The sequence below is a fragment of the Bradyrhizobium sp. A11 genome, assembly GCF_042077125.1.
Taxonomy (GTDB): domain Bacteria; phylum Pseudomonadota; class Alphaproteobacteria; order Rhizobiales; family Xanthobacteraceae; genus Bradyrhizobium; species Bradyrhizobium japonicum_B.
Genome location: NZ_CP149509.1, coordinates 1,594,836 through 1,706,267, shown reverse-complemented (window position 1 = coordinate 1,706,267; position 111,432 = coordinate 1,594,836). Strand labels below are relative to the sequence as shown.

The following is a 111,432-nucleotide window of genomic DNA, read 5'->3' as shown; positions in this document are numbered from 1 at the left end:
GAGCACCATCGGCGCATTCGGAAACAGCTCCGTCCGATGTCTCTGCACGAAATTTGCGGCGGGCCCCCCGACGCTCATGATGATGTCAGGCGGACGGCCCTGGTAGATCGAACGGAGATATCCGACGAAGGGTCCTTCAGGGCCAGGCTCTATAAACCGCGCAGTGAGCAGCGTATGCTCCTGAATGTCGAGCGGCCAAGGCGAGCGCTGCTGGAGATTTGTCTTGATGCTTCGCGCGTAGTCGCTCCAGGGCAGGAAGTCCCGGCCGAAGGAGTGCAGCAACAACACGCGCTTGGGCTCGCGACGATTACCCTCCCCGGCAGCATCTACCGGCCGCAGTCCAAGGCTCGACGACAGCGCCAACGCAAGGCACAACAGCACGACCTCGGCGGCTCGTCGCTTGCTCGACGCAATCGATTTGCGCCCGCTCATGTTTCACTCCGGAGGCGGCACATCGTGCCGATGGCGCCATCACAGCACATCTGGCCGCAACCGCACCAGTGCCTGTTGCACCCAGACGAGCCGCATATCGGCACGGGCAGCGTTGCCGCCCGAGTTTCTTAGTCCATTCCGGAACTAGTGCCCACCACTGAAGATCAGGGCCTTGAATGGCAGCAGCAGCGCCTGGATCCGTAGTAGCAGCGCATGGACGAATCCGATTGCGTCGATCGCATGAAGGACGATCCGCCTCCCGGTCGAAGTCTTGGGGTCGACGATCTCCTGGTGATTGCTGGTATACGCGTTCACGATGCAGGTGCTGCCGGCCGTCACGCCATCGAGTCCCCCCTTATAAAGCGGCTCGAGAAACACCAGGATTGTCCCCGGCTTGGCAAGGTTCTGCGCCTCGATAAGCTGCTCGCCGGCCCGAGCCTGTCCGGCCGCGATATAGTCCTGTACCGCGGTTACGACCAAAGGAATTACGGCCCATGGTCTGGAGATACAGGTTGCCTCTGCAACCATACCCTCCTTCATGACGCCTGCTTCGATCTGGCCGAAGCCAGCCTGCAGCCGCTCTCTGCCGGCGCCCTCAGGAATCAAGATTCCCGCGGGCCGCATCAATTGATTGACGACGTCGCCGGTGCGGACGAGAAATTGCTCGACGCGTCCGTCGACACCGGCACGAACGAAGGTCTTGTCGAGGTCAACCTGCGCCTCGGCCAGCGAGGCCTCCGCGCTCGCCTTTTGCGCCGGCAGCAGGGTCGACACCTGCAGGGTTGCCGATTCCTTCGTCGCGGTTGCGGCGTCGATACCGGCCTGACGCTGGTCGACGACGACCTGAAGCTTCTCGATGTCGCGCTGCGGGACGATCCCGGGATTGCGACGCTGCAATTCCGTCTTGACGTCGAGTTCGTCCTTTGCCTGCTGGTAGCTGGCCCTGGCCTCCTGGAGCTGCGCCTCGGCCTTGACGATGTCGGCCCTTGCGGAGGCCATGGAAGCATCGATCTCGGCGACCTTGCGCCTGGCCGTTTCGAGCGCAGCCGTCTGCTTCGAATTGTCCAACCTGAAGAGGACGTCGCCCTTCTTCACGACCTGGCTGTAGCCGACGTTAACTTCTGCGACACGACCCGATCCCTCGGGCAGGATCGGGACGGTTCGGAACAGCAATGCCGCGTTTGACGTCGCCGGATGAAAGAAGAAGACGCTGGTGATCAGCGCCACGGTCAGCATCAGGCAGCCGGTGATGCCCCAGCGCAGCTCGTACCAAACGGAGAAGAGCGTGATCTCCTTACCGAACCGCTTGCCTTGGACGAAGCGCCGATAGAGGTAGTCAGGAAGAATGGTCAGGAGCGAGCAGATGATGAGCTCAAGCATGACTGCGCACCTTCTGCTCAGTATCCACGATCTGATCCTCCCGGCTGACCGTTGCCGGAGCGGCCGCCGTGTCGGGCTGAGGCGCCTCGCTCACACCAACTTGTGACGTGCTATCTGCGATCCTCTCCACCGAGCCGGCGATGCTACGTAGCGGCGTTCCGAAATCCGGCAGCTCGATCAGCGCAAGCACCAGTGCCGCGATCCAGTACAGATGCTCGTGTGTGAACAGCGCGAGAAGTCCCAGCACGGCGACGATCTCGAACTGCAGCTTCTGGGTCTTGTGCGCCATGCGCTCGGGCAGGCTGTGCAAATGCCAGTACAACAGCCCTACCCCGAAAACGGCCGCGATCAGGATGATGCCCGTCACGATCATCAGCACGTCGGTTTGCCCTGGCAAGATGATGTAGAAGGGCAGATTGTGTGGTGCCATCGGATGAAGCTGTTCGCTCAACTTGCTCTCCAGATCAGGGACACGCTGCTGCGGTCCTTATAGCAGATTGGGGATCGCGGCTCCGCTTTGCTTGATATGAATCAACAGAATTGAGTCCGTCCGACCTAGCCTTGCTCAAGCAGTGAAAACTGAGCAGCAGGAGACATCGGCAATGTCCGCCAATCTCGACGCCCTGATCCCCAATGCCATGCAAATCCGCAAGGAAGCCGCCCTGAAGGAGGCCGAAAAGGCGGAGGAATATGCCCGGCTCGCCGCTGCGGCGGAGGACGAGAAGCGCGCTTTGATCGAGCGGCTGAGCAAACCGTCGGGCAAAACCGAGGAAGAGAAGATCCAGCTTGCCGCCACCATCATCCAGCGTGCAGTGCGAAACGGGCTGACCGAGGTGCAGGTGTATCGCTTTCCCAACACGCTGTGCACCGACAAGGGTCGCGCCATCAACCAGCAGGAAGCGGGCTGGGAGAAGACGCTGACCGGTATCCCGAAGGAAATCTTCCAGCTCTGGACCGACTATCTGAAGCCGCGCGGCTATCGCATCAGTTACCAGATCATCGACTTCCCCGGCGGCATGCCCGGCGACATCGGCGTCACGATTTCCTGGGGCGATTGATCATTCCTTTTGCCGGACTTGATTGGGCATAGCGAAAGGCAGGGCATGGCGAAGGACGAAGACGGCGCGCGGATGAAGCGCAAGACTTACGAAAAGGAGCTGGAGAAGCTTCAGGTCCAGCTCTGCCATCTCCAGGACTGGGTGAAGGAGAAGAAGCTCCGCGTCGTGGTGTTCTTCGAAGGCCGCGATGCCGCGGGCAAGGGCGGCACGATCAAGGCGATCACCGAAAAGGTCAGCCCCCGCGTATTCCGCGTGGTCGCCCTGCCCGCGCCCTCCGACCGTGAGAAGTCGCAGCTCTACATCCAGCGTTACATGCAGCATTTCCCTGCAGGCGGCGAAGTCGTGATCTTCGACCGGAGCTGGTACAATCGCGCCGGCGTGGAATATGTCATGGGCTTCTGCTCACCTGAGGACCACAAGCGGTTCCTCACCCTGTGTCCCCAGATGGAGAAGCATCTCGTCGAGAGCGGGATCATCCTGATCAAGATCTGGCTCGAGGTCGGGATGGACGAGCAGGAGCGACGGTTCCGCGCCAGGATCGACGATCCGTTGCGACAGTGGAAACTGAGCCCGATGGACACCGAGTCCTATCGGCGCTGGTACGAATATTCGAGGGCTCGCGATCTGATGTTCGAGGCAACGAGCTCCAAGCATGCGCCATGGACGATCGTCAGGTCCGATGACAAGCGGCGGGCGCGGCTGAATTGTATCGCGCATCTGCTGGACTCGATCCCGCACAAGCGGATCAAGAAGGACAAGGTCAAGCTGCCGCCGCGCTCCGACAAGGGACGCTACAATGACCAGGCGAGCCTGCGGGGGATGAAGTTCGTGCAGGAGCGCTACTAAACGAGATCGAAATAGGCCGCGCAGTACGCGACCTATTTTCTTGCGTTCACGCCTATTTCAACCGGATCGTGACCCCGCCGACGGCCGCCGACACTTCGGCGCCCACCTTCGGCCCGCTGAGCTGAAGGATCACGCCATTGGCGTTCTGCAGTTGAACCGCACCAGCACCAGCCGCAACGGCGCCCCCGGCCCCGCCCACCGCGTATGCCCCCTCGATCGACGCCGGGCCGCGCAAGTTCAAGGCACGCCCGACGAACTTGGTGGTCGAGGCACCCACGGTCAAACCGACGCTCATGCCGGATACGGTGAACGGATAGTTCTTGCCGCGCAGGCGCAGCACACCCTCGCCGCCTCCGACGCCGACGATGAAGCCGCCCTTGGTGAAGACCACGGTGACGCTGCCGGTTTCGGCGCGCGAGGGCACGCTGAAGCCGGCGACGCCGAGAACCAGAGCAGCAACAGCTACGAGTTTCTTCATTTACTTTCCCCTGAGTTTGGCTCGCTATTGAGCCAGAAGCATTGCGAAGTAGCCGAACACGGTGAGCAGAATTCCCGAGACGGCATAGCCGACCGGGAAGCCGATCCAGGGCACGGAGCTCTGGATCTCAACCGCAGCCTCCCGGCAAGGACCGGAGTGCGAACGGGCACCGGCCACGCCGCCCATCAACACGGCCGGATTGATCTTGAACACGTGGAACCCGATCGCCCAAACGATGAAGGGCGGGATCGTGCAGGCGATGAAGCCGACGATGAAGATCTTCAGCGCAACCGCACCGGTGAGCTGAGCAAGGAGACCGGCACCGGCATTGACACCGACGATGGCGACGAACACCACGAGACCGAGATCCTCCAGCACGTTGCGCGCCGCGTTCGGCGTATTGCCGAAGAAACGGAGCCGCGACACGATGGAGGAGACGATCACGCCCGACAGCAACAGACCGCCCGCGTTGCCGAGGCCGACCTTGGCGCCGAACGCCGGGAATTCCACCATGCCGATCAGGAAGCCGATGATCATGCCGACCGAAAGGGTCAGCAGATCGGTCGACGTGTTGGTCCGCGCAATGCGGCCCCACATCTCGCCGAGCTCGTTGACAGCGGACTTCAAGCCGACCACCGAGACGATGTCCATCCGCTCCAGCTTGGTCTTCAGACCAGCCGGGATCTGCACGCCGCCGCGCTCGACCTTGGTCACTTGCAACTGGCCGGCGATCGCGGTGTCACGGAAGGACTCGAACGTGCGCCCCACCATGTCCTTGTTGGTGACGAGGATGTCCGCCTGGTCCATGGGAATGCCGAGCGTCTTGGCGTCGGCGACCTCGGGACCGATCAGGCCCATCTTGTCTGTGAGATGCTCGGTCGAGCCGCCAAGCGCGACGATGTCGCCCTTTTGCAGCACGAGATCGGCATCGGCACCTTGCGGTTCGCCGTTCCGCCCCACGTTGACGATCCGGTACTCCGGATTCATGGCGCGGAATTTGGCGATGCTCATGCCCGCGGTCGCAGGGTTCTCCAGCCGATAGGCGCGTAGCCCGAACTGACGATAGCCGGTGAGGCCGCCGCCTTCGAGATCCTTAACCCCGAACTCCTGCTCATATTGCTTGGCAGCGGCCTTGGCATCGACACCCCACCAGCGCGGCAGGTATTTGCAGATCAGGATGATGCCGACAGTGCCCCAGATATAGGTGATGCCGTACGAGAGCGCGATCATGCCGGAGGCGTCCTCGGGCTTCATGCCCGCAGGGAGCTTGACGACACCTGATGTGACGGCCTGCTCGGCCGAGCCGATGGCGGCCGACATGGTCTGCGATCCCGCCAGCATGCCACCTGCCGCCCCTGGGGGGAGCGCGAACAGCTTTGCACCGATCACCACCAGCGCAAGGCCGAGCACGCTCGATACGACGGCGAGAATGCAGAACTTGAGGCCGTCGCCCTTCAGGCTGTTGATGAAGGAGGGACCGACGCGCAAGCCCACACCGTACATGAAGAGGTAGTAGAACAGGCTCTTGGCGAAGTTATTCAGCTCGAGCTTCACGCCGTAGGTGGAGGCCCATACCGACAGGCCCGCCCCCACCACGATGGCGCCGGCGACCATGCCGAGACCATAACCCTTGATGCTGGCCCGACCGATATAGACGGCGAGGCCGACGACGAAGAACAGCAGCAGATATGGATACTGCTGAAGGAATGTGAAAAAGCCTTGCATGTTCGGTCCCCTCTAAGATGCCGCCTTGAGCTTTGGCACCGCGGCCGGCTTGGGCCTGCCGATCTTCGCCAAGGCTTCAGTACGCACGAGCTTGAGACCTTCCTTGGCGTCGTAGCCGTGGATCTCCTTCACGTCGAGCTTGCGCATGAAGTCGATGGTCTCCTGGGTGATGACCTGGCCCGGCACCATGATCGGGAAGCCCGGCGGATACGGGATGACGAAATTTGCCGAGACAAGCTCCGGCCCGGCCTTCAGACGACGGTCGATCTCCGGATCGTTGAGGCGAATGTGCTCGCAACCCGCCGCGTCGTAAGCTGCGTAGAAGCCGGTGCGGATGTCGCCTTCGTTGGTCTTGGCACCGGCATCGCCGCGGAAGCTCGGGTGGAAATGCGAGAAGTTCGGCAGGTCCGGCACGTCCGTCATCAGGCTCTTGACGCGCGCCTCGAAAGTCTTCCGCGCGTTAGCGCCCCCCTGTGCGAGGCCCCGATCGATCTCGCCAGCAATCTCGGCCAGCACTCGGATTAAGTGCGCAACATCGCTGCGGGTGTTGTTGATGTTGGACTGGACCAGGACCGAGTTGCGCGAGGTCTTGTTGACCTGGATGTTGTACTCGCTCGCCAAAATGCCCTTGAACTGCGTGCCGTCGTAGCCGGCCGTTCCGCACACCAGCGTCATGCGGGTCGGGTCGAGGCAGAACTCGTCCTCGTCGAAGCTCCTCAGCGTATTCGCCCAGTTCACGCCGGCCGCAAGATAATCGGTAAAGCCGCTCTGGCGGTACTGCGCCGGCACCATGGCATCTGCGCCAAGCACACGGAAATACTTCGAAATCAGCGGATTGTTGTTGACCGCATGGCGGATCGCGAACGCGATCTCGATCGCGTTGGCCACGAGGCCGTAACCCTCCAGCTCCATCTGCCGCCGCGAGATATCGAGGCTGGCGATGAGCTGCTGGTTCGGACTGGTGGAGGCGTGCGTGAACACGGCCTCTTTGAACTGCTGCTCGACCGTATGGAACTCGACGTCCTTCACCGAGAGCATGGAGCCTTGCCGGATCGCCGACATCGACTTGTGAGTCGAGTTGGTCTGGTAGACGCGAAGGCGGATCTGCCGCGGATCAGGGATGAGCCTGGTTTTGAGCAGCATCGCGTCCGACGGGTTCTTGCCGAGTTCGGCCTGCTGCTTCTCATAGGCCGCCACGGACTTCGGATCGTGCATCCACGTCTCGATCTCATTGGCGGCGCCCATGGCGGTACGCCGACGCAGGAACGGCGAGAAGCGCGCGAAGCCGAACCAGGCCTCGTCCCACAGGAAGATCAGGTCCGGCTTGATGGCGAGACATTCCTCCATCACGCGGCGCGTGTTGTAGATGTGGCCGTCGAAGGTGCAGTTGGTGAGATCGACCATCTTGACGCGGTCGAGCCGGCCGTCGGCCTTGGCATTGAGCAGCGCCTGCTTGATCGTCTTCAGCGGCACGGCGCCGTACATCGAATATTCCGTCATCGGGAACGCCTCGACATAGAGCGGCTGCGCACCCGCCAGCACCATCCCGTAATGGTGCGACTTGTGGGTTGCGATCGACGATCGCGATATCGCCGGGCGCAAGCAGCGCCTGCACCGCCATCTTGTTCGATGTCGAAGTGCCGTTGGTGACGAAGAAGACGCGATCGGCACCAAGTGCCCTTGCCGCCTTCTCCTGCGCCTTCTTGATGTTGCCGGTCGGCTCCAGCATGCTGTCAAGGCCGCCTGTGGTGGCGCTGCTCTCGGCCAGGAACAGGTTGGGTCCGTAGAACTCGCCCATGTCGCGGATCCAGTCCGACTTGAAGATCGACTTGCCGCGGGCGATCGGCAGTGCGTGGAACGTCCCGATCGGACGCTGCGCATATTTCTTGAGGTTGTCGAAAAACGGTGTGTCGTACCGGTCCTGGATGCCTTCGAGGATCGACAGATGCAGCTCCAGCAGCTCTTCCACCGAATAGAAGATGCGGCGGACGACACTGGCTTCGGGATTACCTGCCAATTCCTCGACGTCTCGATTCGAGATCATGTAGAGATCAAGCTCCGGCCGGATCCGCTTGATGATCTGGGCGAGCCGGAGCGCGGATGCGTCGGCTTCATCCTTGAGACCGGCGGTCGCCATGATCGAGCGAAGCACCGGCGCTTCGTGCCGCGACCGCAGGCCAAAACCCTCGTTGATGATGACCGCGGCGATATCAGGGTTGAGCATGGTCGCACAGAACGCGTCTTCGAGGCTGCCGACAATGACGGGCTCATAGATGAAGCCGTCGATCGGACGCCGCAGCTTGCGCCATTCGGTGGCGAGTGCCGGCCACTGGCTGGACGACACGCCGGTCACGATGAGGGTTTCGAAGTAGGGCCGGCGCGCCGTGGGCCCGCCAAACGACGGCGGCACCAGTTCGGGCACATCGCCATTGCCCTCGTCCTTCGCGCTCCAGTCGCCGGCATGCTGACGGAACGACCGGGTCGCCAGCGCCTGGGCGATCTTCGTCGCAAGCGCGAACGATGTGGCCCCGTCGCCGGCTGCTGCGGCTTCCCGCAACGCCGCCATCAGGTGCAGACCGGGATAGCCATGAAATTCCTCGGTGACCGAGAGCTCGGCCAGCGCCGCATCGTAGGCCGCGCGATTGCCGGCCCGCGCCCAGGTCTTCGCTGCTTCCACGAGATCGCGCCAATCATCGGCCCGGGCTCCGGGCCCGGAAAAAAATCGATCGATACGCTTCTCTGCGGAGTTGGCATCCTTGGACATGTCTCTCTCCCGATCCCAGTGGCAATTGTGATGCGGGATCGTGGCCTTGCGGACCTGCGCTCCATTGATCCAAGTCAACGGTCTGAATGATCATGGACGACGTCAGCGGCGCGCGTGCATCTCGCAACGCAACAACGCTTAACCGCCCCTCGCGTCGCTGCCGCCCAACACGCTATCGAGCGTCCGCAGCCATTGTGCGCTGTCGGTCTTCTCGGCCAGCCCTTCCGCCCGCAGGAGGTCGCGCAGCTGCGCGTGCGCGCCAACGATGCAAAGCGCGACGTGACGGGAGGCGAGTTCGTCATAGAGATCGTGCAGCATGCGCGCGCCGGCGAGATCGATATAGGGCGATGCCGAGAGATCGCAGACGACCAGCCTGATATCGACCGATCTGGCCAGCGCCTTCAGCACGGTCGCGAGGATCGTCTCGGCATTGATGTAGAGCAGCGAAGCCTCGGGACGAAAAGCGATCACGCCGACGAGGGGCTCCACGCCCTCATGCCTGGCGCTGTCGGAATAGCGGCCGGTTCCCGGCAGCCGGCCGAGGAAGGCGATATTCGGTTGCGATGCCCGCGCCAGCAGCAGGAAGATCGACGCGATCGCAGCAAGCAGCACGCCTTGAAGGATTCCGAGCAGCAGCACCGCAATCAGCGCGATGGCGGCCGCGTAGAAATCGATCCGGCTGACTTTCCACATCCGCCACAGCGCCGGAATGTCCACCAGTCTGTACACCGCGGCAAAGACGATCGCGGCCAGCACCGCCTTGGGAAGATTGGTCAGCAGCCCTGTGAAGAACAACAGGCACAGCGCCAAGGTGACCGAGCAGATCACCAGTGCAAGTGGCGTACGCGCGCCGGCATTGTCGTTCACCGCCGATTGCGACAACCCGCCGGCGACCGGGTAGCCGTGGCCGAATGCCGCGGCAAGGTTGGCGGCGCCCAAGCCGAGAAATTCCTGCCGAACGTCGAGCGCATATCCGTGCTTGGCAGCGAAGCTGCGTGCGGCGGACACGCCTTCGATATAGGCCAGCAAGAGACAACCCGCCGCAATGGGAAACAGCTCCTCGGGTTCAACCAGCCCAAAGGTGGGAACGGCAAGGGTCGGTAATCCCTCGGGGATCTTGCCTGTGACCGGCACCCCCATGGCAGGTAACCCAAGCAGCGTGGCCGCTACGATCGCGAGGGCCACGATGGTGATGCCGACCGGGCGGCCCGGGAGGCGGCGCTCGCCGAGCAGCAACAGCAGGAGCGCAACGGCACCGACCGTCAACACCAGCAGATTCGTATCGCCAAGCTGGCGCGCGATGTGGATGGCCCGATCGAAGAAATTGCGACCGCCGCCGGGAATGCCAAACAGGCTCGGCAATTGGCTCATGATGATGGTGAGCCCGGCGCCCGCCTTGAAGCCGACCAGGATGCTGTCGCTGACCAGGCGGACGAGGCTGGACAATTTGAACAGCCAGGCGATCAGGCACAGCAGCGCCACCGCGCAGGCAACAAGGCTTGCAATCTGAGCATAGCGAACCGGATCACCTGCGGCGAGCAACCCGACCGTGCCCGCGATCATCAGCGAGATGGCCGAGGTCGGGCCGATGGCGAGCTGGCGGGAGGAGCCGAGCAGCGCATAACCGATGCCGCCGAGAATATAGCCGTAGACACCGATCTGCGGCGGCAGGCCTGCAAGCGCAGCATAGGCGAGCGATACAGGAATTGCGTACGCGGCCAGCGTGACGCCGGCCACCGCGTCGGAGGGCAGCCACGTCATCCGATACCCGGAAAGCCAGCCAAACGGCGGGATCAAACGCATCCACCCCAGCCGCGATCCAGACGGCGGCTTCATGAGCTTGCCTCGGAGGGCGCGGCTTCGCAGCGCACCAGCACGATCAGCAAAGCAACCACAGGAAGCAGGATCTCGGCCAAGGTGCTGATGGCACTCGCTCTCGCCCCCGCATCACGGCGCAGCCAGGCGGCGATCACGATGCCGACCGCGATGGCCAGGATCGGCGCGACGGCGATCGTTTCGTCGCGGCGCAGCAATGAAGTCGCGGCAATGCCCTGTGAGCTCATATCCGATACATCGTTTGCCGCCGATCTGGGCGCTGGTCCATTGAGGCCGCGCGGGCGCAGAGAAGGCTTGACTTGAATCAAAGCTCCTAGGGGCTTTGAGGATTCAATCCATCGGGACCAATGCGCTGGGGAATGGCGACCATGGACACCATCGGGTGGATCATCTCCACCGCTCCCGAAATCTTTCTGCTGCTTGCAGTTGCTCTTGGGACCTTGCTGGGCCGGGTCAGGATCCGCGGCTTCTCGATCGGCACCACTGCATGCACGCTCATCGTCGCCGTGCTGATCGGCCAGCTCGGCACCTTCGCGTTTCCGTCGGTGCTGCGGATCATCTTGTTCAGCCTGTTCGTGTTCACGATAGGCTACAAATCGGGACCCGAATTCTTCGCTTCCTTGAGCATCCGCACTCTGGCCCAGGTCGCCATGGCGCTCGTGCTTGGCGGGACGGGCCTGATCATCGTGCTGGCGTTTGCCTTTACGGTAGGGCTCGATCCAGGGACCGCTTCGGGCCTCGCTGCAGGTGCGCTGACGCAATCCTCCGTCATCGGCACGGCCTCAGGCGCCCTGGCGCAGCTTGGCTTGCCGAAGGCTTTGCTCGAGCAGCAGGAAGCAAATATCGCCGCCGGTTACGCGGTGACCTACGTTCTCGGATACATCCTGACGCTGATCTACGTGCCATTCGTTGCGCCTAAGCTGATGGGCGTCAGTCTCAAGGACGAAGCCAAGAAGCTCGAAATCGAACTTGCCGGCGGCGAGCCGCCCAAGACCGAGAACCTGCACTATCGCAAATTCCAGGCGCGCGCCTATCGCGTCTCGGCGGCCGCCGGCCGAACCGTGAAGGCGATCGAGGACGAGATCGGCAGCCGCACCGTCATCGAGCGCATCGTGCGCCGGGGAGCCGACATCGAGCCGCATCTCGACACCGTGCTCGAGGCGGGCGACGACATCGTGCTCGCGGGACGGACAGCGGTGATCGTCGCCGCGCGGCCTGTGATCGGCACCGAGATCGATGCCGATGAAATCCTGAAGGCCATGCCGGGCAATGTCGTCGACGTGCTGGTCGACAACCGCAAGCTCCACGGCCGCTCGGTCCAGGACGTCGCCGATCGCGTCGGCAGCAATGCGCGCGGTGTGTTCCTGCGAGCCCTGACCCGGATGGGACGCGAGGTGCCGCTCAGCCCCGACACGCGGATCTATGTCGGCGACGTCATGACCCTCGTCGGCACCAGCCGCAACATCGAACGCGCAGCTGCGCACGTCGGGCAAATCCTACGCGCCGGCGATCGTACCGACATCGCCTTTCTCGCGACCGGTATTGCCGCCGGCTTGCTGGCCGGCCTGATCAGCTTCAAGGTCGGAGGCATTGCGCTGACGCTCGGCGGCGGCGGCGGGGCCTTGATTGCGGGCCTTGTCTGCGGCTGGCTGCGGTCGCGCCGGCCGACCATGGGCGCGATGCCGCCCGCTGCGCAGCAGACGCTGAGCGATATCGGCCTCGGCGGCTTCATTGCCGCCATCGGCCTTGGCAACGGCCATGCGGCTTGGATCGCAATCCAGGCGCACGGTTTGCTGCTGGTCGGCATGGGCCTCGTCGTCACGCTGGTGCCGCTGATCGTCGCGACGCTGTTCGCTTATCACGTGCTGCGCATGAACCCGGTCATCACTTGCGGTGCGCTGGCGGGCGCCATGACGGTCGATGCCGCCGTGACGGGCGCCTGCGAGGTCGCCGAAAGCCAGACCCCGGTGCTCGGCGTCGCCGTGCCTTATGCCGTCGGGAACTTCGTCCTGACGGTGCTTGGACCGATCATCGTAGCGGCGACGTTTGCCGGATGAGGAGGCCGGAATGCTCTCGCATCCCTTGATCCAACAGCTGTTACGGGCGGCGCTGCTCCTTCTGACCTTGGCCGGGATCGCCCATGCCGATGACCAAGCCCCGCGACGCATTCAGGAAGAAATTTGGGCCCTGCCGTTGCCGCTCCCGACGTTTGCCTATCTGGTGCGTCCGGTCGGCGATGGCCCCTTTCCGCTAGTGATCATGAACCATGGCGTGGCGCTCAACCCGACCGAGCGCAGCTTGTTTCCCCTGGTCGAATTTCCCGACGCGGCCAAATGGTTCGCCAGGCGGGGCTATCTCGTCGTGGCGCCGGTTGGTAGCGGATTTGGCGCCTCCGCAATCGACATCCCCGAGCGCGGAATCTACGGCCCCTTCTTCTCAAAGGTCGGCAAATGCAGCAATCCCAATTTCCGCGATCCAGGCCTTGCGGTCGCCCAAGCCAACCTCTGGATCATCGACTATATGGTCGCGGAGAAGCGGGCTCTGCCCGACGGTGCGATCGTGGTCGGACAATCTGCCGGCGGATGGGTATCAATTGCACTCTCCAGCCTCAACCCGCCGCAGGTCAAGGCCATCATCACCTTCGCCGCGGGCCGTGGCGGCCGGGTCGACGGCAAGCCGAACAACAATTGCGCACCGGACAAGCTCGTCCAGACGACAGGAGAATTCGGCCGCACCTCGCGGGTGCCGATGTTGTGGATCTACATCGAAAACGACACATTCTTCGGCCCGGCATTGTCGAAGCGGATGCACCAGGCCTTTACCAACGCCGGAGGCAAGGCCGAATATCACCTGATGCCGCCATTCGGCAACGAGGGGCATTATTTCATCGGCTCGCCGGATGCGGTCCCGATCTGGTCGCCTCTCGTGTCCAGTTTTCTCGACAAGCTCAGATAATCGCCACGAGAACCCCGGAGTGCGAAACATGGCGCGTCCTCACCACAAAACGGCACGACCGGGATATCTGGCCGAGGCCATTCTTGCGGTCCTTCTGTCGGCGACCTGCGCCGCAGCGCCCACCCTTGCGGAGATCGCGCCCCGCGGACAGCGCACGGCAAACGACATCAGATACGGCGACTGGAAGAAACTCTGCTTCAAGGCCGCCGGCGCCCCGCTGCTTTGCAGAACCTCGATCTCAGGTACCTTCGAGACCGGACAAATGGCGGTTCGGATCGATCTGATCGAACGCGAGAAGGGCAATGCGCGCCTTCAGATCTTCGTGCCCGTCGGCATGTACCTGCGGATACCAGCCAAGCTTAAGGTGGACACCGGCGCATATCATCCGTTTCCCTACAATTGGTGCCTCAGCAACGGCTGCATCGCAGCCGACGTGGCGAGCCCGAAACTGGTCAAGGAGATGGACGCAGGAAAGATCCTAACGCTGGAGGTCGTCGATTCCAACCTGCTGTCGTTGTCGACCTCCCTGCCGCTCGCTCAGTTCAGCACCGCTCACAATGGACCGCAGGCCCAGACGTTGGAGCAAGACATCGAGGAGTGACGAGCCACGCCCGCTCTCAAGCGTCGTGCTCGGCAAGACCCTTGCGGTCGAGCAGCACGATCTGGCGTTGCGTCGCCCCCTCGAACTTCAGCATCTTCTGGTCGCGCAGTGTGGAGCACGCGCGCGAGACCGTTTCGAGGGTCAATCCGAGATAGTCAGCGATGTCGCGACGGCTCATCGGCAGGACCAGCACGCTGGGTTGGCCGAGCCGCTCGTCGAGCTCGAGCAGAAACGCGGCCACCCGCTCCAGCGCCGTCTTCCGGCCGAGCAGGAGCATGTGGTTTTCCGCGTGCTGAAGATTCCGCGTCACCAGCGCAAGAAAGCTCGAAGCGCCGGATTGTCGGTTTTGCATTGTCTCCAGCAGGCTGCGCCTTCTCGTGATGCGGACCCGAGTCTCGACGACCGCCTCCGCAGTGAAACGATGCGTCGCGCCATTCTCGAGACCGAACATGTCGCCCGACAGGTGGAACGAATTGATCTGGCGGCGACCGTCGGCGAGCAGCTTGTAGGTCCGCACTGCTCCCGAGATGATCTGGTAGACGTACTCCGTCTCCTCGCCTTCGCCGAAGACTTCCGTCCCCCTGCGATACTTGAATTCACTGCAGAACACGCGCTCGCCGGCGAGTGCTGCGAGATGCCCGTCAACCGGACGGATGCTGGAGGTGTTGGTCCTGAGCAGCATCTGAAACACTCCGACCGAATTAACAATGCATGAATGCTAGGCTGGGCACAGCCGGGCGGACTTGATCTGCAGCAACTTTAGGGGCCACCTACGATTTGCCCGGAAGGGGCCCGCCACGCGCTTGCCAATTCAGCATCGAAGCACCTCCGAAGCGCCGGATTGCCAAAAACCGATAGGAAGCTCCAAGGGAGTGGACTTGCGTCGGATCAACAACGCACGCCGAAACTCACTTAGCTTGCAGCAACTTCTGGGGATGCGACCTTGCCGGGTGCTCAATGCTGGCAAGCGATCGGCCTGATCACGTCGGAGCGCCACCTTTGTGTCGCAATCCGCGAATGCTTGAAAAGAAACGAAATGCCAGCGCGATTACCTTCATTCCTGATCTTGATCGTCCTTCTGCTCCTCGGCCTCGTCGGCCAAAGCGCTCACGCAGCCGTCACGGTGCGGGTTCAGCTCTCCACCCAGACGATGCAGGTCAGCGTCGACGGAGCCGAGTATGCGACTTGGCCGGTCTCAACGGCGCGGCGAGGCTACCGCACTCCCACCGGCACATACCGACCCTATTCTCTCCAGCGCATGCATTACTCGAAGCTTTACGACTTCACGCCGATGCCCCATTCGATCTTCTTTCACGGCGGATATGCAATTCATGGGACATTTGAAGTCCGCAATCTCGGACGTCCCGTGTCCCACGGCTGCATCCGGCTGGCGCCCGACCAGGCCCAAACGCTGTTCGAATTGATCCAGGCTCACGGAGCCCAGAATACGACGATCGAGATCTCGCCCTGACGCCAAGCACCTTTGCTAACAATCTTAGCCCGTTCTCTGGACCGGCTTAGCTTCCGCAAAGCAACGACCCGGCACGTCGATGGGAGGCTTGCAATCCGCTTTGCCCGATTTGAACAGGTCTCGCGGTTGCAGACGCACCGGCACTTTGTCCAGAGCTCTCCGCTTCAGTTGCACCGTTGGCAACCTGTCGCTCTTTCCCGAGCGATTTGCGGTCTGTTCGAGCGAGGCCTGAGGTCCCGCCGAGAGGTCAGGCAACGGAATGGCCTGGTGAACGGCCATCGCCGTCGTCATGCCCGCGATGTAGATGAGTGAATGCAACGTGAGTGTCTTGAAAAGCATGATGCTGCTCATTCCACTGGTGTCCGTTCTGGACATCGCCGCACGAATTGGCGAAGGCTAGATCGAGGTCGGGAGAGCAAATTTGATCTGGCGCAAATCTAAAGCGAGCTAGGTAATTTCCCTGAGTGCCCCTTGTCGGATGGCTCAAACACGCCGTCTGCTGAAAGCCGGGCTGTCCTTAAACGCTCACATTCGCCGTGCTCGCGCGAAAATCTGCGAAGGAAGTTCTCCGAACATCTCCCGGAAGTCCCTCGCGAAATGACCTAGATTGGAGAAGCCGCACTTGAACGCGACTTGAGAGACGGACGTTCTGGGGTTTCCTTCGAGCAGCATCTGCCGGGCCCGCCGGAGCCGCACGGACTTCGCAAATTGCATCGGCGAATACCCGCGGTACTTCCTGAAAGCTGCGTAGAGGCTGCGAACGCTGGTGTTCGTTTGAGTTGCTAACTCCTCGGCGACAATGGCACGGGCCCAATTTGCCTCGATGTACTCTTCGGCCGACCGAACCACGAGCGGTGCCGGCTCCGTGGCGGGGCTGTCCAGAACGTCAGTGTAGTTGTGTCTCTGAGCCGAGAGGAACGTCATGATAAGCGCTTGCTCGAGTTCGAGCAGTGTCGGCCTGGGTAGCTGCGCCGCAGTTGAATTTAGCTGGTCAGCCAGAAGCAAAGTCAACTGGCGTAACAGCTGGGCAATAGGCTGCTTCGGCGGGGCAGTCGCGTCGAATAGCAGCGTCCCACGCGGTGGTGCGCCAAGAAGTGCTGTTAACGCTTTCTCCAGCGCGGTGGTCTTTATGCGAAGGACGAGTTGCTCGAATCCGGGCTCGAATATGATAGTTGTCGGTTGCCCCGGCGGCGTGATGCCGCACTTCTCCTCGTCGACCGGCAGCGTCGTCCCGGCGCCTAACACGAGGCCGGCTTTTCCCCTGAGGCCGACTTGCAGCCTTGCGAAATCGCCCTCGGGAAATTCGACGACCGTCTTGGCAGCGTATCCGCAAAAGCCGAGCCCGATATTGGGCAATACCAGATAGTTCGCAACCCCTTCGAAATCGGCTGAATTCGCGACAGCAAATCCGGTTGCACCGTAAACCGTATGCAGCGCGTTTCTCATCTCCTCCGGATCACGGGTGCGGACAACAGGAGATCGGCTAAGCGGATAGTCGATTTCGTCCATTTGAAAAATCTCGAAGCCAAATCACCTATAATTCTTGTTTCAAGCAGGGCTTAAGTACTGATCTGGATCAAGCTTTGCCCTCCTGCCGAAATTGAGCAATGTTTGCAGAACTTGGCTAAGGGGAGCGGTTGCGGCCGGCGCATTTGGTGAGTAAGGCTGACGTTGAGCCACCAAACCGACCAGCTTTTATTACCTGTCTATATTAGGTCCTTCGTGCGTAGCAGCCGCTCATGGCCGCCGCCCCATGGCCCCCCAAAGCTGCAGCGAGCGAAGAACTGACCGTCAAACCACAGTTTGGCGGTCCATTTCTTTCTCGGCCTCGGTCGCAAATTGCTCAATAGAACCCCAGCTGCACAATTTGAGCACACTTTGCAGGATTCGATCCAAGATGGCTGTTCGCCTATAGCGCAAGGTCGCTTAGCGTCTTGGAGAGCCACAACGAAGCGGCGGACGTCTGCGATGGATACTAGCTTCCAGGCTACTCAAAACGTCCATCAGCTCAGAGAACTCTTGAGCAGGGAAGTCCGCCCGGAAAGACGAGGCGATCTAATCGCCTTACTTGCGGCAGAGCTGGCTAAGCTTCCCGAACCATCCCAACGGATCGAGCTCATCAGGACCGCGAGATATTTGATAACCTGATCCCGCAGTTTGAGTTTCGTCATGCACAACGTGGTGCAGTTTCCACATAGCTCTGAGCATTTCTCCTCAAGCTCGCCGTTGATCGGTTAAGCAGAGCCCGGCGCGAACCGAGGCTCTGTCGTCCCGCGTCTCGACCATCGAATTCAGCGTCGCCCAACCCGGTTCACCGGGCCGCCGCGATTCATTGGTGTTCCGGGCCGTACCGCTTCGCGGGCGGCTGCACGCGCGACCGGTCGCGGCCTGAGCACGACACCCGGTCTGGCGACGCAACTCGGCGGATAGTCGACGTACTGGCAATACACCACCGCGGCTGCCGGACCACTGCTGACCGAGACAGCCAGAATGGCCAATGACCCACTCAACGCCATTGCGCCGAGGGTGGCCGGTCTGAAGAACTTGGACGGCACCTTCATGAGCACCTCCTGTTTCGAAACTACAAACGGCACGAAGTGAGGCATATTCATTATGCGGTGATCAGACTTGTCGATGATGGCTGGTTCGACACCGGCGCTGTCACGAAGATCGATGCAGCCGCGATCAGTCCAAGACGCTTGGCAATTCCCGTCATGCTCGCTTCTCCCAATTTGTTGGTGATCGAGCCTAAGCTGAATTCATCCCGGCGCTGGATCGTTGACAAAGATCAACAGAACGTCAATTGGCAGGTGCGCCCCTTAGTCTTTAGGAGCGTTCGCATCGATCAACCCAAATCGCTCCGCGATCGCCACGAGTTCCGCGAACGAATGGACCCGCATTTTCTCCATGACCTGGTGGCGATGCGCCTTGATCGTTCGCTCCGTCGTGCCGAGTTCGTGAGCGATCTGCTTGTTGATCTTGCCGCGCACGACGAGGTCGAACACTTGCCGCTCGCGCGGTGTCAGCGATGATAGGTGAGTCCGAAACGAGCTGAGCTTACTTTGCTGGCTCTGTGCGGCATTGTGCCGCGCCAGGGCACGCTCTATGGCGTCGATCAACTGTTCTGATGACACCGGCTTCGTCAGGAAATCCTCGGCACCGGCCTTGATGGTGCGCACGGTCGTTGCTGTGTCAGCGTAACCGGTGACAAAGATGATCGGCAACGCCAAACCAAGCTCGTTCAACCGGTTTTGCAGGTCAGGACCGCTCAGGCCCGGCATCTTCACGTCGAGTATGACGCAAGCGGGTTCCTCTCCGCTTGGGAGGTGATCGAGCAACTCCTTCGCCGATGAATGGACGGCCACGGCGTAGCCTGCCAGTCGCAGCCGACGCTCTATTGCCGTGCGAAACGATGCGTCGTCGTCTACCACATGAACAAGGCCGGGCAATTTCACCTCTTAGCCGCCGTATCTTTTGCAGGGCGCCGTTTTGCGCGGCACGCCAGCTCAAGGCTTAAAACAGAAGGCAAATTCTTGGCAAGAACACTTCAAATCGAAACGTCGCTTCACGTCGTGCGGATCACTTGTCGACCGTCTCATGCCGCGAACGCCCTTGGACCTTGTCCCAAGGTACACTGTCCCTGGAGACAATGGACGGGAATATCCTCTTTAGTCGTAAATCAACCCCGGCGGGAGTGGGATAGCGCGGCGCATTCCTAGCAATGGAATTCTGATCTGAGACTATTCAGCAATCCGTTGAGGAGTTGGCCATGTTTGTGCGCATCACAACCGATCCCACGCGCCGCCCCAATTCTCTTCACGACCTGGGAATGACCAGCGGCTCGAATCCGACCGTCAGTTTGAGCGAATTCACTTACAGGAAAGGTACCGAGATCTACGGCGAGAAAGAGGCCGCCGATTACGTGTATCAGGTCAAGATGGGTGCGGTGCGAAGTTACAAGCTTCTATCGGACGGACGGCGACAGATCGGCGCGTTTCACCTCGCTGGCGATATCTTCGGACTGGAAAACGGCAGTTTGCACCGCTTCACCGCTGAGGCGATCGTGGACACCACCGTCCGGCTGATCCGCAGGCAAACGCTGGAGCTGGTGGCCGACAGCGATCCGGTCGTTGCCAACAACCTGCTCAACATGACGACGAGCAACCTGCAGCACGCCGAAGATCACATGCTGCTGCTGGGCCGCAAGACGTCGCTGGAACGTGTCGCCGCTTCATCCTGGAGATGGATCAGCGACTGACCAGAACCGACGTGATAGCGCTGCCGATGTCGCGGCGCGATATCGCTGACTATCTTGGTCTGACGCTGGAGACGGTGTCTCGCGCCCTGTCGCGACTTCACGAGTTCGGCATTATCGATTTTGTCGGCAACACACAGCGCCAGATTGTGCTGTCCGACCGCCAGAAGCTTGCCACTATCGATCTGCAGAGCTGAAGCCGCCGGCGCCGATCGCGGCGAGATGCTCCAGCGTCTTGCGCAAGACTTCGAACAACACGGCGGTCGACCAGCCGAACAGAAGAATGCCGTTCATGGCGGTCATCGGCCCGGTCAAACGCCATGCTTGAACGGGCGTGATATCGCCGTAGCCCAGGGTGGTGTAGTTGACGAACGCAAAATAGAGCCGATCGGATTCCGGCGGCGCAGCGCCAAGGATCAGGTAGGCGAGTGCCCAAACCAGGATTTCTAGCGTGTGCGCGAGCATGAGCACCGCTGCCGTCGCCACCATGACGGCCATCAGGTGCAGCCTCGGTCGGTGGGTATGCCTCAACCCGGCGGCCCGAGCGATGCTGATTGCACCGACCGTCACAATCGCATGGATCATGATATTGATCGCGCTGACGAGACCGCCAGCCAGGAATTGGACTGTCATCCGAGCCGAACGAGCTCAACTGCGCTTGCGCGAGGTCGGGTCGAGGCGCTGCCTTTGTGCTCTCATGCGCTTGATCTCTTTGTGGAGCGCTTCGGTCTTCTCGTCGCGCTGCTCCGTCCCGGTCTTCTGCAGTTCGTCGCGGCGCAGCTTTTCGAGCGCCTTCTCAACCGAGAGCTTGGTCGTGCCAGCCATGATACTGTCCTCGTCCTGATGTGCCGATAGCGATGCTGCTATCTCGCTAGTCCTCCGAACCAGGCACCGAAATAGCCGGCATACAGCGCCGGATTTTCGAGGTTCATCGAATGCCCGACACCGGGCACGATCACCAACCGGCAGTCCGGCATCGCCGCCGCCATCGCTCGCAGATCCGAAGGCGGGATCCACCCGTCCCGCTCTCCCCACAGCACCAGGTGCGGATGCCGGATTTCGGCCATTCGACGCTCCAGTTCCTTGCTTTCCCACTCCCGATTGAGATTGACGGGCGTGCCGATCCAAATACCCTCGGAGACGCTGAAGGTCTGCTCGAGGATACGCTCGAACAAGCGTTGGATATCTCCAAGCCCCTCCCGAAACCGCGGTACCGAATGCGGCGCAAGGCTCTCAGGCACGAACAGTGAGGATGCCGCAGTCGCCATCACCGCCCGCGTCACCTCCTTGCTCGCCATCATCGCGCGAAAGACGTCGATCTGAGCGGCGCTGAAGGCCATGCCCAGCGGCGTAATCGGATCGAGCGCGAACACCCGCCCGAACCGTTGCGGCTGCATCAGCAACATCCGCGCGCCGATGATGCCTCCAGTGGAGTGGGTGGCGAGGTGGCAGAACCGGATGCCGAGCGCATCGAGGGCGGCGAGCATATCCTGCGCATGCTGCTGCATGGCGTAATTGGAATAATCCTCGAGCGGCTTTGGCCGGTCGCTATCGCCGCAACCGCGCCAGTCGATGCCGATCACGCGCAGCCCCGAGGGAAACAGCGGTGCGGCGAGCTCGATCCAGTCCTTGCTGGCGAGATTGCCGTGGAGGAAGACGACGGTGACGTCGCCTCCCCCCCACTCCCGCCAGCCCAACTGGACCTCGCCCGCCTGCACTCTTGACATGGTCCCGGCCCTACTTGTTCAGGCCGGCAGTGGGCGCTGCGCCCGGAGGCGTCGGCGCTACCGGCAACGCAGAGATCACGGCACCCTTTATCATCCGGTCCGTGCCGAGCGGTGACGAGGTATCGACTGCTCCCCTCGTCACGAAGTCCACGACGTCGGCCGGGAATTCCACCGGATTATCGGTATGGATGAAGTGCCCGGTCTCCGGATAGACCTTCAGAAGCGGCCGGTTGCCGGCATTCGTCATGCGCGACATGAACGGCGTGATCGCATCGCGACCGAGGTCCGTCAGCCCGTTGAAGGCGGGTGTCGGGATGAACGGCTCCTTGTCGCCGAACGAGAGGAAGATCGGTGCCTTGATTTGGGTCAGCCGCTCGTAGAGGTTCTTCGGATTGTCCTGCTGCAGCTCGGCGCCGATGGTGTAGATGTCATAGATGAAGACGTTGCACCACTGTTCGAGCTCTTTCGGATTGCCTTTGATCAAGCCGACGCGCTGCTCGGTGTGAAGGCGGGCATATTCGCTGTCGCTGAAGAAGTAGCCGCTCTTGGAGGCCGAGACCACGTTTGTCTCGGGATCGCGCTTCTTGAAGTAGAAGAAGTCGCGGACATTCTGCTCCGAACGTTTCATCTCGGCGTCGAGAATCCCGGTCGGGCCCCAGGTTGCCTTCCACTTGTCGAAGTCGTGGTCAAAGGCTTGATCGAACAGCCTCGCCTTCTTGTCCTTGGCGATGGTGATGTCGCGTGGATACTCCTCAAGCCCAGAGGGGGCCTCAAGCGCGAGACCCTGCACGGCGTCCGGCCAGGTCAGGGCGTAACCCATCACAAACTGGCCGCCCAGCGAATGGCCGAGATAGTATGCCTTCTTGACCCCGAGTTGGTTGACCACGAGGTCGTAGATGACCTCCCGCATGTCCTGCATGGTGCGCGCCGGGCTCTTGTCGAGATTGCCTGGTCCGGACATGCCGTAGTGCGGCAGATCGGGCGCGATCACACGCACACCGCTGCGCAGGGCATATTGCATGACGTTGCCGTAGTGTCCGGCGAAGGCGCCCTTGCCATGGATGATGACCAGCACCTTCGGATCCTTGTCGGTGCCGGCATATTCGTCCATGTAGCCGATCTGCCAGGAGTTGCCGCTCTTGTCCTTCGCGTTGGCGTACTTGACCGGATAGGGGTAGGTCACGAAATCCTTCCAGAAGGACTTGTTCGGATCGATGTTCTCGGCCACGCCGGGCACGCGATAGTTCTTGTCGTCGAACGTCTGCGCGCGATCCAGCGCAGCCACGTCATCCATGAAGGAGACGAACTTCGGATCGTTCTTGCGCTGGTTGATGATCGGGAACACACCGTAGTGCGCAACCGGGCTTTCCTGGGCGATGAGGTCTGCGCCGGGGACCCGGTCAACTGCCTTCTCGGCCAGCTTGAAGTTCAGCCAAAGGTCGTTGGTGATGTGCATCACCAGCGTCCGCGCGCGAACGCGGCCGAGATAGGGATTGACGTTGTGGGTCTCGCCGACCCGATTGCGCCAGACGAGATCGACGGCGTCGTAGAGCTTGGCACGGTTGATGACGCTCAGCCCCGCCTTCTCGTTCGGCGGATCCCAGTAGAAGATTTCGGGCTGCACTGCACTCCAGTTCTGGCTCGTGCGGAAGGCGAAGTCGTAGCCGGTCATGCCGAGGATCGACCAGCCGAACGCCAGGCCCGGAACAGGGTGCTTCTCCTTGGGCAGCTTGTAATAGTCACCCCTGGTCTGCTGCCACACCGGATCCGACTGGATCGCCGCCGTCATCATCTGGAAGGTCCAGTTGCCGACGGGATCATCGCCGTCCGACTGCGTGGTGCCGCCGATCGGCATCAGCGCCCCGATGAACTCCGGATGCATCACGCCCCAGACGTAGGTCTGAGTGCCGCCCATGGAAACGCCGGTGATCAGCGCAGCGCGAGCGATCTTCAGGCCATCGCGCAGCATGCGGTAGTTGGCTTGCACCATGTCGTAATAGCTATATTGCGGAAACTTGATCCCAAGACCGTCGGACGGCTTGCTTGCGCCCCAGGTGCCGAGCGGATCCACCATGACGACATAATAGCGATCGGTATCGATCGGCCGGCCCGGACCGATGATGGGCACACCACCCGACAAGGCAGCGCCCTTGACCCACTGCTCGTACATGTCGGTCGAGTCGCCGGAATAGTAGGAATTGACGATCACCGCATTGGTGATCTCGCCGGCCGCGTTGCGGCGGGCATTGCCGATCGCGATGTAGGCGGCCCGCAGCTTGCCCGCGCCCAGCGATTCAAGCGTGACGCCGCCTTCTCCGCCATTCTCCCATTTCGAGGGATCGGAAAGGTCGTACTTGCCGCCGAGGCGGAAGTTCGCAATTTCGTAGCTCTTCTTCAGTTCGTCGTGCTGCATCTGCGACGAGCGGCGCGTGAACGGCTGCGCAAGCGCGAGCGAGGTGCCGATCAGCAGCAACACTGCACTCACGAGAAGGCGACGCATGGCCTCGCTCCCTTTCATGGCGATTTCCTCCGGCGATTGCTTGATCGGACGCTAAGAGGCGCCGCGCGGCATCCTTTGACTTAACTCAATGGATTGCGGAAGTTCTGAACGAGGATGCTTCGGCATCAAGTTGCCCGCGGGATCGCCGCAATGCCTTTCCTCAGCCACGGCTCGTATCGGATCCGCTACGAGCTTGACGGCCCTGCCGGCGCGCCGGCCTATGTGCTGGTCAACGGCCTGACGCAGTATGCCGAGCTGTGGACCGCCTATCGCGATGCGCTCATCGCTCGCGGTTTCCGCGTCGCAACGTTCGATCTGCTCGGCCAGGGCGAGTCCGACAAGCCAACGCTCTTCATCAGTCAGGACGATCAGGTTACGGCTTTGCACCTCCTGATCCAGGAGCTCGGCAGCGGGCCCGTGTTCCTGAGCGGGATCAGCTTCGGCGGTCTGATCGCGCTGCGCTACGCCATCGCACATGGCGACCGATTGTCCGGGCTGGTCCCGATGAGCTGCTTTGCCGAGCTGCCCCCGCAACTCTTCCTGCTCGGCAATGCGCTGCGCACCGGCCTGATCCTTGGCGGCACCAGCTACCTGCAGGATCTGCTGCTGCCGATGAATGTCTCCGACCATTGGCTGGCGCCGGTGCTGGCCAAGCTCGACAGCGTGAAGCGGCAGGGCTGGCTCGTGAACGATGTTTACGCCTTGCAGAACCTGATGGAATCCTTCCTCGACTTCCAGCCGCTGACGGCGCAACTGCCGTCGATCGGCATGCCCACAATGATCCTGAACGGCGAGTTCGACTTCCTCACGCCACGCGCGCTGCACGAGACGCTGCGCGTTCAAATTCCCGACAGCAGCCTGGTCATCATCCCCCGGGCCTATCATGCCTTCACGCTGGAGAAGCCGGCGCTGACGGCCGATTTGCTTGCGCGATTCGCGGATGACGTGATGGCCGGACGCTGGCAGGGCAACAAGTCGGTCTGGATCGCCCCGGACGAGGCCGGCGGCGAACTCATGCCGTTTCCCGCGGGCTACGATCATCTGCGCGCGATCCCGGTCAAGGGAGCGGCCGCATGAGCGCCTTCTTTGGTCCGCTTGATTCCGATGGCCGCGTGCCTGCCCGGCAGCAGACCCGCGTCGCGAGCTTCCTGATTTCAGCCCATGGTGCGCTGGGGCGTCGCTTCGCTCTCGCCTTGCCGCCGAGGCTGGAATCAGCCTGGCAAACCGAACTGAACGCGCAGTTCTACAACGAGTCGGAGATCGTTTCTCTGCTGCTTCGTGCAACGAAATGGACACCGGACCTCGCCCTCTTCTATCTGGCTGCCGCCTGGGAGACCGCCTGGTTTCCCGCACCGGCGGCGGGCATTCCAGATCCAACCCTGGCGCTTGCCGTGGATCTTGCGACCCTCGCCCACGCCGTTCACGCCGGCATCAGGCCGGCGGCGCTGCTTCCGGTGGAGGCGAATCCGAACGATCCCTTCGCGATGGCACTCCGGCGCGTCGAGTTCGAGAGCGGCCGGCTGCTGCAGGCGCAAATTATGTTCCTGAAAGGCGAAAGCCTCGTGCCGTTTCGCGACGCCGTAAGCGACGCGCTCGAGCGGCGCCACGCCGAGGTGCGCAAGCTATGGCACGAGATGCTGGAGAGTATCGGCATGACTTCGCGCAACCAGAATGACGCGAAGGCTTGACCCAAATCAAGGGATTGCGCGCACCGCCCGCCAACATTCGGCGGACGAACCGATCGGAGTTTCACCATGAGGGCCGTATCCGTCGAAGAAGCCGTCGCGATGATCCCGGCCGGCGCGAGCGTCATGGTCGGCGGCTTCATGGGCGTCGGGACGCCGGAACGTTTGCTCGACGAACTGGTCCGACAGAAGAAGAACGATCTCACGATCATCTGCAACGACGCGGCCACGCCGGGCAAAGGAGTCGGCAAGCTGTTTGACGCAACGCTGGTGTCGCGATTGACCGCCACCCACATCGGTCTCAATCCGAAGGCGCAGCAGCAAATGCTGACGAACCAGGTCGCGGTCGATCTGATTCCACAAGGTACTTTCGCCGAGCGTATCCGCGCCGGCGGCAGCGGCTTGGGCGGTGTGCTCACGCCGACCGGTGTCGGCACGCTCGTCGCGGAAGGCAAGCGCCAGATCGAGGTGGACGGCAGGCCTTATCTGCTCGAAACCGCGCTGCGCGCGCAGTTCGCGCTGGTGCACGCCTTCCTCGCCGACTACCTCGGCAATCTCTCCTATGCGTTGACCTCCCGGAATTTCAATCCGGTGATGGCCATGGCGGCCGATACCGTGATCGTGACCGCGGAGCACATCGTGCCCGTTGGCGTCATCGCGCCCGACCACGTCGTGACACCGGCACCGCTGGTCGACTATCTCATCACCAACGCGAACGGGTGAGGTCATGGACGCACAGGAGATCATCGCTCGCCGTGTTGCGCAGGAGCTTAAGCCGGGCAACCTCGTCAATCTCGGCATCGGCATTCCAACGCTCGTCGCCAATTATGTCTCGCCCGATCTGAAGGTGTTCTTCCAGTCCGAGAACGGGCTGATCGGCACCGGGCCCATTCCCGAGCAGGGGCTGGAGCACCCGCTGCTCACAGATGCCGGTGGAAAGCCGATCAGCGCGCTGCCGGGCGCGAGCACGTTCGACAGCGCAATGTCCTTTGCATTGATCCGCGGCGGCCATGTCGATGTCACCGTGCTCGGCGGCCTGCAGGTCGACGCAGGCGGTCACCTCGCCAATTGGATGATCCCCGGCAAGATGGTCCCCGGCATGGGCGGTGCCATGGATCTGGTGAGCGGCGCCAAACGGGTCATCGTCGCCATGCAGCATGCGGCGAAAGGCAAGTCGAAGATCGTCAAGCAGTGCAACCTGCCGCTGACGTCGGGCCGGCCGGTGAGCCTCGTGGTCACCGATCTCGCAGTGATCGGCTTTCCCGATGGCAAAGCCACTCTGCTCGAGACTGCTCCCGGTATTAGCGTCGGCGAGGTCATGGCCGTCACGGAGGCTGAGCTGGCTATCGGTGACCGCGTTCCCGAAATGAAGATATGAGCGGGTGAGACAGTATGCGCGTATTCAGCGATTTCAAAGAGATCAAGGCAGCCGTCGGCAACGAGATCGGGGTGAGCGATTGGATTGAGATCACCCAGGAACGGATCAACCAGTTTGCAGAAGCGACCTGCGACGAGCAGTGGATTCACGTCGACCAGGAGCGCGCCAGGAAAGAGATGCCGGGTGGCAAAACGATCGCCCACGGGCTGCTGTCGCTAGCGCTCGCACCCCTCTTCATCCGATCGGTGATCGGCCTGAAGGGCTTGCGCAATACACTCAACTATGGCGCGGACCGGATCCGCTACCTGGCACCCGTGCCGGCAGGATCCAGACTGCGAGGACGCGTGACCGTTGCCGAAGCCGAGGATGTGCCTCCCGACGGCTTGCGCGTGAACTACCATCTCGTGATCGAGATCGAAGGCGGCACGAAGCCGGCCTGTGTCGCCGAGCTGATCGCGCTGCACTATCGGTAAGCGCTCGCGCGATCGGTTGGAGTATCATCTAGTCGATGATGTGATAACCGCCATCGATGTACAGCACACCGCCCGTCATCAGCTTGGCGCCGTCGAGCGCCAGGAACGCGGTGGCGTTGCCGACGTCGTCGATGCTTACCAAACTGCGAGCCGGCGCCTTCGATTGCGCCTTGTCCATCAGCTCGTCGAATTCAGGAATGCCTGAGGCCGCGCGGGTGGCCAGCGGTCCCGGCGAGATCGCATGCACGCGGATGCCCTTCGGGCCCAGCTCGGCTGCCGCGTAACGAACCGCCGATTCCAGCGCCGCCTTCGCCACACCCATGATGTTGTAGTTCTCGACCACCATCTGGCTGCCATAATAGGTCATGGTGAACATCGTGCCGCCGTTCTTCATCAGGGGCTCGGCCAGATGAGCCATCCGCAGGAAGGACCAGCAGGAGACCTCCATGGTCTTGAGGAAGCCCTCGCGTCCGACGTCGACGACGCGGCCATGCAGCGCTTCCTTGGGCGAGAAGGCGATCGAGTGCAGCAGGAAGTCGAGCTGCCCCCACTCTTTCGCGATTCGTTCGAAGACCTGCTCCGTCTGGCCTTCGGCCATGACGTCGAGCGGCACGAAGATCGGCGCTTCCAACGCCTGTGCGAGCGGCTCGACGTGCTTCTTCGCGCGGTCATTGAGATAGGTCACGGCGAGCTCGGCTCCGAGCGCCCGAAAAGCCCTGGCGCAGCCCCAGGCGATGGATTGATCGTTGGCGATACCGACGACGAGCCCCTTCTTGCCCTTCAAGGCGACCTTGGTATCCGGATAAACGGGAATCATGACACCCTCTCTTGTCTGGGGTTGCTCGATGGTGTGCTGATCAGAAGCGACAGCGTGTGCTGCGCAATCATCAGCTCTTCGTCGGTCGGGACGACGAAAACCGGAATGAGGCTGCCGGGCTGCGAGATCAATTGCGCATGACGCGCGTTCTGGACCGGATCAAGCGCCACGCCGAGCCAACCGAACTGCTCGACGACGCGGGCGCGAATGGTTGCGGAGTTCTCGCCGATCCCGGCGGTGAAGACGAAGGCGTCGAGACCTTGCAGAGCGGCCGCCAGCATGCCGGCGTTGAGGCCGATCCGATAGGCGAAATAGTCGATCGCAAGCTTTGCTTTGGGATCCTCGCTCTTTTCCAGCTCGCGCATGTCGTTGCTGACCCCGGAAAGGCCTTTCAACCCGCATTCGCGATAGAGGAAGTCCTGCACGCCCGCAGCCGACATGCCTTTCTCGGCCATGAGGTAGAGCACGACGCCCGGATCGAGCTGGCCCGGCCGCGTTCCCATCGGCAGACCATCCAGTGCGGTGAAGCCCATGGTGCTCTCGACGCTCCGCCCATTCTTCATGGCGCACATCGAGGCGCCGCTGCCGAGGTGAGCCACGATCACCCGGCGCTTCGCGATCTCTGGCGCGACGTTCGGCAGGTTCCGGGCGATGTACTCATAGGACAGGCCATGAAAGCCGTAGCGCCGCACGCCCTCGGCATGAAGCTGATGCGGGATCGCGTAATAGTCCGCCAGAGCCCCATGTGTGCGATGGAATGCGGTGTCGAAGCAGGCGACCTGCGGCAATGCCGGAAAGTTCGTCAGGATCGAGCGGATTGGGGCGAGGTTATGCGGCTGGTGCAGCGGTGCAAGGTTGGCGAAGCGCTCGAGCCGGGCCACCACGCCGTGATCGATCAGGACCGGCTTGTCGTAGTCCGGGCCCCCATGCACCACCCGATGCCCGACCGCGATCGGGTGAATGCGAAGCTCCTCGCGGAGCCAGGCGCCGGCGATGCCCATCGCGGTTGAAACGTCCGGCACCGCTTCGATCGGGTAGGCACGGTCGGCCAGGGGATCACCCGCCGCGCCGCTTGCCTTCAGCCGCGGCCGGCTGCCGATGCCATCCATCTGTCCCTTGATCTGCCGCCGCAACCGGCCCTCACCCTCGACCGAGAAGATCTGGAACTTGACGCTGGAAGAGCCGGCGTTGACGACGAGGATCGTGTCCATGGCGATCACGCGGCGATTGTGGGCGCATGCTGGCGGCGCGCGTTGGCGTAAAGCGATGCCACCGCACAAGAGGCCATTCGCGCTCGCGGCGTATCGGCCCGCGAGGTCAAGACCACCGGCACGCGAGCGCCGAGCACGATGCCGGCCCCATCGGCCCTGGCGAAGTAGGCGAGATTCTTTGCCAGCATGTTCCCGGCCTCGAGATCGGGGACGACGAGAATCTGCGCCCGGCCTGCGACCTCGGACTTGATGCCCTTGATGCGTGCCGCCTCCGGGTCGATCGCATTGTCGAACGCCAGCGGCCCATCGAGCACGCCACCGGTGATCTGGCCGCGATCAGCCATCTTGCACAGCGCAGCCGCCTCGATGGTCGATGGAATCTTGGAGGTGACGGTCTCGACCGCCGACAGGATGGCCACGCGCGGTGCCTTGCCGAAGCCAGCCTGCGTGTAGAGGTCGATCGCATTCTGGATGATGTCGCGCTTGGCGTCGAGGTCGGGAAAGATGTTGATGGCAGCGTCCGTGACGAACAAGGTCTCCGCATAGGCCGGCACGTCCATGACGAACACATGGCTGATGCGGCGATCAGTGCGCAGACCTCCGGCCTTTGCCGTGACGGCCCGCATCAGCTCGTCCGTGTGCAGGCTGCCCTTCATCAGCATCTCGCCCTTTGCAGCGTGGACCAGCTCGACCCCTTTGCTGGCGGCGTCCTCGCTATGCGCGGCATCGACGACCTCGAAGCCCGAGATGTCGAGATCGAACTTTCTGGCGGTATCCCTGACCTTACCTTCAGGGCCGACCAGGATGGGCCGGATGATGCCGGCTTGTGCGCTGTCGACGGCCCCACGCAGCGAAGTCTCGTCGCAGGGATGCACCACGATGGTTGGGACCGCAGGAACGGCCCTGGCTGCCGCGATCAGCCGATCGTACTTGCTGGACGATTGCGATTGCCCGGTTTCCGCTGCCATGACTTTGCTCCCGATCCTCTGAACGGCCGCTACGACGCTCTCGCCTGGTCGAAAGGGGCAACGTTGTTCGTGCCCCCTTCTTCCGTGTTGAGGCCAAGAAGCGCCGCAATTCGCTGGAAGCGCCTTGCGGGCTCACCGACAAGCTCGCCGCTGGCGGAGAGCACGTCCAACATGGACTCGAACAGACTCCGGCGCTGATTGACATCATCAGGCAGCATTCTTGAGATGGCTGCGAGGGCTCCCTCCTGATCCAGGAGCAGCATGAAGAACTGCTCACGAACCAGCATCTTGAACTCGGCGAGCGACAGACGCGGCCCGCCGTAGTCGCGCCGGACCCGGCGGAGCGCCTCGATGCTGCGCTCGTCGACCATTCCCCGGGCCGAGCCGATGTAGAGCAGGCTCCGGATGGCTGCTTCACGAGGCCCACCCTCGCCGATTCTGGACCTCAGTTCGGCAATCCGCGCCTCGAGCATCGCCCGGTGCTCGGCTGACATTTCCCGCCGGCGCGACGGCTCTGACTTTGGATCGATCCCCAGCGCTGCCTGAACGGCCGGTGAGCCGTACAGATTGAGAAAGACCGTCTCGCTCAGAGCCTCGGTTGCGTCGCGCCAGCTATCGAGCGCATGGACGATCTGTTTGGACATCTGCTCCTGGAACGCCAGGAACGGATTGTCCTTCGACGCCGGCTTGCGCTTGTCTCCGATCTCCTCTGCGGCCGACTTGACAGCGGCCATCAGCGGGTTCTGGCTGCTGAAGGCCTCGTACTGCAGCCGCAAAGGATGCAGGTTGCGCATCGTTTCCGCCGCTTGCGGGCTCACGACGTTCTTGATCCAGGGCTGGACGAACTTCCGGTAAGCGGCGAGATTGACCTCGGAGACACGCTTGGCGGCGGCGAAACGCCGTTCGTCCTCGGGCGAATTGCCGCCCATCGCCCGGATGTCGTCGAGCGTCCGCGCCTCGCAGCGCATGACCCACTTGCCGACGACAAGATCCGAGCTCGTCGTCTCCTCGTCCTTGGCCTCGAAAGTCGCCTCATAGAGCCCCGGCGGCAGCACATCGATCAGATCGATGTTCTCGGAGAATTCCGCATGCTCTTTCTTGGCGACGCCGCCGGAGACGAAAATACCGAGATGGCCGACGCTCTGGTGAACCGTATAAACGATGGTCTGCCCGTAAGCCCTGATCTCGTCGACATCCGCGTAGCAATCCAGAATCCAGTCCAGCGCTTGCTGCGGGGGCGTGACGTTATCGCCCTCGGAGCAGAACACCAGAATGGGCGATCGAATGTTTCGCAGGTCCACCTTCTTGCCGTCGGACATCTCGATCCTGCCCGCGGCCAGGTTGTTGCCGATGAACAATTCATCGACGATGAACTGGATTTCCTCGGCGTTGAGATTGACGTGGCCGCCCCACCAGCGCTCGAACTCGAGATAACGGTCGGCTTCGGTGTCGACCTTGGAATAGACGTTGTACTGCTTGGTCCACAGGGTGTTGGACGGATTCTGGTTCTCGAAGTTCTGCACCAGCCAGGCGCCGTCGAACTTGCCGGCGCCGAGATCGCTGGCAAGCGCGGTCAGCCAGCTTCCCCCCAGCAGTCCGCCCGAGTAACGCATCGGATACTTGCCGTGCACGCCCGCCCAATAGGCCAGCGGCGCGCCGGCGATGATCAATGGCCCGAACAGCTCTGGCCGCAACGACGCCAGGATCATGACAGCCCAGCCGGCCTGGCAATTGCCGATCACGCAGGGTTTGCCATCGGCCTTGGGATGCAGGCTGATCACCTTTTCGATGAACAGCGCCTCAGCGCGAGCGATGCGCTCGATGGTCTGTCCCGGCATCGGCTCCGGCAGGAAGCCGACGAAATAGCAGGGATGACCCGCTTTCATCGCGACGCCGATCTCGCTGTCGGCCTTGAAGCCACCGATGCCCGGGCCGTGCCCGGCGCGTGGATCGACCACGATGAACGGCCGCCGCTCGGAATCAATCTCGACGCCCTTGGGCGGAATGATGCGGACCAATGCGTAGTTGACCGGCTCATCGAGCTTGCGGCCATCGATGATCAGTTCGGCGGCATATTGCAGGACATGCGGAGCGGTCTGCGCGACGTGCTCGCGATACTGGTCGCCTCGTCGGCGCATGATGTCCAGGAACAGCACGCTGCGCTGCCCTGCGTCGACCAGATATTCGACCGCCGAGGCGACAAGCCCGGACAGGGGGCCGCCCGGTAGATTTGGAGTTTCCATCGACATGTTCCGACCTCTCTCGTCCGCGCATCCATTGAGAGCGCGAGGGCGCCGGGATACGTTGACTTAGGTCAACGGTCGGCCCGATTGAGACAGCGTCAGCGGACCTGCCGTGGTGACGTCGGGCTCGAAGCCGACGGTAAGGACCATCAGCTCCTCTCCCGTGGGAAGCTGGCGCAGCGTCCTCACGGGCGCACCTCGCCCCCATCTTTTGTGAGCCAGATGTTGATGCTCACCAGCAACACCCAGAATGGAAAGACGACGAGGCTCCAGTCGATGTAGTAGCTTCCGATGAGAAGGATGGCGGCGACGCCATATCCGCCATAGGCGAGCCAGCGCGGCGTGAGTCCCGTGTAGAGGGCGATGGTCGACGTCGTCATCATGAACACGGAGGCCGTCTTGACCAGGTATATGTTGACCATTCCGTACGCCAGGCCGCGGCCGAAATGGAACGTCGCGGAGTTGATCAGCACGTTCGGCGCAGCGTGGAAAGCCAGAATGACGGCGCCGATCACCGCGGCGGCGGCGAACAACATAGCCAGCATCAGGACAGCGCTACCGAAGAAGATCGTCGCAAAGAACTGGTCCTCGCGCGTGCCGAGCCGATCGCGCAGAAAGCCGACGAACCACAGGAACGCCACGCCCGCGAAGGGCACGAGGTTCAATGCCAAGGCGACGTTGCTGGTCCCGCCGTGCAGCCACGCACCCGGCTCGAGCGGATCGGCCGGCACGGACCGCCGCATCAACCAGAACACCGCGAGAAGCAGCAGCGAAAACAGAATCCCCGCCGCGGCCGCCACGCGCGGGGCTCGCAATCTCGCCCGCGTCAATCCGGTTGCTTGCGTGATCACGAGACCGCCCGCCCCTTTTCGTTCGAGGCTGCCGGACTCGCCACGCCGTGGTGATGTGACAAGCCGAGACCCTGCCGGTCCTCGATGCGGGCCGCGGCGCGGTCCTGCGCATCAAAGCTCGACCGTTCGATCCCGGAATCGAGGTGACCGAGATAGTCGCGGACGAGTTTTGCGTGCTCCCCGCGGGCGCAGTCGCCGAGCTCGGCAAGAGCGGCGCGCAGGCGGCGCATGACCTGAATGGAGGTCGATCCGAACTGGCGGATTTCGTCGAAGGCCAGCGCGAGATAGTCCTCCCAGGTCGGCATCCGGTAGACCACCCTGAGAACGCCGTCATCGTCGTACGCCCGGCACGCCTCCAGATCACATTTGGCCAGCCGCCGCAGCATATCCTCGATCTGGTCGATGGCCTGCACGGCCGTCGTCGGGTCGTTGATGGCGGGGGACAGCGCCTTGATCGCGACATCGACGAGAAGTCGCATCGCATACTTCGGGTCCTGCTCGAAAGTGCGCTGCTCGTCGAGATGAACGCATGCACTCAGCTGCTTCTCTCTAACGAGGGCATCCGCTCCGTGCGCATGCAGGATCACGCTGCCTTCGAGCAAGGTATCCCCGACGCCGCACTCCATCATGATCAAGCCGTCCATGCGGCGGGCATGGCCAACCAGCCCGGCGATGTCGATCGACGTCACCGACTGCGGATTGCCGATATGCTTGACCGTCAGCTCCGGCGGACCTTGAAAATGTTGCGCTCGCACGGCTTTGCCGGACGTGCGCCACGGGACTGCCTGATACGTGCTGACGATGACCCGCCGGCCCGTATCGCCGAGCGCCTGCAGGACCCGGATGATCTGGAGATTGTTCAAGCGCTGAACAAGCTGCGCCAGCATCAACACGCTCGCCACCAGCATGGCTGCGACGATCGCGGCCGAGAGAAATGGCACGCCTTCAGCCCCCTGGCGATCGACCCAGGCCAGCGTGGAGAGGCTGTACATAAAGGTCGCGACGAACATACCGAGCGAGTGGAACAGCAGCCGGTCGCGCGCAAACCAGACCACGAGACGGGGCGAATAGACCACGGCATTGAATTGAACGAGCACGAAAGCGATCGAAAACACGATGCCGGTCAGCGCCATCATGCCCGAGGCAACCGCCGACAGGTAAGCCTGGGCGGAGGACGTCGACAGATTGAGACTGACCGCCAAGAACGTGGATTCCAGGCGCGGCACCAGAAAGCCGGCCGCGACGCTCCCGATCGCGTAGAGCGTGGGTATCAGCCAAAGCTGCATGCCACTTCCTTTCACTGCCCGAATGCCGTCCGGTCCGCTCGGCACGTGACAGCATCCTCGCGCTCGCGCGCGGTTCGTTGATCTTGATCAAGGGTGCGTACCGCCCGCTGGGATCAACGCTGACCTCTTGGGCGGGCGCCACGATATCGACGTGGTCGAGCGCATAGAAGCGCACCAGAAGGTCACCCTTGATCGGCGCAGGAGGACTTCGTCTTTTGCGGACTCATGGCTCTGATGTTTTTCAGCAGCCGCTCCGGCCACGACGATGCCGCAGATCCCTTTCGAGTGCGCGACGACCGATGACCGCGGGCGCGGGGTTCGTCACTTCCCCAACACCGACGACAGCACCGAGCCGTCATTCAGGATCGAAAAGATCTCCCGGGCGGACAGATGCGCAGCCGCCTGCTCGAAGCCATCACTCGCATCGATCTTGGCACGGCCGACCGCCAAATTCGGGTCGATCGTGTCGGGGCGCGCTACGCGGGGAGGCGGCAGCTGCGCGAGGTGGAAGGCCAGGAGCGCAGCGTCTTCGCGCAGCTCCGTCAAGGCCGGTTTGATCCCACCAGCCGCCGAGGCGCTCAATTCGTTCGCGCGACGCAGGACCGGAGGCGGTTCTCGATCTTCCGGCGTGGCGAACAATTTGCCGGACGCGGGATTGGCCGTCAGCGCGCCGATGGGAACGGCGAACAGCAACCCGACGATGACCGGCGACATCCAGAGCAGAAGGGGCAACGAAACGGCGTACGCGCTTGCGGCCATCACGACGCCGCACAGGGTTGGAACGCCGTATTTCCGATAGAGCTCCCGGCGCTCCACCGTACCGTCGTCGCGCCTTTGCGTCTGCCAGCCCGCATCGCGGCCGGCCAGGATCTCCACCACCGCGATCGACTGGAAGATCATCATCACGGGCGCCATCAGCGCCGACACGACAATCTCGGCCAAGACTCCGGCCGAGGTACGCAATGCGCCGCCGAACTGCCTGCGCGCCGATGGCCGCGTCCAGACGAGCACAAGGCTGAACAGCTTCGGCAACAGCAACAGGCCCATGGTGGCGACGAACACCCAGATCGCGAGCACGGGATCCTGGGCCGGCCAGGTCGGAAACAACGAGAAGCCCTTTGGGAAATACTCCGGACGCACGAAGCGGGCCTGGAGGGAGATCACCATTCCCAGCAGCAGGAACAGCAGCCATAGCGGCGCCGTCAGATAGGCCCCGATGCCCACCATGAAATGCAGGCGTGACACCCAGTGAAGACCTCGCGCCGGCACAACGGCGAGATGCTGCAGATTGCCCTGGCACCAGCGTCGGTCGCGCGCCGCGAAGTCGAGCAGCGAGGGCGGCACTTCTTCATAGCTTCCACCGAGCCTCGGCAGCATATGGATGCCCCACCCGGCCCTCCGCATCAGCGCGGCTTCGACGAAATCGTGGCTGAGGATGTGCCCGCCGAACGGCTTCCGCCCCCGCAGCTGCGGCAGCGCAGCCGCCTCGGCGAACGCCTTCACGCGGATGATGGCGTTATGGCCCCAGTAATTGCCTTCGGAGCCATGCCACCAAGCGACGCCGGCGGCGATCAGCGGACCGTACAGGCGGCCGGCGAATTGCTGGACGCGGCTGAACAGGCTTCGCGCGTTGACGATCATGGGCAGCGTCTGGACCAACCCCGCGGTCGGGTTGGTCTCCATGGCATGGACCAATCGCACGATGGTCTCGCCGCTCATGAGACTGTCGGCGTCGAGCACGATCATGAAGTCGTAGACGGCGCCGAACCGGGTGATCCACTCCGAGATGTTGCCGGCCTTGCGCGCCGTGTTGTCGGCCCGGTGACGATAGTACAGCCGCGGCGTTCCGATGGCCTGTCGCAATGCGAGCAGCGCCTTTTCCTCGGCGACCCAGATGTCCGGATCGGTGCTGTCGCTCAGAACGAACCAGTCGAACAGCTCTCCATGCGAGGTCGCTTCCACGGATTCGATGATGGCCCGGAGCCGGGCCGTCAATCGGTGCGGGTCTTCGTTGTAGGTGGGAAGCAGCATCGCCGTGCGGCTTGCGATCGCGGGCAGCTCCACACCAGGCGCGAAGGCATCCCCATCGGGACGATGGGCCAGCAGCACGAAGAAGCCTGCCACCGCGGAGGCGAAGGAAAAGGCGACCCAGGCGAGCAGGACGAGGAATAGCGCCAGCACCATGGCTTCGAGGACGGTGACACCGCCGACCTGCAGCACGCGATACATCTCGTACCCGCCCGCCCCGGTCAGCGCGGCCGTCGAGAGCAGGATCAAGCCGCGCCGCCAAGCCATGGTGGTCGCGGCCGGTGCAGGAACACGGTCCGGTGCCCGATTCTTCCTGAGATCGCCCGGAGCCATGGCAAGCGGGGACTCGCGCGGCAGCAGGCGTTGGCTCGCGATATCGCCGGCGATCGATCGCGGTGCCGGGTTCAGGGCGCCCATCGATAGACCCAGACTTCCGACAACGGCTTGTCGCCTTCGGCGAGCAACGCCCGCAGCTCGATCGGCTCGCCCTTGACCTGGCACTGGAAGCTCAGCCGCCAGCCACCGGTGTAGGGGTTGAGCTGCGTGACGATGTTCTTCACGTCCGACCTCTCCGCCGTGACCACGCCTTTGACCCTCTCAGGATCGATGCCTTTCAGGTTGTCCCCGACCAGATCGAGGACGAACAGGCGGGCGTCTTCGCCCCTCGCGCCGATGCCTGTGCGCGTGAAGCGGGCGAGTGAATGCGGCTTTGGGCTGTCCGGTCCCCAATGCAGCCGATAGGTGTAGTTGTGCTCGCCCTTGGCCTGCAGCGGGTTCTTGGGCCGCCAGAACGCGGCGATGTTGTCGTGGACCTCCTCCTTGGTCGGGATCTCGAACAGCACGACCCCGCCCTCGCCCCAGTCGCCGATCGGCTCCATCCAGAGACTTGGGCGCCGTTCGAAGCTGGATTCGATGTCCTGATAGGCAGCGAAGTTTCTCTCCCGCTGCATCAGGCCGAAGCCGCGCGGATTGAGATCCTGAAAGGTGCTGATCTGGAGGTCACGGGGATTGCTGAGCGGCCGCCACAGGCTTTCGCCCTTGCCGTTGAAGATCGCGAGCCCGTCGGAATCGTGAACGGAGGGACGGAAATCGTCGATATCGTTGCGGTCGTTCGGGCCGTAGAAGAACATGCTCGTCATCGGCGCAAGGCCGGCCCGCTGCATCTCCACACGCGGGTAGACCGACATCTCGACGTCGAACACCGTCGTGTCCCCGGGCCGCACCGTGAATCGATAGCTCGCCGCGCAGCTCTTGCTGTCGAGCAGAGCATGGATCACCAGCGAGGTCGCGCCGGGCGCCGGCCGCTCGAGCCAGAAAGCCTTGAACAGCGGAAATTCCTCGCCCTTGGCTTCGCCGGTATCGATCGAAAGCCCGCGGGCGGAAAGCCCGTAAGTCTGCCCCTTGGCGACGGCGCGGAAGTAGCTCGCGCCCAGGAAGACGCAGACCTCGTCGTAGTAGTCAGGGCGATTGATCGGCGCGTGGATGCGGAAGCCGGCGAAGCCGAGATCGGCCTCCTCGAACGCCGGCACCTTCTCGCCGAAGGAAAAGTCTTCCTTGCGGTATTTGATCTCGCTGGCCTTTCCGTCCGCGACCTCGAAGATGTTCACGCGGTTCTTGTAGAAGAAGCCGCGATGGAAGAACTGCGCTTCGAATGGAAGATTCTTGCCGCGCCAGAGCGCGCGCTCCGGCAGGAAGCGGATCGAGCGGTACTGATCATAGTCAAGATCCTTCAAGCCGCCCGGCAGCTTCTCGTCCGGCGCCTCATAGGGCTTGTCCGCCAGCATGCGGGCCAGATTCCTGACCGCCGACGGCTCGAACGCGCCATCGGATGGACGAGCAGCGGCGAAGCCGGCCCGCGAAGCGAGCAGCACCGCCGGCAGCAACGCCGACCCTCGAACAAGCTGGCGTCGGTTCACGTGTTCTCCTACTCGCTACTGCTGCCGCGGCCAAGCAACGGGCACAGCGCCCGCGAGTTCCACCCGTGCGGTCCGAATGGAGCCGCGGTCAACAGGCGTAAGGCCAGCTGGTTCAAAACGACGGATTTGGGGTTCGACGAGGTTCATTCTGCCGTGCCGACCTCCAGTTCGGAGGACGGACATCTCAACTGCTCGATGCTGGCAAAGATCAAAGGGACGATCGTCAACGCCTTCATGAACACGACGGCGGCGCTGCCGCGATCGGAGGCTCAGAAAAACATGCGGGCGATCCAGGATATTGGCAAGCACGCGGGGGGCTCGGCGCCGCCGGTAATACACGGCATCACGATGAAAGATGTGGACGGCCATTGCAAAACACACCCTGTGCAGCAGTGATGTGTCGCAGAGCTGTGCATCAGCTCCCCAGCCAGGCCGGTTTCGTCAGCTTTTTCAGGGGCAGCAGGGCATCTGGCTGGGGCGGGAGGGATCGAACCTCCGAATGGCGGAATCAAAATCCGCTGCCTTACCGCTTGGCTACGCCCCATCAGGCGACCGAGGCACGACGGGAGAGCCAGCCCCCCCCCCGCAGATTCCGCTCGGTCGCAGCCGGTCTATAGGGAGAGGCGCGGCATTTCAACCGCCTGGAGGGTCAAAATACCACACCGGTCCACCGATCCGCCACGCCTCACTCCGTTGAGAAGAACCCGGAGGATCCGGCGGACACCCGGCCGGCCTTGCGGGCATTGAGACCGCCCCCGTTTCGTGAGAATACGGCGCCAATATTTGTCCACGGGAGTGAGCCATGACCTACCGCGCGCCGATCAATGACATGCTGCTGTCGCTCAACCATGGCGCCGGCCTCAAGGCCGCGGTAGAGGCCGGTCATTACGGCGATTTCGACGCGGACATCGCCGCGGCGGTGCTGGAGGAGGCCGGCAAGTTCGCAACCGACGTGCTGGCGCCGCTCAACAAGGTGGGCGATGAGCACGGCATCAAGCTCGACGACGGCAAGGTCACGACCGCGCCGGGCTGGCCGGACGCCTACAAGCGCTGGACCGAAGGCGGTTGGAACGCGGTGTCCGGCCCCGAAGATTTCGGCGGCCAGGGCCTGCCGATCGCGATCAATGCCGCCTGCACCGAGATCTGGAGCGCGGCCAACGTCGCCTTCGGCCTCTGCCCGCTGCTGACGGCCTCGGCGATCGAGGCGCTGGACGCGCACGGCAGCGACGAGCTGAAGAAGATCTATCTGGAGAAGCTCGTTTCCGGCGAATGGACCGGCACGATGCAGCTCACCGAGCCGCAGGCCGGCTCCGACGTCGGCGCGCTGCGGACCCGCGCCGAGAAGCAGGCCGACGGCACCTATCGGATCAAGGGGACGAAGATCTTCATCACCTATGGCGAGCACGATATGACCGACAACATCGTGCATTTCGTGCTGGCCCGCCTGCCCGACGCGCCCGCCAGCACCAAGGGCATCTCGCTGTTCCTGGTGCCCAAGTTCATGGTCAATGAGGACGGCTCGCTCGGCGCACGCAACGACATCTTTGCCAGCGGCGTCGAGCACAAGCTCGGCATGCATGCCTCCCCCACCTGCACCATGACCATGGGCGATCACGGCGGCGCCATCGGCTTCCTGATCGGCGAAGAGAACCAGGGCATGCGCTGCATGTTCACGATGATGAACCAGGCCCGCCTCGGCGTCGGCCTCGAGGGCGTCGGCGTTGCCGACCGCGCCTATCAGCAGGCGCTGTCGTATGCCCAGGAGCGCAAGCAGGGTCGCGCGGTCGGCAGCAAGACCGACGGCTCGGATGCGATCTTTGTTCATCCCGACGTCAAGCGCATGCTGATGCGGATGCGGGCGCAGACGGCCGCCGCGCGCACCATCTGCTATGCGACCGCGGTCGCGATCGACGTCTCGACACGCGCCAAGGACCCGAAGGTGCGCACTGAAGCCGCAGCGCGTGCGGCGCTGCTGACGCCGATGGCCAAGGCCTATTCCACCGACATCGGCAACGAGGTCGCCTATCTCGGCGTGCAGATCCATGGCGGCATGGGCTTCATCGAGGAGACCGGCGCGGCGCAGCACTATCGCGACGCCCGCATCACCGCGATCTACGAGGGCACCAACGGCATCCAGGCGATCGACCTCGTCACACGCAAGTTGGCTGCCAATGGCGGTGCCTCGGTGTGGGCGCTGCTCGACGAGCTCGCGGCAACCGTCAAGAGGGTCGAGGCCTCCAACGATCCCGCTTTCGGCACCACAGGAGCCAAATTGCGCGAGGCGCTGGAGGCGCTGACGCGCACCAGCAAGTGGCTGCTGGAGCGCGTCACGTCGGCACCGAACGATGCGCTCGCCGGCGCGACGCCCTACTTGCAGCAGTTCGGCGCCACGCTCGGCGGCTGCCTGCTCGCGTCCGAGGCGCTCGCCGCCAAGGCCGACGGCAACACCGACGCCGCGCGCTACGTCTCCCTCGCGCGCTTCTTCGCCGAGAACATCACCGTGCAGGCCGGCGCGCTCGAGCGCACGGTGACGGAGAGCGCGGAATCGGTCGCGGCGGCGGATGCGGTGCTGCTGGGATAGGTTGCTTGATGTGTCCCGGACGCACTGCAATGCGTCGCTGTGCAGGGTCGGGACATATGGCAGGGAAGAGATCGCGGCGACATGGGCCCGGCTCTGCAGCGCACCGCTGAAGTAGCGCTGCGCTGCGTACGGGGCACGAGGGGCAACTCGGCTCAAAGTTGCGACGCCGCGGCCTCCGCCTCGCTTCTCAACGGAGTCGCGAGCCCTCGGGAATGACGGCGAGAAACGTTCGTGAAATCTTCGCGCTGAACGCTTAATCTGGCTCCATGCGATACAAATCCATCTTCGCCGCACTCGCCCTCACCTGGGCCCTCCCCGCCTCGGCCCAGACCGCCGCACCGATCGAGCTGCGCATCCTCGCGATCAACGATTTCCACGGCAATTTGCGGCCGCCGCCGGGCGGCATCCGCATCGGAGATCCCGAGGACAAGAGCAAGAAGGTGATGGTGGCGGCCGGCGGCGCTGAATATTTGGCGACGCTGGTCAAGCAGCTGCGCGAAGGGCACAAGAACACGATCTTCGTCGCCGCCGGCGACCTGATCGGCGCGAGCCCTTTCCTGTCGGCGATGTTTCACGACGAGCCCTCGATCGAATCGCTCTCGATGATGGGGCTGGCGATCACCTCCGTCGGCAATCACGAATTCGACGAGGGCACGACCGAGCTGCTCAGGATGCAGAACGGCGGCTGCCATCCGGTCGACGGCTGCCAGGGGCCGCATCCCTTCACGGGCGCCAAGTTCCGCTATCTGGCGGCATCCACCATCGAGACCGCGACGGGCAACAGCGTGCTGCCGCCCTATGAGATCAGGGAATTCGACGGCATCCCCGTCGCCTTCATCGGGCTGACCTTGAAGGAGACCGCGGGCATCGTCTCGCCATCGGGCATCAAGGGGCTCGAATTCCGCGACGAGGCCGAGACGGTGAACGCGCTGGTGCCGCAGCTGAAGGCGCGCGGCGTCGAGGCCATCGTGGTGCTGATCCACCAGGGCGGCGAGCCCTCAGGTGACTACAACGAATGCCCCGCCATCACCGGGCCGATCGTCGACATCGTGAAGAAGTTCGACCGCGCCGTCGACGTCGTCGTCAGCGGTCATACGCACCGCGCCTATGTCTGCGATATCGACGGGCGGCTCGTCACCAGCGGCGACAAATACGGCACGCTGGTCACTGCGATCGACCTGAAGCTCGATGCCGCGACGCGCGACATCGTCGGCGCGAAAGCCGAGAACGTCATCGTCGCCAATGCTTCGCTGGCCAGGGATCCCGAGCAGACCGCATTGATCGACGCCTACGACAAGCTCTCCGCGCCGATCGCCAACCGGCCCGCCGGCTCGGTGACCCAGACATTGTCGCGCGTGCCGAACGAGGCCGGCGAAAGCGCCCTCGGCGACATCATCGCCGACGCGCAATTGCTCGCAACCCGCGATGCGAAGGATGGCAGCGCTGTCATCGCGCTCACCAATCCCGGCGGCATCCGCACCGACATCGTGCCGAAGGAGAACGGCGCGATTTCCTTCGGCGATGTCTTCGCCAGCCAGCCGTTCCGCAATCGCCTCGTCACGATCACGCTGACCGGCAGCCAGCTCAAGGCGATGCTCGAGCAGCAATGGCTCGACCCAAAGCGGCCGCGGATCCTCCAGGTGTCGAACGGATTCAGCTATGCCTGGGATGCGTCGAAGCCATTCGGGGAGCGCGTGATCCCCGAGAGGATGACGCTCAACGGCCGGCCGATCGAGCCCGGCAGCGGCTACCGGGTCACGCTCAATGATTACCTTGCCGTCGGGGGCGACGGTTTTACCGTCGCCCAACAGGGCACCTCGCCGCAATATGGCGGTTACGACGCCGACGCGCTGTTTGCGTTCTTCCGGGCGCACGGGCCGATCGGTCCGCTGCCGCCGACCCGCATCCTGCGGGTGAATTGATCCGGGTCAAACGGCCCGGCCGGACGCCCCTTTGCCATTGCCGCCCAAGCGCCTAGATTGGGTTTTGCATTGCGTTTTGGCGCCGGATGCGCCAAGCGACGACGAAAGCCCGTTTCTTGTGAGGCCGACCTGATGAGCACGCTTCTCCTTTCCCACAAGGCCTGCCTCGACCATGTCACCCCGCCGGGACACCCTGAGAGGCCGGATCGCCTGCGTGCGGTGGAGGAAGCGCTGTCGCATGAACGCTTCCAGTTCCTGGCGCGCGACCAGGCGCCGGAAGGCGATCTCGATCTCGTCACGCTCTGCCACAACGAGCACTACGTCACCGAGCTGCGTCACATCGCGCCGGCCAGCGGGCAGGTCTATATCGACGGCGACACGTCGATGTCGCCGGGCACGTGGGAAGCGGTGATGCGCGGCGTCGGCGGTGCGGTTGCGGCGACCGAAGCGGTGATGGCGGGCGAGCATCGCAACGCCTTCGTCGCGGTGCGTCCGCCCGGGCATCACGCCGAGATCAGCAAGCCGATGGGCTTCTGCTTCTTCGACAACGTTGCGATCGCCGCGCGCCATGCGCAGCGCAAGTACGGCATCAAGCGCGCCGCCATCGTCGATTTCGACGTGCATCACGGCAACGGCACGCAGGACATCTTCTGGTCGGACCCGACGGTAATGTACTGCTCGACGCACCAGATGCCGCTGTTTCCCGGCACCGGCGCCAAGGGCGAACGCGGCGACCACGACACCATCGTCAACGCGCCGCTCGCCTCCGAGGACGGCGGGCCGGAATTCCGCTCCGCGTTCGAGAACTTGATCCTGCCGCAGCTCGAAAAATTCAGCCCCGAGCTGCTCGTCATCTCCGCCGGCTTCGACGCGCACTACCGCGATCCGCTGGCCTCGCTGAACCTGCGCGCGGAGGATTATGCCTGGGTGACGCGCAAGCTGATGGATCTCGCCGACAAGACCGCCGGTGGGCGTGTTGTCTCGGTGCTGGAGGGCGGCTATGACCTGCAAGGATTGAAAGAATCTGTTACGGCGCATGTCGGCGCCCTGATGGGCGCCTGACAGCACTCGCCACATTAAGCCCGCAAAACCCGCCTTCACTGCGGGCCAAGCGAATCGGGCAATCGGAAACGGATATGGCCGAAAACACCCAAGTCGACGTCTCCAGGCTCACCTTCGAGCGCGCGATCGAGGAACTCGAGACGATCGTGAAGCGGCTCGAGGATGGCAAGGTGCCGCTCGAGGAATCCGTGACGATCTACGAGCGTGGCGAAGCGCTGAAGCGCCGCTGCGAGGAGCTGCTGCGCCAGGCCGAGGCGCGGGTCGACAAGATCACCACCGATGCTACCGGCCAAGCCTCCGGCACGGCGCCGCTCGACGTTCAATAGGCCGGTGCCCCTGTCCATTTCCGACCGCACTTGGTGAAATGTCTTCGCTGGGCTGCCATGTCCGCATGATCACACGTAGCGTGCCCGCGACGGGTTCCATGACGATGGGCCGGGATGGTCCGGCTCCGAACGGTTCCCTGCGCGAGACGGCTCACCACAGCGCGAAAAGCCTGACAAGGGACCGGGCAAACCTGGAACCCGGCCTCCCCAGCCACGGTTAACCACTCTGGCCCGCCGGTTGCACCTGCATACCCCTAATCGGTCCGGCGGGTTGGCTTTGGCCCCAGCTTTGGTGTAAAGCTGCGCGGAGTGTGGCTTTTTGCAAGCCTTGCGTGGGCATCGATTACCGACGACAAGAGCTTCAAACTGCTAATGAAATTGGCTTGGGACGGACGAAGCCGATCTAAGTGACAGGGATCACAGAGACTGAACCGGAGCGCACTTAAGCTTACCTAAGCTTGAAGACGGGGCTTTGCCCCATGCAGGTGGCTCCGACGGTTAGGACTCGCGCTGCGCCGATATTGTGCAAACCCATCGCGCACCGGAACGACCTTCCGGCGCTGACAAATTGGAAATCGCCGTGAACGCATACAGTAAAACGCCGCTTCTCGACACCATCCGGACGCCGGAAGACCTGCGCAAGCTCAAGGTCGAGCAGGTTCGCCAGGTCGCCGACGAGCTGCGGCAGGAGACCATCGATGCCGTCTCGGTGACCGGCGGTCACTTCGGCGCGGGCCTCGGCGTGGTCGAGCTCACCACCGCGATCCATTACGTCTTCGACACGCCGCGCGACCGGCTGATCTGGGACGTCGGCCACCAGGCCTATCCGCACAAGATCCTCACCGGCCGGCGCGACCGCATCCGCACCCTGCGCACCGGCGGCGGCCTGTCCGGCTTCACCAAGCGCAGCGAGAGCGATTACGATCCGTTCGGCGCCGCGCATTCCTCGACCTCGATCTCCGCCGGCCTCGGCATGGCGGTGGCGCGCGACCTCTCCGGCGGCAAGAACAACGTCATAGCCGTGATCGGTGACGGCGCGATGTCGGCCGGCATGGCCTACGAGGCCATGAACAATGCGGGTGCGATGAACTCGCGCCTGATCGTCATTCTCAACGACAACGACATGTCGATTGCGCCGCCGGTTGGCGCCATGAGCGCCTATCTGTCGCGCCTCTACTCCGGCAAGACCTATCGCACGCTGCGCGATGCGGCCAAGCAGATCAACAAGCGCCTGCCCAAGATCATCGCCAACCGCGCCAACCGCGTCGAGGAATATTCCCGCGGCTTCATGATGGACGGCGGCACCCTGTTCGAGGAGCTCGGCTTCTACTATGTCGGCCCGATCGACGGCCACAATTTAGACCACCTGCTGCCCGTGCTGAAGAACGTCCGCGACATGGAGACCGGCCCGATCCTGGTCCACGTCGTGACGCAGAAGGGCAAGGGCTACGGCCCCGCGGAAGCGTCCGCCGACAAGTACCACGCCGTCGTCAAGTTCGACGTCGCCACCGGCACCCAGGCGAAAGCCAAGCCGAACGCGCCGGCCTATCAGAACGTGTTCGGCCAGAGCCTGGTCAAGGAAGCCCAGAAGGACGACAAGATCGTCGCCATCACCGCGGCGATGCCGTCGGGCACCGGCGTCGACATCTTCAACAAGGCCTTCCCCGACCGCACCTTCGACGTCGGTATCGCCGAGCAGCACGCGGTGACGTTTGCCGCGGGTCTCGCCACCGAAGGCTACAAGCCGTTCTGCGCGATCTACTCGACCTTCCTGCAGCGCGGCTACGACCAGATCGTGCACGACGTCGCGATCCAGAGCCTGCCCGTCCGCTTCGCCATCGACCGCGCCGGTCTCGTCGGCGCCGATGGCGCGACGCATGCCGGCTCGTTCGACAACGCCTATCTCGGCTGCCTGCCCAACATGGTGATCATGGCGGCGGCCGATGAGGCCGAGCTCGTCCACATGGTGGCGACCCAGGTCGCGATCAACGACCGTCCGAGCTCGCTGCGCTATCCGCGCGGCGAAGGCCGCGGCATCGAGATGCCCGAGGTCGGCATTCCGCTCGAGATCGGCAAGGGTCGCATGATCCGCCAGGGCAGCAAGATCGCCCTGCTCTCCTTCGGCACGCGCCTCGCCGAATGCGAGAAGGCCGCCGACGAGCTCGCCGCTCACGGCCTGTCCACCACGATCGCGGACGCGCGCTTCATGAAGCCGCTGGATACCGAGCTGGTGCTCAAGCTCGCCCGCGACCATGAGATCCTGATCACGATCGAGGAAGGCTCGGTCGGCGGCTTCGGCTCGCATGTCGCGCAATTCCTGACCGACCAGGGCGTGCTCGACAGCGGCATGGTCAAGTTCCGCTCGATGGTGCTGCCCGACGTGTTCCAGGATCACGACACGCCCGCCGCGATGTACGCCCGCGCCGGCCTCGACGCCAAGGGCATCGTCGCCAAGGTGTTCGAGGCACTCGGCAAGGACGTCAAGGCCGAGACGGTCAAGCTGGCCTGATCGTCGCGGCAGACGCTGAACCCCACCTCTCCCGTAGGGAGAGGTCGGATTGCGATAGCAATCCGGGTGAGGGGTTCGGGTCCCACGTGAGAGCTTAACCCCTCACCCGGCGCTACGCGCCGACCTCTCCCCATGGGAGAGGTGTTGCACCGCGCTCGCCGTTTGGCAGGGTTACTTCCATGAGAATCTATCTGGCAGGTCCCGACGTGTTCCTGCCGGATGCCATCGAGATCGGCCGTCGCAAGGTCGATGTCTGCGCCGCACACGGCCTGACCGGCCTCTATCCCCTCGACAACGCGATCGACATCACGGCGAGCGACGCCGCGCGGCAGATCTTCTGCGGCAACGAGGCGATGATGGACGCGGCCGATGCCATCATCGCCAACCTCACCCCGTTCCGCGGCGCCGGCGCCGATCCCGGCACCGTCTACGAGCTCGGCTACATGGCCGGCCGCGGCAAGTTCTGCCTCGCTTATTCCAATGACGGCGCCAGCTATGCCGACCGCCTCAGCCGCTTCATGGACGTCACGTCCGAGGACGGGCGGTTGATCGACGCGCAGGGCCTGACCGTCGAGGATTTCGGCCTCGTCGACAATCTCATGATGATCCATGCGCTGGAGCTGCATGGCTGCCCGCTGGTGACGCCGGCCGCGGCGCCCATCGACGTCTGGCACGATCTGGCCGCGTTCGAGGCTTGCGTCCGGATGGCGGCCGCGCGATTGATCGCTACATAAGCCTTTCAGTCGCCTCCGGAGATTCGATGTCCCCTGCCCGCAAGCGCGCGGATGTGTTGCTGGTCGAGCGCGGCCTGTTCGAGAGCCGGGCGCGGGCGCGCGCGGCGATCGAGGCCGGCCTCGTCAGGGCCGATGACAAGCAGGTCGCCAAGCCGTCGGAGACGATCGCCGAGGATGCGGTGATCCAGGCCGAGCCCGCGCACCCCTACGTCTCCCGCGGCGGCGTCAAGCTCGCCGGCGCACTGGAACGTTATCCCATCGAGATCGAGGACCATGTCTGCCTCGACGTCGGCGCCTCCACCGGCGGCTTCACCGAGGTGCTGCTGGCGAACGGCGCCAGCCTGGTGTTCGCGATCGATGTCGGCACCAGCCAGCTGCATCCCTCGCTGCGCGATCATCCCAAGATCGTGTCGATGGAGGAGACCGACATCCGCAGCTACGAGGGCAAGCGCCTGCCGGCGCGGCCCGATGTCGTCGTCATCGATGTCAGCTTCATCTCGCTCAAGACGGTGCTGCCGGTGGCGCTGTCCCTCGCCGCCGCGCCGATGAGCCTGCTGGCGCTGATCAAGCCGCAATTCGAGGCTGACAGGAAGCACAACAAGAAGGGCATCGTCCGCGACGCCGCCGTGCACCAGGCGATCTGCGACGACATCGCGGCCTTCGCGGCCTCGCTCGGCTGCACCGACATCGAGGTATTTCCCTCCTCGATCGCGGGCGGCGACGGCAATGCCGAATTCTTCCTGGGCGCGCGCCGTGGTTGAGCGTCTGACCATCGATCATGTCGGCCATCGCGGCGACGGCGTCTGCCTCACCACGGGCGATGCCATCTACGTGCCCTATACGCTCGGCGGCGAGACCGTCGAGGTCGATCACGTCGTCGGCCACCATCCCGATCGCCGCAAGCTGCTCGCGGTCGATGTCGCAAGCCCCGAGCGCATCGAACCGTTCTGCCCGCATTTCGGCGTCTGCGGCGGCTGCGCGATCCAGCATTGGGCGGCAGAGCCCTATCAGGCCTGGAAGCGCGGCATCGTGGTGGAGACGCTGGCGCAGGCCGGCATCGATTGCGAGGTGGCGCCGCTGGTCGACGCCCATGGCGCCGGCCGCCGGCGCATCACGTTGCACGGCCGTTTCGGCACGCATGATGTTCTCAAGGTCGGTTTCTCGGCGACGAGCTCGCACGATGTCATCCCGATCGATCGCTGCCCGATCCTCGACCCCGCGCTCGACGGCGCGCTCGATGCCGCCTGGGCGCTCGCCGAACCGCTGACGTCGAAGATGCCGGTGACCAAGCCGCTCGACATCCAGGTCACCGCCACCGCCAACGGCCTCGATGTCGACGTGCGCGGCTCCGGGCCGCTGCCGACGCCGCTGGTCACGGCGCTGTCGCGCGTCGCCGAGCAGCACCGCCTGGCGCGCCTGACGCGGCACGGCGAGCTGGTGCTGCAACGCCTGCCGCCGACGGTGAAGATGGGCCGCGCCGAGGTGACGCTGCCGCCGGGCTCGTTCCTGCAGGCGACGGTGGCGGGCGAAGAGACGCTCGCCGCGCTCGTCACTGAGCGCATCGGCAAGGCCAAGGACGTTCTCGACCTCTTCTGCGGCGTCGGCCCGTTCGCGCTACGGCTCGCCGAAAAGGCGCGCATCACCGCGTACGACAACGATGCCGGCGCGGTCGCCGCGCTGGCGAAAGCCGCGCGCACACCAGGTCTGAAACCGATCAAGTGCGAGCCGCGCGACCTGTTCCGCCGCCCGCTGGTGCCGGCGGAGCTGCGCGACTTCGACGCCGTGGTGTTCGACCCGCCGCGCCAGGGCGCGCAGGCGCAGGCCCTGAAGCTCGCCGCAAGCAAGGTGCCGATCGTGGTCGCCGTTTCCTGCAACGTCGCAACCTTTGCCCGCGACGCCCGGCTGCTGATCGACGGCGGTTATCGGCTGGAGGCAGTGGTGCCGGTGGACCAGTTCCGCCACACGCCGCATGTGGAGCTGGTGGCGCGTTTCACGCGCTGACCTCGGCGCCCGATCTTGATTCCGGTCAATCGTTGCGGCGCGTTCGGCGCTAGAAAGTGTTGCGCCACGAGGCGCGCGACATGGGATGCGGAGCGGACGTTCTTGCTTGACCGACGACAGTTCATCGCAACCGGGCTGGGACTGTCCGCGGCTGCGCTCGGCGGTTTCCCTGCCACTGGAGCGGCGATGACCTATGACGGGGCAGTGACGACGTCACGGACTGCGCTAAAGGCCGCGCCGCGGGACCGAGAGCTCGTGCGCTTTGCCACCCTCGCGGCCAACAGTCACAACACCCAGCCGTGGGTCTTCTCCGCCGGCGGCGACGAAATCACGATCGCACCGGATTTTTCGCGCCGCTGCGCGGCCGTGGATCCGGACGACCATCACCTCTTCGTCAGTCTCGGCTGCGCCGCCGAAAACCTCATCCTCGCGGCGTCCGCGCTGGGCTGGCGCGCCAATCCTGTCATCGACGGCGAGCGGATCGTGATCGCGCTCGGGCAGGCCCCGCCGGACGCATCGACGTTGGCGTCCGCGATTCCGGTCAGGCAATGCACCCGCGCGGCGTTCGATGGCAGGCCCGCCGCGCCCGAGGCCTTGCGCCGGCTCGAGAGCGCCTGTCGCGAACCCGGTGTCACGGCCCTCCTGATGACTGAACGCGCCGCGATCGCCGGGGTCACCGAATACGTGCTCGAAGGCAACTCGTCGCAAATGCGCGACAAGGCCTTCATGCGCGAGCTCGTGAGCTGGATTCGCTTCAACGAGGCGGAAGCGCTCGCGACCATGGACGGGTTGTTCGCACCCGCCTCGGGAAACCCCGCCCTGCCATCGTGGCTGGCGCGGCCGCTTCTGAGGCTGTTCTTCACCGAGAGCGGGGAGAACAAGAAATACCGCGACCAGCTCGCCAGCTCGGCGGGCGTCGTGGTGCTCGCGGCCGAGCGCAGCGACAAACCGCACTGGATCGCGGTCGGCCGCGCCTGCCAGCGCTTCGGTTTGCAGGCGACCGCGCTGGGGCTCAAATATTCCTTCGTCAACCAGCCGGTCGAGGTGGCGGCGCTGAGGCAGCAATTTGCAGCCTCACTCGGGCTCGGCGAACGGCGCTGCGATATCGTGATGCGTTTCGGAACCGGCCCGGACCTGCCGAAATCGCTGCGGCGTCCGCCGGAACAGATGATGCGGCCCTAAAGCGCGATGCGATGAGCATGAATCGCCATCGCGCTTTAGCTTGTTGTTTAAGCATGATCTTTTCGGAAAACCGCTGCGCACTTTTCCGGATCATGCCCTAACGGCGCAAACCGCTCAGCGCCGGCGACTCGCCCGGAAGCATGTTCGATCTGATATCGCTGTCCATGCGGCCCGAATCCTGCTGGATGAAACCGGCGCCGAACGACAGGCTGAGATTGGAGGTCGGCTTGAATTCGACGCCAGCAAATGCGCCGGTGCCGGGTGCTGCGGCAGATGTCAGCGGCGCAACCGAGCTGCCGATGCCATTGCCATATTTCAGCGTGTCGAAACCGGCAAAGAACGTCACGGGCATGCCGCCCATGGTCTTGGTGTTGTAGCCGAACTGCGTGCTGTCATATGAGAGCGCGCTGAAATTGCCGGCAAGACCGGTCTGACCGAGGCCGGTCTGACTGAGGCCGCTCCAATTCAGATTGCCGCGCTGACTGCCGACGAAAAAGCCAGTCGTCGCGCTGCTGCACCAATCCGGATCGCCGGAATTGAAGCTGGTGGAACTGCCATAAATATCGGAACTCTGGCCGGCGCCACCACCGAGGCCGAAAGGCCCGCCGGGAATCCAATATCTCAGCGGCGCGACTTGGGCGTGAACCGGCGATGCGGTCAGGTAAAGCACAGCGAGCAGGGCTGCAATCACGGATGAAGGGGCAAATCTGGACATTGAAGCTACCGGCAAGGCTTTTGCAGATCATACTCTCCTGACATCACCAATGCCAGCGCAGCGGCCACGCCGACGTGACGGCCGGGCCTCCCCATGACCGAACCTGATGCCGCACCTTCCCCTGCTCGCGCGCGGCAGGACGCCGCCCATCTGCCGCAGACGATTCCAGATCTTGTGGAGCTGTCCGATGAAGTCTGACGGTTGATCGCTGCGAGGCTGCTCGCACAGGGCTGCGCGATCTTGCGCCAGCTCGACGGGGCCATTGAAGGCGCTGACGCAGCCCGATGGACCGGCGTCGTGAAGCTATGCGGTCTTGTCCACGGAGGACGATGAATCGGCCGGCGGATATTTCGTCACCGGCACCATGAAGGACTTCGTGCCGACCTGGTAGATGACCTCGCCGTTCTGTCCGTCATCGGTTGCGATCTGCGTCTGCCCGAACATGATGACGTTCTTGTAGACGTAGCCGGTGCCCTTACGGGTGACGCCGTCGGTGGTGACGCTGACCTCGGCCTCCTTGCCATTGACGGACAGCACCTTGAAGCTCGCGCTCTTGCCGTTGGCGCTGGAATAGCCGCCCCAGCTTCCCATGAGGCGGCTGTCGGAGGCCGGGGGGGCCTGCTTCTCGAGATTGGCGGTCTGCTTGCCAACTCCCCCGAACGAGAACAGCATCACCATGTTCTTGCCGTCCTTGGTGCCAACCGTGACGCCGCCGAAGGTGATGAGCGTGCCCTGAACCTCGCCGAAGCCGCGCTCGGTGCGTCCGTTGTGGGTGTACTCGACCTGCGCCCGGGCGCCGCGGATGTTGACGACCTTGAAGCCGACGGGCTGGTTGTTGCCCACCCAATTGCCCTTCCAATCACCGAGCAGAGCGCTCTGGCGATACAGCCGCTCGTTGGCGGGTGAAATCTGGCTGGTGCTCGATGTGACGATAGCCATTGGATTGCTCGGAGACGGGCCTCACAAACCCGCTTTCGTTCGCTGCGGCAATGTCAGGATGCCGACTGGAAACGAACGGAAACCATGTGATTAGGGCCACGCTCCGGTTAACGAGGCGTTAAGCTCGCGCATCGGCCAAGCGGGAAAGCTCTCAGCCGGGGACTTCAGCGGCCCCAGCGGTCCGACCAGATCTTCTCGCCGATCAGGCAATTGACGCGCGGCTCCCTGTCGGCGACCCGCATCACGGGACGCTCCGGCGTGCGGCCGGCGACCTCCATCAGCAGCTTGGTGCGGATCGCCTCCTTGAACTTGTCGCGGTCCTTGATCGTGATGACGAAGGAGCCGGGGCCGCCGATGACGCAGTCCTCGTAGTAGAAATCGAGATTGTCGATATCCATGGTCGAATAGGACGGCTCCTTGATCATGATCGGCAGGCCGTTGATGACGATGCCCTTCTCGAGCGCGGCATCGCGTGCCACCGTGACAGGACCGCCGTTGTTGTTGGGACCGTCGCCGGAAATGTCGATGACGCGGCGCAGACCCCGATAGGGGTCTTCGTCGAACAGCGGCATGGCAAAGTTGATCGCGCCCGAGATCGAGGTGCGCGAAGCACGCCGGATCGGCGTCTTCATGATCTCGGCGGCGACCGCATCCGCCGTCTCGGGACCGTCGACCAGCCGCCAGGGGATGATGATCTTCTGGTCGCTGGAGGCGGCCCACTCGAAATAGGTCACGGCGATCCGGCCGTTCGGGCCGAGCTTCAGCGCCTGGAGGAACTCCTTCGACTGGATCGCCTGCGCATAGCCTTCGCGCTGGATCGCGAGCTCGTCCATGTCCATCGAGTAAGACACGTCGACCGCGAGGACCAGCTCGACGTCGACCGTCTGCGCGTCTCTGTCGGCCGCGGGCCGCTGCAGCTGTTTCTTGGACGGTTCGAATTTTGGTCCTGGTGCCGCGACGCCCGCGACGTCCCCTCCGGCAAACATGCCGGCCACCAGCACAGCCCCGATCGAGAACAGCAACCGCATCGCAGTCTCCCGTCGTATGACGTGATGGTGACATGCAATCGCCTTGCCGCAAAGCGCGAAGATCGCTTGCGCTTCACTTTCGAGTTAGGAATCTGCGGCTCGGACGGATGCGCGCTTTGCGCAATGCCGCCCCCGTGTTGCCGCGCTTGCGCCGCTGGAACACGTTCGTGCGCTTCGCACCATCAGGCTCATGATGCGCGAAGCGGGAGCGACGCGCACGGGGACACAGTTCCCCGCCCACTTGTCCGAAGCGATTTCCGTGCTAGGTTGGCCACGCAGATGGGGATGGAGTCCCCCGACAACCGCCCGGCGGTCGATCACCGTGTGGGCTGATGACTCCTGCTTGAGGAGGGGCAATTTTTGAGCCTCTGCCTTCGGCGGGAGCATGGACAGACCCGCCGGCGGCGGGTTTTTTGTTGTCTGGTGCAAGGCCAGGAGAAGGCGAAGACGTGACGACGACGACACCGAATGCTGCACGTAGCGGGCTGCCGAGAGGAATCTGGGTGCTCGGCTTCGTCTCGATGCTGATGGACATCTCCTCCGAGATGATCCACGCGCTGCTGCCGGTCTATCTCGTCACCGTGCTCGGCGCTTCGACGCTGACCGTCGGCTTCATCGAGGGCATTGCTGAGGCGACGGCCTCGATCACGAAGATCTTTTCCGGCGCGCTGTCGGACTGGCTCGGCCGCCGCAAGCTGCTCGCCGCACTCGGCTATGGCCTCGCCGCCCTGACCAAGCCCCTGTTCCCGCTCGCGCCCAGCGTTGGATGGCTGGTGGCCGCGCGCTTCGTCGATCGCATCGGCAAGGGCATTCGCGGCGCGCCGCGCGATGCGCTGATCGCCGATATCGCCCCCGCCGGCCTGCGCGGCGCGAGCTTCGGCCTGCGGCAATCGCTCGACACCATCGGCGCCTTCGTCGGGCCGCTTGCCGCGATCGGCCTGATGTGGTGGACCGCCGACAATTTCACCGCCGTGTTCTGGGTGGCGGTGCTGCCGGCCTTCCTGTCCTTCGGCTTGATCGCGTTCGCCGTGAGCGAGCCGGCCCCGGATCCGAGCCGGGAGACCGCAGAAAATCCGCTCAATCTCGCCGCCATGCGGCGGCTCGGAGCGGTCTATTGGCGTGTCGTCGCCGTCGGAATCGTCTTCACGCTCGCGCGCTTCAGCGAGGCCTTCCTGATCCTGCGCGCGCAAAATATCGGGCTCAATGCGATGTGGGTGCCGGCGGTGCTGGTGCTGATGAACATCGTCTATGCCCTGTCGGCCTATCCGGCCGGCGTGCTCTCGGACCGGATCAACCGAACCGGCCTGCTCGCGCTCGGGCTCGTCTTCCTGGCCGGCGCCGATCTCGCGCTCGCGCTGCTGCCGACCCTTTCGGGCCTCGCACTCGGCGTCGCGCTGTGGGGGTTGCATATGGGACTGACGCAGGGGCTGCTCTCGGCCCTGGTCGCCGACGCCGCGCCGCCCCACCTGCGCGGCACCGCGTTCGGCTATTTCAACCTGTTCACCGGCCTTGCCCTGCTGGCCGCGAGCGTGATCGCGGGCGCGCTGTGGGACGCCTATGGCCCGGCCGGAACATTCCTTGCGGGGCTCGGCTTCGCGCTGCTTGCGCTTCTGGGACTGCTTGCCATCGGCAACAGGCTGGCGGCGCGGGACGACTAATGCAGGTCACAAACCAGGGAACGAGACCTTGAACATCCAATACATTCTCGCGGTCGCCGCCGGCGGAGCGCTCGGTGCGGTCGTGCGCTATCTGGTGTCCATCGGTGCGGGCCGCGCGTTCGGCACCGACTTTCCCTGGGGTACCCTCATCATCAACGTGACGGGATCGTTCCTGATCGGCATTTTCACCGCGCTGTTCGCGACGAAATGGAACCTGCCGCAGGCCGCCCGGATATTTTTGACGGTGGGCATCTGTGGTGGATACACGACGTTCTCGACGTTCTCTCTCGATGCCTGGTATCTGATCGAGCGTGGCCAGACCGTCGCTTCGGCCGCCTATATGATCGCATCGGTGGTGCTGTCGGTGGGCGCGCTGATCGCGGCGTTGCATGTTGTTCGCGCGCTTCCCTGAAGCGAGGTCCGCACGATCCGTGCATCCCTGCCCATCGGCGGCGGCATGAGCAACCGCTCCGGCCATCTTGGAGGAGCCCGGGTGTCTGCCATATGATGAGACGGCTGGAGCTCATCAGGGCCGGGGTTTCTGGAAACGATGAACGACGCCGTTACCAAGCCGAAAACCAGGACGAGGACCAAGGTCGAGCGGCCGAAGCTGCACAAGGTCATCCTGATCAACGACGACTACACGCCGCGCGAGTTCGTCACCATGGTGCTGAAGGCCGAATTCCGCATGACGGAGGATCAGGCCTACAAGGTGATGATCACCGCGCACAAGCTCGGCGCCTGCGTGGTCGCCGTGTTCACCAAGGACGTCGCCGAGACCAAGGCCACGCGCGCCACCGACGCCGGCCGCGCCAAGGGCTATCCATTGCTGTTCACGACCGAGCCGGAGGAATAGCGGCTCGATCGGCCAGCGCCGGCGTCTCGTCCGCCAGCCCGTAGACGCGCTGCGCCTTGGAAAATCCAGCGATCGGAAACTCGCCGAGCTCGCGCCAGTCGTGGCGGCAATTATTGGCAAAGCCTTCCGAGGCCACGATGGTGCGGCCGAGCCGGCTCGCGATCTTCTCCAGCCGCGCGGCGAGATTGACGGCGGGGCCGATGCAGGTGAAGTCGAGGCGGTTGCCGCCGCCGATATTGCCATAGAGGATGTTGCCGACGTGGAGCGCGAGGCCGAAGCGGAAACGTTCGACGACCTCGCCGACCGGAATGGCGAGCGCCTCCACACTGGCGCGGGACTCGCGCGCCGCCTCCAGCACCTGCGTGCAGACATGCGCGGCATCGCCGACATATTCGTCGATCGGAAACACAGCGAGCAGGCCGTCGCCCATGAACTTCAAGACCTCGCCGCCATGGGCGAGGATGGCGCTGACCTGGCAATCGAAATAGCCGTTGAGGATCTCGACCACGGTCTCGGCCGGCAGCCGGTCCGACAGCGCGGTGAAGCCGCGCAGATCCGAGAGCCAGATGGCCGCCTGCATGGTGTCGGTGTGACCGCGGCGTATCTGGCCGCCGAGGATGCGCGCGCCGGCGCGGTTGCCGACATAGGTATCGAGCAGCATCTCGGCGGTGCGGCGCTGGCTGATGATCTCGCTGACGCGCGCCAGCGGCGCGATGATGGCCCGGATCGCCGCGATGTGGTCGTCGCTGAAGCCGCCGGGATGCCGCGTCACCCAGCTCGTCGCGTGAACCGAGCCGTCGAGAAACGGCATCGGCACCGCAATATAGTCGGTCGCCCCCTCGGCGAGCATGTCGTCGAGAAACGGAAAGCGCTCATCGTCGGGATCGGTCGCGCGCCCTCTGACCTCCAGCGCCTGCTCGAACACGATGCGGAGCGGGCTGCGGGCGAATACGGGCGAGTCCAGGACATCGAAGGCGACGCTGCCGATTTCGACCTCCTGCCCTTGCCGCCAGATGAAGTTGCGGCCGAAGACTTCGGGATGCAGCGTGCGGATGAAGATGCCGAACCGCCACACCGGCAGGCCGGCCGCGACCAGACTTTCACAGAATTCGGTGATCATCTCGACCGGCTCAACCGACCCGGGGCCGTCGATCAGCCAGTTGCGGACGCGCTGGAGCTCGGAACTGTCCATAACCCATTTGCGGATGAAGTGGCGGACCCGTCAAGCTGCGCGGTGGGCTAGCACGGCAACATCAACGTCCCACCTGCCCGCGATCGCGCAGGAAATGATCGGCCAGCACGCAGGCCATCATGGCCTCGCCGACGGGGACCGCGCGGATGCCGACGCAGGGATCGTGGCGGCCTTTCGTGAAGATTTCGGTGTCTGCGCCCTTGCGATCGACGGTCCGGCGCGGCTGCAGGATCGACGAGGTCGGCTTCACCGCGAAACGCACCACCACCGGCTGCCCCGTGGAGATTCCGCCCAGCACGCCGCCGGCATGATTGGACAGGAAGCGCGTGCCGTCATTGCCGGTGCGCATCTCGTCGGCATTCTCCTCGCCGGTCAATTCCGCCGCACCAAAGCCAGCGCCGATCTCGACACCTTTCACCGCGTTGATGGTCATCATCGCACCCGCCAGATCGGAATCGAGTTTGGCATAGATCGGCGCGCCGAGACCTGCCGGCACGCCTTCGGCGACGATTTCGATCACCGCGCCGATCGAGGAGCCGCTCTTGCGGATGCCGTCGAGATAGGTCTCGAAGAACGCGGCCTTGTCCTTGTCCGGGCAGAAGAACGGATTGTTGGCGACCTCGTCCCAATCCCACTTCGCGCGGTCGATCTTGTGCGGGCCGATCTGCACCAGAGCGCCGCGCACCCTGACGTCGGGCAGCACTTTTCGCGCGATGGCGCCGGCGGCAACCCGCGTCGCGGTCTCGCGCGCGGAGGAGCGGCCGCCGCCGCGATAGTCGCGCAGCCCGTATTTGGCCTCATAGGTGAAGTCGGCGTGGCCGGGGCGAAACTTGTCCTTGATCTCGGAATAGTCCTTCGAGCGCTGGTCGGTGTTCTCGATCAGGAGCCCGATCGGCGTGCCCGTCGTCACCTGCACGCCGGTCTCCGGATGCGCCATCACGCCGGACAGGATCTTCACCTGGTCCGGCTCCTGGCGCTGGGTGGTGAAGCGCGATTGGCCGGGACGGCGGCGGTCGAGGTCGCCCTGGATGTCGGCCTCGGTGAGCGGGATCATGGGCGGGCAGCCGTCGACCACGCAGCCGATGGCCACCCCATGGCTCTCGCCGAAGGTGGTGACGCGGAACATGTGGCCGAAGGTGTTGAAGGACATCGCTGCTCGGTGGTTCGTAAGTCAGTTCTGCCTTTTGGTGGTAACGCGAGGGGACACCGGGGTCAAACACACTCGTCATTCCGGGGCGCCCGAAGGGCGAACCCGGAATGACGAAAACGAGCCTAGCTGAACTTCTCCAGCCGTCCCTCACGGAACACGTAGACCGCGCCCTGCTCGATATAGAGCTCTGCGGCGCTGGCCGGCGTCTCCAGCCCCAAGCACACCATCAGGGCCCGGCAGGTCCCGCCATGGGCGACCGCGACGGTGTCACCCCGCAGCTGATCGTACCAGGCGCGCACGCGGACCTGGACATCGGCATAGGTCTCGCCGCCGGCGGGGCCCACGCTCCATTTGTCGGCGAGACGCCTGGCGTAAATCTCGGGATCGGCCGCTTCGCTCTCGGCCAGTGTCAGCCCTTCCCAGCTGCCATAGCCGATCTCGCGCAGCCGATCGTCGAGCGCATAGTCGGCGACCGGCAGTTCGAGCTTGCCGCGCGCGAGCTCCATGGTCTGGCGCGCACGGCCGAGCGGGCTCGACACGTAAGGCAGCGCCGCCTTGTTGCGCCCCTCGCGCTTGAACAGGTCGGCGAGAATGCCGCCGGCCTGGACGGCCTGACTGCACCCCCGCGCGTTGAGCGGAATGTCCTTGGTGCCCTGAAGCCTGCCGAGCGCATTCCACTCGGTCTCGCCGTGGCGAAGATAGTAGATCGTGGGCACGGCCATTCCAGCCTGAAGATCAGTCCTTGCCGCCGAACGAAATGTCCGGCGCATCGGGCCTCTTCATGCCCAGCACGTGATAGCCGGAATCGACGTGATGCACCTCGCCGGTGACGCCGCGCGAGAGCTCGGAGAGCAGATACAACGCGCTGCCGCCGACATCCTCGGTCGACACGTTGCGCCGCATCGGCGCGTTGGTCTCGTTCCACTTCAGGATATAGCGGAAGTCGCCGATGCCGGAGGCTGCGAGCGTCTTGATCGGGCCTGCCGAGATGGCGTTGACGCGGATGTTCTTCTCGCCGAGATCGGCGGCGAGATAGCGCACGCTGGCCTCCAGCGCCGCCTTCGCCACGCCCATCACGTTGTAATGCGGCATCCACTTCTCGGCGCCGTAATAGCTGAGCGTGATCAGCGAGCCGCCATCCGTCATCAGCTTCTCGGCGCGCTGCGCCACGGCCGTGAACGAGTAGCAGGAGATCAGCATCGACTTGGAGAAATTTTCCGCGGTGGTGTCGACATAGCGGCCTTCGAGCTGCTCGCCATAGGCGATCGCGTGCACCAGGAAGTCGATCTTGCCCCACTTCTCCTTGAGCACCGCGAACGCCGCGTCGATGGTGGCGGCATCGGTGACGTCGCAATGGCCGAGCACGAGACCGCCGATCTCGGCGGCCAGCGGCTCGACGCGCTTCTTGAGCGCATCGCCCTGATAGGTGAAGGCGAGCTCGGCGCCAGCGGCATGGCATGCCTTGGCGATGCCCCAGGCGATCGACCGGTTGTTGGCGAGGCCGAGGATCACCCCGCGCTTGCCCTGCATCAGACCTGAATTCTGCGCCATATTGGAACGTCCCGTCGAACTCTTGCTGAGGTCTGGAGGTACACCAGCCCTCCCCTGCGGTACAGCCCTAATACGCCGCGTTAACGCTGTTTCGGGCACCGGAATAGCCGTTCCATTCGGGTGTTATGATCATCGAGGCGCTCGCGCCCGAGACCAGGACGTCAAGACCGCAATGAGTGCGTTTCGCCAGAGTGTGGAAGCCATGATCCCGGCGTTGCGCCGCTACGCCCGCGCGCTCACGCGCGACGCGGACGCGGCCGACGATCTGGTGCAGGACACGCTGGTGCGGGCCCTGCGCTCGGAGCGATTGTTTCTCGGCGGCGACGTCAGAAGCTGGCTCTACACGATCCTGACCAACCTCAACAAGAACCGGCGCCGCTCGCTGGCAAGGCGGCCGCAGTTCATGCAGTTGACGGAGAACAACCCCGACGCCAGCGGCACCGAAGCCGAAGGGCGCGACATCGAGAGGGCACTGGCGACGCTCGTCGAGGAGCAGCGTTCGGTTCTGCTCCTGGTCATGCTGGAAGGCATGAGCTACCGCGAGGTCGCCGACATCCAGGGCGTGCCGATCGGCACCGTGATGTCGCGCCTCGCCCGTGCCCGCGCCCACGTCAAGGCCTCGCTGGAAGGCGAGCGCCCGACGCTCCGGCGGGTGAAATGATGGCGGGGTTGATGCATCGCGGATCGTCCGCCCGAAGCGTGCCGGCGCCGCGAGCGAAGTTGAACCTTGGACGACATTGTGGGCCACAGAGCCAGAGACGATCGAGATGAACGAGCGCAAGATCCCAGTGACCGAGGACGAATTGCACGCCTATGTCGACGGCGAGCTGCCGGCCGAGCGCCGCGCCGACGTCGAGGCCTGGCTGGCCGCCCATCCCGAAGAGGCCGAGCGGGTACAGTCGTGGCGCGCCATGGCGGAGATGCTGCACGCCCGCTACGATTCCATCGCCCACGAGCCGGTGCCGGCACGGCTGGAGCTCGAGCGGCTGGAGCGCCGCCCGCGGCAATGGCTCTATGGCGCCGCCGCGGCCGTGCTGGTTGCCTTCGTCGCCGGCGGCACGGCCGGCTGGGTCGCGCATGGCGCCGCCAGCGCCCCCTCGACCTTCCAGAGCTTCACCGCGGACGCGCTCGACGCTCACCGCCTCTATGTCGTCGAGGTCCGCCACCCCGTCGAGGTCGGCGGCAACGAGCGCGACCACCTCCAGGCCTGGCTCACCCGGCGCTGCGGCTGGACCGTGTTCGCGCCGAACCTGGAGGCGAGCGGGCTGAAGCTGGTCGGCGGCCGGCTCTTGCCGGGGCCGAACGGCCCGGCGTCGTTTCTGATGTATGAGGGCGCCTCGGGCGAGCGCTACACGATCTACACCGCCAAGACCGAGAATGGTGCGACGCAAATGCGTTACGCCAGGACCGACAAGGACGGCGCGCTGTTCTGGGCCGAACGCGGCGTCGGCTACGTCGTCAGCGGCGGCGGCGATCGCGACCGGCTGACCAAGGTGGCGCAGGCGGTCTATGACCAGGCTGAGAAAAACGGCACGTAAACCACCGCTTGAGCACAGTGCCCAGATTCCGTCATTGAAAATTTGGAATCAAGACATCGGCGCGTCTCATTATCGCACCGAGTGTTCACGCGATTATGAGTGGCGTTCGATCCGCCGATCGACGCGGGCGGCCTCGATTGGGGTTTTTGGTACCGCGCTGGTCCCCCTCTCGAGGCCGCACCTTTTTATCGGCTGCCCCGCCGGACAGCCGATGCGTCGAGTTCATGAAGCGCTACCACGCCTCGCATATGATGAGCATCATCTCCGGGACGATGCCCTAGATCTTTAGGAGAACCCCTTCAGTTCGATAATTTAACCGAGCCCGCTACGTGGATTGTAGGGGTGTTGGTCCCGCCACTTCTCCATCAATGCTTCAAGCTCGGCGTCGTTCCCGTCCGGTAGCATAATCCTGACGGTGACGAAGAGATCCCCGGTTCCGCCAGATTTCGGCAGGCCCTTGCCCTTGAGGCGGAAGGTCCGGCCACTGGAGGTGTTTTTCGGGACCGAAAGCTCCACGGCATTGCCGAGCGTAGGCACGCGGACCTTGCCGCCGAGCACCGCCTCGTAGAGCGTGACTGGCAGGTCAATCCGGAGGTCGGCGCCCTCGACCTTGAAGAACGGGTGCGGCGCGATATTGATCGTGATCAGGAGATCGCCGGGCGGATGACCCTGCGCGCTCTCGCCCTGCCCGCGCAGCCGGATCTGCTGGCCTTCGGTCACGCCGGCCGGAATCTTGACGTTGAGCTCCTTGCCCGTCGGCAGCCGGACGCGCTTTTCGCCGCCCTTGACCGATTCTTCCAGCGTGACGGACATGGCAACGTTGACGTCGAGATCGAGCCCGATGCCGCCGGTGTCGAAGTCGAACTGAGCTCCGCCGCCGGCCCCCGGCCGTGCGCCGCGCATGCCGCCGCCGAACATGCTGTTGAGGATATCCTCGAACGCGCCGCCGCCCGCGCCGGGACCGCCGCCGGAGCGGAATGTATAGCTTTCGAAGCCGCCGGGACCGGCGCGGCCGCGCGGCCCGCCACCGCCCGGAAACCCCTGGAAGCGCGGCTTGCCCTCGGCGTCGATCTCGCCGCGGTCGAACTGCTTGCGCTTGTCCTCGTCGCCGATAATCTCGTTCGCCGAGTTGATCTCGGAGAAGCGCTCGGCGGCTTTCGGGTCGCCCTTGTTGCTGTCGGGATGGTGCTTCTTGGCAAGCTTGCGATAGGCGCTCTTGATCGCGGCAGCGCTGGCGCTCCGCGGCACCCCCAAGACCTCATAGGGGTCGCGCATCCGTCACGTCTCCTTCAAGAATTCGAATTGTTTAAAGGGCTCCCCGCCCCACCTGCGATCCATGTGGGGAGAGAGTGGCATTTTTGCAACTAGGGGCGTGCGCCGATTCCTAGCTCCGCCACGGCTTTAGCGTATGAATCTCCCAACGGCCACGGCTGCTTTGGCAGCCGGCGCCCTGGAGCCAGCTTTCGGTCGTCCCGTTGACGTAGCTCGCCAGGAAATCGCGGCATTTGCGGCCGTCCTCGGCGGCATAGGATTGCGCGATCGGCGTCACCGAGCCGCGCGCCCCGGTCTCCGGATTCTCCCAATGCTGGCTGGAATCCTTGTCGCCCTTGCTGAGGACGTCGGTGGCGGCGTTGCGGGCGAAGGCCATATCGGTCTCGGTCGGCGGGGCGTCCTTCGCCGGTCGCGCGATCGAGCCGGTGAGGTCGCTGTCGTCGGCCTTGGCGTAGGCACTCTGGTCGGTGCGGGAAAAGCTGCAGCCCCCGGCTCCGAGCCCGACGAGAACGATCGTCATGACGAAGCCCGAAGTCCGGATCGCCGATAGGCCAACGCGTCCCCATGCCCTATATAGGGCGGTAGCGGACGACAACGCGTTTTGGGCCGCGGGACGCAACTCGGACTCCAGACATGACCGACACGACCTCGATGAAACACCAGACACCCTTAACATCCGGTGATTTCACCGCCGCCGACGAGCCGTTCGCGCTGTTCGAGAGCTGGCTGAACGAGGCGATCAAGAGCGAGCCGAACGATCCGAACGCCATGGCGCTCGCGACCGTCGATCCCGACGGCCTGCCCGACGTGCGCATGGTGCTGATGAAGGGCTTCGATACCGAGGGTTTCGTGTTCTACAGCCACATCGCCAGCCAGAAGGGCCGCGAACTCGCCGCAAACCCTAAGGCAGCGTTACTTTTTCACTGGAAGTCGCTGCGCCGTCAGGTCCGCATCCGCGGCAACGTGACGCCGGTGACCGACGCCGAAGCCGACGCCTATTTCGCCACCCGGCCCAAGCAGGCGCAGATCGGCGCCTGGGCGAGCAAGCAGTCCGAGGCGCTGGAGAGCCGCTTCGCCTTCGAGCAGGCCATCGCGAAAGTCGCGGCCAGATACGTCATCGGCGAGGTGCCGCGGCCGCCGGGCTGGAGCGGCTGGCGCATCACGCCCTCTCGGATCGAGTTCTGGCACGACCGCCCGTTCCGCTTGCACGACCGCATCGAATTTCGTCGTGACGCGGCCGGCCAGAAGTGGTCCAAGACGCGGATGTATCCTTGAGCCTTATCTTGATCCTTGTCTCGAGCTTTGGGCCGACCTGAAAGATGTCCATGCCGCATTCGTCCAATGCGCCGCGCCGCACGCTGCTTCTGACTGGAGCCAGCCGCGGCATCGGCCACGCCACCGTGATCCGCTTCTCCTCGGCGGGCTGGCGCGTCATCACCTGCTCGCGGCACCCCTTCCCCGAGGACTGCCCGTGGGACGCCGGCCCTGAGGACCATATCCAGGTCGACCTCGCCGATCCCAAGGACACGACCCGCGCGATCTCCGACATCCGCAACCGTCTCGAAGGCGGCATGCTGCATGCGCTGGTCAACAACGCCGCGATCTCGCCGAAGGGACCGGGCGGATCGAGGCTCGGCTCGGTCGACACCGACCTCGAGACCTGGACGCATGTCTTTCATGTCAACTTCTTCGCGCCGATCATGATCGCGCGCGGGCTGATCGAGGAATTGAAGGCGGCCAGGGGCTCGGTCGTGAACGTCACCTCGATCGCAGGCTCGCGCGTGCATCCGTTCGCGGGCGCCGCCTACGCCACCTCGAAGGCCGCGCTCGCCTCGCTGACGCGCGAGATGGCCTCCGACTTCGGCCGTATCGGCGTGCGCGTCAACGCCATCGCGCCGGGCGAGATCGACACCTCGATCCTGTCGCCGGGCACCGACAAGATCGTCGAGCAGCAGATCCCGATGCACCGTCTCGGCACGCCCGACGAGGTCGCCAAGATCATCTACGTGCTGTGCACCGACACCAGCTCTTACGTCAACGGCGCCGAGATCCACATCAACGGCGGCCAGCACGTGTGATCCGTTCGTCGCGGCGACCCCAGCCGTTCACGTGTCCCGGACGCGCTGCGGCACGCAGTGCCGCCGCGCAGAGCCGGACCCCAGGGCGGCGGCGGCAGGAGGGCGGAATGTGGAGCACGCTCTCTCCACGTCATTGCGAGGAGCCCTTTGCGACGAAGCAATCCAGAATCTTTCCCCGGAGGGATTCTGGATTGCTTCGCTGCGCCCGCAATGACGGAGTATGACGCAGCGGCATCGCTCCTCTCGCACCATCTCGCTTGCAGACATGCTTTTTCGACCTCGCGGCGCAATTCGCCCGAGCTTTGCTGGCGTCGCCACCCTCAAAGCCAAGAGGGTGCAGGGAAGGCCGGGTGCTGACAACGCACCCGCGGTCTGCTGCGCAAAATGCACACGCAGAAGAACCGCACAGCAGCATACAGGTGGTGCCGATCACTCGGCCTTCCCTGCGCGATGGTCGGACGGCTTATGCCGTGCTCTCCCGGGAGCCGAACTTTCCTTCTGGCCTCCCTCGCCGTTCGAATTGACGATGCCGTCCGCCCGGTTGGGCTCGCGCGCATCTTCGATCCGGCTTGACCGTAGCAACGACGGCCAGGTCCACACGGTTTTGCCGTACGCGCTCAGCGCCGCTCGTCCGCACGCGGTTACGGACTCACAGGGACTACCCGCCCTGCCCGCACCTCTCATGCCGACGCTGCCGCGTCCACCGCAAGCCCGGCTCGCGATCAAGACGACGACGAGATCGCCCCTCCTGGTGAGCCGGGATGGGCGACACATACGTCAAAACCGAATTTCGGTAAAGTGGAATATTTTTGCGTGGATGGATTGACAGAGCGCGACACAGGGCTCGGTTTTGGCACGATGGGGTTCAGCCGGCCTCTAGCGCACCTGCCCATCAGGCATCACGGCTGATTGTCCCGAAAAAGATTGCGAAGATAAGGAAGCCAGGCGATCCAGACAACGCCGCCGCAAGACCTGGATCGCCCTCGCCTTCCGTTCCTCAATCGATTCGAATCCGACGTGACCTGTCGCGCGGCCGCGGCGCGGCCGAGCTGAATGCGGTCGAGCAATCGTCGTCGTTCTCACCGTCGAGCAGCGGAGCACCACAGTGCCGGCACATGCGCACCGACATCGACGACGCCTTGCCGCTCGTCATCGCCTGACGATAGTTCGCCAGATCGATGACGTTGCGGGGCGACGTTATGTGTTTTTCAACCATGGTTGTTCCTCGCGGCTACGCACTACTTATCGCAGACAAGTTTCGCGCAAACGTTCAGCCCACCGCTCAAATTTTACCGGAGGAATTGCGGCACGATGCACCCATCACCGCGATGCCGCAATCCCGATCTATTCTGCGACACGATTCATCGTCTCTGTGCGACCGGCGTAAGGTCTCGGTAGCTATTCTCCGAGAGCGCGGCGCGATCAGAGCCACTTCTTCCACTTGAAGATCCAGTACGGGACGATCGCGGCGATCAGCATCATCACCAGCGCCATCGGATAGCCGTGCACCCATTCGAGTTCCGGCATGACCTTGAAGTTCATGCCGTAGACGGAGGCGATCAGCGTCGGCGGCATCAGGACGACGGCCATGACCGAGAACAGCTTGATGATGTTGTTCTGCTCGAGATTGACGACGCCGAGCATGGCGTCGAGCACGAAGGTGATCTTGTTGGAGAGATAGGAGGCGTGGTCGGTCAGCGAGGCCACGTCGCGCTGCATGGTCTTGAGTTGCTCGCGCATGTCCTTCGACCATTTCACGCCCTCCACGACCGCGGACAGGAACGCCACGACGCGGCCGATCGAGACGAGGCTCTCGCGAACCTTCGAGGTCAGGTCGCCCTTGCGACCGATCGAGATCAGGATCTGGGAATATCTCTTGGCCTGCCCGTGGCGCTCGCTCTCCGGCTCGAAGATGTCGTGGCTGACCTGGTCGATCTCGGCGCCGCACCGCTCCAGGATGTCGGCGCAGCGATCGATCACGGCGTCCAGCAGTTCCATCAGCACCGTCTCGCCGGTGACGGACGGCGTGCAGGAGCGGGCGAGCTTGGCCTCGACGAGGGCGAACGGCTTGGGGAGGTCGTAGCGCACCGTCACCAGGCGGTGGTCGGCGAGGATGAAGGTCACCGGCGTGGTCCTGGGCATGTCGGTATCGGAGTGGCACATCAGCGTCGCGGTCATGTAGCGCCCGCCGTTCTCGATGTAGAGGCGGCTGGAGATCTCGATCTCCTGCATGTCTTCCCGGGTCGGGATGGCGATGCCCGCGAGCCGCTCCACCGCCTTGTCCTCAGCCGCGCTCGGATTGACGAGATCGATCCAGACCGCGCTATCGGGCAACGCGGAAAGATCCTCGATCACGACCTTCTTGAGGGCGGACTCGGAGGGAACAAAGACCGAAAACATGCACGACTCCGGAGACCTGCGACAGAAGGCCAGCCCTTAGCGCGATTCTGGCCAGTTCACGATGACAACTGCATTAAGGAAGCGTTTGGATTTGCGGCCACGTCACGGCTCGACTGTGGCACGCAAACGACAGTCGGCCATTTCCGGCCCAAAAACCTGCACCGTGCTGCAAAATTTGCGGCAGAAAAGCCACAGCTGGGCTCTCGCGGCGCGGGAAAAGGGCTTCAGTGCTGGAATTGTGGCAGATTTCAACGATAATGGGATTAACGGAGTCGAGGAACTTGGGCGTTAAGCTCAAGCCCGCACGGTATTGTTTTGATTGGAACCAAACCATGTCGTCGCTGAAAGTTATGTTTGGGATTTTGGCCGCAGGCCTGATGCTGTCGGGCTGCATGCAGGCCACTCGCTATGAGGCGACCGACACCAAGGCCTTCAAGCCGAAGGACAAGGAACTCCTCGCCAAGGTCAAATACGAGAACGCCCCGGTCGCAGAGCCGTTCCGCCGCGCCATCGTCGAATACCACCGCAAGGAATCGCCGGGCTCGATCGTGGTCGATTCCGACAACCATTACCTCTATTACGTGCTGGAGGGCGGCAAGGCGATCCGCTACGGCATCACCGTGGGCGAAGAGGCCATGGCCTGGTCGGGCATCGCCAAGGTCGGCAGCAAGACCGAGTGGCCGGCCTGGCACCCCACCCCCGGCGAAATTTCGCGCCTGGGCGTGCCGACCTATGTCGCCCCCGGCCCGGACAATCCGATGGGCTCCCGCGCGCTGTACCTCTATTCGGGGGGCAAGGACACGCTGTTCCGCATCCACGGCACCAACCAGCCGGAATATATCGGCGCCTCGATCTCGTCAGGCTGCATCCGCCTGACCAACGAGGACGCGATCGATCTCTATGATCGCGTCAAGGTCGGCACCCTCGTCGTGGTGCTCGAACCCAAGCACGGCGACTCGCCGTACAATTCGCGGTTGGCGCTCGGCAACAGCCAGGCGGTCAGCTACTGATCGTCGCCTGATCTTTCTGACATCCAAAAGCGCCGGTTTCACCGGCGCTTTTTTGTTGTTGGCTTGTGCGGCCGGGACTTGCTGCGTCCGGCCGCCGGCTTCTCCGCAGGCGCTGGAGCCTTCTCCGCTGCCTCCTCGTCAGCGCCTTCCCGAACCTCAGGCTTGGCCTCAGGCTTGGCCTCAGGCTTGGCCTCGGGCTTGGCCGCGACCTCGCGCGGTGGCGCTTCCTCGGGACGTTCCGCCGGCAGCAGCGGGGCTACCCGTGGCAGCGGATCCCAGACATTCCACTGGCAGATCCGGTAGTCGTTGCGCCGCTGCGCCAGGTCGAGATGGATATGGTCCTCGTGGTACCAGTCCGAGCCCGGGCCGAGCACGGTGGAAAACCGCGCGCAGACCGAGTGCAGCACGCGTTCGCGCACCTCGCGCGGCATGGTGCGGTCGGTGAGGCCGATCGACTGCCCGTTGGCCAGCTTGATGGCGCGCACATCGACGGCGTTGGCCTTGCCGTGCTCCGACAGCAGCGCGCCGGCGACGCGGTTGCGGCCGCGGCATTCGAAGGAATTGAAATTATCGAGGTCGCTGATGGTCGAGCCGAGGCTGCTGGCCAACGGCACCATGTCCTTGCGCAGCCAATCGGCGATCGCGGACGCCATGGTGCAGCGAAGGATCGCGGCCGGCTTCACCGTCACCTTGCGCTTGTCCGGCAGCACGACGGCTTCCAGCCGTACCAGATCCTCGCCGCCGCAGGCGCCGGGGCCGCGGATATCCGGAACGGAGGGCGCGATCGCGATCTCCTCGGTCAGCGCGAGGCGGCAGGCCGAGGCCTGCTTCTCGGGCGGCGCCGCGGCCTCGGCGGGCTTGTCGGCTGCCGGCTTATCGGCAGACGGCTTGTCCCGGGAGGGCTTGTCCTCGGCCTCCGCCGGCGCCGCTTCCGGCGCTTTGGGGGCCTCCTCAGGGCGCGGTCTCGGCAGCGGAATTTTGGCGGAATGTACCGCCGGGCGCGGCCGGGGTGCGGCGATACCGAAGATATCCAGCGGCGATGCATGCCTTCGCGCCTCTGCCTGCTCGACGAGCACGAGCGACAGGCCGAGCGCAGCGGTAACCATTGCCGCGCCGGCGGACATATAGCCGCGACAAGACCATTTGCGGCGAAAGTCCGGCAGGCTAAAAGTCATGGCAATCTTTGGCCCTACGCTGAGAGCGACAACGCGCCCAGCGGCTTCTCGGAGGAACGTCGGAATGCTTGGTTTGATGCAAGATTGGCCCCTGCTCTGCCACCGGATCATCGAACACGCCGCCAAAATTCATGGCAAGCAGGAGGTGGTCACACGCTCGGTCGAGGGACCGATCCATCGCACCACTTACGCCGAGATCCACAAGCGCGCGCTCAAGGTCTCGCAGATGCTGGAGCGCGACGGCATCAAGCTCGGAGACCGTGTCGCGACCATCGCCTGGAACACCTGGCGCCATCTCGAGGTGTGGTACGGCATCATGGGAATCGGTGCCATCTGCCATACGGTCAATCCCCGCCTTTTCCCCGAGCAGATCGCCTGGATCATCAACCATGCGGAAGACCGCATCGTGATGACCGACCTCACCTTCATTCCGATCCTGGAGAAGATCGCCGACAAGCTGCCGAGCGTGGAGCGCTACGTCGTGCTCACCGACAAGGCGCACATGCCGCAGACCACGCTGAAGAACGTGATCGCCTACGAGGACTGGATCGCGCAGGCGGACGGCAAATTCAAATGGAAGGACTTTGACGAGAACACGGCAGCCGCGATGTGTTACACCTCCGGCACCACCGGCGATCCCAAGGGTGTGCTGTATTCGCATCGCTCCAACGTGCTTCACGCGCTGATGGCCAACAATGTCGACGCCCTCGGCACGAGTGCGTCCGAGACAATGCTGCCGGTGGTTCCGCTGTTCCATGCCAACAGCTGGGGCATCGCCTTCTCCGCCCCTTCGCAGGGCACCAAGCTGGTCATGCCCGGCGCCAAGCTCGACGGCGCCTCGGTCTATGAGCTGCTCTCGACCGAGAGGGTGACGCACACCGCCGGCGTGCCGACGGTGTGGCTGATGCTGCTCCAGCACATGTCCGCCAACAATCTCAAGCTGCCGGATCTGAAGATGGTGATCTGCGGCGGCTCGGCGATGCCGCGCTCGATGATCAAGGCCTTCCTCGACATGGGCTCGAACGTGCGTCACGCCTGGGGCATGACCGAGATGAGCCCGATCGGCAGCGTCGCGGCGCTGAAGCCGCCGTTCCAGAACGCCACCGGCGATGCCAAGCTCGACGTGCTCCAGATGCAGGGCTATGCGCCCTTCGCGGTCGAGATGAAGATCACCGACGATGCCGGCAAGGAGCTGCCCTGGGACGGCAAGACCTTCGGCCGCCTCAAGGTCTCCGGCCCCGCCGTCGCCAAGGCCTATTACCGCGTCGACACTAACATCCTCGACGAGGACGGCTTCTTCGACACCGGCGACGTCTCGACCATCGACGAGGACGGCTACATGCGGATCACCGACCGCTCCAAGGACGTGATCAAGTCCGGCGGCGAGTGGATCTCCTCGATCGATCTTGAGAACCTCGCGGTCGGTCATCCGGCCGTGGCGGAAGCCGCCGTGATCGGCGTGTTCCACCCCAAATGGGACGAGCGGCCGCTCTTGATCGTGCAGCTCAAGCAGGGCCAGCAGGCCACCCGCGAGGAGATCCTGAAGTTCATGGACGGCAAGATCGCCAAATGGTGGATGCCCGACGACGTCGCCTTTGTCGAGGGTATTCCGCACACGGCCACCGGCAAGATCCTGAAGACGGCGCTGCGCGACCAGTTCAAGGATTATCGCTTCCCGAACGCGGCAGCGTAAAACGCGGTGCCACCCTCCCCTGGAGGGGGAGGGTCGATCGCGCGCAGCGCGAGCGGGGTGGGGTGATCTCTCAACACGGGCAGTATCCTTCGCGGAGAGACCGTCACCCCACCCCGGCTCACATTTCGCTGTGCTCCATGTGAGCCGACCCTCCCCCTCCAGGGGAGGGTAAGAGGGTGGACCACCCTTGAATTTGCCCCCGGACCGTGGTCTCAACGGGCTCGTCGTCGCGCCAGATCGGCCGGCATCGCCAACCCGGCAGAGCACTCGATGGCCCGCAGGTTTTCCGCTCCCTATCAGTCGGAGCCCGTGTCCAGCCTCGCGAGCTGGGCGCGCAATCTGGCCGTGTTCGCGGTGGTGGCGGTGGTGGTGTCGATCATCATCGTCCGCTTCGATTTCCTGGAGCCGAAGCCGGCGCTCGCGACCTTCCTCGGCGGGCTCGCGATATCAGGTCTCTCGATCCTGTTCGGGCTCTTAGGCTTTGCCGCGATCTGGCAGAACGGCTCGCGCGGCATGGCGCGCATCCTGCTCGCGTTCCTGATCGACGGGGCGATCCTCGCCTATCCCGCCTATCTGGCCTTGCAATATCGCAAGCTGCCGGCGATCTACGACATCACCACCGACCCGATCGACCCGCCGCGCTTCGACGCGCTGGCGCGGCTGCGCACCGGCGAGGGCACCAACCCCGCGGTCTATGCCGGCCTCTATTCGGCGGAGCAGCAGCGCCACTTCTATCCCGAGGTCGAGCCGGTCGAGCTCGAGATTTCCGTCGACCGCGCCTATGCGATCGCCCTCCAGCTCGTCCACAAGCGCAAATGGATCGTCATCGACGAGCGTGCGCCGCAGCCGCCGCGCCGCATCGGCCGCATCGAGGCGGTGGCGCGCACGCCGATCATGGGTTTCCGCGAGGACATTTCGATCAGGTTCGTGGCTGATGGCGACGATTCCCGCGTCGATATCCGCTCAGCCTCGCGCAATTTCGACAGCGATCTCGGCAGCAACGCCGCGCGGATCAAGAAATTCATCGACGATCTCAATAGCGCCGCCGATGCCGACGCGCTCAAGCCGGTGAAAAAGACGCCGGTGACGCCGCCGAAGGCGCCGGCAAAAACGGTGAAGAAATAGCTCCACCGTCATTCCGGGGCGCGCGTCAGCGCGAGCCCGGAATCCATCGCGCCGCAGAGTTGGGATGAATGGATTCCGGGCTCGCCGCTTCGCGGCGCCCCGGAATGACGGCGGAGAGTTAGGCGTTCGCCATCCGATACGTCCCCGTGATCACCGGATCACCCTCGGTCGCGACCACGCCGCGGGCGACCAGGTCCTCCAGATGCGCCAGCACGGAATAGCCGGCGGCCGTCGTCAGCCTGGGATCGATACCGATATAGATCGCGCGGACCATGGTCGGGATGTCGGTCTCGCCCTTGGCGAGGCGGTGCAGGATCGAGGCCTCGCGCGCCTTGCGGTGCCGGATCAGGAAGCGCACGAAGCGCTGGCCCTCGGAGATCTCGGGGCCGTGGCCGGAGAAGTAGAGGTCTTCCGCGCGGGCGGCGAGCCGGTCCAGCGAATCCATGTAGTCGATCATGGAGCCGTCCGGCGGCGCCACGATGGAGGTCGACCAGCCCATCACGTGATCGCCGACGAAGTTGAACTTCCGCTCCGGCCAGGCGAAGGCCAGATGATTGGCGGTGTGGCCCGGCGTCGCCACGGCCTCGAGCCGCCAGCCGTCACCTTCGACGACGTCGCCATGTGCGACGTTGACGTCCGGTGCGAAATCGCGGTCGGCGCCGGATTCCGGATTGTGCTTCTCGCTCTCGAAACGCGGGCGCGAGGCGCGGTGCGGGCCTTCGGCGTAAACCGGCGCCCCCGTCGCCTGCTTGATCCGCGCGGTGTTCGGCGAATGGTCGCGATGGGTGTGGGTGACGAAGATATGGCTCACCGTCTCGCCGCGCACGGCATCGAGCAGCGCTGCCGCATGCGCCTCATCGTCCGGACCCGGATCGATGATCGCGACATTGCCTCGGCCGACGATGTAGCTGACGGTGCCGGTGAAGGTGAACGGGCTCGGATTGTTGCAGAGCACGCGGCGCACGCCGGGCCGGACTTCCTCGACGATGCCGGGACGCAGTGGAAAATTGCGGTTGAACGGGACGTCGTCGTTGTCGGACATGGCCTGCTCATTTCCTGCTGACTTCGTCATGCCCGGCCTTGTGCCGGGCATCCACGTTCTTCGCGTGGCTTAAGACGTGGATGGCCGGGACATCCAGCGCGAAGACGTGCTTCGCGCTTTGCCCGGCCATGACGTCAGAGTTTCCTACCTCGACTCTCGAGCTCAGAAAAACGCCTGAATGCCCGTGATGGCGCGGCCCAGGATCAGGGCGTGGACGTCGTGGGTGCCCTCGTAGGTGTTGACCGTCTCGAGGTTATGGACGTGGCGCATCACGTGGTACTCGATCGAGATGCCGTTGCCACCGTGCATGTCGCGGGCGGTGCGGGCGATGTCGAGCGCCTTGCCGCAATTGTTGCGCTTCATGATCGAGATCATCTCGGGCGCGAACTTGCCCTCGTCCATCAGGCGACCGACGCGAAGCGAGCCCTGGAGGCCCAGCGCGATCTCGGTCTCCATGTCCGCGAGCTTCTTCTGCACCAGCTGGGTTGCGGCCAGCGGCTTGCCGAACTGCTTGCGGTCGAGCGTGTACTGGCGGGCGCGATGCATGCAGTCCTCGGCCGCGCCGAGCGCGCCCCAGGAGATGCCGTAGCGGGCGCGGTTGAGGCAGCCGAACGGACCCTTCAGGCCCGAGACGTTGGGCAGCAGCGCGTCTTCCGGAACCACGACGCCGTCCATCACGACCTCGCCGGTGATGGAGGCGCGAAGGGAGAGCTTGCCGCCGATCTTCGGGGCGGAGAGGCCCTTCATGCCCTTCTCCAGCACGAAGCCGCGGATCTGGTTGTCGTGCGCGGCCGACTTGGCCCAGACCACGAACACGTCCGCGATCGGCGCGTTCGAGATCCACATCTTGCTGCCGGTGAGGCGATAGCCGTCCGAGACCTTCTCGGCGCGCGTCTTCATCCCGGCGGGATCGGAGCCCGCGTCGGGCTCGGTCAGGCCGAAGCAGCCGACCCATTCGCCGCTGGCGAGCTTGGGCAGGTACTTCTTGCGCTGGTTCTCGTCGCCATAGGCGTAGATCGGGTACATCACCAGCGAGGACTGCACCGAGTTCATCGAGCGGTAGCCGGAATCGACCCGCTCGATCTCGCGCGCGACGAGGCCGTAAGCCACGTAGCTCGCATTGGCGCAGCCATATTCCTCAGGCAGCGTGATGCCGATCAGGCCGAGCTCGCCCATCTCGTTGAAGATCTCGCGGTCGGTCTTCTCCTCGAGATAGGCCTTGGCGACGCGCGGCAGCAGCTTGTCCTGGGCGTAGGCGCGGGCGGTGTCGCGCACCATGCGCTCGTCTTCGGTCAGCTGCTCGTCGAGCAGGAACGGATCGTCCCACTGGAAAGAAGCCGCAGCCGGCTTGTCCTTGGCCTGAGGGCGCACGCTCATGAAACGTCCTTTCACGTCTGGTTCCGTCAACAATTGCCCGACAAACTAAAGCGCCGCGGCAACAAGTGCAATTGCGTCCTGGTTTCCGGTCGTTCCGGGTCCAGCGCTTCAGCGCCATCCCGGAACGACGCTGCGCGTCAACTCTCGAGCTGCTCGTTGGCGACGATCTCGATGCCGAAGCCCGACAGGCCCTTGTAGTCGTGCACCGAGGAGGTGAGATGCCGGATCGAGGTGACGCCGAGATCGCGCAGGATCTGCGCGCCGACGCCGACCTCGCGCCACTGGCGGTTGCGGTCGGCCTCCGTCGCCGTCTCGTCCGGCAGCGCCGCGACGGGCACGCCGGCCGCTCCGTCGCGCAAGTAGACCAGAACGCCGCGGCCGGACTTCTTGAAATGCTCCAGCACCGCCGCCATGCGCTTGTGCCCGGTGAAGATGTCCTTGACGATGTTCGGCTTGTGGAAGCGCGTCAGCACGTTCTTGCCGTCACCGACGCCGTTATAGACGAAGGCGACATGGGCGATGGAATCGAACGGCGAGCGGTAGGCATAGCCCTGCAACGGTCCAATCGGGCTTTCGGTGACGAAGGTCGAGACCCGCTCGATCAGTTTCTCGCGCGCCTGGCGGTAGGCGATCATGTCCGCGATGGTGACGTGCTTCAGCTTGTGCCTGGCGGCGAACTGCGCGACCTGCTCGCCCTTCATTACGCTGCCGTCGTCGTTCATCAATTCGCTGATGACGCCGACCGGCGGCAGGCCGGAGAGCTTGCAGAGATCGACCGCGGCCTCGGTATGGCCGGAGCGCAGCAGCACGCCGCCGTCCTTGGCGATCAGCGGGAAGATGTGACCGGGCCGGGCGAAATCGTTGGCGCCGACGTTGGGATTGGCCAGCGCGCGGCAGCAGGAGGCGCGTTCCTCGGCGGAGATGCCGGTGCCGCCATCGGGCTTGTAGTCGATCGACACCGTGAACGCGGTGGTGTGCGCGGAATCGTTATGGGCCACCATCGGATCGAGCCGCAGGCGGCGCGCGTCCTCGCTGGTCACCGGCGCGCAGACGATTCCGGAGGTGTGGCGGATGATGAACGCCATCTTCTCGGCGGTGCAGAGCGAGGCGGCGACGATCAGGTCGCCCTCGCCCTCGCGGTCCTCGTCGTCGGTGACGACGACGAGCTCGCCCCGGGCAAAGGCCTGCAAGACTTCCTGAATGCTATCGGGCATTTCCCAATCTCTATCGGTTATGCCGGGAGGCTTAGCCGGACTTGGACCGGGGCGCTAGTGTCCTGGACGCAACCGCATATTCCGGGCGGCGGGCCGTCGCAGGCCGGCTTGCACCGAAGATACCAGGATATAGGCACAGGCAGCGGAGCGGAAGGCGGCCGGACGCCGTCAAGGCAGCACCTCGCGCCGCTCGCCGAGCCGCTGATCGAGCTCGGCGCGCTTGTCGGCCAGGAGGCCCGCCTGGGCCGCCTCGATGACCGTGAACAGCTCGTGCGCATCGCTCAGCCGGGTCACGGTGACGTAGCTGGCGCCGGCCTCGTAGAGGGCGCTGACGTCGGCCAGGAGGTCGGCGGTGGCGACGATCAGGGCGGTCGGATTGAGCGCGCGGACGTGGCGGACCAGCTTCTCGTTGGTGGCGCCCTTCAGCAGCGAATCCGGCACGCTGAGGATGATGATCTCGGACTTGCCGATGCCGGCATGGAGCAGCGTATCGACATTGCTGATATCGCCGTAGATCACGTGCAGCCCGCGCGAAAGCAGGGTCTGGTACACATTGGGGTTGAAGTCGACCACCGTGATCTGCTCGAGCAGCACCGGCGTCTGCCGTTCGATCTCGGCCAAGAGCGCGCTCGCCGCACGGAAGAAGCCGAGAATGACGATGCGGCGGGCCTCGCCGTGGCCGCCCTCGTGCCCCTCCTCGCCATGGCCGCTGCCATGGTCGAGGTCGCGCAGGCCGATCCGTTTCAAGGGACCGATCGCCCAGCGGGTGATCTCGTCGCTGCGGCTCATCGCGAAGGTCGAGAGCACCGCCAGCACCACGAAGGCGAAGGAGGCCGCGTTCGCCGTCTCGGCTGCGATGTGGTGATCGGTGATGCCGGTCTGGATCACGACCAGCGAGAACTCGGAGATCTGCGCCAGGTTCAGCGCCGGCAGCAGGCTGGCGCGCAGGCCCTGCTTCATCAGGTAGAGCGGGGTGAAGGTAGTGACGAGGCGGCTCACTACCGTGAACGCCGCGATCATCAAGGCCAGGCTGATCACCGAGAGGCCGGGCACGGGAATGGTCATGCCGAGCGCGACGAAGAACAGGGTGATGAAGAAGTCGCGCAGCGTGGTGACCTTGGCGGTGACGTCGAGCGCGTAAGGAAAGGTCGAGAGCGAAACGCCGGCGATCAGCGCGCCCATCTCGCGCGACAGCGACAGTTGATACGCGGTCTCCGCGACCAGGAAGCACCAGGCGAGCGCGCCGAGCAGGATCAGCTCGGGCCGCCGGGCGATCTGGTGGAACAGCCGCGGCAGCACGTAGCGGCTGACCAGAAGCGCGGCCGTGACCAGCACCACAACGCGGCCGATCGAGAGCAGGATGACGCTGACCTGCAGATTGGCAAGGCTCGGCTGCACCGCCAGGAACAGGATGGCGAAGATGTCCTGAAGCACCAGCACGCCGAGCGTGATGCGCCCCGGCAGCGTGTCGAGCTCGCGCTTCTCGTAGAGCACCTTGACGATGATGACGGTGCTCGACAGCGCGCAGGCGACGGAGAGGTAGATCGCATCGAAGTGCCCGCCGCCGAGCGCCAGGCCGATGCCGACGAAGAACAGGCCCCCGAGCAGGCAGCCGACGAGCAGCTGGCTGCCCGCCGCGAACAGGATCACCCGCCCTGCCCGCACGATCTTCTTCAGGTCGATCTCCAGCCCGATCATGAACAGCATGAAGATCAGGCCAAGCTCGGAGATGACGCTGATCGATTCCTGCGAATGGACCCAGCCGGCGCCGAATGGACCTATGCAAAAGCCGGCGATAAGGTAGGCCAGGATCAGCGGCTGCCGGGAGAAATGGGCGAGCAGGCCCAGCATCCAGGCGAAGAGGATAGAAAGAGTGATGTCGCGAATGAGCTCGTGCATACCAAATTGGTCCGTTTTGCACCCTAGAGACGGGTTGCGGCGCGGCAAGCGAGCAATTCGTCACATGCGAAAGGGGTTGCTCGCAGCAATGCTGCTATGCCCCCTCGCCGTTGCCGTGCCCGCCGCCGCACAATCCAAAGTCAATATCGAACAGAACTTTGCCGATTCCCTAACCGCGATGCCGAAGGAAGAACTCGCCGTCTCCGGCGGATTCTACGTGCCCGCCTACTCCAGCGTGGCGATGAGCCGGGGCAAGCTGCGCATCGACTTCTCGGTGACCTTGAGTGTTCACAACGCCTCCGAGACCCAACCGCTGGTGATGAAACGCATCGCCTATTTCGACACCGCAGGCAAGCAGGTCGAGAACTATCTGAAGGCGCCGGTGGCCTTGAAGCCGCTGGCGACCGTCTCGGTCTTCATTCCCATCGACGACGTGCGCGGCGGGACCGGGGCCAATTTCCTGGTCGACTGGGCCGCGACAGGCGAGATCGCCGAGCCCGTGGTCGAGGCCTTGATGGTTGGCGGCGTCGCCAATGCGCATTACGCTTTCATCAGCCAGGGCCGTCCAACCCGGACGGTCACCAGGAAATAACGCCGTCCGGCCCGGACGGCCGGCAAGACACAAGGCTGGCCGGTGCAACGCCGGCTCCATAAGAGCCGGCTCCATAAGAACAGAAACGAGGAACGCCCCATGACGTCCAGCTTCGATTTCGCGCCCCTGTTTCCGGCAGGGCTGCCGGCCCCGTCCGCGCGCTGGACGGGCCTTGCCAAATACAGCTTTGTCGGCGGCAACAACGATTCCGAGCAGGTGCCGCTCGAGGAGCTGATCGAAGCGACCAACACGGTGCTGCGGCGCGAGGGACGCTCGCTCGCGACTTACGGGCTGGCACACGGCCCGCAGGGTTACCTGCCCCTGCGCGAATTCCTGGTGACGAAGCTCAAGCGCGATGCCGGGATCACCTGCACGGTCGACGATCTCCTGATCGTCTCCGGCTCGCTGCAGGCGCTCGACCTCGTCAATGCGACGCTGCTGACCCGCGGCGACACCGTGATCTTCGAGCAGGACAGTTATCAGGGCTCCCTGACCCGCCTGGCGCGGCTCGGCGTCAACGTGGTCGGCGTCCCCCTCGACAAGGACGGCATGCGCATGGACGCGCTGGCCGCGACGCTGGCCGATCTGAAGGGCCGCGGCATCCGTCCGAAATACATCTACACCATCCCGACGGTGCAGAACCCGACCGGCAGCATCATGCCCGAGAGCCGCCGCGCGGAGCTGGTCCGGCTTGCGACCGAATATGGCGTGCCCATCTTCGAGGACGATTGCTATGCCGACCTCGTCTGGTCCGGGCAGCGGCCGCCGGCGATCTACGCGATGAGCGAGAGCGGCGGCGTGATTCATATCGGCTCGTTCTCGAAATCGATCGCGCCGGCGCTGCGCGTCGGCTTCATCGTCGCGCCCTGGGAGGTGATGTCGCGGATGCTGGCGCTGAAGACGGATGCCGGCTCCGGCGCACTCGAGCAGATGGTGCTCGCCACCTATTGCAAGCCGCATTTTTCGACCCACGTGCCGGCCTTGACCAAGGCCCTGCGCACCAAGCTCGACACGCTGATGGAGGCGCTGAACGAGCAGTTCGGGACGGCGGCGGAATTCGAGGAGCCCAAGGGCGGCATCTTCCTCTGGGTGAAGCTGCCCGACCAGGTCGATACGCTGAAGCTTTATCAGGCAGCGCTCGCCGCCGGCGTCTCGATCAATCCGGGGCCGGAATGGTCGACCAACAAGGGCCATTCCAGCTCACGGCTGCGGCTATGCTTTGCAAGTCCGACGCATCAGCAGATTCGCGAGGGCGTCGCCGTGCTGGCGGAGGTCTGCCGCAAGGAGTTCGGCGTGCCGGCCCGCAGCGCCAATGTGGAGAAACGGGCCTGAGGCCGCGGCATCACGCCCCGACGTGAAATTCCACGTTGACCTAGCCGGAGCCGGAGGACGGAAAATAGTCGCAAAGCTGCTCGGCGCCAGGCCCATATCGCCCGGCAGCTCGTAGCGCAGATCCCGGATCATCTGCGGTGCCTCGTGGCTCGTGAAGGAGCCGCGATGCTTCGCATTGGCATTGACGTGGTAGCCGAACCTCGAAGCGTCAGGCCTGGGGCTGACTGCCGTGGATTGCGGAGGCCAGCCGCAGCAAGAGCACGATCGAGACGTTGCCCTTGCCGGCCTCGATCTGGGCGATGTAGCGCTCGGAAATCCCGGAACGGCGGGCCAGCTCGCGGCGCGACAGGTCGCAGCGCATGCGCGAGGACCGCAGGCGATCGCCCAGCTCGGTCAGAAACTCGGTCTCGGAATAAGGCGGCACGGCGCAGCTCCCCGGCAGCACTTCGCCCGCAAAATCCATGACTTGATTCAGCATTGGTCTATCCAGGTTCGCCTTCGGGAAGCGCCATCCTACCCCGGAAAAGACCGGGCTCATTGACGCGGATCAAATTCGCGAGTGATCGGCGGCGGCCATGGACGCAAACGGGCGGGATGCTACACTTTGGAATTCTTCGAGGCGGGGTTCTTCAAGGACATGACGCGTTGTTTGAGCCGTTGGATCGCGGCTGCGCTGCTGTGGGCGACGATGACGCCTGCGGCCGGTGCCGAGACACTGGCTGCGACGATCGAGCAATGGGGCCTGCTCGGCTCGTGGGCGGTCGACTGCGCCGCCAAGCCCGACCGCGACAAGGGCGCGCTCCTGAGCTACGAGATCCGGAAGGACGGCCGGGTGATGTACCGGCGCAATTTCGGTGACGCCAAGGACGAGAACGAGGTGGTGTCGGCCACGGTCAGCGCCGACGGCCTGCTCAATGTGATGGTGTACTTCCCTTCGCTGCACCAGGCGCGTGAGTTCGGCTTGGCGCACTTGAAGGACGGCAGCCTGCGCGCGATCTACAATCGCAGCGAACGCGGCGAGTACACGATACGCGACGGCAAGTATGTCGCGACCGGCGCGCCGACGCCGCCGCAACAGCGTTGCGATTAGTCACCTGAACAGCTGTTCAGAATTCTCCTGCGATTCCTCCGGAACGTTCGTGTGGATGCGCGGTTTAAATGTGCATTCGAATTGGAGGAGGACGTCATGAAGAAGCTTGGTTATGCAATTGCGGCCCTGGGTGCGCTCGCGATCGCGGCGCCGACGCTCGCAAGTGCGGAGACTGTCGTGATCAAGCGCAGCGGCTATCACCATCATCATCACGGCCCGTACGGCGCCCGCGCCCAATACCGCGTGCATCGCGACCACGGCTGGCATCGCGGCCACCATCGCAACAAGGTCGTGGTGATCAAGCGCAGCCATCGCCACCACTGGGACTAACGCGCGACGCAAAACGGAAATGGCCCCTCACGGGGCCATTTCTTTTGCGCGCGGTCTTGTAGGGTGGGCAAAGCGAAGCGTGCCCACCGCTTCGCCAGCGATTGACGAGATGTGGTGGGCACGGCGCGAAGAGCGCCTTTGCCCACCCTACGATTTCTTGCGTTCGCAGCTCGCCTGCTAATCCCACGCCGGCGCAAAGCCCGGATTGACGCAGCGCCTGTCCTTCGGCAGCGCGGCGATTTTTGCGCGGTCGGCATCGTCGAGCGTGACCTTGAGCGCATCGAGGTTGGCCTGCTGGCTCTCGCGGCGCGAGGCCTTCGGGATCGCGGCGACGCCGTCCTGGTCGAGCAGCCATTTCAGCGCGACCTGCGCGGCGGTCGCGTTGTGCCTGGCACCGATCTCGGCCAGCACCGGATCCGAGGCGACCCGCCCCTGCGCCAGCGGACAATAAGCGACGAGCGGGATCGACTTCGCCGCGAGATAGGCCAGCACCTTGGATTGATCGAGCATGGCGTGATATTCGACCTGGTTGCAGGCGATCGGCGCCCTGATGTCCTCGACCGCGAGCTTGAGCAGCGCCGTGGTGAAATTGGCGACGCCGATGGCGCGCGTGCGTCCCTCCTCCTTGAGCTTCATCAAGGTCTCGAACACCGCGCCCCAATCTGCAGCCTTCGAGGGCCAGTGCACGAGATAGAGATCGACATGGTCGAGCCTGAGCTTGTTCAGGCTGGCGTCGAAGGCACGCCGGATCGCATCCGGCGTGAGGTTCTCGTGCCAGACCTTGGTCGTGACGTGAAGCTCGCCGCGCGGCAGGCGGGACGCGGCGATGGCTGAGCCGATCGGCTCCTCGTTGGCATACATCTCGGCGGTGTCGATGTGGCGATAGCCGACCGACAGCGCGCTCTCGACCGCGGCGCGGCAGGCATCGCCCTGCATGCGAAAAGTGCCGAGGCCGAGCTTGGGCATGCTGATGCCCTGTGTCTTCAGATTGTCCATGAACAGGCTCCTGACGTATCGCATCCCGCCGGACGCGCGTTGCCGCATGAGCAGACTCTTCGGTGATGGAAAAGAGATGGCGGGAGTGAGCAGCATAGCCCGGCAAGGGCAGCCCGGCCAATCAAGATCGGGTTAGGTGTGATGCCTCTCCATCGTCATGGCCGGGCCTGTCCCGGCCATCCACGCCTTGCTCCGATTACGAAGAACGTGGATGCCCGGGACAAGCCCGGGCATGACGACCGGAGGCGCCGCCCGCCCCTCACGAATGCTGCGCCACCATGGCCGGTCGGGCTTGTGGCTGCGGCGCGATGTCGACCGACCACAGGCTGCGATTATCGACGTCCTTCAGGGTCACGGTCATGACGCCGCTGCGGCCGTCGATGTCGACACGGCCGAAGAATTGCAGGCCGAAACAAGGCGCCAGATTTTCACCCTGCGCTGCGCTGCAGCCGTTCTGGTACATCGCGACCGGACCAAAGGTGTCATCGAGCGCGGCCGGGCCCCAGGTCCCGGCATGCAACGGGCCGGAGACGAACTCCCAGAACGGCTCGAACTTCTGGAATTGCGCCCTGCTCGGATCATAATGATGCGCGGCAGTGTAGTGCATGTCGGCGGTGAGCCAGACGATGTTGCGCACACCGGCGCGCTTGATGGAGCTGAGAAGATCGGCGATCTCGTGCTCGCGCCGATCGGGCGGCCCGTCGCCGAGCGCGACGGCGTCCAGGCTGACCAGGCCGATCGGCAGGTCGGCTGCGATCACCTTCCAGGTCGCGCGCGAAGCAATAAGCTCGCGCTTCAGCCAGGCGAGCTGCTCGGCACCAAGAATCCAGCCGCGCCTGTCACTGCCCTTGTTCCAGCTATCGTCGCGATAGCTGCGCATGTCGATCATGAAGATGTCGAGCAGCGGGCCGTAGGCGATCTTCCGATAAACCCGGCCCTGCTGCGCGCCGATATCGCGGATCGGCATGAAGTCGAAGAAGGCACGGCGGGCGCGCGCGACCAGGCGCGGGGTGCCGTCATCCTCGAAGCCCGCGTCATCGTAGCTACCGGTCGGCGACCAGTCGTTGGTGACCTCGTGGTCGTCCCATTGCGCGAGCATCGGCACTTCCGCGTGGAAGGCGCGAAAGCTCTCGTCGAGATGGTTGTATTTGTAATTGCCGCGAAACTGCGCCAGCGTATGCGCGACCTCGGACTTTTCCTCGATCACGAGGTTGCGCCAGATCTCGCCGTTCGGCAGCTTCTGCTCCGACGGGATCGTGCAGTCGGCGTAGATGTGATCGCCGGAATGGATGAAGAAATCGGGATGGTTGTCGAGCATGGTGCGATAGCTGCGATAGCCGCCGCGCGCGACGTCGATGCCCCAGCCCTGCCCCGCGACGTCGCCCGACCACACGAACGAGATTGACCGGCCGGCGGCCGGCGCGGTGCGGAAATGGCCGATGCGGCTGTCGCCGCGAAGGCCGGTTGCGATGTCGTCGAAGCGGATGCGGTAAAAGACGTCCTGTCCCGGCGGCAGATCGTTCAGCAGCAGCTTTGCGGTGAAATCCGCGTCCGGCAGCGCATCGCGCGAGGCCGACGCAAGGACGGTCTTGAAGCTCTCGACGGTCGAGCACTCCACGTGCATTCGCGCGGGACGGTCGGCGCGCGCCCAGACCACCGCGGAGCCGTCGCAGACGTCGCCGGACTGGACGCCGCCGGCGATCTGCGGACGATCGGCGGCGCGGCTGAGATACGGGGTTGCGAGCGTGCCGAGCGAGGCAACCGCCAGGCTTGAGGTCGAACGGACCAGGAATTGCCGCCGGGTCCATGCGCGCGAAGCGCGGAGCGTTGCCATTCGGAAACCTTCGTCGAATCGCGACGGAAGGTGCCTGCGCTCCTTGACTCCCGGCTTACGGTTTCTTGACCCCGTGCCGACGATTTTGCGACGCGGAGATGACGGGGCGAGATGCAGCGGCGACGATGGTCTGCCCCCCTCGCCCCGTTCTTACGGGGAGAGGGTTGGGGTGAGGGGCCTCTATCCGCGATCACGGTGAGAGTCGAATTCGCGGAGAGTCCCCCTCACCCGGATTGCGTCTTCGACGCAATCCGGCCTCTCTCCGCACGCGGGGAGAGGCGAAGACGAAGCGTCCCGCCCTAGCGCTTCCAGTTGCAGATGCCGCCGGTGCGGCAGGGCCAGGTCTGGATGCGGGTGTCCATCGCCTGCGCGTCGAGCGGGTTGCCGTGACGATGCGCCAGCTTCGCGCGGGCTGCGCCGCGCGGCTGCGCGTTCCTCGCATGCGCGGCCTTCGGCTCTGTCACACGGACGCGCTCGGCCGCCACCTTCTTCGGCACGCCGACGGGCTCGGCGCGTGCCTGCGCCTCGTTGCCGCCGCGCGCTTCGAGGGCGACCGGGGCGAACTGCGTCTCGGGCCCGAGACGCTTCGGCGACAGCACGGCCTTGGATAGATCGAGGCCGAGATATTCGCCTGGCTTGTAGTCGTCGGCGCGCGCGATGCCGCCCCATGCGATGACGAGGGCAACGGCAATTGCAAAAGAACCGCTTTTCAGGACCACGGACGCCTCCTGAAATTCCATTATGAAAGGGGTAATTTACCCCTATTTAGGAGGCGTCGCTCGGAATTCCAGCGGCCAGGTGCCGCCGTGGTTAAGAAGTTTGGCGGTGTCAGGCGACCTTTCGCGTCGCCCCCGTCCCATCCAGGAAACCCATCAAGCGGCTGCGGATGATCTGTTCCGCCTCAGCCATGATCCGATCGATGAGTTCCTTGCAGGAGGGGATGTCATGGATCAACCCTGCAACCATGCCGCAACTCCAGGCGCCGGCGTCCATCTGCCCTTCCAGCATGATCTTGGGATAGACGCCCGCCACCTGGTCGTGGATGTCGTCGATCTTCAGCCTGTCGCCCTTCTCGCGCTCGATCTCGATGAGGCGGTCGACATTGGCGTTTCTCAGCACGCGCTCGGTGTTGCGCAAGCTGCGCATGATCAAACGGGTATCGAGCTCGGTGGCCGCGACCAGCGCGTTCTTCACGTTCTGATGCACCGGCGCCTCCTTGGTGGCGATGAAACGCGTGCCCATGTTCATGCCGGCTGCACCCAGCGACAATGCCGCGACCAGGCTGCGCCCGTCGGCCATGCCGCCGGAGGCGACGAACGGGATCTTCAATTCCTCCGCGGCGCGCGGCAGCAGGATCATGTTCGGAATGTCGTCCTCGCCGGGATGGCCGCCGCACTCGAAGCCGTCGACGCTGACGGCGTCGCAGCCGATGCGCTCGGCCTTCAGCGAGTGGCGGACCGAGGTGCATTTGTGGATGACCTTGATGCCGGCCGCCTTCAGTGCCGGCATGTACTGCTCAGGACTGCGGCCGGCGGTCTCCACCGCCTTGATGCCGCCCTCGACGATGGCGGCGATGTATTCCGGATAGGGAGGCGCCGCAAAGGTCGGCAGGAAGGTGAGGTTCACCCCGAACGGCTTGTCGGTCATGTCGCGGCAGCGCGCGATCTCCTTGGCGAGCAGCTCCGGCGTCTTCTGGGTGAGACCGGTGATGATGCCGAGCCCGCCGGCATTGGAGACGGCGGCGGCCAGCTCGGCAAAGCCGACGAAATGCATGCCGCCCTGGATGATGGGATGCTCGATGCCGAACAGCTCGGTGATCGCGGTCTTCACTTGGTTTCTCCTCCCGGAATTCGCCTGTGTTGAGCTTAGTCTAGCCGGACTTTTGCGACGCGGTCACCATTTCTCTCCGAAGGGACGGATTTCCATTTCAAAGGTCCAGGCACTCTTGGGCTGCCGGTAGAGCTGCCAATAGGCGTCCGCAACCGAGGACGGCGGCATCAAGAGATCGGGGTTATCAAGCGCATCGGGCCCGAGCGCCTCCAGCCGGCGCTGCCGCACCCATTCGGTGTCGACGCCGGAATCGATGATGAGATGGGCGACATGGATGTTCTTCGGGCCGAGCTCGCGCGCCATCGCCTGCGCCACTGCGCGCAGGCCGAACTTGGCACTGGCGAAGGCCGCAAAACCGCTGCCGCCGCGCAGTGAGGCGGTGGCGCCGGTGAAGAAGATGTTGCCGCCGCCGCGCGGCAGCATCAGCCGCGCCGCCTCGCGCCCCGCAAGGAAGCCGGAATAGCAGGCCATCTCCCACACTTTCCGAAACACGCGTTCGGTGGTGTCGAGAATCGGAAAATTGACGTTGGCGCCGACATTGAAGATGCAGACCTCGAGCGGCGCATGCTGGTCGGCGTCGTTGAGGAAGGAGATGACCTCTTCCTCCTTGCGCGCGTCGAGCGAGCGCCCATGGATCTCGCCGCCGGCGGCCTCGATGTCCTTCACCAGAGGCGCCAGCTTGTCGCCGTTGCGGCGGCCGGCGAAAACCGTGAAGCCTTCGGCTGCAAATTTCTTGGCGATCTCGGAGCCGATGAAATCGCCGGCCCCGATCACGGCCGCTGTCGCGTTTCGCTTGGGCAAGGTCGCCTCCTCCGGTGCGAGCGGTGCAATTGGGCGCGAAGCTATAGTTCTAAAATAGAACTGTCAAACTACGCCGCCGAATGATAGGCTTCTTTGCAAATTGCCTTGATCATTCAAGTCAGTTCCTTTTTCTGACTGACTAGCCTGCTCCGGAGACGGCATCATGAAATGGGACACGCTGGACGAAGAGCCCTGCTCGCTCTCCCGCACCATAGCCGTGGTCGGCGACCGCTGGACGCTGCTGATCCTGCGCGAATGCTTCTTGCGCGTGCGCCGGTTCGAGGGCTTTCAATCGTCGCTTCAGATCACGCGGCACCTGCTCTCGGAGCGGCTGAAGAAGCTGGTGCGGTTCGGCATCCTGCGTCGCGTCCCCTATTCCGAGGCGCCGAAGCGCTACGAATACATCCTCACGCAAAAGGGCCTCGACCTCTACCCGATCATCATGGCGATGGTGCATTGGGGCGACACCCACATGGGCGACGAGCGCGGCCGCCCGATGCTGCATCAGCACAAGAGCTGCGGCAAGCTGTTCGACCCAATCATGGTGTGCTCGGAATGCGGTGAGGCGCTGCACGCCAAACAGGTGCACGTGCATGCGGGGCCGGGGCAGCAGGCAGCGGCGGGGTGAGTTAAGGCCCCAAGCCTGCTCGCAAGCCCACGCCGCGCTCGTTTCGATAGTCTGGGAAAAAGCACCAGTCTCAGTGCGTCTTGGTCCTATGCCATTTCTCGAGATCGGGCTTCACCTCGTCCGATCCCTGCTCCTTTTCCGGGTTGCCCTTCCAGGGCTTGTCCGTCTGTCTGTGCGAACCCCAATCGCTCTGATCGCGGGGATCGTCGGTCGGCCGTTCCTTGCTCATCGGTTGATCCTTCTGCTACGCGAATGGGACGCCGTAATAGGCATTGATGCCGCGCACGGCCGCGTCATCGCTCCAGTTCCAGTCGGTCTTCTCGCCGTATTTCGGAGCACCTTCCAGATCCTTGGCCGTGATCGCGGTGATGTAGCCGCCCAGCTCGGTGTCGTATTTCAGGGATTGCCAGGGCAACGGATAATGATCATTGCCGAGGCCGAGGAATCCGCCGAAACCAAGCACCGCGTAGGAGACCTTGCCGCTGATCTTGTCGATCATCACCCGTTCGATCGAACCGATCTTGTTCCGATCGGCTCCGAACACCGATGTTCCCTCGACCTTGTCGCTTCCGATCAGCCGGCCCATTTCGTCGCGATCCAGTTCGCCCTGATTCAGCATCGTCATTCTCCACTCGGCCATATCTGAATCAATCGCGAGGGGGCGGCGATCGTTCCGGGCGCGTTCCCGGAGCTGGCCAGGAACATCGCAGGAAAGGAGCCGTTCTCTGAAGCTCACACGCTCGGCCAGGGTTCGCTCGATGTCCCAGACCGTCTTCGACTTCATCGTCCAGCGTCTGCATCACTGGGGCGCGCCCACATCTTTGGCTATCCCGGCGACGGCATCAACGGCGTGTTCGGCGCAATGAACCGGCGGGTGCTCGAGACGATCCTGCCCGGAAAGGAATGAGGTGAGCCATGAGCGACTTCCGCGATATCCAGCACGGCGTCAACGACCCCGTCGACGGCGTCGACGTGAAACACCACTTCAACGACGACACGACGCCGCATCAGCGCGCGCAGCGCCATGCCGACGTGCGGGCCGACGCCACGGCCAGCGCCGCCGAGCCGTTCCTGCCGGAGCGGCTGCGACGCAAGCCGACCGATCCGATCAATCCGCGCACCGGACGCAATCCCGCAGATTAGCCGTTAGGAACCTCGGCGCCCTGCGGCGTGTTGATCGGCGCAACAAGGCGCGGCATGAGGCCGCGCACCCGATTAGGAGAGACCACACATGAAACGTGCCGTCATCGCCCTTGCCTGCGTGCTGTTCGCGGGCCCTGCGCTCGCCCAATCGCTGGGCGAGAAGACCGGCGTCAATTCGGCGCTTGGCGTTGCGCCTTCCACCCCCGACTTCGTCAAGCAGGTCGCGATCAGCGACATGTTCGAGATCGAGTCGAGCAAGCTTGCCCAGCAGAAGGGCAATGCGCAGGAAAAGAGCTTTGCGCAGCAGATGATCACCGATCACACCAAGACCAGCACCGAGCTCAAGGGCCTGGTCGGCGAAAAGAAGATCCAGGCCACGCTTCCGACGCAGCTCGACAGCTCGCACCAGAGCAAGCTCGACAAGCTCAAGAGCGCGAACGGCAAGGACTTCAGCTCGGACTACAATTCCTATCAGGTCAGCGCCCATGAAGACGCCGTGTCGCTGTTCGAGCGTTACGCCAAGGGCGGCGACAATGCCGAGCTGAAGGACTGGGCCGGCAAGACGCTGCCCGCCCTGAAGCACCATCTCGACATGGCCAAGGAGCTCGGCAAGGCGCCGAGCGTCGGCCAGTCCACCAAGTAACGCATTGCTGAAGGACGCCGGCTTGCCCGGCGTCCTTTGCTTGGCACGTCGACCGTCTCCGCGCATTGAGCCTCGACCATCGCGGAGAGCATCATGTCGAACCACATCAAGACCCCACTGTCCCGCCGCCACGTCATGCACGCCGCGAGCGCAACGCTCGCAGCGGCCTCGCTGGCGTCCCAAGCGAAAGGAGAGAGCGCGATGGCCGAACACGCCTTGATCGATCCGGTCGGCCGCTATCCGAAGCCGCCGTTCAAGAAGCAGTCGCAGCCCTGGCCGGGCCTCGCCGGCCAGATGGAGCCGCGGCCCGACCATGGCGAGACCAGCTACAAGGGCTCCGGCCGGCTTGCCGGCCGCAAAGCCCTGATCACCGGCGGCGATTCCGGCATGGGCCGCGCCGCCGCGATTGCCTATGCCCGCGAAGGCGCCGATGTCGCCATCAACTATCTGCCGGCGGAAGAGCCCGACGCACGGGAAGTGATCGCGCTGATCGAGAAGGAAGGACGCATCGGACTTGCAATTCCCGGCGACCTCACGGACGAAGCCTTCTGCACCAAGCTGGTCGAGCAGGCGGTGCAAGGCCTCGGCGGCCTCGACATCATCGTCAATAACGCAGCGCGGCAGCAGACCCGCGCCTCCATCCTGGACGTTTCGTCGGAGGATTTCGACGCCACCATGAAGGCCAACATCTACGCGCCGTTCTGGATCACCAAGGCGGCGCTCCGGCATCTCAAGCCCGGCGCCTGCATCATCGGCACGACCTCCGAGCAGGCTTACGATCCCTCGCCGGATCTTTATGACTACGCGCAGACCAAGGCGGCGACGATGAACTACGTGAAGTCGCTGGCCAAGCAGCTCGCCTCCAAGGGCATCCGTGTCAACGGCGTCGCGCCGGGACCGATCTGGACGCCGCTCCAGGTGTCCGGCGGCGCCACGATGGAGAAGCTCGAAAAATTCGGCGGCATGACGCCGCTCGGCCGCCCCGGCCAGCCGGTCGAGCTCGCTTCGATCTACGTGCAGCTTGCCGCCGCCGACGCCAGCTATGCGACCGGCCAGGTCTACGGCGCTGCGGGTGGATCAGGCCAGCCTTAGCAGAGTTGGGAGCGAACGCTGGGATTCAGGAACCACCCTTGTCTCTCCGTTTCTACAGAACTGTCACGGAGGAAATTATCGCCGGTTGGTAGTTGAGGCGAAAGCTTCGCATCACCTCCCGCACCGCCCAGGCCGAGCGCATCGCGCCTTCCGCGAGGCGCCGCGGCATACTCCCTCGCATCGAGAAGCCATCCATCTGGAGACCCTCCCTGCCTGCCATGGAACCCGCGCCAAGTTGGTTCGTTGAGTAACCTACTCAACCTGCTCAATTTGTGTGGTGGACCATGAACGAGCTTCGCGCCGAGCGCCTTCAGGTCATGCTCTCGCCGGAGGAATTGGCCGCCCTTGACGATTTCCGGTTCAAGCACCGCATGCCGACGCGGGCGGCAGCGGTCCGCGAGCTTCTCAGGTTCGGACTGGCCGCCGCCGGCGTCGAGGCGGCGGCTGGTGTGAAGTCGAGCAGCTTCGGCGTATTGGGCCGGGGACCGGACGGGCATACCCACGGAGATCCGGAGGGCGGCACCGGGACTGAGCCGTAGAAGCCGGCCACAAGCAAACGACCCCGGCACGGTGGGTGCCAGGGCCGTCCTTGGAGATTGCTTCCGGCGCACCGGGGGCATGCCAACCGGAAGCAACCTGTCGACTCCATGCACGGGGATTCGTTCCCCGCGCGAAAGCTCGGTCTAGCCGCTAGGCGCACCGCCGGAATCATCCGGCGTCATGCCGGAGCCCGGCGTCTTGCTGTTGTCGTTCAACTTCGGATCACGCGTCGCTTCCCGCGAGGGGGACCCTTTCGGATCCGCCTTGTGCACGGACTGTGCACGTTGCTTGTCGCGGGGCTGCTCCTCGGCGCGCTCGTCCTTGACGATGCCGTGGTCGGAATGGGCCATGTGTGCCTTCGCCTCTCATGATGTCTCGAAGCGCTTACGCACTACGGGGCCGAATGTTCCGGCGGGGCGCTAGCTGCGCGTCGCATGGACCGCGGCCGATGCATTCTCCATATGCACCTGGCGCACCGTCGTCACCGTCGCGAACGCGACCGAGACGCCAAAGGCGAAGACGAGTGAAAGCAGAGCCAGACGTGGAGCCATCGCAAAACCTCCTTCTGGAATGAAGACCAACGCGATTGACTATTCCCAGTCATGCCGGATGGGCCGCTCGCATTCCGTGCGCAATCTCACACGGGATTTACCAAGCGGAGAATGCTCACGCATCTGGTTGTTGCGGGAAGCGAGCGGCAACGGGCGGAACCTCGCCATCCAGCCAATCCTGCTCGTGGGCCAGCGCAGTCCAGGCGTCCGCCATGCGCGAATAGCGCTTGTGCGCAGGTTGTCCTTCGGCGCGCTCAGCGAGCTGAAGACAATTGTCGGCGTTATCTCTGAAGATGTCAGACTGTTTCATGGGAAAGACGTGGGGACGGAACTCCCGGGCTGCAATGCCCTTACCGCATCGTAACGTTCGGGGAACTTCGCCCGCCATCCGCGATTGATATCGATGCGAGTTCTCGTCGCCATCATGATGGCATTGATCAGCACCATTGCGCTTGCCGACAGCACCGGTGAACGCAAGCCGCTCGACCGCCCGCCGAGCGCCACCGACGTCATCACCGGCCTCTACAATTTCAGCCGCTTCCAGCAAGGTCTGCTGGAGAGCACCGATTTGAAGGGCAACGCCGAGGTCAAGAACCTCGCCGCCCTGCGCGCCGAGGAAGCGGCCAAACGCGACAGGGCGCTGAAGCAGATTCAGGAGACGATCGGCGCCGAGCCCCGCGTCGGCAAAACGGAATCCGTCGCCGCCAGCCTGATCGAGCCCGAAACCTCGGACGGACCAACTTACGTCCGCAGCTTCTATGCCTCGCAGATTCCCGAATATGAATCGGCCATCACGCTGCTCGAAAGCTATCTGAAGGCGCCTGACAACGCTGCGCTCGCGGCCTTCGCGCGCGAGCAGCTTCCGTTACTGCGCGCGCAGGTCAAGGATGCCGAGCGGACCATGGCGGACAAGTAGCCGCCTTATTTCCTTATTTGTTGTTCGGATGATGCTGCTGGCTCTCCGGCCGCACGGTGCGGTTGCTTTCCGGCATCTTGTCCCGGCCCGCATCGCCATTGTCGTCCTTGCCGCCCGAAGATGAGGTCCCGCTTCCGCTGGGATTGGAGCGGCTCGCCCTCCCCGTGGTCGGTGAATCCGCCTTTGGGTTGGCCGAGCTGGCGGCAGGGTCGCCAGTCACCGCCCCGCGACCGCTGGGGGCGCCGCCCTGGGCCAAGGCCGCCCCGGCAAGCAACATGACGATCAGCGCGGCAAGACCTGCTTTCATGTCCATTCTCCCTCTTTGCGCGGGCTAACCGCGAGGCGCGGCGCTCCGTTCCGAAGGAGGCGCTGAGGGACCGGTGGGACGGCAGGGTGCCGGCGTCGTTTCTTTCAATCCCGTGTGGAACCAATTCAGCGGATTGCGGTTATTAGCATCGGGCTGAGCAAGACAGGTTCCATTTCCTCGCGCCGCAACCTTGGCGCTTGATTTCGAATTTGGCTGACGCTCTATTTTGACCAATCGCGTCTTGCCGTGGATTCGGCCGACGCCTGCGGGGGAAAATTGTATGAGCGACCTCGATCCCGGAACTGCATCACGCTCCGGTCGTCGCGTCCCAAAGCCAAAAACCAACGGTACGTCTGATCCGGATTCCCGGGCCGAATTGCTGCAGGCCCTGCAGGCCATGCGCAGCGGCGATTTCTCGGTGCGCATGAGCGGCGACTACCTCGGCATCGACGGCAAGATCGCCGACACCTTTAACGAAATCATCGCCGCCAACCAGCGCATGGCGCAGCAGCTCGAGCTGGTTGGCCAGGTGGTCGGCCGCGAAGGCAAGACCCGGCAGCGCGTGAAATTCGGCCTCGCCTCGGGGTCCTGGGCCGACATGGAAGGGTCCGTCAACACGCTGATCGACGATTTGCTGTGGCCGACGCGCGAGGTGACGCGCGCGGTCGCTGCCGTCGCGCAAGGAGACCTGCTCCAGACCGTCAAGCTCGACGTCGACGGCCGTCCGCTCCGCGGCGAGTTCCTGCAATCGGCGACCATCGTCAACACCATGATCAAGCAGCTCGGCGTGTTCACCTCCGAGGTGACGCGCGTGGCGCGCGAGGTCGGCACCGAAGGCAAGCTCGGCGGCCAGGCTCAGGTGCCGGAGGTGACCGGCGTCTGGAAGGACCTTACCGAGAGCGTCAACTCGATGGCGAACAACCTGACCAACCAGGTTCGCAACATCGCCGAGGTGACGATCGCGGTCGCCAACGGCGACCTCTCCAAGAAGATCACGGTCGACGTCCGCGGCGAGATCCTGCAGCTCAAGGAAGCCATCAACACGATGGTGGACCAGCTCCGCTCTTTCGCCTCCGAAGTGACGCGCGTGGCGCGCGAGGTCGGCACCGACGGCAAGCTCGGCGGCCAGGCCATCGTGCCCGGCGTCGCCGGCACCTGGAAGGATCTGACCGACTCCGTCAACGCGATGTGCGGCAATTTGACCGCGCAGGTCCGCAACATCGCCAACGTCACCACCGCCGTGGCGCGCGGCGACCTGTCGCGCAAGATCACGGTGGACGTGCGGGGCGAGATCCTGGAGCTGAAGGACACCATCAACACCATGGTGGACCAGCTCAACTCGTTCGCTTCGGAAGTGACGCGCGTGGCGCGCGAGGTCGGCACCGAAGGCAAGCTCGGCGGCCAGGCCCAGGTGCCCGGCGTCGCCGGCACCTGGAAGGACCTCACCGACAACGTCAACTTCATGGCCTCAAACCTGACCGCGCAGGTCCGCAACATCGCCGACGTCGCCACGGCCATCGCGAGCGGCGACCTCTCGAAGAAGATCACGGTGAACGTCTCGGGCGAGATCCTTCAGCTGAAGGAGACGCTCAACACCATGGTCGACCAGCTCAACGCCTTCGCCGGTGAAGTGACGCGCGTGGCGCGCGAGGTCGGCACCGAAGGTCGCCTCGGCGGACAGGCCAACGTGCTCGGCGTCGCCGGCACCTGGAAGGACCTCACCGAGAGCGTCAACTCGATGGCCTCGAACCTGACCGCGCAGGTCCGCAACATCGCCGAGGTGACGACCGCGGTCGCCGGCGGCGATCTGTCGAAGAAGATCACGGTCGACGTGCGCGGCGAGATCCTGGAGCTGAAGGACACCATCAACACCATGGTGGACCAGCTCAACGCCTTCGCCGGCGAAGTGACGCGCGTCGCCCGCGAGGTCGGCACCGAAGGCAAGCTCGGCGGCCAGGCGGTGGTGCGCGGCGTCGGCGGTACCTGGAAAGATCTCACTGACAGCGTCAACTCGATGGCCTCGAACCTGACCGGCCAGGTCCGCAACATCGCCGAGGTCGCGACCGCGGTCGCCAAGGGCGATTTGTCGAAGAAGATCACGGTGAACGTGTCGGGCGAAATCCTTCAGCTGAAGGAAACCCTGAACACGATGGTCGACCAGCTCAACGCTTTCGCCGGCGAAGTGACGCGCGTCGCCCGCGAGGTCGGCACCGACGGCAAGCTCGGCGGCCAGGCCGGCGTGCCCGGCGTCGCCGGCACCTGGAAGGACTTGACCGATTCCGTGAACTCGATGGCGGGCAACCTCACCGCCCAGGTCCGCAACATCGCCGAGGTCGCGACTGCGATCGCGGGCGGCGACCTGTCGCGCAAGATCACCGTGGACGTGCGCGGCGAGATCCTTCAGCTCAAGGATACGCTGAACACGATGGTCGACCAGCTCAACCGCTTCGCGGGCGAGGTGACGCGCGTGGCGCGCGAGGTCGGCACCGAAGGCCGCCTCGGCGGTCAGGCCAACGTGCCCGGCGTCGCCGGCACCTGGAAGGACCTCACCGACAGCGTCAACTCGATGGCGGGCAACCTCACCGCCCAGGTCCGCAACATCGCCGAGGTGACCACCGCCGTGGCGCGCGGCGACTTGTCGCGCAAGATCACCGTCGACGTGAAGGGCGAGATCCTCGAGCTCAAGAACACCATCAACACCATGGTGGACCAGCTCAACGGCTTTGCCGGCGAAGTGACGCGCGTGGCGCGCGAGGTCGGCACCGAAGGCAAGCTCGGCGGCCAGGCCGAGGTGCCCGGCGTCGCCGGCACCTGGAAGGACCTCACCGACAACGTCAACTTCATGGCCTCGAACCTCACCGCCCAGGTCCGCAACATCGCCGAGGTCGCGACCGCGATCGCCGGCGGCGACCTGTCGAAGAAGATCACGGTGGACGTGCGCGGCGAGATCCTGCTGCTCAAGGACACCTTGAACACGATGGTCGAGCAGCTCCGCTCCTTCGCCGCCGAAGTCACGCGCGTGGCGCGCGAGGTCGGCACCGAGGGCCGGCTCGGCGGTCAGGCCGTCGTCCCCGGCGTCGGCGGCACCTGGAAGGACCTCACCGACAACGTCAACCTCCTGGCCGCGAACCTCACCACCCAGGTCCGCAACATCGCCGAAGTGACCACGGCGGTCGCGCGCGGCGACCTCTCCCGCAAGATCACCGTCGACGTCAAGGGCGAAATCCTCGAACTGAAGAACACCATCAACACCATGGTGGACCAGCTCAACGCCTTCGCCGGCGAAGTGACGCGCGTCGCGCGCGAGGTCGGCACCGAAGGCAAGCTCGGCGGCCAGGCCCAGGTGCCCGGCGTCGCCGGCACCTGGAAGGACCTCACCGACACCGTGAACTTCATGGCGGCCAACCTCACCGAGCAGGTGCGCGGCATCGTCAAGGTCGTCACGGCCGTTGCCAACGGCGATCTGAAGCAGAACCTCACCGTCAAATCGAAGGGCGAAGTCGCGGCCCTCGCCGACACCATCAACAACATGACCGAGACGCTCGCGACCTTCGCCGACCAGGTGACTTCGGTGGCGCGCGAGGTCGGCGTCGAAGGCCGGCTCGGCGGTCAGGCCAACGTGCCGGGCGCCGCCGGCACGTGGAAGGACCTCACCGGCAACGTCAACCTGCTCGCCGCCAACCTCACCTCGCAGGTGCGCGCGATCGCCGAGGTCGCGACCGCCGTTACCAAGGGCGACCTGACGCGGTCGATCCAGGTCGACGCCCGCGGCGAGGTGGCCGAGCTGAAAGACAACATCAACACGATGATCACGAATCTCCGTCTCACGACGGACGTGAACACCGAGCAAGACTGGCTGAAGACCAATCTGGCGAAATTCACCAACATGCTGCAGGGCCAGCGCGACCTCACCACCGTCGGCCGGCTGCTGCTCACCGAGCTGTCGCCGCTGGTGAACGCGCATACCGGCGTGATCTACCAGGTCGAGAGCGAGGACAATCCGCAGCTGTTGCTGCTGGCTTCCTACGCCAGCGACGGCATCTATCCGTATCCGCGCGTGCTGCAATTCGGCGAAGGCCTGATCGGCCAATGCGCGCTCGACAAGCGGCCGCGCGTCGTCGGCGAAATTCCGTCCGACGTGGTGCCGATCAACTCGGCGCTGTTCCGCGTCGCGCCGAAGAACCTCGTCGTGCTGCCGGTGCTGTTCGAAGGCCAGGTCAAGGCTGTGATCGAGCTCGCCTCGCTCGTCTCCTTCACGACCTCGCAGATGACGTTCCTGGAGCAGCTTACCGACTCCATCGGCATCGTGCTCAATTCGATCGAAGCGACGATGCAGACCGAAGGCCTGCTCAAGCAGTCGCAGCAGCTCGCCGGCGAGCTTCAGACCCAGCAGCGCGAATTGCAGCAGACCAACGACCAGCTCGAGCAGAAGGCGCAGCAGCTTGCCGAGCGCAACGTCGAGGTCGAACGCAAGAACCAGGAGATCGAGCAGGCCCGCCGCGCGCTGGAGGAGAAGGCGACCGAGCTCGCGCTGACCTCGAAGTACAAGTCCGAGTTCCTCGCCAATATGAGCCACGAGCTGCGCACGCCACTGAACTCGATCCTGATCCTGGGACAGCAACTTACCGACAATCCGGACGGCAACCTCTCGGCCAAGCAGGTCGAATTCGCCCGCACCATCCACGGCGCCGGCACCGACCTGCTCAATCTCATCAGCGACATTCTGGATCTGTCCAAGATCGAATCCGGCACGGTGACGGTTGACGCCGAGGAAATCCTGACCGCGAACCTGCTCGAGACCGTCGGACGGCCGTTCCGGCACGAGGCGGACAACCGCAATCTGTCGTTCAAGATCGACGTCGACCCGAACCTTCCGCGCAGCATCGTCACCGACTCCAAGCGGCTGCAGCAGGTGCTGAAGAACCTGCTCTCCAACGCCTTCAAGTTCACCGCCGAAGGCGAGGTGCGCCTGAAGGTCACCGGTGCCGTCGGCGGCTGGGGAACGGATCACCCGGTGCTGAACTCGGCACCGGCCGTGATCGCGTTCGAAGTGTCCGATACCGGCATCGGCATTCCCGTGGAGAAGCAGAAGCTGATCTTCGAGGCGTTCCAGCAGGCCGACGCCGGCACCAGCCGCAAATACGGCGGCACCGGCCTCGGACTTGCGATCAGCCGCGAACTTGCGAGCCTGCTCGGCGGCGAGATCCATCTGCGCAGCTCGCCGGGCAAGGGCTCCTCATTCACACTCTATCTGCCGCTCAAATATTCCGGCCCGACGCTGGCGCCGCGCGCGGCGCCTGCGCCGCAGCAACACAGCCAGCCGCCGGCGCTACAGACGGCCGCGCCCGACCAGCCGCGCGTCATCGAGCAGCTTCCCGACGACCGGCTCAGCATCGAGCCCGGCGACACCATCCTCCTGATCGTCGAGGACGATCCGCACTACGCCCGCGTGCTGGTCGATCTGGCCCGCGACAAGGGCTTCAAGGTGCTTGTCGCCGCCCGCGGCGCGGAGGCGCTCGAGCTCGCCAAGCAATACCAGCCGAGAGCCGTCTCGCTCGACGTGTTCCTGCCCGACATGCTCGGCTGGACGGTGCTGAGCCAGCTCAAGCACAATCCGCTGACCCGCCACATCCCCGTGCAGATCATCACGCTGGACGAGGACCGCCAGCACGCGCTGGCGTGGCGCGTTCTCCTTCGTCAACAAGCCGACGACGACCGAAGGCGTTTCCGCGGCACTGGCTCAGATCAAGGAATATGCACGTCCCAGGCGCAAGCGTCTCTTGATCGTCGAGGACAACGAGGCCGAGCAGCTCTCGATCCGCGAGCTGCTGCATCACGACGACATCGAGATCGTCACGACGGACACCGGTGCCGGTGCGCTCTCGACGCTGCGCGAGACGCCCTGCGACTGCGTGGTGCTCGACCTCCGCCTGCCCGACATGAGCGGCTTCGAGGTGCTGGACGAGATCCGCAATGACGAGACGCTGTCGAACGTTCCGGTCGTCGTCTTCACCGGCCGCGAGCTTTCGGCCGAGGAGGACGCGGAACTCCACACCATGGCGCGCAGCATCGTGGTCAAGGGCGTGGAATCGCCGGAACGGCTGCTCGACGAAACCGCACTGTTCCTGCACCGCGTTATCACCGAACTTCCGATCGAGAAGCAGCGTATGCTGGAGAAGCTGAACAGTTCCGACGAGGACCTGATCGGCAAGACCGCCCTGCTCGTCGACGACGACGCCCGCAACATCTTCGCGCTGTCGAGCGTGCTGGAACGGCGCGGCATGAAAGTGCTGACGGCCACGACCGGCAGCGAGGCGGTGACGCTCGTCGAATCCAATCCGGAAATCGCCATAGTGCTGATGGACATCATGATGCCGCAGATGGATGGCTATCAGACCATCGGCGTCATTCGCGAAAACCCGGCTTTCGCCCGCCTTCCGATCATCGCGCTGACCGCCAAGGCGATGAAGGGTGACCGCGAGAAGTGCCTGGAGGCCGGCGCGTCCGACTACCTCGCCAAACCCGTCAACACCGATCAATTGCTGCTTGCGATCCGCATGTGGCTGCACCGCTGAGTTGGATCCACGTATGGACCACGAAAAGGTCAACATCCTCCTCGTCGACGACCAGCCCGCCAAGCTGCTCGCCTATGAGGTGATCTTGAAGGATCTCGGCGAGAACCTCGTGATCGCCTCCTCGGGGCGCGAGGCGCTGGAGGTCCTGCTCAAGACCGAGATCGCGGTGATCCTCGTCGACGTCTGCATGCCCGAGCTCGACGGCTTCGAGCTCGCCGCGATGATCCGCGAGCATCCACGCTTCCAGAAGACCGCGATGATCTTCATCTCCGCCATCCAGGTCAGCGACATCGACCGGTTGCGCGGCTACGAGATGGGCGCGGTCGACTACGTGCCGGTCCCGGTCGTGCCGGAAGTCCTGCGCGCCAAGATCAAGGTGTTTGCCGAGCTCTACCGCAAGACCCGCGAGCTCGAACGGCTGAACCAGGAGCTTGAGGATCGCGTCCGCGCCCGCACGGCGGAACTGGAGAACTCCACGGCGAAGCTGCGCGAGAGCGAACAACGACGCAGCATGGCGATCGCAGCCGGCAAGATGGGATCCTGGGATTGGGACTGGATCAGCGGCGACTGGATGTGGGACGAAGGGCAGTATCGCATCTTCGGCGTCAGCCCCGAGAGCTTCGAGGTCAACCCGGCCAACGTTCAAGCGCTGCTGCATCCGGACGACGTCGATCAGCTGCGCAAGGCGATCGCCGAGTTCAACAGAGGCACGCGGGCCTACGAGACCGAGTTCCGCATCATGCGGCCGGACGGAGAAGTACGCTGGTGCGTCGGCACGGCGGCGGCAACGGTGGACGACAGCGGTCGCGTCGTCCGCGTCAGCGGCGTCACCGTGGATATCACCGAACGCAAGCGTGCCGAGGAACGGCAGAACCTGCTGGCGCGGGAGGTCGATCATCGCGCCAAGAACGCGCTGGCCCTGGCGCAGTCGATCGTTCGTCTGACCCGGGCCGACGAGGTCAAGGCCTATGTCAACGCCGTCGAGGGACGGATCAATGCGCTGGCGCGCGTGCACACCATCCTGTCGCTGTCGAGCTGGCAGGGTGCCGAGCTCTCCAGGCTGATCGACGAGGAGCTCGCGCCCTACTCGCTCGGCGGCCAGATCATATTGGCAGGTCCGGAGGTCCAGTTGCTGCCGACCACGGCCCAGACGCTGGCGCTCGCCCTGCACGAGCTCTTCACCAACTCGGCCAAATACGGCGCCCTCTCGACCAGGTCGGGACGGCTCACGATCGGCTGGCAGGTCGAGGACCAATTGCTGACGCTGAGCTGGGAGGAATCGGGCGGTCCGCTCGTCATGCCTCCGAAATCGCGCGGCTTCGGCACGCGGAGCCTGCTGGCGAGCGTCGAGTCACAGCTCGGCGGACAAGCGCGGTTCGATTGGCGCGCCGAGGGCCTGTTGTGCCGCCTGGAGGTGCCGTTGACCCGCAAGACGGGGGCGACGGCCCCATCCGGGAAGTTCGAGGACGCCGGCTCCGCCGAATTGCAGCGCGCATCCGGTTAGCGAATGGCGACCGGTTCGCCTCGAGTGGATACGCCAAGGCGATAAGCGAGTGCGTCCGTTCCGTTTCAGACGGAGCGGAAAAAGCATCAGCCGGACGCGGCGCTCGTCATGCGTCGCGCCATTCGCGGGTCGCGCGCAACCCGCCCCTCGAGCCAGGCTTCCGTCTGGGCGAGATCGCGCAATGCCCTGGCATAGCGGCGCGCCGCGCTTCGCTCCGCCCCGCGTGGCAGCTTGCGGGCCTTGTGAAGGATGTCCGCCGCTGCGTTACGATAGGCCAGCGAGCGGTAGAGAAAGACCACCTTACCCATATCGATGTTCCCGTTTTGCTGAGCCTCATCCTCGCAAGCCCAGCATGAACGTCGGATGAAGCCGGCCGGTGACAATTCCTTCATTCGTCTGGAACCAGCGAATTGTCGCCCGCGTTGCATGCCAAATCGGGATACAGTTCCCATGCGCACAAAAAAGTCGTCAGACCTGATTTCTGCGACCGGCCTCATCAAGCTGATGACGCACGCATTGATGGGCGCCGCCCTCGGCCTCGTCTTCAGTCTCGCGCTGATCCTGTGCAATCCCGCCGTCGCCAGCCTGCTCGCCAATGGCGGAAGCCAGACCGTGATCGTCTTCGCACTCACATTGGTGACGACCTTCGCGATCGGCGCGACACTCACCGGCGTCGTGTTCATCATCGTCGAGGACAAGCAATCCTGAAACGCGCGTGAGGCGCGGCGCCTCCCCCACGATGTCAGCGCCGTGGGGCCGCTCGCTCGGCCTTACCGATTGTCTTCACGAGACGAAGGCGCACCCGGTCGTGGACGTCGGGCAGGACATCGCTGCCGCCGGCCGCCTTCCACTCGCCGATCAGCAAGGTGATCTTTCGGCGTAGATCCAGCTGCGCCAGCGCGTGTTCGGCGCAATCGCGATCCCCGTTGATGCGATCCCGCACGGACGCCTCGACATCGGCCATCTCCAGCCTCAAGGCGCTGATTTTACGTCGGATTTCATTAATTCTGTTGTCCATGGCTTGTTAGAACAAAATAAGAACATATAGTCAAGCCACGATTTGGATACGGAGACGCCGGATGCAGGTTCAAGGTAAATACGACGCCAGGATCTTTCTCGCCGAGCAGATGACCCGGGCGCAGGGGCTGAGGCTGAAGCGGTTGAGCGAAGAGGCCTATCAGCCCGCACAATATGCGCGCGATCTGTCCTTCACCGAGGCCGCGCGGCGCATCCAGGTGCTGGAAGCCGAGATCGAGCTGGCGAACTCCTTCTAGGGGTCCACCTGGCTAGGGGCGTGCCTGGCCCTGGCCTGCTGTTTCGGAACCATGGTGGGTCCGGATGGTTTTCCTGAGCCAACGGAGAATCATGCATGGCACGCAAGGCAAAGAAACGCCGCTACTCACCCAGCTCCGGCAGCGAGGTCGAAAGCGAGATGCGGCGCTACAAGAAGGGCACCGCCAAGAGCGGCCGCAAAGGCCGTGGCGGGCGCGTGAAGAGCCGCAAGCAGGCGATCGCGATCGGGCTGTCGAAGGCGCGCAAGAAGGGCAAGAAGGTCCCGAAGAAAGCTGCCAAGAAGACGTCGTCCAAGAAGCGGACGACCAAGAAGACAGCCAAGAAATCGTCGAAGAAATCGTCGAAGCGCAAATCCAGCAAGCGTTGACGCTGTCCTGTCTCAGATCATGCTGCCCGGCATGAAGCAGCGGATCGAGACCCCGAACGCGGTCTTCACCGGCCACACCATGGTGCGGCCGGCGCGGTTCGGCTCGGTGATGACGGCTTCATCCGGCACGTCGATCCACTCGCCGTCGAGACGCACGCGATAACGCCCGTTGTGCGATTCCCAATCGGGATCAGCGACGGCAAATCCGTCGGCGTCCGAGCAGCACGGACCGAGGTGGCTGCGCAGGCTGTCGAACCACGGCTTGAGCGGCGAGTTCGCGTAGCGGCCGTCGTCACGACCGAGCGCGGCTCCATCCCAGAGCACGAACGGCGCCGCAAGCAGCGCACCCCTCAGCGAGAGCTTCAATCGATCCATGTCGGCACCGATCAAATCCGAACCACCGGCAGTTCCACAAAGCGGCCGGAGGTGCGAAGTTACGCTTGCAACCCGTTCGCGGCGTCATTGCCGCGGCGGGCAAGTTCGAAGTGTGATGGGCGAACACGGCTTTTTCATATGAACCGGGTCACCATCCCTGCCGTTAACGAGAATGTTATCGAGTGGCGTCGCAAATCCTGACGGTGGACGAAAAAGGCGGCCCGAGGGCCGCCTTCTTGATGTCTGCCGATAGCTGTTCGCCTCAGGCGAGCGGCACCGCGACGAACCTCGTCGCCTCGGCGCTTCTGACCTGCAACAGCACGCTGCGCTTGCCGGACGATTTGGCCTCCGCCAGCTCGGAGCGGACATCGCCGACATTGGCCACGGCCTTGCCGCCGACGTTGAGGATGACGTCGCCGGTCTGGATGCCGCGCTGCGCCGCCGGCCCTTGCGGATCGACCTCGGTGACGACAACGCCCTTCTGACCGGCGCCCTGGACCTCAGCGGCGGGGGCCAGGCCGAGCCCGAGACGTGGCGTGCCGGCGCTCGGCTGCTCTCTGCCCTCGCGGGCGCCGCGATTTGCGTTGGCCTGCCGCTCGTTCGGCAACTCGCCGAGGGCGAGCGTCAACGTCTTGGTCGTGCCGTTGTGGAAGACGTCGAGCTTCACCGAGCTGCCCGGGGCCAGAGTGGCGATGGTGCGGGCGAGGTCGCGGGAGTCCTTGATCGCGGTGCCGTTGACGGCGGTGATGACGTCACCCGCGGCGATGCCGGCCTTCGCCGCCGGGCTGCCGTCCTGCGGATTGTCGACGATGGCGCCGCGCGCCTCCTTCAGGCCGAGGCTGTCGGCGATGTCGGCCGTCACCGGCTGCACCTGCACGCCGAGCCAGCCGCGGGTGACCGCGCCCTTGTCCTTCAGCTGCGCGACGACGAGCTTTGCGGTCGAGGCCGGAATGTCGAAGCCGATGCCGACCGAGCCGCCGGAGGGCGAGAAGATCGCGGTGTTCACGCCGATCACGTTGCCGTTCATGTCGAAGGCCGGGCCCCCGGAATTGCCCTTGTTGATGGGCGCGTCGATCTGGATGAAGTCGTCATAGGGACCGTTGCCGATGTCGCGGCCGCTGGCCGAGACGATGCCGGCGGTCACGGTACCGCCGAGACCGAAGGGATTGCCGACCGCGACCACCCAGTCGCCAATGCGCGGCTTCTGGTCGGAGAATGTGACGAACGGAAAGTCCCTTTTGCCGTCGACCTTGATCAGCGCGAGATCCGTCTTCGGGTCGGTGCCGACGACCTTCGCGGTATAGCTGGTGCCGTCATCCATCGTCACCTGCACCGAGGCGGCGTGGTCGACGACGTGGTTGTTGGTCACGGCATAGCCGTCGGCGGAGATGAAGAAGCCGGAGCCTTCGCCGGTGATCATCTGATGGCGCTGGCGCGGCATGCCGTTCGGCTCGCCCGGGAAGCGGAAGCCGAACTGCCGCGAGAACTGGTCGAACGGCGTCTCCCCGTCGGATTCCATCCGGTTCTGTTGCAGCATGGCGCTCTTGTCGTTGTCCTGGTCGATCCTGACCCGCACCGAGATGACGGCCGGCTTGACCTTGCTGACGAGGTCGCCGAAGCCCGGCGGCGTCGCGGCGGTCTCGGCGGCCTGGGCCGGCGCGACGAAGGAGATCGGGCCGAACTTTGAGGCGCCGGGTGAAGCCGCCAGCACAGCCACGCCGAGCGCGGCCACGGTGCCGAGCAGCGCGAGCCGGCGCGGCCTCAAAATCTTGCGGGAAGTCGGGGTGTCGGAATTGGCGCGATCGTTCATGTCGGAATGTCCATGTTGGAAAGGTGTCGCCTTGCGTCCAACATGGACATCGTCACCTTACGGCGTCCCGTCCATCCGATTAAATCTTGGCAAAGAACGAGCGATGGCTGCGGCGAGGTCGTCCCGCGCATTTGATGCACCTCAACGCGGGTCCGCCGGGCAGTGAAAGACTGCGGCCACCGGATGATGTCCATCGGAGGCACCCCATGTACAAAGACATTCTCGTCCACATTCCCACCGAACGCCCCATGCGTGCCGCGATCGATGGCTCGGTTTCGCTCGCGGCGCAGTTCAACGCCCATCTCGACGCGGTCGCAGTCGGCTATGTCGCGACAAGTGCGGCTTACGTGATGGAGGGCGGCGCCGCGGTGGCGGCCGTGTTCGAACTGGAACGCGAGCGCGCCGTGGAGCGGGCCGAGGCCGCGCTCTCAGTCTTCGAGATCGAAGCGGCGAACGCCGGCGTCTCTTACGCCTGCCGCCCGCTCGGCGCGATCCCGGCGGACGCAGCCGGCGCGATCGGCGAGATGGCGCGACTGCACGACCTCAGCGTCGTGCTGCAGCCCGATCCGGCGCAAGGTTCGTTCGACAACGACATTCCGGGCGAGATCCTGTTCCAGTCGGGCGGCCCGGTGCTGTTCCTGCCTTACACGTTCCATGGAGCGTTCAAGGCGGGGCGGATCGGCATCTGCTGGGACGGCAGCCGCGTCGCCGCCCGCGCCGTGCACGACGCAGCACCGTTCCTGGCGCGCGCCGATGAGATCGTGATCATCACCATCAACGAGTCGAACGCGGTCTCCGACGAAGCTTCAGCGAGCAACCTGGCAAAGCATCTCGGCCGGCGTGGACTGTCGACCCGCACGGTCGGCCTGTCGGCGACGCGCGCCGACATCCAGCCGACCATCCTGTCGCTCGCGGCCGACGAGGGGCTCGATCTCCTGGTGATGGGCGGCTACGGCCATTCGCGACTGCAGGAACGCGTTCTCGGCGGCGTTACCCGCGCCATGCTGGAAGCCATGACGGTCCCGACGCTGATGTCGCACTGAGACGACAGGCGCCGTCACGCCGCGACCGGGGTCTCCCATGTCGCGGGCCTTGCGGCGCCCTCGTCGCTTTGCACGTTGCAGGCGTCGAAATGCGCCTTGAGCTCGACCTCGGCGAGATGTTCGAAATGTTCGGCCTGGCCGAGGAGTTCCCAGTTCTGAAGCGGCCGGTAGGCTGCCTGCTGACGACAGAGGGACGCCAGCGCCCGGTAGCGACGTACGTTCTCCATGAGACCCTCCCTCGCATTTGCACAGCTTATTGCCCTCATTTGCGTCAGGCCGATGGCGGTTGTGCAAAAGATTTGCTGGGCGCACCGCGCGCCTGGCCTCGGCTCGCTGGGAGGAAATATATATCCGGGCCAAAGTTCCAAACTGTGCCGGCTGACGCCCGGAACCGCATCGCGGGACCTAACGGCTAGAGCATGATCCGGAAAAGTCGAGGCGGTTCTCCGAAGCGATCATCCTTAAATAACGATCTCAAGCGCGATGCCGTCGCGCTTTAGGCGTAGTGCCGGCGCTCCACGGTCATTCCGACCAGGTCGAGATAGCGTTCGATCAGGTCGGGTCGGCCGACCAGATAGCCCTGCATCTCCTCGCAGGCCTCGCGCGCCAGGAAGGCACGCTGCGCTTCCGTCTCCACCCCCTCTGCAATGACCGGCATGTTCAGGGCGTGCGCGAGGCTCAGGACCGCGCGGACGATCTCGGCCGATTGCGGCGAGGCGTCCAGATTAGAGATGAAACCGCGATCGATCTTGATCTTGTCGAACGGGAACGACTGGAGATAGGACAGCGAGGAATAGCCGGTGCCGAAATCGTCCATCGCGATGCGGATGCCGAGCGCCTTCAGCCGCCGCAGCAGGTGGAGCGCGCCGGTGAAATCGCCGATCAGCACCCCCTCGGTGATCTCGACCTCGAGCCGTGTCGGCGTCAGCCCCGTCTCCAGCAGGATCTGGTGAATCGAACGCTCGAGATCGCCGGCCCGAAACTGGACCGGCGACAGATTGACCGCGACCTGTAGCGGCCGCGGCCAGGACGCCGCCTCGCGGCACGCTTCGCGCAAGACCCATTCGCCGATCTCGACGATCAGCCCGTTCTCCTCGGCAAGCGGAATGAACCGGTCCGGCGGCACGAAGCCGCGCGTCGGATGATTCCAGCGCAGCAGGGCCTCGAAGCCGATGACCTCGCCATCGATCCGCGCCTGCGGCTGGAAGTAGACCAGGAACTGGTTCTGCTCCAGCGCCTGCCGCAGATCGTGCTGCAACAGCCTGCTGTCGCGCAGCTCCTGGTCCATCTCGGATTCGAAGAAGCGGACCCGCCCCCTGCCCTCGCGCTTGGCACGATGGAGGGCTGAATCGGCGTTGGCGAGCAGCGTGGCGGCATTGACGCCGTCGTCCGGATAGAACGCAATGCCGACGCTGAGACCGACGGGGAGGAGATAATCGTCGACCTCGAGCTCCTTGCCGATCGTCTCGACCAGCCGTTCGGCGAGCGCCTGAACGTCCTCTCGGCTGACGTGGTCGGGCATCAGGATCATGAACTCGTCGCCGCCGATACGGGCGACGAAGGCGTCGTCGGCCTCCGCGGCGAGCCGGTCCGCCGCCGCCCGCATCAGCATGTCGCCGACGGGATGGCCGAACACGTCGTTGACCTCCTTGAAGCGGTCGAGGTCGAGGCTGAGCACGGCAAAGCTGGTCGCCGCCTCCTGGGCCAGCTCCAGTCGCTCGCCGAGCGCGGCGTTGAAGGCGCTGCGGTTCGGCAGGTCGGTCAACGCGTCATGGTGCGCAAGATGGCTGATCCGCGCCTCGTTCGTGATCCTCTCGGTAACGTCTTCGATCACGCCGACCAGATATTGCGGCGCGCCTCCACCGTCCCTGATCAGCAGCTTGCGCGAATTGACGAGACGATCGCGGCCCTTGACGCCGACATCGAGCAGATGTCCCTCCAGGATCATCGGTGTGCCGCCATCGACGACGCGGCGATCCTGCTCGTGGACGACGCGGGCGACATTCTCCGGAAAGATCTCGGCCGGAGTCTTGCCCAGCATCTCCTCGCGCGGCACTCCGTAATATTCTTCGCCGGCGCGGTTGAGCAGAATGTAGCGGGAGTCCTTCGCATCCTTGGCGAATACCGCGATCGGGATGTTCTCGATGATGCTGTCGAGGAATTCGCGCGCCCGCAGCAGATCCTGTTCGGCGCGTTTATGCGTCTGCTCGAGCTCCTCGATCATCAGCTTGATCGCCCGGTCGGTGCGGCGGCGATCGCGGTCGCTTTCCTCATAGGCCGCGCTGACGAGTTCACCGAGCCTGGTCAGATCGACCTGTCCGGATTCGTCCGTCGCCTGGCGGATCTGTCTTGCGAGCAACCGATGCGTGGTCAAGCTGCCGCCTCCCCGATGACGGTGACCGTCATGGTCTGGTTGTGCAGTTCGCAGCGGCCGGACGCGGCCGGCGGGGCGAACTCGCCGTAGGAGTAGAATCCGATCCGGACGACGTCCTCGCCGAGTTCGGCGGCAACGGCATCCAGCTCGTCCTGCGTGCGCTGTCCCATCACCCTGCGGCGGCCGGTGCAGCTCACCAGGATGGCGAGCTTGTCGCCGTCGACCCCGTCCGACAGTGCGCTGCGCGCCTGCCTGCCCGCCTCGCCCGCGCCGGCGGCGAGACTGTCGAAATTGGCGCGCATCAATTGCGCGGTGCATCCTTGCGGTATGTCGGCGGCGAAGGTCAGGGTACGGGCATCGCGGTCCACCGCGAACACCGAGCGCACGATCTGCCGGTCCGGCTCAGCCTCGTCGTGAATGCGCAAGGGGAATGCCAGACCCGAACCCGGCATCGCCTCGGCCTCCTCCTCGCCGAGATAGCGGGTGTAGAGGTCTAGCGACGGCTCGCCGTCGAGCTCCACGACCACCGATCCCAGCGCCTTCGTGACCTTGCGGCGGGGACCGAACACATCCCAGCCGCCGGCGCAGCCATGCGCGAAGCGGAACGCGGCGCCGTAGAATGCGATTGCGGCGACGCGGTTCGGCGACGGCTCCGCGTCGGCTCCGACGATCGTCTGTTCAAATCGGGCTCCATCGCCGGCGAGCCCGCCGGTGGCGGGCAAATCCGGCCCCAGGACTTCAGTGAGTCCGGCAAGCAGCTCGCCCCCGTTCACCGCCAGTCCGTCCGACAGGACGAACAAGCCCGCCAAATCCGCCGCCAAAACCTCGCGGGCAAGGCGCGCGCCGCAGGTCCGCGACGCATCGCGAGTTTCGACGACGTCCTGCACCAGCCGGACCTGCGTGTGCGCGAAGCGCAAGGCGACCGCGACCACTTCATCATCGCAGATGTCGTCGCCATGGATTTGTCCGCCGGTGCTGCAACCGACGATATGGCTATCGGGATAGAGATCGCGCAGCTCGCGATAACGTTCGCCGTCCAGCAGCCGCTCACGGCTGCCGAAATAAAGCACGAGCTGGGCAGGCTCGCGCAGGGCCTCCGCTCCGCGCCAGCCATGGGCAGCATTCCAGTGACGATATTGAATCTGCATCCCACGCCCTCTGCAGTCCTTGAACCACAGATTGTGAGGCGGCGCATTGTGTCGCCGTTAATCGCATGCGGACTTCGACACCGGTGGTTACTCCGGCATGAAAGTGTTGCAGACTCGTGCCAAATTCTCCGTAAGACTCCGGGAAGTTCCGAGACCGAACCGTCGACGCCTCGACGCCATGGTGAGGCGCCCGTAATCTACCGGGTGCGCGCGCTTTCGCCGAGACGCGTCGGCTGCACGGCGTGATCCCGCAGTTTCGGAACCCTTCCCGTCTCGGCGGCGATGCGAATGGCCTGGATATTTGCGGCATAGTCGGCAACGCTCTTGCCGCGAAACACCGCGGAACCCGCCACCAGCGTATCGGCGCCCGCCGCCGCCACGGCAGCGGCATTGTCGCGCGTGATACCGCCGTCGACCTCCAGCCGGATCGGCCGGTCGCCGATCATGGCCTTGATCCGCTCGATCTTCCCGAGCTGGGATTGAAGGAACGACTGGCCGCCAAATCCCGGATTGACCGTCATCACCAGCACGAGATCGACCCGATCGAGCACGTAGGCGATGGCGCTCTCGGGCGTCGCCGGACACAGGCTGACGCCGGCCTTCTTGCCAAGCGCACGGATCGCCTGGAGTGAGCGATCGAGATGCGGGCCGGCCTCGGCGTGCACCGTGATGACATCCGCTCCGGCCTTGGCGAACGCTTCGAGATATGGGTCGACAGGCGCGATCATGAGATGCACGTCGAAGATCTTTTTCGTCGCCGGCCGGATCGCCTTGATAACATCGGCGCCAAAGCTGATGTTCGGCACGAAGTGTCCATCCATGACGTCGCAATGGATCCAGTCGGCGCCGGCCGTGTCGATTGCCGCGACCTCCTCGCCGAGACGCGCGAAATCCGCAGCCAGGATCGAAGGAGCGATGACGATCTCTCCGGTCATGGCTTGGCACTCCGCGCTTCAGTGCCGCCGCTGAAGACGCGGCTCGCCAGGACGTCCAGGGGATCGATGGTTTCGAGATCGGCGACATCGAGCATGCGGTCGAGATCGGACACCAGGCGATCGGCCTGGCGCAGCCGGATGCGGTCGACGGCGTTGCGGATCGAGCGTGCATTGGAGAAGAACGGCTGGGTCCGGCGCAGCGCGATGTATCTCTCGAACGCCTCGCGCGCCGGCGCCGAGAAGCGATAACCCCGCTCCTTCAGCATCAGCTCGGCAATGACGAGCAGCTCGGCCTCGGCATAGTCGGGGAATTCGATGTGGTGGGCGATGCGCGAGCGGAAGCCGGGATTGGAGGCGAAGAAGCTCGTCATGCGCTCGCCGTAGCCGGCGAGGATCACGACGAGGTCCTCGCGCTGGTTCTCCATCACCTGGAGCAGGATCTCGATGGCTTCCTGACCGTAGTCGCGCTCGTTGTCGGGCCGATGCAGGTAATAGGCTTCGTCGATGAACAGCACGCCGCCCATCGCCTTCTTCAGGATCTCCTTGGTCTTCGGCGCGGTGTGGCCGATATATTGACCGACGAGATCGTCGCGCGTCACGGAAATCACCTGCCCGCGCCGCACGAAGCCGAGACCGTGCAGGATCTTGGCCATGCGCAGCGCCACCGTGGTCTTGCCGGTGCCGGGATTGCCGGTGAACGACATGTGCAGCGTCGGCGGTGCGGACGCCAGCCCCGCACGCTGCCGGATCCGCTCGATCAGCAGCAGTGACGCGATCTGGCGCACGCGGCTCTTGACGGGCTTCAATCCGATCAGCTCCCGATCGAGCTGTTGCAGCGTCTCGGTGATGCCGGCCGCTTCGGCCTCCTTGCGGAGATCGAAATGGGTCTCGCCGGTCTCGGTCGTGGCTGCGTGGGGAACATCCAGCATGGCTGCCTCGAAGAAAGGAGCTTCGCCGCGGGGGAGCGGCGAAGCAGTGGTCCGCCAAGGATACGGAGCAGGGAGAGCTCCGCGCGGAGGAGAACGGTTATTGAGCGGCGTGGGCGGGCGGCTTGCGTACCGTCGTGTAACGGATCGCGCGGCCGCCGACTTCCTGCCGCACCAGCTCGAATTCGGCTTCCTTCGGTGGCCGGTTGACGAGGAAGGAGATCCGGACCGATTCCCAGCCATGGCTGGAATCGAAGCCGCTGATGCGGATGTAGCGGTCGCCGTACACCCTGCGGCATTCGGCGAGCTCCATCATCACGCCGGCGGCGTCCTGAAGGTCGAAC

At 64.3% G+C, this 111,432-nt stretch carries 109 protein-coding genes, 1 tRNA gene, 3 pseudogenes and 1 riboswitch (2 of these 114 running past the window's edge); of the genes and pseudogenes, 48 read left to right on the top strand and 65 right to left on the bottom strand.

The window, feature by feature from the left end:
- The 3 genes from WI560_RS07940 to WI560_RS07930 all read right to left on the bottom strand — a co-directional run.
- Positions 1-432, bottom strand: the 5' portion of a protein-coding gene (locus WI560_RS07940) for an ATP-binding protein (protein ID WP_375307544.1). It extends 1,467 nt beyond the left edge of the window; the window shows 432 of its 1,899 coding nt (coding positions 1-432); it begins with the start codon at positions 430-432; its stop codon lies beyond the left edge, outside the window.
- A gap of 144 nt (positions 433-576) precedes the next feature.
- On the bottom strand, positions 577-1,812 hold the full coding sequence (locus tag WI560_RS07935; RefSeq protein WP_375307543.1) for an HlyD family secretion protein: 1,236 nt from the start codon (positions 1,810-1,812) through the stop codon (positions 577-579).
- A complete protein-coding gene (locus tag WI560_RS07930; protein WP_375307542.1) occupies positions 1,805-2,263 on the bottom strand; it encodes a hypothetical protein in 459 nt (152 codons plus the stop codon). The genes WI560_RS07935 and WI560_RS07930 overlap by 8 nt, the downstream gene beginning before the upstream one ends.
- 151 nt (positions 2,264-2,414) lie before the next feature.
- Here WI560_RS07930 and WI560_RS07925 point away from each other — a divergent pair, with 151 nt between their 5' ends.
- Positions 2,415-2,870: a hypothetical protein gene (locus tag WI560_RS07925; RefSeq protein WP_257177171.1), complete on the top strand. Its 456-nt coding sequence runs from the start codon at positions 2,415-2,417 to the stop codon at positions 2,868-2,870.
- A 45-nt stretch (positions 2,871-2,915) separates the two neighbouring features.
- The gene (ppk2, locus tag WI560_RS07920; RefSeq protein ID WP_375307541.1) at positions 2,916-3,716 is read left to right on the top strand and encodes a polyphosphate kinase 2; all 801 of its coding nucleotides are present in this window, start codon (positions 2,916-2,918) and stop codon (positions 3,714-3,716) included.
- Positions 3,717-3,768: 52 nt separating this feature from the next.
- Here ppk2 and WI560_RS07915 read toward each other — a convergent pair whose 3' ends face one another.
- From WI560_RS07915 to WI560_RS07895, 5 genes and pseudogenes are all read right to left on the bottom strand, one after another.
- Positions 3,769-4,194: a hypothetical protein gene (locus tag WI560_RS07915; RefSeq protein ID WP_375307540.1), complete on the bottom strand. Its 426-nt coding sequence runs from the start codon at positions 4,192-4,194 to the stop codon at positions 3,769-3,771.
- Between the two features lie 24 nt (positions 4,195-4,218).
- Complete coding sequence (locus WI560_RS07910) at positions 4,219-5,919, bottom strand: aspartate:alanine exchanger family transporter (RefSeq protein WP_257177168.1); 1,701 nt, start codon at positions 5,917-5,919, stop codon at positions 4,219-4,221.
- A gap of 12 nt (positions 5,920-5,931) precedes the next feature.
- A pseudogene (locus WI560_RS07905) lies at positions 5,932-8,683 on the bottom strand (decarboxylase).
- A 138-nt stretch (positions 8,684-8,821) separates the two neighbouring features.
- Positions 8,822-10,519 (bottom strand): SulP family inorganic anion transporter, encoded by a 1,698-nt coding sequence (locus WI560_RS07900; RefSeq protein WP_375307539.1) that lies wholly within the window; start codon positions 10,517-10,519, stop codon positions 8,822-8,824.
- Positions 10,516-10,827 (bottom strand): hypothetical protein, encoded by a 312-nt coding sequence (locus WI560_RS07895; RefSeq protein ID WP_375307538.1) that lies wholly within the window; start codon positions 10,825-10,827, stop codon positions 10,516-10,518. The genes WI560_RS07900 and WI560_RS07895 overlap by 4 nt, the downstream gene beginning before the upstream one ends.
- A gap of 60 nt (positions 10,828-10,887) precedes the next feature.
- Between WI560_RS07895 and WI560_RS07890 the strand changes: the two genes are divergently transcribed.
- From WI560_RS07890 to WI560_RS07880, 3 genes are read left to right on the top strand one after another with little or no spacing between them, the layout of a single operon-like run.
- A complete protein-coding gene (locus WI560_RS07890; protein WP_375307537.1) occupies positions 10,888-12,576 on the top strand; it encodes an aspartate:alanine exchanger family transporter in 1,689 nt (562 codons plus the stop codon).
- A gap of 10 nt (positions 12,577-12,586) precedes the next feature.
- A complete protein-coding gene (locus tag WI560_RS07885) occupies positions 12,587-13,474 on the top strand; it encodes an alpha/beta hydrolase family protein (protein ID WP_375307536.1) in 888 nt (295 codons plus the stop codon).
- A 28-nt stretch (positions 13,475-13,502) separates the two neighbouring features.
- Entirely contained in the window at positions 13,503-14,075 is a 573-nt protein-coding gene (locus WI560_RS07880; protein WP_375307535.1) for an invasion associated locus B family protein, read from the top strand.
- A gap of 16 nt (positions 14,076-14,091) precedes the next feature.
- Here the strand turns inward: WI560_RS07880 and WI560_RS07875 are convergent, their stop codons facing one another.
- Positions 14,092-14,757: a helix-turn-helix domain-containing protein gene (locus tag WI560_RS07875; RefSeq protein ID WP_375307534.1), complete on the bottom strand. Its 666-nt coding sequence runs from the start codon at positions 14,755-14,757 to the stop codon at positions 14,092-14,094.
- 261 nt (positions 14,758-15,018) lie between these two features.
- Here WI560_RS07875 and WI560_RS07870 point away from each other — a divergent pair, with 261 nt between their 5' ends.
- Positions 15,019-15,546, top strand: a complete 528-nt coding sequence (locus WI560_RS07870; protein WP_375307533.1) for a L,D-transpeptidase — start codon at positions 15,019-15,021, stop codon at positions 15,544-15,546.
- A 24-nt stretch (positions 15,547-15,570) separates the two neighbouring features.
- Here the strand turns inward: WI560_RS07870 and WI560_RS07865 are convergent, their stop codons facing one another.
- From WI560_RS07865 to WI560_RS07855, 3 genes are all read right to left on the bottom strand, one after another.
- Positions 15,571-15,897 (bottom strand): hypothetical protein, encoded by a 327-nt coding sequence (locus WI560_RS07865; RefSeq protein ID WP_375307532.1) that lies wholly within the window; start codon positions 15,895-15,897, stop codon positions 15,571-15,573.
- Positions 15,898-16,071: 174 nt separating this feature from the next.
- Positions 16,072-17,055 (bottom strand): AraC family transcriptional regulator, encoded by a 984-nt coding sequence (locus WI560_RS07860; protein WP_375307531.1) that lies wholly within the window; start codon positions 17,053-17,055, stop codon positions 16,072-16,074.
- 1,310 nt (positions 17,056-18,365) lie between these two features.
- Positions 18,366-18,995: a response regulator transcription factor gene (locus WI560_RS07855; protein ID WP_375307530.1), complete on the bottom strand. Its 630-nt coding sequence runs from the start codon at positions 18,993-18,995 to the stop codon at positions 18,366-18,368.
- Between the two features lie 320 nt (positions 18,996-19,315).
- On the opposite strand from WI560_RS07855, the pseudogene WI560_RS07850 reads away from it, so the two are divergent.
- A pseudogene (locus WI560_RS07850) lies at positions 19,316-19,998 on the top strand (helix-turn-helix domain-containing protein).
- On the opposite strand, the gene WI560_RS07845 reads toward WI560_RS07850, so the two are convergent.
- From WI560_RS07845 to WI560_RS07830, 4 genes are read right to left on the bottom strand one after another with little or no spacing between them, the layout of a single operon-like run.
- Positions 19,979-20,434, bottom strand: coding sequence for a potassium channel family protein (locus WI560_RS07845; RefSeq protein ID WP_375307529.1), 456 nt, complete (start codon positions 20,432-20,434; stop codon positions 19,979-19,981). The pseudogene WI560_RS07850 and the gene WI560_RS07845 sit on opposite strands and share 20 nt — an antisense overlap.
- Before the next feature lie 15 nt (positions 20,435-20,449).
- Positions 20,450-20,626, bottom strand: a complete 177-nt coding sequence (locus tag WI560_RS07840; protein ID WP_375307528.1) for a hypothetical protein — start codon at positions 20,624-20,626, stop codon at positions 20,450-20,452.
- A gap of 38 nt (positions 20,627-20,664) precedes the next feature.
- Positions 20,665-21,528, bottom strand: coding sequence for an alpha/beta fold hydrolase (locus WI560_RS07835; protein WP_375307527.1), 864 nt, complete (start codon positions 21,526-21,528; stop codon positions 20,665-20,667).
- A gap of 10 nt (positions 21,529-21,538) precedes the next feature.
- Positions 21,539-24,046, bottom strand: a complete 2,508-nt coding sequence (locus WI560_RS07830) for an alpha/beta hydrolase (RefSeq protein ID WP_375307526.1) — start codon at positions 24,044-24,046, stop codon at positions 21,539-21,541.
- A 132-nt stretch (positions 24,047-24,178) separates the two neighbouring features.
- Here WI560_RS07830 and WI560_RS07825 point away from each other — a divergent pair, with 132 nt between their 5' ends.
- From WI560_RS07825 to WI560_RS07805, 5 genes are all read left to right on the top strand, one after another.
- Complete coding sequence (locus WI560_RS07825) at positions 24,179-25,105, top strand: alpha/beta fold hydrolase (protein WP_375307525.1); 927 nt, start codon at positions 24,179-24,181, stop codon at positions 25,103-25,105.
- On the top strand, positions 25,102-25,716 hold the full coding sequence (locus WI560_RS07820; protein WP_375307524.1) for a hypothetical protein: 615 nt from the start codon (positions 25,102-25,104) through the stop codon (positions 25,714-25,716). The genes WI560_RS07825 and WI560_RS07820 overlap by 4 nt, the downstream gene beginning before the upstream one ends.
- A 66-nt stretch (positions 25,717-25,782) precedes the next feature.
- A complete protein-coding gene (locus WI560_RS07815) occupies positions 25,783-26,436 on the top strand; it encodes a CoA transferase subunit A (RefSeq protein ID WP_375307523.1) in 654 nt (217 codons plus the stop codon).
- A 4-nt stretch (positions 26,437-26,440) separates the two neighbouring features.
- Positions 26,441-27,091: a 3-oxoacid CoA-transferase subunit B gene (locus WI560_RS07810; RefSeq protein ID WP_375307522.1), complete on the top strand. Its 651-nt coding sequence runs from the start codon at positions 26,441-26,443 to the stop codon at positions 27,089-27,091.
- A 14-nt stretch (positions 27,092-27,105) separates the two neighbouring features.
- Positions 27,106-27,564, top strand: coding sequence for a MaoC family dehydratase (locus WI560_RS07805; RefSeq protein ID WP_375307521.1), 459 nt, complete (start codon positions 27,106-27,108; stop codon positions 27,562-27,564).
- Between the two features lie 28 nt (positions 27,565-27,592).
- Here WI560_RS07805 and fabI (WI560_RS07800) read toward each other — a convergent pair whose 3' ends face one another.
- The 9 genes from fabI (WI560_RS07800) to WI560_RS07760 all read right to left on the bottom strand — a co-directional run bounded on the left by fabI (WI560_RS07800) (position 27,593) and on the right by WI560_RS07760 (position 38,884).
- Positions 27,593-28,381: an enoyl-ACP reductase FabI gene (gene fabI / locus WI560_RS07800; protein ID WP_375307520.1), complete on the bottom strand. Its 789-nt coding sequence runs from the start codon at positions 28,379-28,381 to the stop codon at positions 27,593-27,595.
- Positions 28,378-29,592 carry an acetate/propionate family kinase gene (locus tag WI560_RS07795; protein WP_375307519.1) on the bottom strand — a complete coding sequence of 405 codons (1,215 nt, stop codon included), beginning with the start codon at positions 29,590-29,592 and terminating at the stop codon, positions 28,378-28,380. The genes fabI (WI560_RS07800) and WI560_RS07795 overlap by 4 nt, the downstream gene beginning before the upstream one ends.
- Positions 29,593-29,597: 5 nt before the next feature.
- Positions 29,598-30,560, bottom strand: a complete 963-nt coding sequence (locus WI560_RS07790) for a phosphate acetyltransferase (RefSeq protein WP_375307518.1) — start codon at positions 30,558-30,560, stop codon at positions 29,598-29,600.
- A 29-nt stretch (positions 30,561-30,589) separates the two neighbouring features.
- Positions 30,590-32,809, bottom strand: coding sequence for a DUF3141 domain-containing protein (locus WI560_RS07785; protein ID WP_375307517.1), 2,220 nt, complete (start codon positions 32,807-32,809; stop codon positions 30,590-30,592).
- Between the two features lie 60 nt (positions 32,810-32,869).
- Positions 32,870-32,992 carry a hypothetical protein gene (locus WI560_RS07780; protein ID WP_375307516.1) on the bottom strand — a complete coding sequence of 41 codons (123 nt, stop codon included), beginning with the start codon at positions 32,990-32,992 and terminating at the stop codon, positions 32,870-32,872.
- Positions 32,989-33,654, bottom strand: a complete 666-nt coding sequence (locus tag WI560_RS07775; RefSeq protein ID WP_257232270.1) for a hypothetical protein — start codon at positions 33,652-33,654, stop codon at positions 32,989-32,991. The genes WI560_RS07780 and WI560_RS07775 overlap by 4 nt, the downstream gene beginning before the upstream one ends.
- Positions 33,651-34,940, bottom strand: a complete 1,290-nt coding sequence (locus WI560_RS07770) for a DUF2254 domain-containing protein (RefSeq protein ID WP_375307515.1) — start codon at positions 34,938-34,940, stop codon at positions 33,651-33,653. Before WI560_RS07770 ends, WI560_RS07775 begins: the two co-directional genes overlap by 4 nt.
- 321 nt (positions 34,941-35,261) lie before the next feature.
- On the bottom strand, positions 35,262-37,385 hold the full coding sequence (gene mdoH / locus WI560_RS07765) for a glucans biosynthesis glucosyltransferase MdoH (protein ID WP_375307514.1): 2,124 nt from the start codon (positions 37,383-37,385) through the stop codon (positions 35,262-35,264).
- Positions 37,373-38,884, bottom strand: a complete 1,512-nt coding sequence (locus WI560_RS07760) for a glucan biosynthesis protein G (RefSeq protein ID WP_375307513.1) — start codon at positions 38,882-38,884, stop codon at positions 37,373-37,375. The genes mdoH and WI560_RS07760 overlap by 13 nt, the downstream gene beginning before the upstream one ends.
- Here WI560_RS07760 and WI560_RS07755 point away from each other — a divergent pair, their 5' ends adjacent.
- Positions 38,885-39,280: a hypothetical protein gene (locus tag WI560_RS07755; protein ID WP_375307512.1), complete on the top strand. Its 396-nt coding sequence runs from the start codon at positions 38,885-38,887 to the stop codon at positions 39,278-39,280. It begins immediately after the preceding gene.
- A gap of 73 nt (positions 39,281-39,353) precedes the next feature.
- Here the strand turns inward: WI560_RS07755 and WI560_RS07750 are convergent.
- A tRNA-Gln gene (locus WI560_RS07750) sits at positions 39,354-39,428 on the bottom strand.
- A gap of 258 nt (positions 39,429-39,686) precedes the next feature.
- On the opposite strand from WI560_RS07750, the gene WI560_RS07745 reads away from it, so the two are divergent.
- From WI560_RS07745 to WI560_RS07705, 9 genes are all read left to right on the top strand, one after another.
- Positions 39,687-41,465: an acyl-CoA dehydrogenase gene (locus WI560_RS07745; RefSeq protein ID WP_375307511.1), complete on the top strand. Its 1,779-nt coding sequence runs from the start codon at positions 39,687-39,689 to the stop codon at positions 41,463-41,465.
- Between the two features lie 266 nt (positions 41,466-41,731).
- Entirely contained in the window at positions 41,732-43,387 is a 1,656-nt protein-coding gene (locus WI560_RS07740) for a bifunctional metallophosphatase/5'-nucleotidase (RefSeq protein WP_375307510.1), read from the top strand.
- Between the two features lie 132 nt (positions 43,388-43,519).
- Positions 43,520-44,449 carry a histone deacetylase family protein gene (locus tag WI560_RS07735; protein WP_375307509.1) on the top strand — a complete coding sequence of 310 codons (930 nt, stop codon included), beginning with the start codon at positions 43,520-43,522 and terminating at the stop codon, positions 44,447-44,449.
- Positions 44,450-44,523: 74 nt separating this feature from the next.
- Positions 44,524-44,775: an exodeoxyribonuclease VII small subunit gene (locus WI560_RS07730; protein ID WP_257193366.1), complete on the top strand. Its 252-nt coding sequence runs from the start codon at positions 44,524-44,526 to the stop codon at positions 44,773-44,775.
- Between the two features lie 580 nt (positions 44,776-45,355).
- On the top strand, positions 45,356-47,284 hold the full coding sequence (gene dxs / locus WI560_RS07725) for a 1-deoxy-D-xylulose-5-phosphate synthase (protein ID WP_126256656.1): 1,929 nt from the start codon (positions 45,356-45,358) through the stop codon (positions 47,282-47,284).
- A gap of 179 nt (positions 47,285-47,463) precedes the next feature.
- Entirely contained in the window at positions 47,464-48,018 is a 555-nt protein-coding gene (locus WI560_RS07720) for a nucleoside 2-deoxyribosyltransferase (protein WP_375307508.1), read from the top strand.
- A gap of 26 nt (positions 48,019-48,044) precedes the next feature.
- Positions 48,045-48,779 (top strand): TlyA family RNA methyltransferase, encoded by a 735-nt coding sequence (locus WI560_RS07715; protein ID WP_257177137.1) that lies wholly within the window; start codon positions 48,045-48,047, stop codon positions 48,777-48,779.
- Complete coding sequence (locus WI560_RS07710) at positions 48,772-50,019, top strand: class I SAM-dependent RNA methyltransferase (RefSeq protein ID WP_375308792.1); 1,248 nt, start codon at positions 48,772-48,774, stop codon at positions 50,017-50,019. Before WI560_RS07715 ends, WI560_RS07710 begins: the two co-directional genes overlap by 8 nt.
- Before the next feature lie 15 nt (positions 50,020-50,034).
- A complete protein-coding gene (locus WI560_RS07705; protein WP_375307507.1) occupies positions 50,035-51,201 on the top strand; it encodes an Acg family FMN-binding oxidoreductase in 1,167 nt (388 codons plus the stop codon).
- Between the two features lie 97 nt (positions 51,202-51,298).
- On the opposite strand, the gene WI560_RS07700 is transcribed toward WI560_RS07705, so the two are convergent.
- The 3 genes from WI560_RS07700 to WI560_RS07690 form a co-directional block, all read right to left on the bottom strand.
- A complete protein-coding gene (locus tag WI560_RS07700; RefSeq protein WP_375307506.1) occupies positions 51,299-51,916 on the bottom strand; it encodes a hypothetical protein in 618 nt (205 codons plus the stop codon).
- 303 nt (positions 51,917-52,219) lie between these two features.
- Positions 52,220-52,855, bottom strand: a complete 636-nt coding sequence (locus WI560_RS07695; RefSeq protein WP_375307505.1) for a hypothetical protein — start codon at positions 52,853-52,855, stop codon at positions 52,220-52,222.
- A gap of 164 nt (positions 52,856-53,019) precedes the next feature.
- On the bottom strand, positions 53,020-53,883 hold the full coding sequence (locus WI560_RS07690) for a DUF1194 domain-containing protein (RefSeq protein ID WP_257177131.1): 864 nt from the start codon (positions 53,881-53,883) through the stop codon (positions 53,020-53,022).
- Between the two features lie 272 nt (positions 53,884-54,155).
- Positions 54,156-54,232, top strand: a riboswitch (Fluoride riboswitch).
- 100 nt (positions 54,233-54,332) lie between these two features.
- Here WI560_RS07690 and WI560_RS07685 point away from each other — a divergent pair.
- The 3 genes from WI560_RS07685 to clpS all read left to right on the top strand — a co-directional run bounded on the left by WI560_RS07685 (position 54,333) and on the right by clpS (position 56,397).
- Positions 54,333-55,541 (top strand): MFS transporter, encoded by a 1,209-nt coding sequence (locus tag WI560_RS07685; protein WP_375307504.1) that lies wholly within the window; start codon positions 54,333-54,335, stop codon positions 55,539-55,541.
- Between the two features lie 28 nt (positions 55,542-55,569).
- Positions 55,570-55,953: a fluoride efflux transporter CrcB gene (gene crcB, locus WI560_RS07680; RefSeq protein ID WP_375307503.1), complete on the top strand. Its 384-nt coding sequence runs from the start codon at positions 55,570-55,572 to the stop codon at positions 55,951-55,953.
- Between the two features lie 138 nt (positions 55,954-56,091).
- Entirely contained in the window at positions 56,092-56,397 is a 306-nt protein-coding gene (gene clpS / locus WI560_RS07675) for an ATP-dependent Clp protease adapter ClpS (protein WP_257193355.1), read from the top strand.
- Here clpS and WI560_RS07670 read toward each other — a convergent pair.
- The 4 genes from WI560_RS07670 to fabI (WI560_RS07655) all read right to left on the bottom strand — a co-directional run bounded on the left by WI560_RS07670 (position 56,375) and on the right by fabI (WI560_RS07655) (position 60,290).
- Positions 56,375-57,589: an adenylate/guanylate cyclase domain-containing protein gene (locus WI560_RS07670; protein ID WP_375307502.1), complete on the bottom strand. Its 1,215-nt coding sequence runs from the start codon at positions 57,587-57,589 to the stop codon at positions 56,375-56,377. The two genes, clpS and WI560_RS07670, sit on opposite strands and share 23 nt — an antisense overlap.
- A gap of 61 nt (positions 57,590-57,650) precedes the next feature.
- The gene (gene aroC / locus WI560_RS07665) at positions 57,651-58,739 is read right to left on the bottom strand and encodes a chorismate synthase (RefSeq protein WP_028135017.1); all 1,089 of its coding nucleotides are present in this window, start codon (positions 58,737-58,739) and stop codon (positions 57,651-57,653) included.
- A 122-nt stretch (positions 58,740-58,861) separates the two neighbouring features.
- Positions 58,862-59,461 carry a histidine phosphatase family protein gene (locus WI560_RS07660; RefSeq protein ID WP_375307501.1) on the bottom strand — a complete coding sequence of 200 codons (600 nt, stop codon included), beginning with the start codon at positions 59,459-59,461 and terminating at the stop codon, positions 58,862-58,864.
- Positions 59,462-59,474: 13 nt separating this feature from the next.
- Positions 59,475-60,290, bottom strand: a complete 816-nt coding sequence (gene fabI / locus WI560_RS07655) for an enoyl-ACP reductase FabI (protein ID WP_028135015.1) — start codon at positions 60,288-60,290, stop codon at positions 59,475-59,477.
- A 172-nt stretch (positions 60,291-60,462) separates the two neighbouring features.
- On the opposite strand from fabI (WI560_RS07655), the gene WI560_RS07650 reads away from it, so the two are divergent.
- Both WI560_RS07650 and WI560_RS07645 read left to right on the top strand, forming a co-directional pair.
- Positions 60,463-60,951, top strand: coding sequence for an RNA polymerase sigma factor (locus tag WI560_RS07650; RefSeq protein WP_028144186.1), 489 nt, complete (start codon positions 60,463-60,465; stop codon positions 60,949-60,951).
- 106 nt (positions 60,952-61,057) lie between these two features.
- Complete coding sequence (locus WI560_RS07645; RefSeq protein ID WP_257177124.1) at positions 61,058-61,828, top strand: anti-sigma factor; 771 nt, start codon at positions 61,058-61,060, stop codon at positions 61,826-61,828.
- 312 nt (positions 61,829-62,140) lie between these two features.
- Here the strand turns inward: WI560_RS07645 and WI560_RS07640 are convergent, their stop codons facing one another.
- Together WI560_RS07640 and WI560_RS07635 are read right to left on the bottom strand one after the other, a co-directional pair.
- Positions 62,141-63,103, bottom strand: coding sequence for a DnaJ C-terminal domain-containing protein (locus WI560_RS07640; protein WP_375307500.1), 963 nt, complete (start codon positions 63,101-63,103; stop codon positions 62,141-62,143).
- A gap of 109 nt (positions 63,104-63,212) precedes the next feature.
- A complete protein-coding gene (locus tag WI560_RS07635) occupies positions 63,213-63,620 on the bottom strand; it encodes an RT0821/Lpp0805 family surface protein (protein WP_375307499.1) in 408 nt (135 codons plus the stop codon).
- A 113-nt stretch (positions 63,621-63,733) separates the two neighbouring features.
- Here WI560_RS07635 and pdxH point away from each other — a divergent pair, with 113 nt between their 5' ends.
- Positions 63,734-64,375, top strand: a complete 642-nt coding sequence (pdxH, locus tag WI560_RS07630; protein WP_257193345.1) for a pyridoxamine 5'-phosphate oxidase — start codon at positions 63,734-63,736, stop codon at positions 64,373-64,375.
- Between the two features lie 50 nt (positions 64,376-64,425).
- The gene (locus WI560_RS07625) at positions 64,426-65,178 is read left to right on the top strand and encodes an SDR family NAD(P)-dependent oxidoreductase (protein ID WP_375307498.1); all 753 of its coding nucleotides are present in this window, start codon (positions 64,426-64,428) and stop codon (positions 65,176-65,178) included.
- 997 nt (positions 65,179-66,175) lie between these two features.
- On the opposite strand, the gene WI560_RS07620 is transcribed toward WI560_RS07625, so the two are convergent.
- Positions 66,176-66,394, bottom strand: a complete 219-nt coding sequence (locus WI560_RS07620) for a hypothetical protein (protein ID WP_257193342.1) — start codon at positions 66,392-66,394, stop codon at positions 66,176-66,178.
- Between the two features lie 206 nt (positions 66,395-66,600).
- Positions 66,601-67,578, bottom strand: a complete 978-nt coding sequence (locus WI560_RS07615) for a magnesium transporter CorA family protein (RefSeq protein ID WP_257193341.1) — start codon at positions 67,576-67,578, stop codon at positions 66,601-66,603.
- A gap of 332 nt (positions 67,579-67,910) precedes the next feature.
- On the opposite strand from WI560_RS07615, the gene WI560_RS07610 reads away from it, so the two are divergent.
- A complete protein-coding gene (locus WI560_RS07610) occupies positions 67,911-68,588 on the top strand; it encodes a L,D-transpeptidase (RefSeq protein WP_257177117.1) in 678 nt (225 codons plus the stop codon).
- Positions 68,589-68,626: 38 nt separating this feature from the next.
- On the opposite strand, the gene WI560_RS07605 is transcribed toward WI560_RS07610, so the two are convergent.
- Positions 68,627-69,763 (bottom strand): extensin family protein, encoded by a 1,137-nt coding sequence (locus tag WI560_RS07605; RefSeq protein WP_375307497.1) that lies wholly within the window; start codon positions 69,761-69,763, stop codon positions 68,627-68,629.
- A 64-nt stretch (positions 69,764-69,827) separates the two neighbouring features.
- On the opposite strand from WI560_RS07605, the gene WI560_RS07600 reads away from it, so the two are divergent.
- Positions 69,828-71,456 carry a fatty-acid--CoA ligase gene (locus WI560_RS07600; RefSeq protein WP_375307496.1) on the top strand — a complete coding sequence of 543 codons (1,629 nt, stop codon included), beginning with the start codon at positions 69,828-69,830 and terminating at the stop codon, positions 71,454-71,456.
- 270 nt (positions 71,457-71,726) lie between these two features.
- Positions 71,727-72,581 (top strand): DUF1499 domain-containing protein, encoded by an 855-nt coding sequence (locus tag WI560_RS07595; RefSeq protein ID WP_375307495.1) that lies wholly within the window; start codon positions 71,727-71,729, stop codon positions 72,579-72,581.
- A gap of 118 nt (positions 72,582-72,699) precedes the next feature.
- Here the strand turns inward: WI560_RS07595 and WI560_RS07590 are convergent, their stop codons facing one another.
- The 5 genes from WI560_RS07590 to WI560_RS07570 all read right to left on the bottom strand — a co-directional run bounded on the left by WI560_RS07590 (position 72,700) and on the right by WI560_RS07570 (position 78,113).
- Complete coding sequence (locus WI560_RS07590; RefSeq protein WP_375307494.1) at positions 72,700-73,623, bottom strand: MBL fold metallo-hydrolase; 924 nt, start codon at positions 73,621-73,623, stop codon at positions 72,700-72,702.
- Between the two features lie 7 nt (positions 73,624-73,630).
- Complete coding sequence (locus WI560_RS07585) at positions 73,631-73,753, bottom strand: hypothetical protein (RefSeq protein ID WP_283805922.1); 123 nt, start codon at positions 73,751-73,753, stop codon at positions 73,631-73,633.
- 32 nt (positions 73,754-73,785) lie between these two features.
- Positions 73,786-75,000, bottom strand: a complete 1,215-nt coding sequence (locus WI560_RS07580) for an acyl-CoA dehydrogenase (protein ID WP_028135001.1) — start codon at positions 74,998-75,000, stop codon at positions 73,786-73,788.
- Positions 75,001-75,137: 137 nt separating this feature from the next.
- Positions 75,138-76,214 (bottom strand): 3,4-dihydroxy-2-butanone-4-phosphate synthase, encoded by a 1,077-nt coding sequence (gene ribB, locus WI560_RS07575; protein ID WP_257177111.1) that lies wholly within the window; start codon positions 76,212-76,214, stop codon positions 75,138-75,140.
- A 168-nt stretch (positions 76,215-76,382) separates the two neighbouring features.
- The gene (locus tag WI560_RS07570) at positions 76,383-78,113 is read right to left on the bottom strand and encodes a cation:proton antiporter (RefSeq protein WP_375307493.1); all 1,731 of its coding nucleotides are present in this window, start codon (positions 78,111-78,113) and stop codon (positions 76,383-76,385) included.
- Positions 78,114-78,177: 64 nt separating this feature from the next.
- On the opposite strand from WI560_RS07570, the gene WI560_RS07565 reads away from it, so the two are divergent.
- Together WI560_RS07565 and WI560_RS07560 are read left to right on the top strand one after the other, a co-directional pair.
- Positions 78,178-78,705 carry a DUF3124 domain-containing protein gene (locus WI560_RS07565; protein WP_337993289.1) on the top strand — a complete coding sequence of 176 codons (528 nt, stop codon included), beginning with the start codon at positions 78,178-78,180 and terminating at the stop codon, positions 78,703-78,705.
- Positions 78,706-78,804: 99 nt separating this feature from the next.
- Entirely contained in the window at positions 78,805-80,037 is a 1,233-nt protein-coding gene (locus WI560_RS07560; protein WP_375307492.1) for a PLP-dependent aminotransferase family protein, read from the top strand.
- Between the two features lie 208 nt (positions 80,038-80,245).
- Here WI560_RS07560 and WI560_RS07555 read toward each other — a convergent pair whose 3' ends face one another.
- Positions 80,246-80,515, bottom strand: a complete 270-nt coding sequence (locus WI560_RS07555) for a helix-turn-helix domain-containing protein (protein WP_257193330.1) — start codon at positions 80,513-80,515, stop codon at positions 80,246-80,248.
- A 159-nt stretch (positions 80,516-80,674) separates the two neighbouring features.
- Here WI560_RS07555 and WI560_RS07550 point away from each other — a divergent pair, with 159 nt between their 5' ends.
- Together WI560_RS07550 and WI560_RS07545 are read left to right on the top strand one after the other, a co-directional pair.
- The gene (locus WI560_RS07550) at positions 80,675-81,127 is read left to right on the top strand and encodes a hypothetical protein (protein WP_375307491.1); all 453 of its coding nucleotides are present in this window, start codon (positions 80,675-80,677) and stop codon (positions 81,125-81,127) included.
- Positions 81,128-81,223: 96 nt separating this feature from the next.
- Positions 81,224-81,457 (top strand): hypothetical protein, encoded by a 234-nt coding sequence (locus WI560_RS07545; protein WP_375307490.1) that lies wholly within the window; start codon positions 81,224-81,226, stop codon positions 81,455-81,457.
- A 177-nt stretch (positions 81,458-81,634) separates the two neighbouring features.
- Here the strand turns inward: WI560_RS07545 and WI560_RS07540 are convergent, their stop codons facing one another.
- The 5 genes from WI560_RS07540 to WI560_RS07520 all read right to left on the bottom strand — a co-directional run bounded on the left by WI560_RS07540 (position 81,635) and on the right by WI560_RS07520 (position 86,918).
- Complete coding sequence (locus WI560_RS07540) at positions 81,635-82,453, bottom strand: aldo/keto reductase (RefSeq protein WP_375307489.1); 819 nt, start codon at positions 82,451-82,453, stop codon at positions 81,635-81,637.
- 259 nt (positions 82,454-82,712) lie between these two features.
- Positions 82,713-84,287 carry an alkaline phosphatase D family protein gene (locus tag WI560_RS07535; RefSeq protein WP_375307488.1) on the bottom strand — a complete coding sequence of 525 codons (1,575 nt, stop codon included), beginning with the start codon at positions 84,285-84,287 and terminating at the stop codon, positions 82,713-82,715.
- Positions 84,288-84,586: 299 nt separating this feature from the next.
- Positions 84,587-85,006: a hypothetical protein gene (locus tag WI560_RS07530; protein WP_375307487.1), complete on the bottom strand. Its 420-nt coding sequence runs from the start codon at positions 85,004-85,006 to the stop codon at positions 84,587-84,589.
- Between the two features lie 109 nt (positions 85,007-85,115).
- Entirely contained in the window at positions 85,116-86,117 is a 1,002-nt protein-coding gene (locus WI560_RS07525; protein ID WP_375307486.1) for an NAD(P)H-dependent flavin oxidoreductase, read from the bottom strand.
- A gap of 63 nt (positions 86,118-86,180) precedes the next feature.
- Positions 86,181-86,918 (bottom strand): SDR family oxidoreductase, encoded by a 738-nt coding sequence (locus WI560_RS07520; RefSeq protein WP_375307485.1) that lies wholly within the window; start codon positions 86,916-86,918, stop codon positions 86,181-86,183.
- A 163-nt stretch (positions 86,919-87,081) separates the two neighbouring features.
- On the opposite strand from WI560_RS07520, the gene WI560_RS07515 reads away from it, so the two are divergent.
- Positions 87,082-87,546 (top strand): winged helix-turn-helix transcriptional regulator, encoded by a 465-nt coding sequence (locus tag WI560_RS07515; RefSeq protein ID WP_375307484.1) that lies wholly within the window; start codon positions 87,082-87,084, stop codon positions 87,544-87,546.
- A gap of 70 nt (positions 87,547-87,616) precedes the next feature.
- Here the strand turns inward: WI560_RS07515 and WI560_RS07510 are convergent, their stop codons facing one another.
- Together WI560_RS07510 and WI560_RS07505 are read right to left on the bottom strand one after the other, a co-directional pair.
- Positions 87,617-87,775: a hypothetical protein gene (locus WI560_RS07510; RefSeq protein WP_375307483.1), complete on the bottom strand. Its 159-nt coding sequence runs from the start codon at positions 87,773-87,775 to the stop codon at positions 87,617-87,619.
- 15 nt (positions 87,776-87,790) lie between these two features.
- A complete protein-coding gene (locus WI560_RS07505) occupies positions 87,791-88,165 on the bottom strand; it encodes a PRC-barrel domain-containing protein (protein ID WP_028134985.1) in 375 nt (124 codons plus the stop codon).
- A gap of 296 nt (positions 88,166-88,461) precedes the next feature.
- Here WI560_RS07505 and WI560_RS07500 point away from each other — a divergent pair, with 296 nt between their 5' ends.
- From WI560_RS07500 to WI560_RS07485, 4 genes are all read left to right on the top strand, one after another.
- Entirely contained in the window at positions 88,462-88,689 is a 228-nt protein-coding gene (locus WI560_RS07500) for a hypothetical protein (protein ID WP_375307482.1), read from the top strand.
- Positions 88,690-88,777: 88 nt separating this feature from the next.
- Complete coding sequence (locus WI560_RS07495; protein WP_375307481.1) at positions 88,778-89,332, top strand: DUF4142 domain-containing protein; 555 nt, start codon at positions 88,778-88,780, stop codon at positions 89,330-89,332.
- A 201-nt stretch (positions 89,333-89,533) separates the two neighbouring features.
- On the top strand, positions 89,534-90,424 hold the full coding sequence (locus WI560_RS07490; protein WP_375308791.1) for an SDR family oxidoreductase: 891 nt from the start codon (positions 89,534-89,536) through the stop codon (positions 90,422-90,424).
- A gap of 284 nt (positions 90,425-90,708) precedes the next feature.
- Positions 90,709-90,963, top strand: coding sequence for a hypothetical protein (locus WI560_RS07485; protein ID WP_375307480.1), 255 nt, complete (start codon positions 90,709-90,711; stop codon positions 90,961-90,963).
- Positions 90,964-91,107: 144 nt separating this feature from the next.
- Here WI560_RS07485 and WI560_RS07480 read toward each other — a convergent pair whose 3' ends face one another.
- The 3 genes from WI560_RS07480 to WI560_RS07470 all read right to left on the bottom strand — a co-directional run bounded on the left by WI560_RS07480 (position 91,108) and on the right by WI560_RS07470 (position 91,825).
- On the bottom strand, positions 91,108-91,314 hold the full coding sequence (locus tag WI560_RS07480; protein WP_257177092.1) for a hypothetical protein: 207 nt from the start codon (positions 91,312-91,314) through the stop codon (positions 91,108-91,110).
- A gap of 69 nt (positions 91,315-91,383) precedes the next feature.
- The gene (locus WI560_RS07475) at positions 91,384-91,515 is read right to left on the bottom strand and encodes a hypothetical protein (RefSeq protein ID WP_375307479.1); all 132 of its coding nucleotides are present in this window, start codon (positions 91,513-91,515) and stop codon (positions 91,384-91,386) included.
- A 115-nt stretch (positions 91,516-91,630) separates the two neighbouring features.
- Positions 91,631-91,825, bottom strand: coding sequence for a hypothetical protein (locus WI560_RS07470; RefSeq protein ID WP_028134975.1), 195 nt, complete (start codon positions 91,823-91,825; stop codon positions 91,631-91,633).
- Positions 91,826-91,918: 93 nt separating this feature from the next.
- On the opposite strand from WI560_RS07470, the gene WI560_RS07465 reads away from it, so the two are divergent.
- A complete protein-coding gene (locus WI560_RS07465) occupies positions 91,919-92,431 on the top strand; it encodes a DUF4142 domain-containing protein (protein ID WP_375307478.1) in 513 nt (170 codons plus the stop codon).
- 13 nt (positions 92,432-92,444) lie between these two features.
- Here WI560_RS07465 and WI560_RS07460 read toward each other — a convergent pair whose 3' ends face one another.
- The gene (locus tag WI560_RS07460; RefSeq protein ID WP_375307477.1) at positions 92,445-92,738 is read right to left on the bottom strand and encodes a hypothetical protein; all 294 of its coding nucleotides are present in this window, start codon (positions 92,736-92,738) and stop codon (positions 92,445-92,447) included.
- A gap of 280 nt (positions 92,739-93,018) precedes the next feature.
- Here WI560_RS07460 and WI560_RS07455 point away from each other — a divergent pair.
- Positions 93,019-99,313, top strand: a pseudogene (locus WI560_RS07455) (HAMP domain-containing protein).
- A 13-nt stretch (positions 99,314-99,326) separates the two neighbouring features.
- Positions 99,327-100,817, top strand: a complete 1,491-nt coding sequence (locus WI560_RS07450) for an HWE histidine kinase domain-containing protein (protein ID WP_375307476.1) — start codon at positions 99,327-99,329, stop codon at positions 100,815-100,817.
- Between the two features lie 86 nt (positions 100,818-100,903).
- On the opposite strand, the gene WI560_RS07445 is transcribed toward WI560_RS07450, so the two are convergent.
- Positions 100,904-101,209, bottom strand: a complete 306-nt coding sequence (locus tag WI560_RS07445; protein ID WP_375307475.1) for a hypothetical protein — start codon at positions 101,207-101,209, stop codon at positions 100,904-100,906.
- Between the two features lie 58 nt (positions 101,210-101,267).
- Here WI560_RS07445 and WI560_RS07440 point away from each other — a divergent pair, with 58 nt between their 5' ends.
- Positions 101,268-101,525, top strand: a complete 258-nt coding sequence (locus WI560_RS07440) for a hypothetical protein (protein WP_375307474.1) — start codon at positions 101,268-101,270, stop codon at positions 101,523-101,525.
- 34 nt (positions 101,526-101,559) lie between these two features.
- Here WI560_RS07440 and WI560_RS07435 read toward each other — a convergent pair whose 3' ends face one another.
- A complete protein-coding gene (locus tag WI560_RS07435) occupies positions 101,560-101,781 on the bottom strand; it encodes a hypothetical protein (RefSeq protein ID WP_375307473.1) in 222 nt (73 codons plus the stop codon).
- A 115-nt stretch (positions 101,782-101,896) separates the two neighbouring features.
- Here WI560_RS07435 and WI560_RS07430 point away from each other — a divergent pair, with 115 nt between their 5' ends.
- Complete coding sequence (locus WI560_RS07430) at positions 101,897-102,091, top strand: DUF3072 domain-containing protein (protein ID WP_028134967.1); 195 nt, start codon at positions 101,897-101,899, stop codon at positions 102,089-102,091.
- Positions 102,092-102,186: 95 nt separating this feature from the next.
- Positions 102,187-102,477, top strand: a complete 291-nt coding sequence (locus WI560_RS07425) for a DUF6496 domain-containing protein (protein WP_375307472.1) — start codon at positions 102,187-102,189, stop codon at positions 102,475-102,477.
- 12 nt (positions 102,478-102,489) lie between these two features.
- On the opposite strand, the gene WI560_RS07420 is transcribed toward WI560_RS07425, so the two are convergent.
- Entirely contained in the window at positions 102,490-102,852 is a 363-nt protein-coding gene (locus WI560_RS07420; RefSeq protein WP_028134965.1) for a hypothetical protein, read from the bottom strand.
- A gap of 262 nt (positions 102,853-103,114) precedes the next feature.
- On the bottom strand, positions 103,115-104,662 hold the full coding sequence (locus WI560_RS07415) for a Do family serine endopeptidase (protein ID WP_375307471.1): 1,548 nt from the start codon (positions 104,660-104,662) through the stop codon (positions 103,115-103,117).
- 206 nt (positions 104,663-104,868) lie between these two features.
- Between WI560_RS07415 and WI560_RS07410 the strand changes: the two genes are divergently transcribed.
- Positions 104,869-105,705 (top strand): universal stress protein, encoded by an 837-nt coding sequence (locus WI560_RS07410; RefSeq protein WP_257193302.1) that lies wholly within the window; start codon positions 104,869-104,871, stop codon positions 105,703-105,705.
- A 14-nt stretch (positions 105,706-105,719) separates the two neighbouring features.
- Here WI560_RS07410 and WI560_RS07405 read toward each other — a convergent pair whose 3' ends face one another.
- From WI560_RS07405 to WI560_RS07380, 6 genes are all read right to left on the bottom strand, one after another.
- Complete coding sequence (locus WI560_RS07405; protein ID WP_375307470.1) at positions 105,720-105,932, bottom strand: hypothetical protein; 213 nt, start codon at positions 105,930-105,932, stop codon at positions 105,720-105,722.
- A 269-nt stretch (positions 105,933-106,201) separates the two neighbouring features.
- Entirely contained in the window at positions 106,202-108,079 is a 1,878-nt protein-coding gene (locus tag WI560_RS07400) for a putative bifunctional diguanylate cyclase/phosphodiesterase (RefSeq protein ID WP_375307469.1), read from the bottom strand.
- Positions 108,076-109,227, bottom strand: coding sequence for an FIST signal transduction protein (locus tag WI560_RS07395; protein WP_375307468.1), 1,152 nt, complete (start codon positions 109,225-109,227; stop codon positions 108,076-108,078). Before WI560_RS07395 ends, WI560_RS07400 begins: the two co-directional genes overlap by 4 nt.
- 197 nt (positions 109,228-109,424) lie before the next feature.
- Positions 109,425-110,162 carry a ribulose-phosphate 3-epimerase gene (gene rpe / locus WI560_RS07390; RefSeq protein WP_375307467.1) on the bottom strand — a complete coding sequence of 246 codons (738 nt, stop codon included), beginning with the start codon at positions 110,160-110,162 and terminating at the stop codon, positions 109,425-109,427.
- Entirely contained in the window at positions 110,159-111,091 is a 933-nt protein-coding gene (cbbX, locus tag WI560_RS07385; RefSeq protein WP_375307466.1) for a CbbX protein, read from the bottom strand. The genes rpe and cbbX overlap by 4 nt, the downstream gene beginning before the upstream one ends.
- Positions 111,092-111,188: 97 nt before the next feature.
- A protein-coding gene (locus WI560_RS07380) for a ribulose bisphosphate carboxylase small subunit (protein WP_028134957.1) crosses the window boundary here: on the bottom strand, positions 111,189-111,432 show its 3' portion. Its footprint extends 164 nt past the window's final position; 244 of the gene's 408 nt are visible here — the last part of the coding sequence; its start codon lies off the right edge, out of view; it ends in the stop codon at positions 111,189-111,191.

What these genes read in the sequence shown, in the direction of transcription:
- WI560_RS07935 (WP_375307543.1), bottom strand. Translation starts at nt 1,812, where the DNA reads ATGCTTGAGCTCATCATCTGCTCGCTCCTGACCATTCTTCCTGACTAC.
- WI560_RS07925 (WP_257177171.1), top strand. Translation starts at nt 2,415, where the DNA reads ATGTCCGCCAATCTCGACGCCCTGATCCCCAATGCCATGCAAATCCGC.
- ppk2 (WP_375307541.1), top strand. Translation starts at nt 2,916, where the DNA reads ATGGCGAAGGACGAAGACGGCGCGCGGATGAAGCGCAAGACTTACGAA.
- WI560_RS07915 (WP_375307540.1), bottom strand. Translation starts at nt 4,194, where the DNA reads ATGAAGAAACTCGTAGCTGTTGCTGCTCTGGTTCTCGGCGTCGCCGGC.
- WI560_RS07910 (WP_257177168.1), bottom strand. Translation starts at nt 5,919, where the DNA reads ATGCAAGGCTTTTTCACATTCCTTCAGCAGTATCCATATCTGCTGCTG.
- WI560_RS07900 (WP_375307539.1), bottom strand. Translation starts at nt 10,519, where the DNA reads ATGAAGCCGCCGTCTGGATCGCGGCTGGGGTGGATGCGTTTGATCCCG.
- WI560_RS07890 (WP_375307537.1), top strand. Translation starts at nt 10,888, where the DNA reads ATGGACACCATCGGGTGGATCATCTCCACCGCTCCCGAAATCTTTCTG.
- WI560_RS07885 (WP_375307536.1), top strand. Translation starts at nt 12,587, where the DNA reads ATGCTCTCGCATCCCTTGATCCAACAGCTGTTACGGGCGGCGCTGCTC.
- WI560_RS07880 (WP_375307535.1), top strand. Translation starts at nt 13,503, where the DNA reads ATGGCGCGTCCTCACCACAAAACGGCACGACCGGGATATCTGGCCGAG.
- WI560_RS07875 (WP_375307534.1), bottom strand. Translation starts at nt 14,757, where the DNA reads ATGCTGCTCAGGACCAACACCTCCAGCATCCGTCCGGTTGACGGGCAT.
- WI560_RS07865 (WP_375307532.1), bottom strand. Translation starts at nt 15,897, where the DNA reads ATGAGCAGCATCATGCTTTTCAAGACACTCACGTTGCATTCACTCATC.
- WI560_RS07860 (WP_375307531.1), bottom strand. Translation starts at nt 17,055, where the DNA reads ATGGACGAAATCGACTATCCGCTTAGCCGATCTCCTGTTGTCCGCACC.
- WI560_RS07845 (WP_375307529.1), bottom strand. Translation starts at nt 20,434, where the DNA reads ATGACAGTCCAATTCCTGGCTGGCGGTCTCGTCAGCGCGATCAATATC.
- WI560_RS07840 (WP_375307528.1), bottom strand. Translation starts at nt 20,626, where the DNA reads ATGGCTGGCACGACCAAGCTCTCGGTTGAGAAGGCGCTCGAAAAGCTG.
- WI560_RS07835 (WP_375307527.1), bottom strand. Translation starts at nt 21,528, where the DNA reads ATGTCAAGAGTGCAGGCGGGCGAGGTCCAGTTGGGCTGGCGGGAGTGG.
- WI560_RS07830 (WP_375307526.1), bottom strand. Translation starts at nt 24,046, where the DNA reads ATGAAAGGGAGCGAGGCCATGCGTCGCCTTCTCGTGAGTGCAGTGTTG.
- WI560_RS07825 (WP_375307525.1), top strand. Translation starts at nt 24,179, where the DNA reads ATGCCTTTCCTCAGCCACGGCTCGTATCGGATCCGCTACGAGCTTGAC.
- WI560_RS07820 (WP_375307524.1), top strand. Translation starts at nt 25,102, where the DNA reads ATGAGCGCCTTCTTTGGTCCGCTTGATTCCGATGGCCGCGTGCCTGCC.
- WI560_RS07815 (WP_375307523.1), top strand. Translation starts at nt 25,783, where the DNA reads ATGAGGGCCGTATCCGTCGAAGAAGCCGTCGCGATGATCCCGGCCGGC.
- WI560_RS07810 (WP_375307522.1), top strand. Translation starts at nt 26,441, where the DNA reads ATGGACGCACAGGAGATCATCGCTCGCCGTGTTGCGCAGGAGCTTAAG.
- WI560_RS07805 (WP_375307521.1), top strand. Translation starts at nt 27,106, where the DNA reads ATGCGCGTATTCAGCGATTTCAAAGAGATCAAGGCAGCCGTCGGCAAC.
- fabI (WP_375307520.1), bottom strand. Translation starts at nt 28,381, where the DNA reads ATGATTCCCGTTTATCCGGATACCAAGGTCGCCTTGAAGGGCAAGAAG.
- WI560_RS07795 (WP_375307519.1), bottom strand. Translation starts at nt 29,592, where the DNA reads ATGGACACGATCCTCGTCGTCAACGCCGGCTCTTCCAGCGTCAAGTTC.
- WI560_RS07790 (WP_375307518.1), bottom strand. Translation starts at nt 30,560, where the DNA reads ATGGCAGCGGAAACCGGGCAATCGCAATCGTCCAGCAAGTACGATCGG.
- WI560_RS07785 (WP_375307517.1), bottom strand. Translation starts at nt 32,809, where the DNA reads ATGTCGATGGAAACTCCAAATCTACCGGGCGGCCCCCTGTCCGGGCTT.
- WI560_RS07770 (WP_375307515.1), bottom strand. Translation starts at nt 34,940, where the DNA reads ATGCAGCTTTGGCTGATACCCACGCTCTACGCGATCGGGAGCGTCGCG.
- mdoH (WP_375307514.1), bottom strand. Translation starts at nt 37,385, where the DNA reads ATGGGCGCCCTGAACCCGGCACCGCGATCGATCGCCGGCGATATCGCG.
- WI560_RS07745 (WP_375307511.1), top strand. Translation starts at nt 39,687, where the DNA reads ATGACCTACCGCGCGCCGATCAATGACATGCTGCTGTCGCTCAACCAT.
- WI560_RS07740 (WP_375307510.1), top strand. Translation starts at nt 41,732, where the DNA reads ATGCGATACAAATCCATCTTCGCCGCACTCGCCCTCACCTGGGCCCTC.
- WI560_RS07735 (WP_375307509.1), top strand. Translation starts at nt 43,520, where the DNA reads ATGAGCACGCTTCTCCTTTCCCACAAGGCCTGCCTCGACCATGTCACC.
- WI560_RS07730 (WP_257193366.1), top strand. Translation starts at nt 44,524, where the DNA reads ATGGCCGAAAACACCCAAGTCGACGTCTCCAGGCTCACCTTCGAGCGC.
- WI560_RS07720 (WP_375307508.1), top strand. Translation starts at nt 47,464, where the DNA reads ATGAGAATCTATCTGGCAGGTCCCGACGTGTTCCTGCCGGATGCCATC.
- WI560_RS07715 (WP_257177137.1), top strand. Translation starts at nt 48,045, where the DNA reads ATGTCCCCTGCCCGCAAGCGCGCGGATGTGTTGCTGGTCGAGCGCGGC.
- WI560_RS07700 (WP_375307506.1), bottom strand. Translation starts at nt 51,916, where the DNA reads ATGTCCAGATTTGCCCCTTCATCCGTGATTGCAGCCCTGCTCGCTGTG.
- WI560_RS07695 (WP_375307505.1), bottom strand. Translation starts at nt 52,855, where the DNA reads ATGGCTATCGTCACATCGAGCACCAGCCAGATTTCACCCGCCAACGAG.
- WI560_RS07690 (WP_257177131.1), bottom strand. Translation starts at nt 53,883, where the DNA reads ATGCGGTTGCTGTTCTCGATCGGGGCTGTGCTGGTGGCCGGCATGTTT.
- clpS (WP_257193355.1), top strand. Translation starts at nt 56,092, where the DNA reads ATGAACGACGCCGTTACCAAGCCGAAAACCAGGACGAGGACCAAGGTC.
- WI560_RS07670 (WP_375307502.1), bottom strand. Translation starts at nt 57,589, where the DNA reads ATGGACAGTTCCGAGCTCCAGCGCGTCCGCAACTGGCTGATCGACGGC.
- aroC (WP_028135017.1), bottom strand. Translation starts at nt 58,739, where the DNA reads ATGTCCTTCAACACCTTCGGCCACATGTTCCGCGTCACCACCTTCGGC.
- WI560_RS07660 (WP_375307501.1), bottom strand. Translation starts at nt 59,461, where the DNA reads ATGGCCGTGCCCACGATCTACTATCTTCGCCACGGCGAGACCGAGTGG.
- fabI (WP_028135015.1), bottom strand. Translation starts at nt 60,290, where the DNA reads ATGGCGCAGAATTCAGGTCTGATGCAGGGCAAGCGCGGGGTGATCCTC.
- WI560_RS07650 (WP_028144186.1), top strand. Translation starts at nt 60,463, where the DNA reads ATGAGTGCGTTTCGCCAGAGTGTGGAAGCCATGATCCCGGCGTTGCGC.
- WI560_RS07645 (WP_257177124.1), top strand. Translation starts at nt 61,058, where the DNA reads ATGAACGAGCGCAAGATCCCAGTGACCGAGGACGAATTGCACGCCTAT.
- WI560_RS07640 (WP_375307500.1), bottom strand. Translation starts at nt 63,103, where the DNA reads ATGCGCGACCCCTATGAGGTCTTGGGGGTGCCGCGGAGCGCCAGCGCT.
- WI560_RS07635 (WP_375307499.1), bottom strand. Translation starts at nt 63,620, where the DNA reads ATGACGATCGTTCTCGTCGGGCTCGGAGCCGGGGGCTGCAGCTTTTCC.
- pdxH (WP_257193345.1), top strand. Translation starts at nt 63,734, where the DNA reads ATGACCGACACGACCTCGATGAAACACCAGACACCCTTAACATCCGGT.
- WI560_RS07625 (WP_375307498.1), top strand. Translation starts at nt 64,426, where the DNA reads ATGCCGCATTCGTCCAATGCGCCGCGCCGCACGCTGCTTCTGACTGGA.
- WI560_RS07620 (WP_257193342.1), bottom strand. Translation starts at nt 66,394, where the DNA reads ATGGTTGAAAAACACATAACGTCGCCCCGCAACGTCATCGATCTGGCG.
- WI560_RS07615 (WP_257193341.1), bottom strand. Translation starts at nt 67,578, where the DNA reads ATGTTTTCGGTCTTTGTTCCCTCCGAGTCCGCCCTCAAGAAGGTCGTG.
- WI560_RS07610 (WP_257177117.1), top strand. Translation starts at nt 67,911, where the DNA reads ATGTCGTCGCTGAAAGTTATGTTTGGGATTTTGGCCGCAGGCCTGATG.
- WI560_RS07605 (WP_375307497.1), bottom strand. Translation starts at nt 69,763, where the DNA reads ATGACTTTTAGCCTGCCGGACTTTCGCCGCAAATGGTCTTGTCGCGGC.
- WI560_RS07600 (WP_375307496.1), top strand. Translation starts at nt 69,828, where the DNA reads ATGCTTGGTTTGATGCAAGATTGGCCCCTGCTCTGCCACCGGATCATC.
- WI560_RS07595 (WP_375307495.1), top strand. Translation starts at nt 71,727, where the DNA reads ATGGCCCGCAGGTTTTCCGCTCCCTATCAGTCGGAGCCCGTGTCCAGC.
- WI560_RS07590 (WP_375307494.1), bottom strand. Translation starts at nt 73,623, where the DNA reads ATGTCCGACAACGACGACGTCCCGTTCAACCGCAATTTTCCACTGCGT.
- WI560_RS07585 (WP_283805922.1), bottom strand. Translation starts at nt 73,753, where the DNA reads ATGGCCGGGCAAAGCGCGAAGCACGTCTTCGCGCTGGATGTCCCGGCC.
- WI560_RS07580 (WP_028135001.1), bottom strand. Translation starts at nt 75,000, where the DNA reads ATGAGCGTGCGCCCTCAGGCCAAGGACAAGCCGGCTGCGGCTTCTTTC.
- ribB (WP_257177111.1), bottom strand. Translation starts at nt 76,214, where the DNA reads ATGCCCGATAGCATTCAGGAAGTCTTGCAGGCCTTTGCCCGGGGCGAG.
- WI560_RS07570 (WP_375307493.1), bottom strand. Translation starts at nt 78,113, where the DNA reads ATGCACGAGCTCATTCGCGACATCACTCTTTCTATCCTCTTCGCCTGG.
- WI560_RS07565 (WP_337993289.1), top strand. Translation starts at nt 78,178, where the DNA reads ATGCGAAAGGGGTTGCTCGCAGCAATGCTGCTATGCCCCCTCGCCGTT.
- WI560_RS07560 (WP_375307492.1), top strand. Translation starts at nt 78,805, where the DNA reads ATGACGTCCAGCTTCGATTTCGCGCCCCTGTTTCCGGCAGGGCTGCCG.
- WI560_RS07555 (WP_257193330.1), bottom strand. Translation starts at nt 80,515, where the DNA reads ATGCTGAATCAAGTCATGGATTTTGCGGGCGAAGTGCTGCCGGGGAGC.
- WI560_RS07550 (WP_375307491.1), top strand. Translation starts at nt 80,675, where the DNA reads ATGACGCGTTGTTTGAGCCGTTGGATCGCGGCTGCGCTGCTGTGGGCG.
- WI560_RS07545 (WP_375307490.1), top strand. Translation starts at nt 81,224, where the DNA reads ATGAAGAAGCTTGGTTATGCAATTGCGGCCCTGGGTGCGCTCGCGATC.
- WI560_RS07540 (WP_375307489.1), bottom strand. Translation starts at nt 82,453, where the DNA reads ATGGACAATCTGAAGACACAGGGCATCAGCATGCCCAAGCTCGGCCTC.
- WI560_RS07535 (WP_375307488.1), bottom strand. Translation starts at nt 84,287, where the DNA reads ATGGCAACGCTCCGCGCTTCGCGCGCATGGACCCGGCGGCAATTCCTG.
- WI560_RS07515 (WP_375307484.1), top strand. Translation starts at nt 87,082, where the DNA reads ATGAAATGGGACACGCTGGACGAAGAGCCCTGCTCGCTCTCCCGCACC.
- WI560_RS07510 (WP_375307483.1), bottom strand. Translation starts at nt 87,775, where the DNA reads ATGAGCAAGGAACGGCCGACCGACGATCCCCGCGATCAGAGCGATTGG.
- WI560_RS07505 (WP_028134985.1), bottom strand. Translation starts at nt 88,165, where the DNA reads ATGCTGAATCAGGGCGAACTGGATCGCGACGAAATGGGCCGGCTGATC.
- WI560_RS07500 (WP_375307482.1), top strand. Translation starts at nt 88,462, where the DNA reads ATGAGCGACTTCCGCGATATCCAGCACGGCGTCAACGACCCCGTCGAC.
- WI560_RS07495 (WP_375307481.1), top strand. Translation starts at nt 88,778, where the DNA reads ATGAAACGTGCCGTCATCGCCCTTGCCTGCGTGCTGTTCGCGGGCCCT.
- WI560_RS07490 (WP_375308791.1), top strand. Translation starts at nt 89,534, where the DNA reads ATGGCCGAACACGCCTTGATCGATCCGGTCGGCCGCTATCCGAAGCCG.
- WI560_RS07485 (WP_375307480.1), top strand. Translation starts at nt 90,709, where the DNA reads ATGAACGAGCTTCGCGCCGAGCGCCTTCAGGTCATGCTCTCGCCGGAG.
- WI560_RS07480 (WP_257177092.1), bottom strand. Translation starts at nt 91,314, where the DNA reads ATGGCCCATTCCGACCACGGCATCGTCAAGGACGAGCGCGCCGAGGAG.
- WI560_RS07475 (WP_375307479.1), bottom strand. Translation starts at nt 91,515, where the DNA reads ATGGCTCCACGTCTGGCTCTGCTTTCACTCGTCTTCGCCTTTGGCGTC.
- WI560_RS07470 (WP_028134975.1), bottom strand. Translation starts at nt 91,825, where the DNA reads ATGAAACAGTCTGACATCTTCAGAGATAACGCCGACAATTGTCTTCAG.
- WI560_RS07465 (WP_375307478.1), top strand. Translation starts at nt 91,919, where the DNA reads ATGCGAGTTCTCGTCGCCATCATGATGGCATTGATCAGCACCATTGCG.
- WI560_RS07460 (WP_375307477.1), bottom strand. Translation starts at nt 92,738, where the DNA reads ATGAAAGCAGGTCTTGCCGCGCTGATCGTCATGTTGCTTGCCGGGGCG.
- WI560_RS07450 (WP_375307476.1), top strand. Translation starts at nt 99,327, where the DNA reads ATGGACCACGAAAAGGTCAACATCCTCCTCGTCGACGACCAGCCCGCC.
- WI560_RS07445 (WP_375307475.1), bottom strand. Translation starts at nt 101,209, where the DNA reads ATGAAGGAATTGTCACCGGCCGGCTTCATCCGACGTTCATGCTGGGCT.
- WI560_RS07440 (WP_375307474.1), top strand. Translation starts at nt 101,268, where the DNA reads ATGCGCACAAAAAAGTCGTCAGACCTGATTTCTGCGACCGGCCTCATC.
- WI560_RS07435 (WP_375307473.1), bottom strand. Translation starts at nt 101,781, where the DNA reads ATGGCCGATGTCGAGGCGTCCGTGCGGGATCGCATCAACGGGGATCGC.
- WI560_RS07430 (WP_028134967.1), top strand. Translation starts at nt 101,897, where the DNA reads ATGCAGGTTCAAGGTAAATACGACGCCAGGATCTTTCTCGCCGAGCAG.
- WI560_RS07425 (WP_375307472.1), top strand. Translation starts at nt 102,187, where the DNA reads ATGGCACGCAAGGCAAAGAAACGCCGCTACTCACCCAGCTCCGGCAGC.
- WI560_RS07420 (WP_028134965.1), bottom strand. Translation starts at nt 102,852, where the DNA reads ATGGATCGATTGAAGCTCTCGCTGAGGGGTGCGCTGCTTGCGGCGCCG.
- WI560_RS07415 (WP_375307471.1), bottom strand. Translation starts at nt 104,662, where the DNA reads ATGAACGATCGCGCCAATTCCGACACCCCGACTTCCCGCAAGATTTTG.
- WI560_RS07410 (WP_257193302.1), top strand. Translation starts at nt 104,869, where the DNA reads ATGTACAAAGACATTCTCGTCCACATTCCCACCGAACGCCCCATGCGT.
- WI560_RS07405 (WP_375307470.1), bottom strand. Translation starts at nt 105,932, where the DNA reads ATGGAGAACGTACGTCGCTACCGGGCGCTGGCGTCCCTCTGTCGTCAG.
- WI560_RS07395 (WP_375307468.1), bottom strand. Translation starts at nt 109,227, where the DNA reads ATGCAGATTCAATATCGTCACTGGAATGCTGCCCATGGCTGGCGCGGA.
- rpe (WP_375307467.1), bottom strand. Translation starts at nt 110,162, where the DNA reads ATGACCGGAGAGATCGTCATCGCTCCTTCGATCCTGGCTGCGGATTTC.
- cbbX (WP_375307466.1), bottom strand. Translation starts at nt 111,091, where the DNA reads ATGCTGGATGTTCCCCACGCAGCCACGACCGAGACCGGCGAGACCCAT.